We start from the raw sequence: 90,763 nt of genomic DNA, 5'->3' as shown, positions 1-90,763 counted from the left end.
AGATTAATTGCTCATTGACTTGCTAGCGAGATTATTCATCTCATTATAGTCGATTGCTCGACTGTGCTTACTCACTCGTTGTTCAGTTTTCAAAGATCAATTTCTTTCATTTTAATCCTTCGCCCCTCAAAGGCGACTTGATTAATATACCACATCGGCCTATTCGATTGCAAGAACTTTTTTTTAATTTCTTTCGTTCTTTCGTTCGACCGCCGAAGCGACAAGGAGTATTATAACAAATCTAAAAACAGATTGCAAGCTTTATTTTTCATTTCTTAATAATAAAGAAAACCCCCTGCATCAGGGGGTTAACATTACTCTCTATGTCTTTTAAATATGACCAATAACATCTTGAATGAATAGGCTTCTTTCTAATGTTAAATTTACGATCGTTCCATTAACGTTAATCCAAGGTCTTGTAGGATGCGAGCGATCGGAGAAAATAATCTCACCTACACGGTTATCGCTTAGTTTTACGATTGTTCCATTGCTGATTTGTGTGGACTTGTTCATAAATACTTGAACCAGGGTTGGATCTACTTTACCGAATGATTCTGTGAAGAGCTGCTCTAGTACAACATACGGCGATAAAGCCGTTTTATAGTAACGCTCATTGGTCATGGCGTTATAAATATCAGCAATCGCTACTATTTTGGCATACATGTGAATCTTGTCACCTTTAACTCCTAAAGGATAACCCGACCCATCCTCACGTTCATGATGCTGAATGGCCGTTAATTTGACGCCTTCGTTAATACCGGAAATATTTTTAAGAATCTGATACCCGATTAGCGTGTGTTGTTTAATCTCATCCATTTCAGATGCTGTTAGGGAACTCTTCTTCTCAAGAATGGCAGGATCAACTTTGGATATACCAATGTCATGTAAGAGACCAGCTAACGCTATTTGCATCAGATCTTTCTGAGGAAGACCATGCCATCTAGCTAATGAATAAGCGGTTAAGCTGACCTGAATACTTTTGTGATAAATGTAATCTTGCAAACTGCGATTTTTCGGAGTGAAGGTAAGTACTTTATAGGCATCAATATGTTGAATGAGTGCTTCAAGACCGTTTCGAAGATCTAAAATGGGAAGAGGTTGTCCACCATTAGCGAGATAAAAAACGCGTTTAAGCAGCTTCAACATATTCTGGTATTCCATATAAAAAGGATGAATGGTTGCAACTTCATTCGGTTTCGTTTCTTCACTCGTGGCTTCGGATTCTACACCATTCTTAGACTCAATAAAGACAGAGGAAATGAGAAACGCTTTTAGAATCTCAATTTCTCTCTCACTAATGACTTTTCCTTTATTGAAAAGTACATTTCCCAATTTCGTTATTACGTTATCGCCTAATCTTTCACCATATTTTAATTGAGAAACGGCTACTGTCGGCACAATCATTCACTCACCTTAATTTTTCTTATACTTCTTATTGTAAAGTAAAAGGGATGGGTTTGTAAGCCCCATCCCGACATTTTATTCTTCTGTATCTGTTACTTCTGTTTCTTCCCAATCGCCGTCTTCCTCATTCTCGCTTTGCTCTTCATTTTTCTGCACGCGAGCTAAGGTTCCAACTTCATCGTCTTCACGAATATTGATTAAGCGCACACCCTGCGTGTTACGACCCATCATAGAAATCCCATCCATGCTTGTACGAATAACAGTACCCGATGCAGTAATAATCATAAGATCCTCATCATTTTGCACAACTTTAAGACCGACAATTGGGCCGTTCTTATCTGTGACGTTCAAAGTCTTAATCCCTTTACCACCGCGAGACTGAATCCGATACTCAGAAACAGGCGTTCTCTTACCAAAGCCTTTGGTCGTTACAATGAGTACACTATTATCTTCATGGACAACGTCCATATCAATAACCGTATCTTCTGGATCTAAGTGTATCCCTTTAACCCCAGTAGCAGACCTACCCATGGAACGAACATCTTGTTCTGGGAAATGGATGGACATGCCGAGCTTGGTTCCCATAATAATACCTTGGTTACCGTCAGTCAGCTTAACGCCAATGAGATCATCATCATCCCGTAAATTAATGGCGATTAAGCCACCTTTACGAATGTTTGAATAATCGTCAATCGGGGTTTTCTTCACAACCCCTTGCTTCGTTGCAAAGAATAAGTACTGCTCTGTTTCGAAGCTTTCTACCGGAATCACCGCGTTAACCGTCTCACCTTGCTCGATCTGGATTAAGTTAATGATTGGTGTTCCACGAGCCGTCCGGCTCAAATCCGGAATCTCATAAGCTTTCAAACGATACACTTTACCTTTATTCGTAAAGAACATCAAATAATGATGCGTATTCGTTACGAATAAGTGTTCGACGAAGTCATTGTCCTTGGTATCCATTCCGACAATGCCACGTCCTCCACGCTTCTGGTTCCGATACGTTGTAACCGGAAGACGCTTAATGTAACCCGTATGCGTAATCGTGATAACGACATCTTCACGTGGGATGAGGTCTTCATCTTCGATGCTTTCCTCACCAACCGTAATTTCGGAACGTCGCTCATCGCCGAATTTCTCTTTAATTTCATTCAATTCTTCGCTAATGATAGCTAGAATCAGATTCTCATCAGCAAGAATCGCTTTAAGCTCAGCGATTTTCTTCATAAGTTCGGCATACTCAGCTTCGATCTTCTCACGTTCTAAGCCTGTTAAACGCTGTAGACGCATATCGAGAATTGCTTGAGCTTGATCGAGGCTCAAATTAAACGTAGTCATGAGCCCTTCTCTAGCTTCGTCCGTCGTACGGGAAGCACGAATCAAGGCAATAACTTGATCTAAGTGATCAAGTGCGATGCGCAAGCCTTCCAAAATGTGAGCGCGTGCTTCCGCTTTACGCAGATCATACTCAGTTCTACGGCGAATGACTTCTTGCTGATGCTTGAGGTAATAATGCAGCATCTCGCGAAGATTTAGAACCCTTGGTTCGCCGTTGACGAGTGCTAGCATAATAATACCGAAGTTCGATTGCATGGCTGTATGTTTAAACAAGTTATTCAGAACAACATGCGGATTGACGTCGCGACGAAGCTCGATGACAACTCGCATACCGTTGCGGTCGGATTCATCTCGAAGATCCGTGATACCATCAATCTTTTTCTCACGAACAAGTTCCGCAATTTTCTCAACTAATCTAGCTTTATTTACTTGATAAGGCAGCTCATTAACAATGATTCTAGCTTTATTATTGTTTTCTTCAATAACAGTTCTAGCACGCATCGTAACAGAACCTCTGCCTGTTTGATAGGCTTGCCTAATCCCCTCACGGCCTAAGATAAAGCCAGCTGTAGGGAAATCCGGTCCTTTGATAGCTTGCATCAGTTCAAGAGGTGTAATATCCGGATTTTCAATCATCATTTGGATACCTTCGATAACCTCACGAAGGTTATGAGGAGGAATATTCGTAGCCATCCCTACCGCAATCCCGGAGCTTCCGTTCACAAGTAAGTTGGGAAAACGAGAAGGCATAACAACCGGTTCATTTTCTTCGCCATCATAGTTTGGTTTATAGTCAATTGTCTCTTTGTTAATATCACGAAGAAGCTCCATAGCGATCTTCGACAAGCGAGCTTCGGTATAACGCATGGCCGCTGCCATATCACCGTCGATCGATCCAAAGTTACCATGACCATCAACAAGCATATAACGAAGTGAGAAATCTTGCGCCATCCGAACCATCGTCTCATAAACCGCAGTGTCTCCATGCGGATGGTACTTACCGATGACTTCACCAACGATTCTCGCTGATTTCTTATGTGGTTTATCTGGAGACATGCCTAGCTCAGACATCGCAAACAAGATACGACGATGAACAGGCTTCAGACCGTCTCTTACATCTGGCAGTGCACGACTGACAATGATACTCATCGCATAGTCTAAGAAAGATGTACGCATTTCGGTAGAAATGTCAATTTCTTTGACTTGCGAATGTAATTCTTCGCTCATGAATGTTCCTCCTGAAAGCTTACATCGTTAGCAACGTCTAGGACGTTTAGATGTCTAGATTTTTCACGTACTTCGCATGTTCCTCGATGAAATCTCTTCTAGGTTCTACGTTATCTCCCATCAATGAATCAAAGAGCGTATCTGCTTCAATTGCATCTTCGATCGTTACTTGAAGGAATGTACGGCTTTCCGGATCCATCGTCGTTTCCCACAATTGTTCTGGATTCATCTCGCCAAGTCCTTTGTAACGCTGTACATTGACTTTGGCGCCTTCACCGAACTCCTGCATGATGGCTTCTCTTTGCTTTTCGTTATACGCATAGCGAACCGTTTTATTTCTTTCGAGCTTGAAAAGTGGCGGTTGTGCAATATACACATAACCGGTTTCGATTAATTTTTTCATGTACCTGTAGAAGAAAGTAAGCAGAAGCGTACGAATGTGTGCTCCGTCTACGTCGGCATCTGTCATGATAATAATTTTGTGATAACGTGCCTTAGCGATATCGAAATCGTCACTGATCCCTGTGCCAAAGGCTGTAATCATCGCACGAATTTCCGTATTGGATAGAATCCGATCTAATCTAGCTTTCTCTACATTCAGAATTTTTCCGCGAAGTGGAAGAATCGCTTGGAAGTGACGATCACGACCTTGCTTAGCTGATCCACCTGCAGAGTCACCTTCTACGATGTAAATCTCACTGATGGAAGCATCCTTGGATGAGCAATCAGCAAGTTTACCTGGCAGCGCGCTGACTTCCAATGCGCTTTTACGACGAGTTAATTCTCTCGCTTTACGCGCAGCTTCTCTTGCTCTTGCCGCTTGAATCCCTTTTTCGAGAATCTTCTTCGCAACAGAGGGGTTCTCTTCCATAAATGTTTGCAGCTTCTCGGCAAATAGAGATTCTACAATACCACGGACCTCACTATTCCCTAGTTTAGTCTTCGTTTGACCCTCAAATTGGGGCTCCGGGATTTTCACGGAAATAATGGCAGCAAGACCTTCGCGTACATCATCCCCCGATAGGTTGGAGTCACTTTCTTTCAACGAATTACTTTTGCGGGCATAGTCATTCAAGATCCGCGTTAGCGCGCTTTTAAAACCGGACTCGTGAGTACCACCCTCATGTGTATTGATGTTATTCGCGAAGGAGTAAATATTTTCCGTATAGCTATCGTTGTACTGAAGGGCAATCTCAATGGAGATATTATCTTTGGAACCTTCCACATAGATTGGCATCTCATTGACAACTTCACGGTTACGGTTCAAATGCTGAACGAAGGAAACAATCCCGCCTTCGTACCTATGTGTATTGACCGTATCCGTACGCTCATCAATTAAATTGATCTCGATTCCTTTATTCAAGAAAGCTAGCTCGCGAATTCTGGATTGGAGAATATCATAGTCATACTCCGTCGTTTCCTTGAAGATCTCCGGATCCGGTTGGAACGTAACTTGTGTCCCTGTTTCTTCCGTTTCGCCAATGACCTTCACGTCGTACTGAGGCGCACCGCGGCGATACTCTTGTTGATGAATTTTACCCTCGCGCTTAACTTGAACCGTTAGCAGCTCAGATAACGCATTAACAACTGAGATACCTACACCATGCAGACCACCCGATACTTTATAGCCGGAATCATCTCCACCGAACTTACCACCGGCATGAAGAACCGTTAGAACAACTTCGAGCGTTGGTCTTTTTAACTTGGCGTTTTCACCAACAGGGATTCCACGGCCATTATCGATAACTGTAACACTATTATTCTTATGAACAATTACGTCAATCTTTGTGCAATAGCCGGCCAAAGCTTCATCGATACTGTTATCGACAACTTCCCATACAAGATGATGAAGTCCACGGGCACTGGTTGAACCAATGTACATACCCGGTCTTTTACGAACGGCCTCTAATCCTTCCAGAACCTGAATCTGACTGTCATCGTACGCATTTTGATTCACAGACATGTTAATCTTCACCTGCTTTTTTATAGTGAGAGAAACCTCTATCGTTGTCATTCGAAAATGAGCAACGCGCTTAGAGGACAGTATATTCGCCAATAAGAAAGCTGATTTCGGCATGCAGAAATCTTATTTCTTTCCTATGTGGGGAGAAAAGGTTAATTCGTTAATAATTGATGCGCTCTTTTCTTGAGCGTAGTAGAGGAAATTGGAGAATAATACACTTTACTCTTCGTAACAACGAGTGATTTGCAATCTTCTTCGCCGATTTGTTCTGTTTTTTTATCTTTTAAAGCTTGCTGTATGAATTGTTTCGATATTTTGGAAGATTTCTCGATCGAGATATCGAAAATAGCAATCAGTTCGGATGCTCTAATAATTTTCTCTCCACCCAAATGAATAAACATGCTCCTCAGCTCCTGCCGCTTACATTTCCTTTCAAAACATGAAACACGGAAGCATGATCCAGTTGATCCAAATGGACACTTTCTAGACCTGTTGTTGTAATAAAAGTTTGGACTTTCTGCTGAAATGTACGGATCAGTTGTGTTTGTCTATACTCATCAAGCTCGGATAGCACATCATCCAGCAATAATAGGGGATACTCGCCAACTTCCTCATGAATAAGCTCTATTTCTGCAAGCTTAAGTGATAACGCTGTTGTTCGCTGCTGACCCTGTGATCCATACGTTTGGACTTCTTTGTCGTTGATGTAAAAAAGAAGATCGTCACGATGAGGGCCCACTAACGTAACACCTCTTCGGAATTCCTGATCTCTAACCAATGATAACTTTATCATAAATTGGTCTAATAAAACAGATTCATCTTCAAACGGTGTCATGTCAAAAGAGGGGGAATAGCGAATAAGTAGCTCCTCACTATCGTTCGTAATCCCTCTATGGATCGTTTCCGCCCATTGTTGTAGCTTCTTAATAAAGCTTTGACGCTTTTTCATAATTTTAACACCATACTGTGCTAATTGTTCATTCCAAATGTCTAACATCGCGTCTGGCGCGGTTTTTCCTGGAAAAGATTGCTTTAAATAATTGTTCCGCTGCACCAAAATTTTCTGATATTGCGATAAATCATGCAGATAGGAGGGCTGTACTTGGCCAATCTCCATATCAAGGAAACGCCTTCTAATACCCGGAGTTCCTTTGACGATCTCCAAGTCTTCCGGAGCAAACATGACCACATTCAAAGCACCGATAAAGTTACTAAGCTTCTTTTGTTCGAGGCCATTGATTTTCGCTTTTTTACCTTTGGTTGAAATGGAGAGATCCAGCTTACAGCTCCCATATCGCTTCTGAATTTCCGCATGCAGCTGCGTCTGCTCACCGTTCCAGCCAATTAATTCTTTATCCTGATGGGTGCGATGTGATTTCGTCATGGCCATTACATAGATTGATTCCAATAAATTAGTTTTGCCCTGGGCATTAGGTCCAACGAATATATTCACATTGCTATCCGTTGTTAGCTCAATCTGGTCATAATTTCTGTAATGACTGAGTACGAGTCTATTCAAAAACATGGGTGGCCATCCTCCTGGGTTAATCCGATCAGGAGCTAACGACTTCGAATTGTCCGAAACCCTCCACGGTTACCACATCTTGCGGCACGAGTTTCCGGCCTCTACGATTTTCAGCTTGTCCGTTCACTTCAATTTTTGTATCCACAACAAAAAATTTGGCTTGTCCACCTGTGGATATACAGTCCGATAATTTCAGAAACTGTCCAAGTGTAATATAGTCCGTATTTATGGGGATCTGTTTCATATAGCGCACTCCTTAATTCGTTGTTCGATACGGCAAAATAAGCTGCAGAATGTTTGTGGAATCTTGTGGTTTCATGATGATTGGCTGCATAGCTCCAGTAAATCCGATGTGAATGAACTCAGAATCAAGAACTTTAAGCGCATCGAGCATATATTTGGAGTTAAATGAGATTTTGAGTAACTCACCGGCAATATGCTGCAGGTTAATTTGCTCCGTTACTTTTCCAAGTTCGGAAGAACTTGAAGAAATCTCAATCGTCTGGTCTTCAAGCATCATCATTTTCACGATGTTTGTCTTATCTTCTCTGGAAAGTAAGTAAGCACGGTCGATGGCTTCAGCTAATTCTTTGGTTGGTACAACCATTTCGGTTTGAAAGGATTGCGGAATCAGCTTCGATGTATCCGGGTAAGTTCCGTCTAAAATGCGAGAATAGAACAAAATTGAATGAATTTTGAATAAAACCTGATTGTCTGAAATAACTATATCTATAAGGGAGTTTTGATCAGGCAAAATTTTGCTTAATTCGTTCAGAGTTCGGCCTGCGATAACAATGTTAGGTAGTTGATGAGCATTATCATTATCAACCGTTACTTCTCTACTAGCGAGTCGATGACGATCACAAGCAATAAATTTCAGTTTATCACCTGAGATGTTCCAGAGCACACCCGTAAGAATAGGCGTCGATTCATTTGTTGATACGGCATATGAAGTTTGCTTTATCATCGTTTTCAGCAAATCGCTGGGCAAACGAAGCATTTTACTTTCTTCAATTTCAGGCAGCAGCGGATACTCATCTGGATCGAGCCCCATGATTTGAATCTCAGAAGAACCAGAACGAATAATCGTTTGAAAGTTATTTCTTACTTCAATTTCGATTAATTGTGCAGGTAGTTTACGAATAATTTCAACGAAGAATTTGGCTGGAAGAACGACACTACCGGCTTGAAATAGTTCAATAATTTTAATCTTATCATTTTCACTAGGGGTAAAGCTTTGAATCGAAATATCTGTATCGCTTGCTGTAAGGGTTACACCGCTTAAGGTTGCATCTATTTTGATCCCTGTAAGGATAGGTATGGTTGTACGAGAGGATATGGCCTTGGAAACGTGACCAATGGATTCAATGAGATGGTCTTTTAGGATCGTTAATTTCATGATTTCACTCCTGTGGTTCTTTTTTTCATTGCGTTAGCATAATCATTATATAATAACATTCTTTATTAGTAATAGCAGTAGGGGCTCTGGATATGTGGATATGTGGATGAACCTTATATAAATCAAGCCTATCCACATGTGAATAGATTGTGCATAGGCTCACCCAAAATTAAATGTTATCAAGAGGGGTTCTTGATGCGTTCTGTCAGATTATGAACGATCTTGTAAAGATCCTGATCTACTTTTAATTGTTGTGATATTTTATCATGGGCATGGATAACCGTTGTATGGTCACGACCACCAAAATTATCTCCGATTTTCGGCAAAGAGAAGTCCGTCAGCTCACGTGCCAGGTACATCGCGACCTGTCTAGGGAATGCGACGGCTTTTGTTCGTTTACGGGCTTTGAAATCCTCTAGCTTTAAACCATAGAATTCTCCAACCCGCTGCTGAATATCCTGTATCGTGATGACCCGTGGTCGATTCGATGGAATAATATCTTTCAATGCTTCGGCTGTTAGATGCACGCTAATATCCTGATTAATAAGGGATGAATATGCAACAACTCGAATTAAAGCACCTTCAAGCTCACGAATATTCGTATCAATTTGGTTCGCGATATAGATCATCGCTTCATTCGGAATTTCAAGATTCTCTGCTTTCGCTTTCTTGCGAAGAATGGCTATGCGTGTTTCTAAATCTGGGGGCTGAATGTCTGTAATTAATCCCCACTCAAATCTCGAGCGTAACCGATCTTCCAGGGTTGGAATTTCTTTGGGCGGCCGGTCACTAGAGATAATAATTTGTTTGCCTTCTTCATGAAGCGCATTAAATGTATGGAAAAACTCTTCCTGCGTACCTTCTTTACCAGCGAGGAATTGAATATCATCAATCAATAGTACATCGATCGTTCTATATTTATTACGAAATCCTTCGCCGCGGTTATCACGGACCGCATTAATAAATTCATTCGTGAACTTTTCTGATGAAATATATAAAACACGTGCCCCAGGGTTATGTTCTAACACATAATGGCCAATGGCATGCATTAAATGTGTCTTACCTAAACCAACTCCTCCATAAAGAAAGAGGGGATTATAAGCTTTAGCTGGTGCTTCGGCAACAGCCAAGGATGCAGCATGAGCGAATCGATTGCCGGATCCGATAACGAACGTATCAAATGTATACCTGGCATTCATCATATTGGTGAAATTTTCTTCACCTGTAACGATCGCAGGACCTTTAGGTGGAATAACAGCTGGTTGAACCGCTGTTGACTGAGATTTCTGCTCTTCCGTTTCAATGATGAATTTCACAGAAACATGTTTACCCGTAAAGTCATAAATGGTTCCTTCAATTAGCTTGGTATAACGGCTTTCGAGCCATTCCTGAGCAAAATTGTTAGGCGCACAAATAACGACAGTTGAATCATTGAATACTGTCGCTTTGGTTGATTTAAGCCAAGTGTCGAAGCTTGGTTTACTGAGTTTGGTTTGAATAATTGTTAAAATTTGCTGCCATAAGTCCGTAGAATGGCCTTCCACAGTAATTCACTCCTTTGAAATCAAACATGTGGCATAAGGCCAGTAAAGATATGTTCGGTTTATAAAGCTTTATTGTAAAATCTCGAATATAAGCAATTCACATTAAACGTTCGGCTTAATCGAAATCTGTATATAGCTTGTGCGGTTAACAACGAAAAGAACCTTTATGTCTGATGCGGTCAAGAAAGGACGATTTTTGTCGATTTTATCCACATTACTAAGGATCGGCTGAAATGACTTATTCTTGTAGAGGGAAAATTGTGCACATTGTTATCCACAGGTTGTTGATAAGTCGGAGAGTTAGTGGTGTCTATCCACAACAGAAACATTATCATCTTATCAAAAGATTACTTGTTAATCAACGGATTGTTTGATATTATCCACATTTACAACAAGTTGTGCATAGATTTTGTTCACAACACAAGATATTGTTGATATTATGTTAATTTTCGACAAGCTTCTCTGTGGAGAGGTGAAATTTTATACACAGGTTGTTCTTTTTTTATATTTATGGAGAAAATGTCTTCTTCACCTGTACACTCGGGTATGTTGACTTTCTGCTGTAGAAATGATTTAATGAGTAGTAGAAATTTTGTAGGATGGATATCCTCAGGTAGGGAGGTGCTATAGATGGGTCCGACGTTTAACCCGAATACGAGAAAGCGTAAGAAGAATCATGGTTTCCGTAAAAGAATGAGCACGAAGAACGGTCGTAAAGTTCTACAAGCTCGTCGTCTTAAAGGAAGAAAAATTCTTAGCGCGTAAAAATGAGGCTCCGGAAGGGGCTTTTTTTTTTGCATTTTGTTGGATGGTTTATATGGGGATATTTCTGTTAAAACTATATAAGCTAACTAATATTGTATAAAAACAAAATTTAATCTTGGAGTCATCTGTCTGGAGCGTACATAATCGTGGAAAAAATATATAGATTAGCTAAAAGAGAAGACTTCAATAAGGTATATCGGTATGGGAAGTCGATGGCCAATCATCAATTCGTTCTATATTATTTGCCTCAACCTAAATTGGAACAGTTTCGACTCGGTGTGTCTGTTAGCAAGAAGGTTGGCAATGCTGTCGTACGAAATCGGCTCAGACGAATGATGAAGGAAATTATCCGGCTGAAAAAAGAGAATATGACGCCACATTATGACTACATCTTATTGGCTAGAAAACCAGTTGTTGAAATGGACTATGCCGAGATGGAGAAAAGTATCTGGCATGTGATACGCAAAGCTTCTTTATTAAAAAGAAATGATGTCATTAAAAAGTAACGTAATATTTCCTTGCGAGCTGAAGATGTGTTATAGTTTATGATGGAAAAGATATTTAGGAGGATCTCATTTTGACTCGTCGAATTTATATGCTAGCTTCACTCTCAGCGTTGATCTTATTACTGTCCGGATGCAGTCCGTCAAGTGCAGCTATGGCACCTATTGATCCGAATACCGCAAGTTTTTTCGTTAAATATTTTGTGTACCCGCTTTCTATGACGCTGGACTGGTTCGCTGATCATTTATGGGGTCAATACGGATTATCCATCATGGTCGTTACCTTGATCATTCGTTTAATTATTTTGCCGCTTACACTTAAGCAGTATAAAAGTTCCAAACGGATGCAAGATCTACAGCCAGAGATGAAGAAGCTCAAAGAAAAGTATAAAGATGATGCGAAGAAACAGCAGGAAGAAACAATGAAGCTGTTTCAGCAAAATGGTGTGAATCCATTAGCAGGATGTTTCCCGATCATTGTTCAAATGCCAATTCTGATTGCTCTTTATCAAGCGATTATGCGTAATGACCACATCCGTGAACATACTTTCCTATGGATGAATCTTGGACAACCGGATCACCTGTACATTCTTCCGTTGATTGCCGCGGCAACGACATTCGTTCAACAAATGTTTATGTCTTCCCAAATGAATCAACAAATGAAAAGCTTATTATATATTTTCCCAGTTATGATTTTCGTGATGTCCATGAATTTCGCAGCAGCACTTCCGCTTTACTGGATTTTCGGTAACATCTTCACAATCATTCAGTCTTACTTTATTTATGGTTCTCCTGCATCGCAAAAAGCGGCGCAAAAAAATAAGGGTGGCCTGTCCAAATGAAAAAAATTGTGGTGACTGGAAAGACTATTGAGCTAGCGGTTAAATCCGGTTTATCTCAATGGCAAGTTTCCGAGGATCGTGTAAACATTCATATTTTGGAGCAACCCTCTCGAGGGTGGTTCGGATTTATTGGTACCAAAGAAGCTAAAGTAGAGCTTGAATTGATTCCAGATCCACTTGAGGAAGCCATTGCTTTCTTACAAGATATGTTCACAGCGATGCAGATTTCCATCACCATAGATACGCGTAAAGATCGTGAAGGCTATATCTTGAATATGAGTGGCTCTGAATTAGGTATTCTCATCGGTAAAAGAGGACAAACACTGGATGCTTTGCAGTATTTGGTGAATATCGTTGCAAACCGGTATGCGAATTCTCACTTTCGTATTATCTTAGATGCGGAAAATTTCAGGGATAGACGTAAGAAGACGTTGGAGGAGCTCGCAGTTAGACTCGCCAATCGTGTGATTAAGTCTAAAAAAGAAGTGATTCTTGAGCCCATGAATTCTCAAGAACGAAAGATTATTCATGCCGAATTACAGGGACATCCAGTTGTAAAAACATACAGTAAAGGCGAAGAACCGAACCGTCGGGTGGTTATCGCTGTCAAATAACGCTACCGCAATGACTTTGATCATGTCATTGCTTTTTCTTTAAGATGAGGTAAATTCGAGGTGTAAATACTATGTTAAATGATACGATTGCTGCTATTTCTACACCGCTTGGTGAGGGTGGGATAGCGGTTATTCGTGTGAGCGGAGACGAAGCGGTTCCACTCGTGGAACGTATTTTCCGCTCTAAAACGAAATTATCTGTTGCTGAGACGCATACGGTACATTATGGATTCATAATAGAACCTGCTTCTGCCCAAAAGGTAGAGGAGGTTCTAGTTACGTTAATGAAAGCTCCGCGTTCATTTACGATGGAAGACGTCGTGGAGGTCAGCTGTCACGGGGGCATTGTTTCTGTGAAGAAGGTACTTGATCTATTGCTGCAGCAGGGAGTTCGGTTAGCTGAACCCGGTGAGTTCACGAAGCGGGCATTCTTGAATGGTCGGATCGATCTGACCCAGGCTGAAGCGGTAATCGATTTAATCCGGGCCAAATCGGATAGAGCTTTCAAGGTAGCTTTGAAGCAAGTTGAAGGAAATTTGTCGAAACAAATCAAACATTTACGTTATATATTAGTGGAATTGATGGCTCACGTGGAAGTTAATATTGATTATCCTGAGCATGACGTAGAAGAAATGACGAACACTTTCATAAAGACCAAATGTGATAGGGTAATGCTCGAAATTGACCGTCTTTTGGTAACCGCTGAGCAAGGGAAGATATTGCGAGAAGGTATTGAAACGGCCATTGTTGGTAAGCCAAATGTCGGCAAATCTTCACTTCTCAATGAATTAGCGCAGGAGAATCGCGCAATTGTAACGGATATTCCAGGTACAACAAGGGATGTTATTGAGGAGTTCGTGAATATTGGCGGTATTCCTTTGAAGCTGCTTGATACTGCAGGCATTAGGGAAACGTCAGATCTCGTTGAACAAATCGGAGTTGAGCGTTCGAAGACTGCCTTAGCTGAAGCGGATCTCATTTTGTTAGTTCTGAATAGTAATGAAGAGCTTGAATTCGATGAAATTGCGCTTATGAAACAATTAGCGGATAAGCAGACGATTGTCATTTTGAATAAGACGGATTTAAGTAGAAAGCTGAATATCGAACAGGTTCTGAGTTATTTTCCACATGAACGTATTGTTGAGTTATCACTGATTGAGAATAAAGGTATTGAAGATTTAGAAAAAGCAATCGCGGCAATTTTCTTTGAGGGTAAACTAGAATCAAGTGATTTGACGTATGTTAGTAATGTTCGTCATATTTCGCTATTGAAGCAAGCTAAACGTTCGTTACAAGATGCACTTGATGCTAATGAACAATATGTACCTATTGATATGATACAAATTGATATTCGAGCAGCCTGGGAGCAGCTTGGAGAGATTATTGGCGATTCCGTAGGAGAATCTTTGATCGATCAAATATTTACACAATTTTGCTTAGGAAAATGAAAACGACAGCATTTGCGTTTTCATAAAAGAGGGAGGGACGTTTATTATGGGATATCATGCAGGTGATTATGATGTTATTGTCATCGGCGCCGGACATGCAGGTTGTGAATCTGCACTGGCCTCAGCACGCATGGGTTGTAATACGCTTTTATTAACGATTAATTTAGACATGGTCGCATTCATGCCTTGCAATCCATCTATTGGTGGTCCTGCGAAGGGCCACGTTGTTCGAGAGATTGACGCGCTTGGTGGGGAAATGGGTCGTAACATCGACAAAACGTATATTCAGATGAGAATGCTGAATACAGGCAAGGGCCCCGCGGTACATGCGCTGCGCGCTCAAGCGGACAAATTTGCTTATCAACATAAAATGAAAGAAACAATTGAAGCGACTCCAAACTTGACGTTACGTCAAGGTATGGCTGAAGAGCTCATTGTTGAAGGCGGTGTATGTAAAGGCGTCATCACTAAAACAGGCGCTGAATATTATTCCAAAGCCATCGTGTTAACGACAGGTACTTATTTAAGAGGGAAAGTTATTATGGGCGAGCTGATGTATGAGAGCGGACCCAATAATCAACAACCTTCTGTTAAATTATCGGAATCCTTACGTAAACTTGGATTTGATCTTGTTCGGTTCAAAACAGGGACACCGCCTCGCGTTCACAAGGATACAATTGATTTTAGCAAAACTGAAATTCAACCTGGTGATGATGAGCCTAAATTTTTCTCATTTGAGACAAAAGCAGCTGAGATTGGTGGTAATGAGCAGCTGCCATGTTGGTTAACGTACACGTCTGAGGAAACGCATAACATTATTAATTCTAATTTACACCGTGCACCGATGTTCTCGGGGGCTATTGAAGGAACAGGACCAAGATATTGCCCATCTATTGAGGATAAAATCGTTCGATTTGCTGATAAACCTAAGCATCAAATCTTTCTAGAACCAGAGGGACGTAATACTTCGGAATATTATGTTCAAGGGTTATCAACGAGCATGCCGGAAGATGTTCAATTGGGTATTTTGCGCTCGATCCCTGGATTAGAGAAAGTGGAAATGATGCGTACCGGTTATGCTATTGAATATGATGCGGTAGTTCCTACTCAGCTGAAACCATCTTTGGAGACGAAATTGGTAAGTGGATTATTCACTGCTGGACAAATTAATGGAACATCAGGCTACGAGGAAGCTGCTGGCCAAGGGGTTATGGCTGGTATTAATGCGGCTCGTAAAGTTCTAGAAAAAGAAGCTATCGTTCTGGATAGATCGGAAGGATATATCGGTGTTCTGATTGATGATCTTGTAACCAAGGGGACGAATGAACCTTATCGTCTGCTAACATCACGCGCTGAATATCGTTTACTTCTTCGCCATGATAATGCTGACCTAAGACTAACGCCAATTGGTCATGATATCGGGCTTATTTCAGACGAACGATACGCTGCATTTCTAAATAAGAAGGCTTTGATAGATCAAGAAATTGAACGTTTGACTAACGTGAAGGTTAAACCTGAGCCTCATGTGCAGGAATTGTTAGAGAGTTTGGAAAGTGTGCAGTTGAACAATTCTGTACCAGCCATTTCGCTGCTTCGCCGTCCTGAGATTGAATATAAACATATTGAACAAATGACTCCTTCTCCACTTGAGCTTGATGATGAAATGAAAGAACAAGTAGGAATTCAAGTGAAATATGCTGGTTATATCGAAAAACAAAGCAATCAAGTTGAACGCTTGCGTAAGATGGAGAAAAAGAAAATTCCGGATGACATCGAGTATAGCGAAATACACGGGATTGCGACGGAAGCTAAGCAGAAGTTAGCTAAAATTCGTCCGATATCTATTGGGCAAGCATCTCGTATCGGCGGCGTTACACCTTCGGATATTTCTATCCTGCTCGTTTATTTGGAACACTACAACAGAGTCATTGCGGCTAGAGGTTAATTCATGGATCCTATTCAACAACAATTTGTTCAATTATTAGATAAACAACACATTGCTCTTTCTTCACTACAGCTAGATCAATTTGAGTTGTATTACAAGACTCTTGTAGAGTGGAACGAGAAAATGAATTTAACGGGTATTACAGAGAGAGATCAGGTTTATTTAAAACATTTTTATGACTCTCTTTCTGTTTCTTTTAATTATAATGTGGGACAAGTATCATCCGTTGCAGATATTGGCTCTGGAGCTGGATTTCCGAGTATTCCTTTGAAAATCGCTTTTCCACATCTTAAAATTACGATCGTGGATTCTTTGAATAAACGTATCTTATTTTTGAGAGAGTTAGTTTTGCAACTCGGGCTTACGGATACCGAATGTGTTCATGGTAGAGCAGAGGACATTGCTAGATTACCTAAATATCGAGATCAATTTGATTTGGTTACTGCTAGAGCTGTTGCACGATTGCAGGTTCTAAATGAATTTTGCCTTCCTTTTGTTAAGAAAGGCGGCACGTTCATTGCGATGAAAGGTTCAGAGATTGATGAGGAACTCAGCGAGGCATCATTCAGTTTAGCAGAGTTGAGAGGGAAGGTAGTCAAGGTGAATCGAATGCAGTTACCGATCGAGGAATCGATCCGGCATTTTGTGGAGATTCAGAAATTAGCTTCTACTCCAGCTAAGTATCCTAGAAAGGCGGGTATCCCGCTGAAAGAGCCTTTAATCAAATTGTGAATTTGTTCCACGTGAAACATTTACATGGATCCGACTGTCAAATAGAAGGAAATACAGACTCTATGTTGAATTAATAATAGAGTGAATTTAACCTAGTTTATTAGTAATTTCAAGAGATTACACTTGTCACACTTCGACGTAATATTAACAAAATGTTTTCGTTCGTTGAAAAGAAAGATTAGGTTTACACTTTTGCTTCGCATCAACCTTGACAAACGCAACCGTCCATAATGGACGAAGGTGCCGTTTATCCTTGTGTAGGACGAAGAGGTCGTCTATCTTTGGATCATTTTGGTCGCTTAAACTACGGGAAGAGTTGGTGGTAAGTTTTCCTATGAAAGAACAAATTTCAAAGCTATTTGGCCTAACAGATCGATCAACGACTGACGAGGTCAAGAACATATCGGTGAATAGCATTATTCCAAGTCCGTATCAGCCAAGGTTATTGTTTGATGATGATCGAATTGATGAACTCATGCAAACGATTCGCACACATGGGATCATTCAACCCATCGTTGTCAGAGTTAAAAACAACACGTTCGAGCTAATTGCCGGTGAACGACGTCTAAGAGCTGTTAAAAAGCTTGGTCTGGATACAATCCCTGCGATTGTACGTGATTTCAATGATTCTCAAGCAGCGTCTATTGCTCTTATTGAAAATTTACAGCGTGAAGGACTTACTGCAATAGAAGAGGCAGCAGCTTATCAACAGTTAATAGAGATGCATGATTTAACACAGGAAAGCTTAGCGCAGCGTCTTGGTAAAAGCCAATCAACGATTGCAAATAAGATTCGATTATTGCATCTAAGCGAGCCAGTTAAAATGGCATTAATGGAACGTAAAATTACTGAACGTCATGCCAGAGCGTTATTGGCGCTTGATCAAGAAGAATTGCAAGTAAAAGTTCTCGAAGAAGTTATCGCCAAAGAGCTCAACGTAAAGCAAACAGAAATTAAAATTAATTTTTTGAAGGAAGCTACTAAGCTAAAGAAATCTCGTCGCGTCTCATTTACGAAGGATGTTCGTTTAGCTTTAAATACGATTCGTCAATCCGTAGAGATGGTTTCGAGTTCTGGTTTGAATATTAATACGTCTGAGCAAGATCATGATGATCATTACGAAATTATAATTAAGATTCCTAAACGATAATAAAGCATTTATTGCTACCTTAAACGGCGCAAGCCGTTTTTTTGCTTCTTATGGACATAAACTATCAAATATTGATAAGGTAACTCGCTCATAGATATGTTAAGATAGTAGTACTGCTTTAGTATGGCATTTGGAACATAAGCGATTGAGGTGAAATGGTTTTGTCTAAAATAATTGCAATAACAAATCAGAAGGGTGGCGTCGGTAAGACGACAACTTCTGTGAATTTAGGTGCTTCCCTAGCCTCTTTAGGGAAAAGGGTGCTTCTCGTTGACATCGACCCGCAAGGCAATACAACAAGTGGTATTGGTGTAAACAAAGCGGATGTTGTTAATTGTATTTATGATGTACTAATTAATGACGTTCACCCCAAAGATGCAACAGTTGAAACAAATGTTCCAAATCTCAAAATAGTACCTGCTACGATACAGTTAGCTGGGGCTGAAATAGAACTTGTTCCAACGATTTCAAGAGAAGTACGGTTAAAGAAATCCCTCCAGTTAGTGAAACATTTATATGATTACATCCTTATTGATTGTCCTCCGTCACTAGGCCTTCTAACCATTAACTCATTAACTGCTGCCGATTCTGTCATTATCCCAATTCAATGTGAATACTATGCGCTTGAAGGATTAAGCCAACTGCTCAATACCGTTCGCTTAGTTCAAAAGCATCTTAATACAGGGCTTCAAATTGAAGGTGTTTTATTGACTATGTTTGATGCTAGAACTAACCTTGGTATACAGGTTATTGAAGAAGTCAAAAAATACTTCCAAACAAAAGTATATCAAACGATTATTCCAAGAAATGTTCGCTTAAGTGAAGCGCCCAGTCATGGACAATCCATTATTACGTATGATCCTAGATCAAAAGGCGCGGAAGTGTATTTAGAGCTTGCGAAGGAAGTGATCTCTGTATGACCAAAGGCCTTTCTAAAGGTTTAGGTAAGGGATTGGATGCTTTAATTACTTCTTTACATATTGATGAAAGTGATAAAGTTATCCAAATTCCATTATCCCAATTGAGAGCAAACCCTTATCAACCTAGAAAAAATTTCAATGAAGATAGTATTAGAGAGTTAGCAGATTCAATTAAGGAACATGGTGTTATTCAACCGATTATTGTTCGTAAAGTTCTCAAAGGATATGAGATCATTGCGGGTGAGCGGAGATTCCGTGCTTCTCAAGTAACAGGGATAGCGACGATTCCTGCTGTTGAAAGAAACTTCTCGGATCAACAAGTCATGGAAATCGCTTTGATTGAGAATGTACAACGTGAAGATCTCAACGCGATGGAAATTGCTTTTGCTTACCAAGGTATTATTGATCAGTTTTCTCTAACACAAGAAGAGCTATCTGCGAAGGTTGGAAAGAGTAGATCGCATATTGCTAACTTTCTGAGATTGCTGCAACTGCCTGAATCCATTAAACAATATGTTTCACGTGGAACATTATCAATGGGACATGCTAGAGCCATTGTGGGTGTGAAGGACGATAAGGTGAAGAAAGATCTCGCTGAAACGACCATCAGTAAACAATGGAGTGTACGTGAGCTTGAAGAAGCTGTGAAAACGTTAGAAGAGACACCTGGGCAAGAAAAAGAAAGAAGTAAGCAAAAAGAAAAGAATAGAGATCCATACATTAATCAAGCCGAAGATCAGTTGAGAGATATTTACCGCACGACGGTGAAAATCAAAAATCAGCAGGATAAAGGTAAGATTGAACTTCTCTATTATTCCAAAGACGATTTAAACCGTCTGCTAGAATTACTTCAAGGTAAAATCTCTTAAAATTAGATAGCATACCGATGGTTTTCTTTCGAACTGAAAGATCAAACTAAGGTATGCTATATTTATGAGTTGATGAGTAAGTTTACAACTAACGTGCTTCGCACAAGCTTATCAAGCGTGCTCGTCTTTAAGGACGGCGAGAGCCGTTTATCCATGAGAGAGGGTGACAAAATGAAGGGTGTTATGTATTTTGATCAAGCCGCATCTTCGTGGCCAAAACCGCCAGCTGTTATGGATGCTATGATGCAATGTATGCATGAGTTCGCAGCCAATCCCGGCAGGGGCAGCCATCAGATGGCAGTGAAAGCCAGTAGGATATTATTTGAGACTCGTAAAAATATGGCGCGTTTATTTGGGATAAGAAATCCTAATGATATATCGTTTGCATTAAATACAACCCATGCGCTGAATCAAGCAATCAAAGGATTCGTAAAAGCTGGAGATCACGTGATATGCACTAATATCGAGCATAACTCCGTGCGTAGACCGCTTGAATATTTGAAGTCCACTGCTCAGATTGAACTTACGTATATCCCTAGTGATGAACAAGGTAATATTCGATTAGATGAGTTGAAGAAGGCATTCCAACCCAATACAACGCTTGTAGTTGTTAATCATAGCTCTAACCTTTTGGGAACTATTATGCCAGTTGGTGAAATAGGAGACATCTGTCGTGCACAAGGCGTTAGGCTGCTCGTAGACGCAGCTCAGAGTGCCGGTATACTGCCAATTGACGTGATGAGTATGAATATTGATATGTTGGCATTTCCGGGCCACAAAGGGCTCCTAGGGCCTCAGGGGACTGGTGGTTTATACATTCATCCGGACATTGATTTAGAGCCGCTATTACATGGAGGTACAGGGAGTCAATCGGAGGCCGTACACCAACCCACCGTGCGACCAGATCGCTATGAAGCTGGGACACAAAATACAGTTGGAATAGCGGGACTGAATGAAGGCGTGAAATTTGTCTTAGCTGAAACCGTAGAAAAGATTCATGATAAAGAGTGGCGTCAAACTCAGCTCTTGATGGAAGGATTACTGGGAATTAAAGGAGTCACGGTTCTTGGGCCGACGCTTGGACAAAATAAAACAGGAATTGTTTCCTTTAATATTAACGATGCGGATTCATCGGAAGTAGCCTTTATCCTGGATCAATCTTTTCAAATTGCCGTCCGTTCAGGTTATCATTGCACGCCGCTTGCGCATGAAGCTGCTGGAACTTTAGCTAAAGGTGCAGTAAGAGCGAGTATTGGCTATTTCACAACGGATCATGAAGTGGAAACGTTGATTGATGCTGTAAAAGAGATTCAAACGCAGTATGCGAAGTAGAAAGAGGGATAGATCATGGGGGAACTGTTTGGCCTTGATGGTGGGGTCATCGTATTAGCTTGTTTCACATTAATCGTTGTGCTATTTATTTTCATATTAGTTGTATCCATTAAATTAGCTTCGTTGCGTAAACAATATACACAAATGATGAACGGCTCAAAAGCAGAGAATGTAGAACAACTCATTATTGATATGCAAAAAGGATTGAACGAGCAAAAGGCCGAATCAATAGCGACTTCAGCCAAGGTTGAAACGATTCGTCAAGCATTGATGAAGACAAAATCAAAAATCGCGATTCATCGCTATAATGCATTCAATGAAGGTGGAAGTGATTTAAGTTTTACAATTGCTATAGTAGATGATTATCAAGATGGAGTCATTCTAACGGGAATACATAGCCGCGAGCAAATGTATTTATATGCTAAGCCAATTCAGAATGCACAATCAACCTATACGCTAAGCCCTGAAGAAAAAGAAGCGATTAATCAAACTTTAAAGCAGCCGTAGCATTAGGTGTATAAGATTGCGTGCGACGCAAAGCTGAATGTAGAGCATCGCCAATAATATTCGCCATATTCATAACTAAGCTAAGCCGCGTATTCTGTAGGACGAAATACTCCATAAATCCACCAACATTTACAATTCCGGTTACATGGATGTTACCAACTGGTGGCAAATCTTTATTAACACCGGCCCCCGGTTTAAGAGGTCCATCTGCAACCTGAATGCAGCCTACGCTGGATACTTGACCAAGGCAAGCATCGATGGCAACGATGAAGGGGTTTTGAAACTGGTTGTTGATTTTATCCACGGTTTCAGCTAAATTCATGGCATGGACAGGCTCATCTAAAGTACCGAAAAGATGGAGGTTGCGGAGGTTGGTCGTTCGATTCAAATGAGAACCAACTAATGGTCCTAAGGAATCACCAGTTGAACGGTCGGTTCCTACACATATGACAACGATTGGTTGATAGGTTGGTAGTTTGCTAAAAATGGTGTGTAAATGCTTTGAGAGAAGATAAGGAGTATCGGCATCTGTGTGTTGAATCTTCAGTGGTTCTAGAACCGTATTTTTCACTCCATCGAAACCAAATTGGAATTTCATCGTATCCCTCCAAATGTTACTACTTTTTTTACTAGTATATGGAGAGATAGGGACATTTATACGTAGAAGAGGGGGGTTTTCCCTGAAACTTTCAATCATGTTGCTAGCGTTCGATTCTACTCAACAAGCACTGAGGGCAGAAATGCTGCTAGAGTATGCAGATATCGAGATCGATATAAGACCAACTCCGAAAGAAATCACTGCGGGCTGCGCACTGTCTATCGAATTTCCGGGAGAGAATTTAGAACAAGTAAGAGACATTATTCATTCTGAAAGTGTTGAAATAAGAGGCATCTATTTTAAAAATGACGATAAATATGTTACGATGGAATGAAATTAAGGGGGGCTGCACATGGCCTTTGTAACTAGGTTTTTTACAGATTTAGGTCAATGGATACACGAACATATAACGAAACCGGAAATGATAGCTTCGATATTTTGGATTGTTGTTAAAATTATATTAATCTATGTAGTAGCTAAAATTTGCATAAAAATCGCTGATAAAACAATTGCGCATATGATTTCAGCAAGAGATAAGTCTCCGTTGAAATTTGATAGAAGAAGAACGAACACAATAGGAAGTCTCATACATAATCTAATAGCTTACACGATCAATCTCATATGCATAATGCTGATACTAGGGCAAGTGGGGTTAAATATAGGTCCTTTACTAGCTGGAGCAGGTGTACTCGGACTAGCGATTGGTTTCGGGGCACAGAGTTTGGTCAAAGATGTAATAACAGGTTTCTTCATCATCTTTGAGGATCAATTCGGAGTGGGGGATGTCATTCAGATTGATTCATTCAAAGGTACAGTGGAAGAAATCGGGATTAGAGTAACCCGGATTAAAAGTTGGACCGGTGAAGTGCATATTATTCCGAATGGGAATATCAAACAGGTCACCAATTTTTCCACTTACAATTCACTGGCCGTAGTTGATGTGACGATTCCTCTTCATTTGGATATTGATAAAGCCACGGAAATCCTCAAGGAAACGGTAAAGCATGTTCAACTGCTTACCGATGATATTGTGAAAGAACCTGAGGTGCTTGGTGTTCAGATGGTGGGTACGACGGATTTGAAAATTCGTATTATTGCGGAGTGCAAGCCGACAAGACAATTTAATGTCACTAGACTTCTAAATATCGAGATTAAGAAGCAACTTAATATCACACAAATAGAAGTGCTATAACCCACAAAGATTATGTCCATAAATTCGGAAAAGGCGGTGGCAGACGAATGGAGAAGAAGCAGTATCAACTTGGCGATATTGTTCAAATGAAAAAGCCCCATCCGTGTGGCACCAATGAAATGGAAATCATTCGGATGGGTATGGATATTCGGATCAAATGTGTAGGATGTAAACACAGTGTATTAGTGCCGAGAACGAAGTTCGAAAGTAAGCTGAAAAAGGTACTCCGATCCAATACAGAGATACAAGAAGAGTCCTCCTAAAGGGTTCAGGAAAAACACTTGCGAGAGCCTGACTTTTTTGATACAATAAGTCCTGTTCTCGCTTTTCATGGAAAGGTACCCAAGTGGTCCAAGGGGGCTGACTCGAAATCAGTTAGGCGTCGCGAGGCGTGCGTGGGTTCGACTCCCACTCTTTCCGTACAAGCTTTAAAGTAAGTGGCTCTAGGACTGAGCCATTTTTTTTATTTCTCTAAACGAGAAAATTTCATCGGAAAAGTACCTGACTGATCCGGACATGGAAATAATATATGTCGTTTTGTCAAAACGGAGTTTTTATATAAGTCAAAAAGGAACAAATGCCTGAGCAAATTTCAAGGCGGTTGTTCCTTTTTTGTTTAGTGCGATTTTGACTTTTAGTATAGAGTTGGAATTGGAGGACACGAAACAGCATCAATTAAGTTTGAATCGAATCCGTAAAACATCCAAAATGCGCCATTCCATCGATAACCTGAAATTTCACCATATTCAACCCGAGTTGGGTAAAACCAAAAGTTTTCTCCAGTCCATAACCACACATAAGTGTATTGATATTGGCAGTCAATTATATAGGATGTAGAAGGTTTTGCTGGGACAAACATAGGCGGAGGAGACTGTGGTTTTGAGGTTGCTCCTTGAGATAGAGGCGGCATAAATGCCATTTGATTCACTCCTTATGAAGAGATATTATTTATTCCAAACTGGTCGCCTTTCCTTTATACAATATGTAGGTGAATAACTATAGGACACGGTGCAGATGCCTATTTGCCGCGCACATCTAGAGTATGTTAAGGCGTCGCGAGCTGTGTTGGTTCGACTCCCACTCATTCCGTACTCTAATGGAACAAGGTCGTGAAACAAATTAAGAGCTTTTTACGTCTATGAAGACGTAGAGGGCTCTTTTGCTTTTGTAGGTAGGGAATAAAAGGCAAGGAAAGGAAGCAAAATAACCCCATATCTAGGCATAGGTAAAATGAGGAGGCAGAACGATATGAGAATTTGGGTGATGATGCTTCTGGTGCTGTCTGTGGTCGTTACAGGGTGCTCCAAGAAGAATGAGGGGGGCATAGCAAGTCCAACTGCCGGAGTGACTGTACAGCCTTCTCCAGGGGCTTCTGCGACGCCGAACGGGACAAGCAGTCCAACAACGGGGGGGACAGCTACTGCGACACCAAAGGCCGGCGACAATGCGACGAAGGATGAGCCGCTTCCTAAGATAACGAAGGAACAAGCCGATAAAATAAGTATGACAGGCACCTACGATGACGTAGTAAAACTGACAGGATCCAAAGGCAAGCTGGTTAAAGATGAGAATGGAAAGAAAACGTATGAGTTCGAGATATCCAATCAACCTGGTTACTATGTGCAGCTCGTTTTCTTTGCGGATGGGAAGATATCGGAGAAGCGAGTTTATCAGAAATAACGAGATATAAAAGGCCGCACACCTAATGGGTTGTGTGGCCTTTTTGCTTTATTATTGGCGATAAAAAACCTAATATAGGGATCTTAGGTCGGGGATCAAAGTCTCCTATTAAACGCGTCGTTCATCTTTGAATGGCCTCGATAAAGGTTTTCTTATAAGGTAGAAGTGGTTGTATTTGTGCCTTTATCGAAAATTTTCTCACCATTGCCTGAACCCACATTGCCAAAGAGGATGGTTTCTCGGCAATTAACATCCGAGATGCGGATCGGTGCTTTGGTACAGGTGTTTAGGCTATTACCCGTTAACTGATTGTTATCCGAGTACGAACCGCTATCTTTGCCTTCGACAGCGAGTAAAATGCCATCTGCTTTACAACTGCGAATAGAATTCTGACGAATTTGATTAGCATAAGCATTAATGAGGACAATACCGTTATTACCTATAGCCTGGAGCTGATTATTGGATATGATATTGCGATGAGGGCGTTTTTGTTGAATGTCCGCTTGTCCCACCAACTGAATACCAATATCATCGATATCATTTAGAATATTAGTAGTAATCATATTGGAAATGCAGTGACCCTTGAGGCGGATGCCAAAGGTATACCCTTTATTTCCGCTTGAATTCATAAAATTCTCAATGATATTATCGGAAAGGGTATTAAACTGACACGGTTCTTCTTTGGGACCAGAGATAAGGTCAATGCCAGACTGATAGCATTTCTGCATGCGATTTCTCGCGATGACAGAACGACTGCTGCCATTGGTCAAAGTGATACACGTTTGAAACAACATGTTGAAATGATTTTGCACAAAATGATGATTCTTACCATTACTGCACCAGATGCCATAACCTTGGGTATCGTAATCCAGCGTTCCGATGATGTTATCGAAGGTACAGTTCTCGACAACTACTCGGTTAGAATCAACGGATTTTATGCCATTATCAATCATCGAAAAGGTGCAATCTGTAATGGTAATGTCGGTAGCTTGGTCGAGTGCAATTCCGCATTCAATGCGTGGAACCGAGGCATTTCCGAAGGATCCAATTCCTTGGAAGGATAACCCCTGGATATGTACATGTTGAACCGCAGATAAATTAAGTAGACCAAATTTATGAGTGGATGACCGAAGGATGCTGCTGCTGCCGGCCCCCATTAAGGTTATGTTCGCGCTCACGCGTAAGGGTATCTTGAGGAAGTACATGCCTGGCGGGATGTAAACGATGCCTCCTGATAGAGCAGCAGTATCAATTGCGCTTTGGATGAAAGGAGCATCGTCTTCATCGTAGCGTCGGTTGCCGCGGGCTCCGAAATCTTTGACATTATAAATAAGTGTGGAAGGAGATGCTGCTTGAGCAGTTAAGCTAGTTGTGAAGATGTCTCCTGCTACAAAAGCTAAACCTGCGGCGCCAATTGAAGAGAGCAGTTTTCTACGGCTAAAAGAGGGTGTAGATTGGTGCGGAGGGTTAAGATCAGAAGATGCTACTTCACGCTGTCTATCTTGATTTTCGTTCAAAAAATTTCACCTCATTAAAGGAATGGTAGATATAGTAAATTATAAGATAAAGCGAACAGAACGGGAAGAGCAGAAGTATCATTGAACAGAGTTAATACTTTGTTAATAATTCATTTAGATAGATTCAATAAGCCTACATTAAAATAAATAGTAAGGAAACGTTTCCCCTAAATCGTATCAAAGGAGAACAAAGATGAAACTTAGCAAAAAAGGAATTACTGTACTTTCATTTACGGTTGGAGCCTGTCTATTCGTATCTACTGCTTTTGCCGATACGCTGCTTGGATCTGGATATGACCGGCTGAAAGATTCAGCAAAAAACACGGCTGCACTCATGGAAAAGGATTTGAACAACTATACGATCGAGGCATTGTATACGTTGAAGGATAATAACCAAACCTTGCTTCAAGCTTCCATGATCAAGAAAATGGATACGGTAAAACAAACGTCTGAAGACAATACGGTGACTAAAACCGCAATGGGCGAAACCACCTCAGATTATTCGTATTCCGACAATAAGCTTTCGGTTAGGAAAAGCGGCAAGGAGGATACTTATTATGTCACGGAATATCCGGCTAATGTGAACAGGAAAGGGCCAACACAGTTCGACAACCCGTTTAAAGAGAAGGGAGCAGCGGAGATCGAAAAGATTGTTGACGCTGTGGTAGGCTCTCTGAAAGATTATGTGCAAGTAGAGGAAGGGAAAGACGGCGGAAAAGTATATGCGGGCAGCTTGTCCGAGGCACAAGTGCCGGCCGTCGTAAATGCTGTCTCCTCCTTTGGTATCAAGCAGATGTTTAACGACGAGAGGGATATACCGGATATAGAGAGCGATATTTTTGTGAAAAAGGTTGTGGGTACGGCCGTTGAAAATAAAGCAGGCTATCTGGAAAATGTGACGGGTGATATTACCCTGTCGGGAAAAGATAAAAACGGTGTTCAGCATGACTTAAATCTAAATGTCATTGTAAAGCTTTCTGAGATTGCCAATACGAAAATTGCCATGCCTGACCTAACAGGCGCGAACGTTGAGAAGGTCAGTTATTCGGGCGGATTCAGCAGCAAATATGTAGGAACATATAAAAATGATATCATTATGGACAAAGACGGCAAGTTTGTGAAGATTGGCGAGAGAACGGTTGAAATCACAAGCGTAGACGGCGATAAAGTGACAGGAAAGTACTCAGAAACTGTTTATCCTGGTTTTGAGAGCGAGTATCCAAACAAGGATGCATTTGACTTTGCATACAATCCAGTGTCATCCACAACTTTTACTTACACAGATGCGAAGGGCGAACAGAAAAATGGAATGATTCATCCAAACTCTGCTGGTAAGGTTTATTTTGAAATGGGTATACAGGTTATGGATAAAAACTCATACAAATCTAGCTCGAAACCATATTACGATGGAGAATTTAGACGCATATTTGAATAGAAATGGGGTTCAGGAGGCTGCAAATGCAGCTTCTTGAACATTTTTTGGGGAGATGATGAATTGACAGTCAAGGCGATTGAAATAAACGATTTAACCAAGTCATTTAAGAATGGTCGGGGAATTAGCGAGTTGAACTTAGAAGTAGATCAAGGGGATATATTCGGTTTTCTGGGGCCAAATGGTGCAGGGAAAACGACAGCCATGAAGATGATAACAGGACTTATGAAACCGGATCGTGGCGATGTGAAGATTTTTGGAGCGAGCATTTTAGAAGACTATGTCAATGCGATGAAGCATATAGGCTGTATGATTGAAACAGCTGAATCATATCCCTATTTGACGGCAAATGAAAACTTAAAACTGTTTGCGAGGTTCTATCCAGAAGTTGATCAGCGAAGAATCGACGAATGTCTTGAAATCACGGGGATGCTGAAATATAAAAATGAAAAATCACAGAAATTTTCACTCGGGATGAAACAAAGGCTGGGGATAGCGGCTGCGATTCTGTCCAAACCAAAGCTTTTAATTTTGGACGAGCCTTTGAACGGACTTGATGTCGAGGGGATGCTGGAAATGAGGAAATTGATCAAACAGCTTTCCCAGGAAGGTACGACTTTCTTTATTTCCAGCCACTTGATTCATGATGTGGAATTAACGTGCACAAGAATCGGGATTATTTACGGAGGCAAGCTTGTCAACGTCGAATATACCCAGAATATTCTTTCTTACTATTCTTCGCTTGAAAATTATTTTGTAAGTGAGGTGGACAGGAATGGCAGGGTTTAAAGCTGCATTTATAAATGAATCCGTGAAGCTGCTGAAAAAGAAAAAAATGCTTGCAGCCGTGATTTTGTCCATTCTTGCCGTTGTGATCGGGCAAATTGCCGTAACGACGATTAAGCATGGCCTTGGATTAAGGGTAGTTGGTAGTGTTGAATTCCCCATAGTGGTGCTAACGTTTATTACTTATACGCTTTTACCACTGTTTGCCATTTTTGTAGCGATCGATATGTTTAACGGTGAATCCTCGTCGAATACGATGAAAATAACTCTCTTAAGGCCGGTCTCCAGATTTGGTGTTTTTAGTGCGAAAGTATTAAATTTGGCCTTGTTTATTGTTGGGAACCTTTTGTTTGTTATGCTTCTTTCTTTGCTTGTTGGATTCATATTTAATCCAGCGTCTGCCAGCTTCATAGGGATCGTAAAGGTGATATTGTCATATGGCTTAACTTTTCTTCCTGTATTTGTGTTTGCACTTATTGTCGTCCTGTTGTCCAATGTGATCCAGGGAGGACTAGCCGTATTTTTCCTCTCTATACTGGTGTTTATCGGATTTAATTTTATGGGTATTGTGTTCTCATCCTATTCAAGTTTTTTTATTACGTCGATGTTTGATTGGTACACTCTCTGGATTTCTGAATCGATCAATGTGTTTAAGATATTCCGACAGATCTTAATCATGTCAGGCTGTGGTATCATGTTATTTACTACGGGGTATTACTTGTTTGACAGGAAGGATATATAGAAAGGAATATACATGCACTTAACCAAACGTTTTTTCACGATGAATGCGCTGGCTGTACTGGTCTCCATTGGTTTGACGTTCCTGGCTGTCATTATTTTTGTTGCTACTTATACGAAAGTTTTTGGCCGCGAAGCCGGTATAAAGGAGTTTCAAAAAGTCTTCGAAGTCAGGGCAGCGATCAGCGAAATCAAAAGAGAAGCACTGACCTTTAAGTTCGAGCAGCTCTTGGATCATAACTATCAACAAAAGCTCTCTGATCGAGTTAACGCTTTGGATGCCAGTGCGATCATTTTAATAAATAGAGAAGTTTTGTACGCTACACAAAATTTTAATAAGTTCGATATCGATAAAAGCCTAATGCTATCTGACGATTCATCTAGTCTGGATGAGATTGAGCTTGATGGCAAAACTTATATGTTTACTCGAGCGGATTACAAACTACCATCCGGCGAAAGGGGCATTTTGCTGCTGCTTGCGCCAATCGAGGTGAAAACAAGCTTTTATGTGCTGCTTGGCATTTTTACAGTCAGCTTTTTTACCGTGGTATTTTTGCTAATGAATTTTTGGATTTCGTATAAGTTTTCACGCGGAATTATTTTACCGATTTCCAGGTTAAAGGATGCCGCTATTAAAATCAGGGAAGGGGATTTAAGCTGTGAGATTTCCGAAGAGGGCGAAGGCGAAATTCGGGAATTAGGCAGAACCTTGGAGTTAATGCGGATCAAGCTGAAGGAGTCAATATATTTGCAGCAAAAGTATGATGATAACAGGAAGTTTTTAGTTTCAAGCATTTCTCATGACTTAAAGACGCCTGTTACTTCCATTAAAGGTTATATTGAAGGGATTATAGATGGGGTAGCCAAGACACCTGAGAAACTTGAGGAGTACCTGGAAACTGCACGATCCAAAGCTATTTTGGTGAACGCTATGATCGATGATCTTCTTTTATATTCCAAGCTTGATTTGAACCAGCTTCCTTATCATTTTGAGAAAAGCGATTTAGCGAGCTATTTCGAGGATTGCGTCGCGGATCATAAATATGAGTGTGAAAAGGCTGACCTTTCATTAGAGTTAATAAATGAATTAAAGGAGCCAGTTAAAGTATTAATTGATCGTGAAAGATTAAAGAGGGTCATCCAGAACATTCTTGATAATGCTGTGATGTATGCAGGTAAGGCAGATGGAAAGATTGCCATAATTCTCAGGGAAACACGAACGTCTGCTATTATAGAAATTAAGGACAATGGTAATGGAATACCCGAGAACAAACTCCCCTACATATTTGAACGATTCTATCAGGTAGACCCTTCAAGAAAAAGCGGCAGCGGACTAGGACTTGCTATCGCCAAGCAAATTATAGAAGGGCACGAAGGGAAAATATGGGCAAAAAGCGTTGTGGGAGAGGGGACTCGTATAATGATATCTCTGAAAAAGTTCTAGCATGTTTGGAGGCTATGATGAAAAAAATTCTGATTGTTGAGGACGACCAAAGTATCGCCAATTTGCAAAAGGATTACCTTGAGTTGAGCGGTTATTCGGTTAAGACGGTGAACAACGGATCAGCGGGTTTGAGAGCTCTAAAAGAGGAAGAATTTGAGCTCATTATATTAGATATTATGCTGCCGGATATGGACGGGTTTGAAGTTTTGAGAACAGTTCGCGAGCAGGATGATATTCCAGTTCTTCTGGTATCAGCAAGAGCAGAGGAAATCTATAAAATTAATGGTTTAGGCCTCGGCGCGGACGATTATATTACAAAGCCGTTCAGCTCGGGTGAGCTGGTAGCCCGGGTTGGTGCCCATCTGAAAAAATTTGAGCGGATGAAAGAGCGGTTTGGAAAGGGGAATGAGGGAAGCACGATCCAGATTAGGGGCCTTGAGATTCAAAAGGATGCCAGGAGAGTTTTTGTGAACGGGAATGAAGTCATTTTGGCGCAAAAGGAATTTGACCTGCTTTTATTTCTTTTGCAGCATGCCAATCGGGTGTTTGGCAAAGAAGAACTTTTTGAGAGAATCTGGGGGATGGATGCGATGAGCGACACCTCTACCGTAACGGTTCATATTGCCAGAATCAGAGAGAAAATTGAGGAAATCCCATCTAAACCCCAGTATATAGGAACAGTTTGGGGATCAGGGTATAGGTTTATGGTTTGATCATTCAATTGAAAAGAGCTGGCCCTTAAGTAGGTAAACTACAATAGAGCCAGCTTTTCATTCCAACCGCTATTTGTTCCTATGCCGCCCCGTGTAGCTGACAGAGAAACGGTCAATAATATACCCAACCAGGGCCCATGAGGCAATCGTTAACGCATAAATGACGAGCATTCGAAACATGGAAATTTCATAGATGTTCGTAAATGTTGATGCAAACCATGCTGGTACACTGAGCGCGTAGAACAGCATATAAAAGGCATCGTGATCATGAAATAAATAATGAACCAAGCACAAGGCAGCACCTAGGAAGGTAAACAGCCAAGTAAACGTGGTAGTCCTCATAGCTCATTCTCCTAGTCATGTTGAACTTCGATCTTACTGCCGTAAATGTTTCCGATGCCATTTCCGATTGTGGTTGCTCGTTTCTGGGAAGGTATCACCCTTTTTCAGTGTAACGATTTTGGGGTTGTTAATCCCCATGTGAAAAGCATTTTCGCCAACTTCGATATACTGACCGTCGTTAGGAACATGATCGCCAGCATTGAATTGTGTCCATTCACCCATGATGATCACCTCTTCTTAAGAATAACAATCATGTTTAGATTACCCCTTTGGAGGGGAAGCATGTATGAATCCCATTACCAGCTTCCTCCTTCGCAGTTTATTAGAGAAAAACTTGTAATCTGTCGCTCGATTTGCTATAGTATTCAGGTGCGAGTTTTGAATAAGAATCCTCGCTCCTTGCTCCTTCGCTTGTCTGACAAGCTTAAAGAGGAGCCGCTTAGTCCAAAAGGAGGTGAAATACATGCGCAAATATGAACTGATGTACATCATTCGTACAGACGTTGAACAAGAAGTTGTTCAATCTACGGTAGAAAAGTTCCAAGGCATCATCACGAACGGTGGGGGAGAAATCTCCAAACATGACCTGATGGGCAAACGCCGTCTTGCGTATGAGATCAAGAAGTTCCGTGACGGGCACTATGTGCTGGTACACTTCAACGCAGAACCTGCTGTTGTAACTGAACTTGATCGCGTACTTAAGATTTCGGACGAAGTTATTCGTCACTTAATCGTAAACGACGTAGCTTAATTCATGCCAGTATTTTCGTCAGGAGGGTTGTTCCATGTTGAACCGTGTTATTCTTATCGGTCGATTGACCAAAGATCCAGAACTTCGTTATACACCAGCTGGCGTAGCTGTTACCCAATTTACACTTGCAGTAGACCGCCCTTTCACGAACTCACAGTCGAAAGAACGGGAAGCGGACTTTATCAATATCGTCACGTGGAGGCAGCTTGCTGAAACTTGTGCGAACTATTTGCGTAAAGGTCGTTTAACAGCAGTGGAAGGACGTATTCAGGTACGGAATTACGACAACAATGAGGGCAAGCGTGTTTATGTGACCGAAGTTATTGCCGATAATGTACGTTTCCTTGAATCCAGCAACAGCGGCGGTAATCGCGAAGAAGGCGGATCATCTAACGCAAACGCAAGCTACGGCGGCGGAAGCGGCAGTGGCAATCGTGGCGGTGGATCGCGCGAGCAGCAGGATCCTTTCATTGATGACGGAAAACCGATCGATATTTCCGATGATGACTTGCCATTCTAAAGTAGAAAGGACTGAACAAACTAATGGCTTTCCAAAAAAGAGATAATAACAGTGAAGATCGCGGCGACCGCAAATTTGCTCCTCGTGGTAAAGGCGGTAAAGGTAAACGTCGTAAGGTTTGTTACTTCACAGTAAACAAAATCAAGCACATTGACTATAAAGATATTGAAACTCTTAAAAAGTTCATCAGTGAGCGCGGGAAGATTCTTCCTAGACGTGTAACTGGTACTTCCGCTAAGTACCAACGTGCATTGACGATCGCTATCAAGCGCTCCCGTACAATCGCATTGTTGCCTTACACAACGGAATAGGGTTAAACCAAGAAGGCAGCTGTATCTAACGGCTGTCTTTTTTGTATGCCAAGAAGCAAACGGCGGGGGGAGGAACCAATCGTGAAAATCCACAAAGAGCAGGCGGATCACTACATATGGGGCGATGCTTGCGACGGCTGGTACCTAGAGCGGGATGCGGATAGGACCATTATTCAAGAGCGTATGCCGGCGGGCGCGAGTGAAATTAAGCATGTGCATCAAAAAGCGAAGCAGTTTTTCTTCATTTTAAGTGGAGAAGCTAAGATGTGGATTGATGGTACGGACATCATCCTGAAGCCGCAGGAAGGCTGCACAATCTTGCCCGGTATTCCGCATCAAATTCGTAACGAATCATTGGAAGATGTCGAATTTCTAGTCATATCAACACCTTGGGCGCAGGGGGATCGAACAGCTCTGTAGAGGCTTTCTTTTCTTGTGCCTATTTGTGGTATAATTGACACAATAGTCATTGCTGAATGAGGAGAGATGACGGTTGCTGAATAGGGAAAAGGATGTTGACCTAGCCAGACGGGCCAAAGTCATTGAATGGCTCAAGACAGAAGTCGTAGATCATGTGGCTCATCTGCTCAAAGGTATATGGGAAGGCAGCCATGTGAAAATTGTAGATGGATTAGCCAGCTTAATTTCGAGCGGTTACATCTTAGGCAGAAGACTAGGCATTTCCTTTCACAGTTTAGACGAAGCTATTGTAGAGAAAATGAAGAAGCACCGCCAAGAGGGCCATCAACTTGAGGACTGGTACGGCGACATTTCATCGCTAGAAGAACATTTACGTAAGAGGTGAGCCCGGTTGGGGAAACGAAGTTGGCAAAGCATCATATGGAGCGCAGTGACGATCGTCTCATTGCTATCTCTAATGACGCCTTTTATTATTTTCACATTTAGTTTTCTCATGATTCCAGTTCTAATGTTATATGTAAAATCAAGCACAAGGCGTTTCGTCATTAGCTATGTGCTCAGCTTGCTCGTTGTTTATATTCTTACCCAATGGCAGGGAATATTCCTTATGTCGGTATCCCTGTTCTTCTTACCGCCTGTTCTGGTCATGGGTAACTTGTATAAACGTAAAGCAGCGGCAAGATCCGTGTTGACGGCAGGAATTATCACGATTCTGGCAGAGTCTCTGGTGAGTCTGGTTATCGGGTATGCGTTCGGATTTGATCCAGTTTCCAGGTTCAAGCAATTCATGATGGAAAGTATAGCGGCCATGCCTCCAGGGATCCGCGATATTTTGCCAAAAGATCAGGATTGGTATGTCAATTTCATTGTGCAAGTAATTCCTTTATATTTAATTTTTGTTGCCCTATTCTACACGTTTGTCTCCCACGGCATTAGCCGCTGGCTGCTCAACAAAACAGGAGAAGGGATTCCAGGACTGCGCCCGATGAGGGAGTGGATGCTGCAGAAATCGCTTGTCTGGATCTATTTAGTTGTATTTGTTTTAGATTTATTTATTAATCCGGCTTCCATTTCGCTGATTTCTACGCTACTAATGAATGCGATGCCGCTGCTTATGCTAGCCTTTGCTATTCAGGCGATTTGTTTTCTATTCTTTGTTGCCCATGTGAACAAGTGGAAGCCAATATTACCTATCGTGGCGATTGTATTACTTTGCTTCATGCCTCCTTTATTTATCGTATACAGCTTATTAGGGGTATTTGATGTTGCGTTTCCAATCCGAGAACGGTTCAAGAAAAATATATAGGATTAGGAGCTAGTTCGAATGCCGAAGTTCCTTTTAAAGCGGTGGCACGGTCAACATATCGTGTGGATTTTCGTCCTACTTATCATTCTGACAGCCATTATTTATATGTTCAAATGGTGGCTGGGCCTCACAGCCTTTCTGATCTGCGGTGTATTGGCCTACTTTACGCTGCAAGCGGAGACTGCTTTTCGTAGAGAGTTAAATACGTACGTTGGTACGATTACACATCGGGTGAAAAAAGCGGGCAATGAAGTGATGAGCGGCCTTCCCATCGGAATTATTTTATATAATGAAGAGAAGCGCATCGAGTGGCACAACCCTTTTGTGGCAAAAATGCTTGAGAAGGATTCGGTCATTGGCGAGTCGCTATTTGAATTCTTCCCTGATTTGAAAAACAAAAAGGACAAAAGCGACAAAAGTGACAAGCTGGAGCTGTCGATTGGGAAGTTTATCTATCAAGTATGGATTAAGCCTGAGGAGCGGCTGCTTTATTTCCGTGAAATAACGGAGCAAGCGATTTTGGCGAAGAAGTACGAAGATGAGAAAACAGCGATCGGCATCGTAATGATGGATAATCTGGAGGAATCGACACAAGGTCTCGATGATCAGACCCGCAGTATTATGCTGGCTAAGGTGACTGGTGAGATTACCGAATGGGCTCAGAAGTACCAGCTCTATTTGCGCCGGACGTCGTCGGATCGATTCCTTATTCTGATGGATCAGAAGGCTTTGCGCCAACTGGAACAAACGCGTTTTGAAATCCTGGACGAAGTGCGGGATTTGACGATTGAAAATAAGCTTCCATTGACGCTTAGTATTGGGATCGCTTCAGGAGCTGAGCAGCTCATGGAACTTGGCCAAATGGCACAGATGGGACTAGACATGTCACTAGGCCGCGGCGGCGATCAGGTCACGGTTAAAGTCGGGCAGCGACTTTCCTTCTATGGCGGAAGAACGAATGCGGTTGAGAAGCGTACGCGGGTTCGGGCTAGAGTCATTTCTCACGCCTTGCGTGATCTAATGAAGGATAGCGATAAAGTGATCATCATGGGTCACCGGTTTCCTGATATGGACTCCGTTGGCGCAGCAATTGGTGTCTTGAAGGCTGTACAGGTTGTCGGCAAGGAAGGCTATATTGTACTGGAGGGCATTAATCCCTCGATTCAGAAGGTCATGGAGACGATTGCTGCCGATGAGCGGCTGCATCGTTGGTTCATTACGCCGGAACAGGCGATGCAGATTACGACACAGCGCTCGCTGGCGGTTGTTTTGGACACACATAAGGCGTCCATGGTAGCCGAGCCTAAACTGCTGCAGCAGACGCACAGGGTCGTGGTTGTCGATCACCATCGCCGTAGTGAGGAGTTCATCCATGATGCGACACTCGTCTATATGGAGCCGTATGCGTCCTCAACGTGTGAGCTTGTGACGGAGTTGCTTCAATATATCAATGAAAAGCTAACCATGGAAGTATTGGAGGCAACGATGCTGCTGGCTGGGATCGTTGTTGATACGAAGAGTTTCAGTCTCCGAACAGGGGCAAGAACCTTCGAAGCGGCATCCTATTTGCGCCGAAATGGTGCTGATTCCGCCTTAATTCAGCGATTGCTGAAGGAAGATCTCGATTCATATATCGAGAGAGCGGAAGTCATTAAACATACAGAAACGATTTACGAGCATGTTGCATTGGCAGTTGCTGAGCCAAATCGCAAATATTCTCAGTTGATGATTGCGCAAGTAGCTGATACATTGTTGAATATGACGAATATTATGGCATCCTTTGTCATCGCCGAACGACCGGACGGATTGATCGGGATTAGCGCAAGATCACTAGGACAGATGAACGTTCAGATCGTGATGGAGCGTCTGGGCGGAGGCGGGCATTTAACGAATGCAGCTACGCAGATAGATGGCACCTTAGAGGAAGCAACGAACCGATTGAAGAAAGTATTAGAGGAAATGCAGGAAGAGGAGGGACTTTTCGAATGAAAGTCATTTTACTTAAAGACGTAAAAGGCCAAGGTAAGAAGGGCGAAGTGAAAGAAGTATCTGAGGGCTACGCACAGAATTTCCTAATCGCGCAGGGACTTGCGGCTCCAGCTACACAAGGAACTGTTAAGGTGCTTGATAATCAGAAAAAAGCTGAGCAGCGCCGCAAGGATCAAGAGAAAGCCGATGCTCAGGCACTCGGTGAGAAGCTTGGTGAAATGACAGTTCAAATCAAGGCGAAAGCCGGTGAAGGCGGACGTCTATTCGGAGCTATTCCTAGTAAGCAAATCGCAGAGATTCTCGAGAAGCAGTATAAAATCGTAATCGATAAGCGCAAAATCGTGCTAGAAGATCCAATTCGTACCCTTGGTGTGACGAAGGTTGCTGTGAAACTGCATAGTGAAGTAACGGCGAGCTTGAACGTACACGTGACGGAAGAGAAGTAAGAGTTAGAGGAATCAGAACGTAGGTAACGTGTTCTGGAGCAAGAGAAAACAGCGTTATTGAGAAAGAACATGGATGAAGGTAAGAGTCCCTTGGAGGGGCTCTTATCTATTGTGAGGTAATACCGCGGTTGTAGATTCTACGAGATAATTTTCGTAGTTTGCTTCGGGTACTTTATTTGATGTCTGTAAAGCTATTTAAGAGTTTAGAGAGTTTAATAGAGCAAAGAATAAAAGTTAAACACGGATGATAGAATGCGATTGAAGAGTTTCTCATCCATTTGTGATGCAAGAATAGTAAACTAACTAACGAAAAGAAAGGCGGGTACAGCAGCATGAGCGGAGATAATATGTTTATGGATCGTGTACCCCCACAAAATATAGAAGCCGAGCAAGCCGTACTCGGTGCTATTTTGATTCACGGCGAAGCCTTGATTACCGCCATGGAGCGGATATCAAGCGACGACTTCTATCGTGGTACACATCAACGCATCTTCGAGGCGATCGTAGAACTCGCAGAAGAGCAGGAGCCTGTCGACCTGATCACGCTTACGTCGCGGCTACAGAACAAGCAGCAGCTTGAAGAAATCGGCGGCGTGACGTATCTTTCTGAGTTGGCTAATGCGGTGCCAACAGCAGCAAACATTGACTACTACGCGGCTATCGTCGAGGAGAAGTCGATGTTGCGCCGCCTTATTCGCACGGCGACCCAGATCGTCTCCAATGGCTATGCCAATGAGGACGATGTTGGGTCGATGCTCAGCGAAGCGGAGGCGAAGATCCTTGAGATCTCGCAGCGCCGCAGTTCCAGCGGCTTCGTGGTTATTCGCGATGTGCTCATGGAAGTATTCGAGAAAGTGGAGCAGCTTTACTCAAATAAGGGAGGGTCAACGGGAATCCCTTCGGGCTTCATTGACCTCGACAAGATGACGTCCGGCTTCCAGCGCTCGGACCTTGTTATCTTGGCCGCCCGTCCTTCGGTCGGTAAGACCGCGTTCGCGCTGAACGTTGCGCAGAACGTGGGCGTACGGGCCAAAGAAACCGTCGCCATCTTCTCTCTGGAGATGGGTGCGGCGCAGCTCGTACAGCGTATGATCTGCGCGGAAGCGAACGTCGACGCGAACCGCATGCGGACGGGTTATCTCGAGGGCGACGACTGGGAGAAGCTGACGATGGCGATTGGCGCCTTGTCCGAAGCAAACATCTACATCGATGATTCACCATCGATTACGGTTGCGGACATCCGCGCGAAGTGCCGTCGTCTGCAGCAGGAGAAGGGGCTCGGCATGATCCTCATCGACTACCTGCAGCTCATTGCCGGCCGCGGCAAAGGCGATAACCGTCAGCAGGAGGTCTCTGAGATCTCCCGTACGCTGAAGCAAATTGCGCGTGAGCTCAACGTTCCGGTCATCGCGCTCTCGCAGCTGAGCCGGGGTGTTGAGCAGCGGCAAGACAAGCGTCCGATGATGTCTGACCTTAGGGAATCGGGATCCATCGAGCAAGATGCCGACATCGTAGCGTTCCTTTACCGGGACGATTACTACGATAAGGAATCCGAGAAGAAGAACATTATCGAGATTATTATTGCTAAGCAGCGGAACGGTCCGGTAGGAACCGTAGAGCTGGCTTTCTTGAAGCAATTTAATAAGTTTGTGAACATGGATCGAAGTCACCAGGAAGCAGCAGCCGCGCAGTATTGACGGCTGTTTTTTTTATTTAACCTATCAGTTTGCGCAATATCCGAACGATTATACAGGCACCTGTGTAATTGTTCGTTTTTAATTGACTTTGCTCAGGGGGACTGCTACACTAGAGACGGTGAAAAAACCTTGGTCGAATGCCTGCTTATCATAAGGCAACTTCGAAATAAGGTCGTTTTTCATGCCGTAAGGTAGGTTCACTTCCTGCAGATGACTGCCGAAGAAACCTGGATGTTCCTTTGCGGTGAGTAAGCCCTCTGAACCGGTTCACTAAGTGTGCAACGGTGTATAGAGGTATTTGCATCGCCAGAGGGAAAGTACGATGGACGCTAGACGCTTTAGCGCTTTAACGAAGTCCAACTTCTCTCTGTGGTACTAAAGCCATAACGGCTCATTATGGGTGATTCGTCACCGTACGGAGGTAAGTGCATATGTCAACGGTTGTTGTTGTCGGTACGCAATGGGGAGATGAAGGGAAAGGGAAAATCACGGATTTCTTAGCGGAATCTGCTGAGGTCGTTGCTCGTTATCAAGGTGGTAACAATGCCGGCCATACGATCATTATTAGCGGGAAGAAATATAAGCTAACGATGATTCCTTCAGGTATTTTTTACAAAGATAAAGCTTGTGTAATCGGGAATGGCATGGTTATTAACCCGGCTGCGCTCATTGAAGAAATTAACTACATTCATGATAATGGTTTTACGACGACGAACCTCAATATCAGTGACCGCGCGCATGTCATTATGCCGTATCATTTGCTGATGGATGGTCTGGAAGAAGATCGCAAAGGTGATAGCAAAATTGGCACGACCCGCAAAGGGATCGGACCTTGTTATATGGATAAAGCAGCTCGTAACGGTATTCGTATTGCTGATCTAATGGACGCGGAAGAGTTTGAATTGAAGCTTAGACGCATCGTTGCAGAGAAAAATGTTGTGATTGAGCAAGTTTACGGTTCACAGGGTCTTGATATAGAGCCGATTCTCAAAGAATATCTCGAGTACGCTGAAGTCATTCGTCCATATGTAACGGATACGTCGGTTGTATTGAACCAATACATTGATCAAGGCCGCAGAGTGCTGTTCGAAGGAGCACAAGGTGTTATGTTGGATATCGACCAAGGCACATACCCGTATGTTACTTCTTCGAACCCAACTGCAGGCGGTGTATGTATCGGTTCCGGCGTAGGCCCAACGAAGATCCACAACATCATTGGTGTGGCGAAAGCTTACACGACTCGTGTTGGTGATGGTCCGTTCCCTACGGAGCTTGACAATGAAATCGGCGCTTGGATTCGTGAAAAAGGCTTTGAATACGGTACGGTAACGGGTCGTCCACGTCGTGTTGGTTGGTTCGACAGCGTTGTTGTTCGTCACGCAAGACGTGTTAGCGGAATCACGGGTCTTTCCCTAAATTCCATCGACGTTCTGACAGGACTTGAAACGGTGAAAATTTGCACAGGCTACATGTACCGCGGTGAGTTAATTGAGCATTACCCAGCTAGCCTGAAAGCTATCTCCGAGTGTGTAGCAGTATACGAGGAGCTTCCAGGTTGGACAGAAGACGTATCCGGCGCACGTACGCTGAGCGATCTGCCTGAGAATGCCAGACATTATGTGGAGCGTGTTTCCCAGCTGACAGGTATTCCAATCGCGATCTTCTCCGTAGGTCGTAATCGTGAACAAACAAACCTGGTTCGTCCAATCTACGCATAATCATAAAGAAATGAAGCGTAATGTTCGCTTCTTCCTGAATAACTTTAAGAAATCCTCTGGGCTGTTTTGCAGCTTAGAGGATTTCTTTTTTATCAAAAAGGGATTTAATGGAGATGATTTCGTCAATACTGGAAGGGAGGAACATGATTATGCGCCAGGAGTGATAGCGAGAATGAAATTAATAGCATGGTTAAGTAAGATCGTCATTGGAACAGTCCTAATTACATCGATAACGATGTTTACGACATGGTATGTTGTAAATATGTACGTGGAGGATATATTTCGACAATATCAGATCCCAGCTTTGGGTAAAAAGGTTCAATTTAACGAATTTGCTGCAAGATTGGCGGGGGAGCTGAATATAGTTATGCGTAGAGACGGGGGGAAGCAAGCTGCCCCAGCTGAAAGCCCTGCACCTACGAAGCCTGTTCCTAGTCTCAACCCGTCTGGAAGCTTATCTAGCCCAAGTCCAAACGATCAACTTCCCACAAATGGAGTTAGTTCAATGGACGGTGGAGATGCTTCCCAAGGAGCCAAGGATGATGCCATAGCCGTTATGGGAAGAGCGCGAAGTGAAGCGAACGAGCAGAAAAAGGAACTCGTCATGTCGACGGAGGATTTTGCCAAAAAGAAAGAAGCACTGTCTAGCGACGATAAGATGAAAATATTTTCTCTAGTTGTTGCCAAGCTGCCGCAAAGTGACGTGCAGAATCTATCCGTTTTGCTCGAAGATGGGATTACCGCAGAAGAGCTAAAGCAGGTCAATGGCACGCTTAAAAAGTACTTAAGTGAGAAGGAATTGAAGCAGCTCACAGATATCCTAAGCAAGTATTAATCCATTCCATACTTGGATGTTAATGGAGCTGCCCGCCATATTTGATAATCGTATCCTCAGCTTGGCGATAGCGTGACTTCTCAACACTTACCATGAGTGCAAAGGAGGGCTCAGCTGCAAAGCTGTCTACGGATTGAATGAAGCTGTCAGCTTGTTGATCAGAACTAGGTACTACGCCATTATCGAATTTGATATCTAGTACACCCTGTAGTTTAAGTACTTCAGCCGCTTGCTCTAAATTATCCTTATTATGGAATGTAGCCGCCAAATTAACTTCCATCGTTGATGTCCCCTTTCAATTTTTCATGCTAATTCGTCAATCCTTGTAGCAGTGCGCATAATCTCTTGGATTTTCATACAAAAAATTGAATTTATAGTGCCTTCTTTTGGTGATGGACACGAATCTATCACATGGATTTCGAGTATTTTGTTGAAATAGGCAGAGAAAGTGTGTTAAATTTAACAAAAGGCTGACATCCTTTATGGATATTATGTCTAATCAAGGTTTATTTATGTATCTACGGATGCAAAACCGTTCAAAGGGAGAAGATCATGACAGGTTTCAGGGGAATGCGCTTTGTCATGGATCTCATCAAGAGATTCACGCCTAAGCGAGAAAGCTTGACCGGAAATGAATCAATATCAGACAAGCAGCTGGAAGTATCAACGACAACAACGACGCTAACGGTAATGAAACGACATAAATGGTCCCTTGCTCTGGGAGTTAGTGCAATTGCTCTAACTGGGATAATTACGTTTACTGGACATCAATATGTAGAAGCTGGCATGGTGAATGTGTATCATGTGAAGCTGGATGGCCAAGAAATAGGTATTGTAAGTGACAATAAGATTATTGATGAATATAAGCAAAAAAAACCGCAAGAAGTTCAACAAAAATTCCCAGATGTGCATGTCGTGCTGAAAACTAACGGAGTTACCTATGAGTCTGAAAAGGCTTTCAACGTAAAATCTGATGATTCAGCTGTTTTGGCAACACTTGATAAGCTGCTTGTGCCGCAACCGGTCGGCATTGAATTGAAGGTAGATGGGAAAACCATCGCAATTGTGAAGGATCAGCAGACGGCTGATCGGATTCTTGAACAAGTAAGTGCACCCTTCGCGCCTAAAGCCAAGGAAACCGCTAAGGTAGCTGCGCTATCAACAGAGTTGGGTGAGGATATCACAACAGCACCATCGGAACTCGAGAAAGTAGAGTTTATTCAGCAAGTCGATACTAAGGAAGTTCCTATCGAACCAGATGATTTGGCTAAACCGGAAGATGTCGTTAAGAAGCTCAAGACCGGTGATGTACAGCCTGCCAAGTATACGGTTGTCGAAGGAGATTGTGTCTCCTGTATCGCGAAGAAATTAGGGATTACGAAGCAATTCATTTATGATAATAACCCCGGCCTTCAAGATGATAAGCTGAAAATTGGCAACCAACTTGATGTGACGGTGCTCAAACCTACGCTCTCTGTTAAGACAACAGAACGGGTTGTACAGAATCAGGAGATTCAATACGACACTGAGTATGTGAAAGATGATTCACTTCGTGTAGGTGTAGTTCAACCGATAACGGCTGGAAAGAATGGACTGAAGAAGGTTACGATTCAAGTGACGAAGGTCGACGGTTTAATGACCGAAGAGAAGCTTGTGAATGAAGAGATCATTGATAAACCTGTTATGGCTAAGGTGAAAAAAGGAACGAAAGTGGTTCAAGGTGAAGGCTCAGGGAAGTTCGCGTGGCCTGTCATTTCCCCAAGTATTTCAAGTACGTTCGGCATGCGTTGGGGCAAGCTTCACAAAGGGATTGATATCACAGGCAACAAGAATATCATGACGGCTGATAACGGCAAAGTTACGGAAACCGGTTATAAATCCGATTACGGCAATTATATTATTATTAATCATTTGAACGGTTACGAGACGTTATATGGCCATTTGAGTAAAATTACTACCACCGAAGGTACAATCGTCGAAAAAGGCGATAAAATCGGTATTATGGGAAGTACAGGCGACTCCACGGGTGTTCACTTACATTTTGAGATTCACAAAAGTGGAAGTTTAGAAAATCCTTTAAAGTATTTAAACCGCTAATTATAGATAGAGGCAAGGTCAAACGGGACAACTCGGGGGACCTTGTCTCTTTTTTCCACAATAGAAAGAATAAGTTTCGATTTGCCTAGAGTAGAGGGCTTCTTACTTGAATGTATGATAAAATAGAGGGTAGTATGCTGGAAATAGACTAACATTACATGCTCGTCCCAGTGGGACGAAGTCATTTATCCTTGAGTAGGCGGTGGTAGGTTTGTTTGGTAAAATTCTCGTGGTGGATGACGAACAACCGATTGCAGATATTCTGAAATTTAATTTGGAAAAAGAGGGCTATCAGGTCATCTGTGCGTATGACGGCGGAAGCGCTGTAGAGCTTGCTTTCTCTGAGCAGCCGGATCTAATATTGCTGGATCTCATGCTGCCTGTGAAGGATGGGATGGATGTGTGCCGAGAGGTTCGCTCGAAGCTGAATACTCCTATCATTATGCTCACAGCGAAAGATACAGAACTGGATAAAGTGCTTGGCCTAGAAATGGGCGCAGACGATTATGTGACCAAGCCGTTCGGCACTAGGGAGCTGCTTGCCAGGGTGAAGGCGCATCTGCGCAGACAGACGAAAGCGCAGTTGGCTCCAAGCGAGTCTGACATGCAGCGGAATGGGATGCGTATTCATGCCCTGTTTATCGATAACGACATGTACATGGTGTATAAAGATGGCACACCGCTCGATTTGACGCATCGGGAATTCGAGCTTATTCAGTATTTGGCCAAAAACTCAGGCAAAGTCATGACACGCGAGCACCTGCTGCAGGCGGTGTGGGGCTTTGAATATTTCGGCGACGTACGAACAGTCGATGTAACGATTCGGCGCTTACGCGAGAAGCTGGAGACGGACCCGAGCCGTCCGGAGTATATTATGACGCGCAGGGGCCTCGGCTACTTGATGCGCAGTCCTAAGGCCGGAGGCTTCTGAGCATGAAGGGCATCCGCTTCTTCCAATCGATTCAAGCGAAGCTGATTATTATTTATGTCTTACTCATTCTGATCGCGATGCAGCTCATTGGCGTATATTTCTATAAGACGGTAGAGACGTACTTCAAGAATGACTTTTTGGCTTCACGCAACAGTCAAGTGACGCTGCTGGCCGGCTTTGTGGGGTCATACCTCACAGGGGATCAGGACAGCAAGAACGCTGCAGAAGGCAAGAAGACGTATGCGGATTTGAACGAATTCGTCAGCAATTTATTTTCTATTAATAATGCGGAAATTCAAATTATAGATGCGAACGGTAACGTTATTAGCACATCGGTTCCTAATCATTTGAAACAGAAGAACACGCAGCCGGAAGTTATCAGGGCGCTTCAGGGGATTAAGGATAACCAACGGATCTTCACGGATGAGGATGGCTATCGGAAGGTCATTATCGCCAAGCCGGTAGGCAGCGGTGCCCGTGTCCTGGGTGCGGTATACATTATTGCTTCGATGGAAGATGTCTATAAAACGATTCGATCGATTAATCGCATCCTCATCTCGGGAACTTTGATCGCTCTAGGGCTAACCGCTATTCTTGGTGTTCTTCTTACAAGTACGATTACGAATCCGATCAAAGAGATAACGAAGCAGGCGACGGCTGTCGCGGAGGGTAACTTTGACCAACAGGTTATTATTCAAGGGACCGATGAGATTGGACAGCTAGGTCAAACATTTAATTTTATGATGAATAGGCTTAAAGAAGCGCTCTCGCTGAATGAAGAAGAGAAGGAGAAGCTCGCCTCGATCTTAACGAATATGAATGACGGGATCATTGCCACTGACGATAGAGGGCATGTCATCGTGCTTAACCGCAGGGCGAAGCAGATTCTACAGACGGAAGAGGAGACGACGCTCGGTCTGGACATATCCGAGGTGCTCGGTATTCCGATGGATACGATTCGCGGTTTCCTCCAAGGACAGGTTAGTACAACGCTGCTGGATATTCATCTCCCCGATGACGATGAGCAGCTGTCTGTACGTATTACGTTCACGCCCATTCATCGCCGAGGTGAAGGGCAGAACGGGATTATTGCGGTGCTGCAGGACGTAACGGATCAGGAGAAGCTGGAGCAGGCGAGGCGCGAGTTCGTAGCGAATGTGTCGCATGAGCTGCGTACGCCGCTGACGACGATCAAGAGCTATCTGGAAGCGCTCGATGATGGCGCGCTCGAGGAGCCGCAGCTGGCTTCACGCTTCATTAGCGTTACGCGCAGCGAGACAGAGCGGATGATCCGCTTAGTGACGGATCTCCTGCATTTATCGAGGCTTGATTCCAAGCAATCGATGATGAGTAAATCCTCGACGCTTGTGAGTGAGATGCTGGAGGAGGTAGCCGACCGCTTCTCTTTCCAGCTGCAGCAGCGGAAGATTCAAATTCTAATTCATGTGGAGCAGGGCGTGACCCGCTTACTGCTCGATCGGGATAAAATTGATCAAGTACTCGACAATCTCGTGTCGAATGCGATTAAGTATACGGGTGATGAAGGGGCCATTCGGCTGGAAGCGAGAAAGATCGAGAAGGATGTATTGGAAATTTCGGTTCAGGATAACGGAATTGGCATCCCGAAGAAAGATCTGTCCCGTATTTTTGACCGATTCTACCGTGTGGACAAGGCACGTTCCCGCAATATGGGCGGTACAGGGTTAGGTCTTTCAATTGCCCGGGAAATAGTAAAAGCACATGGCGGCTCGATCAGTTTGGAGTCGGAATTAGGACAAGGAACTCGTGTTGTATTCCTACTACCGATTCAGCAAGAGGAGGAAGATGAGCTATGATCGAGAGTCTGAAATCCATCCTTCTTGTCGTTCTGATTGGGACGAGCTTGTACCAAAGCTTCTATCTAGCTTCGTACACCCCGCCGAAAATCGAACCTATTCAACAAAGTAATTATGTTCAGACGGAAACATTAGGTAAGCAATTGGAGCTTCATGACATGCTGTTTCCTGATCAAATCATCGTTCACTTAGGCAATCAGCAGCACTCTGTTCTGTATCCTAACAATTACTACTACACAAGACTGCTCGATAATATTAAGCAGCGAAGCTTTAAAGGCTTTCGCAAAACGTCGATGTATTTGGTTAATGTGAACTGGGAAGAAGTTCGAACGAAACAGCAAGGGGTTGAGATTCGATTCCGAGACGGCATCCCTTTTACGATTCTTCAGCAGCTGCTTCGTATTGAAGGCGAAATGCCGGTTGATAATGATAAAATCACGCGGATTTGGATTTACTCCAAGGGCAATAACGAGGATGTTCGTGCCTTCTTCTTTACGGATTCCCCGGGTGTTGGATACGAAGTCATCGGGGCCGATTTTACAAGTAAAGATGTGGAAAATTTCGCGGCATTTGGTGATCCGACGAATCTTTACAAATCGACAAACAGCGGGGACTACTATCTCCCAATAAAGCCGCTTCGACTGCCGAACTATATATTTAATTATAGCTTGTTGACGGCAGACCAACTGAAACAAAGCCTGTTCGTTGATCCGGGTATTACCCGATATCTCAAAGAACGCGACGGTTCTGAAATTTATACGGACAGCAAGCGCGGTTTTCAGCTAAATCGAGATTTGCGGTGGGTCACGTATTCGGATCCTGTTGCACCCGTAGAAAGTAAAACTGAGGTATTAGATGACTTGCAGGCGGGTATCAAATTTATTAATCAGCATATCGGTTGGGATGGGAAATATATCGTTTCTCGCACGCCGCAGAAGCAGTTAATCGATAGCCACTCGTTCACTTTCCGACAGTACTATGAATCCTTGCCGATTATTACGCCGCAGGCTGAGGGTTACGGCTCCATGAAAATGCAAGTTCAGAAGGGGATTATATCCGGATTCGAGAGGTCGATGATTATTCCAGACCTGAAGACGGTGCAGCGGCGTGATTTCGAAATCATGTCTGGTGACGCTTTGGAAGAAAGGCTGCAATATTATCAGAAGCGATCCAGTATTGTTTCTATTTTCCCAGCGTATCGTCCGGTAATAACAGATAAGACACTTGTATTGACGGCAACATGGGCTATTGAGCTGCGAGATGGCACGTATGATTTTATGGAGTAAGCAGGTTCCATTTCTGAGGAAAGGTTGGTGAGATCATGAATTGGAGTCGGGCTAAAACGATTTTGATTTGTTCCTTTTTGATGTTGAATTTGATTCTTGGTTTCCAACTTTGGTCCACCAATCGTTCCAATCAGACAGAAATCGCTTTGGATACATCAGGTACCGTAGAGGAGCTAAATAACGCGCTCCGAAACAAAAATATAAGGCTAATGGATGAGTTGCCGACGGATCAATCGAAGATGAAAGTTATAACGGTGAAGTATGACGATAATATGAAGCCCAGTGAACTGAAGACGCTGAAAACGCCCATTAATATGAGTAATTTGCTTGGTAAAGGGGCTAGCAAAGAAGTTCAAGCTCAGTCGGAAATACCGAATTTTGGCTTATATCAATTAGATTCAGCGATTAGTCGAAAAGGCGTTTATGTGTTCACGCAGCTATATGGCAAGATTCCTCTCTTCGATGTAAGAGTGGAACTGAGTGAGAATAATGGAGAAATTACCAGTTACCGTCAAGTATACGTTGAAGTAGAATCAGGAGTAGAGCAAACAGAGCAGAAGCTGATACCCGCTCAGTTAGCTGTTCGCAGCTTAGTGGACAATTATTTGAGTGATGGTGCCATTATTACGGAAGTCAGACTGGGGTATCACGGACAGCCGTATAATTCAGAAACGCAACCGATGTTTCCGCATTGGCGAATTAGGATCGATAACGGAGATATTTATTATGTGCAAGCTTTCAATGGAGCGGTTGAGTCTCCGCAGAAAGAGTCTGAATTGGCTCCATTTGGTACGCAAGCAGATGGTGCGAAAACAATGGAGATCCCTGAAAATAGCGGGGACAAGAGCAAGGATAAGAAGTAAGCAAGTGTGATAGTCAATAATTGACGGCTAGATGGATGACATGTAGGCATAGAGGAGTAGGAAGATGGGTATGAGGTTTACGGTACTGTCGAGCGGTTCGACAGGCAATGCGACGGTGGTTGATAATGGCGAGATCAAGCTGCTGATTGATGTGGGCTTTAGCGCTAAGAAGATGGAGCTGTTAATGAAAGAACGCGAGCTCGAGGCGAGCAGTATTGATGCCATTCTGGTCACACATGAGCATTCGGATCATATTAAAGGGTTGGGAGCACTGGCTCGCAAATATGATTTGCCTATCTATGCGAATGAGAAGACTTGGGAAGAGCTGGATCGTCAAATCGGTGTGATCGCGGAAGGCAACAAGAGAGTCATGGAAACCGGAGGTATCGAGGAATTCGGTACGCTGCGTGTTGAATCATTCGGAATATCGCATGATGCAGCGGAGCCGGTGGGGTACTGCTTTTATGAAGGAGAACAGAAGTTAAGCGTCGTAACGGACTTGGGATATATGAGCGAGAAGGTCAAAGAAAAGATTACGGATTCAGATAGCTTGGTACTCGAGACGAATCACGATGTGGACATGCTGCGCGTGGGGCACTATCCATGGAGTATTAAGCGTCGTATTCTTGGGGACAAGGGTCATTTATCCAATGAAGCCGCAGGGGAAGCGCTCTGTGACGTGTTAACGAGCAAGACGAAGTCCGTCTATATGGCGCATTTGAGCCGTGACCATAATTTAATGGATTTGGCCAGGCTAACGGTGAATAACATAGTACAAGAGCGTGCCCCTGAGGCTAAACAGCTGCGGCTGATGGATACATATTTTGACCGCTCTACGAAATGGGATGTATTGGATTCGGAGTAAGCGCGGCGTCGAGCTCTTTGGATTTGAGCTGGATTTCCTGCGCGGTGATGAGGCCCTTATCGATTAGAACTTGAATGAGAGATGAGAGGACGAGGGACTGGTGGTAGTGACTATCTTTGAGGTCAGCGAGCTTACCAATCATGTTAATTTCATCAAAATGGGAAGGAATACGGTTCATTCTGAGCATTCTCCTTTATTTGTATGATTTAAAATTTCAGTTAACTCTAGTATTTCGTTAAGAGATTTGGTTTACTATTATTGTAGGCAAGAAGTGCAGGAAACATTCCTATTTTTTGAAAAATAACAATTTATGGCGAGATCGAAAAGGAATGCAGAGATAACAATAAACAATCCAAGGCAAGATCGAAAAACAACCAAAGAAAAATAAAACAATCCAAGGCGAAAGCGGCATGGCTTAACCCCCATCAGCGAGGAGGGACCCGATATGAGTTTGTTTGATGATGATTTTTATTCCACCAAAAGGTCCAAACTGCGCCAGGATACTTGGCGTCCCAAAGGGACAGGGGCATTCACAAGCTTCGCGGGTCGAAGACGGAATGTGGCCCTCATTGCTGGAGTTGGCGGAGCGTTAGCCATGCTTTTGCTGGTCGGAGTAGTAGGCGGCTTCGGGAAAAGTGAACCATCTGGGGCTGCGCTAGCGATACCGGCTTCTGCGGCAAAAGCCGAGGCGCATCCGATGAACAGCAACGATTCAGTCGTAGCGGCAACGGAGAAAATAAAGCCTGCTGTGGTCAGCGTTATTTCCTCGAAGAAAGATGATAAAGGGCAAGAGACCGGGCTGGGGATCGGCTCGGGTGTTATTTTTGCAAGGAATGGTGATAAAGTTCGAATTGTGACGAATAGTCACGTTGTTGAGAACGGGAACCAGTTCGAAATGGTTAATTTCCAAGGGGAGCATCGCAAAGCAACTCTTATTGGCCGTGATCGAATTACGGATCTGGCTGTACTGGAAGCAGATGGAAAAGACATCAAAGTGCTTGCAGAATTCGGTGACTCTGAAACGCTGCGAGCAGGAGAGATGGCGATAGCCGTTGGCAACCCACTTGGACTCGGATTTTCACCAACCGTTACTCAAGGTATCATTTCTTCGCCAAAACGAACGATACCGGTTTCGCTGTCACGTGAAGGCACGGATTACGACTGGGAGATGGACGTTATCCAAACGGATGCGGCTATCAACCAAGGGAACAGCGGTGGACCGTTGGTGAATATCGAGGGCAGGGTAGTCGGAATCAATTCCATGAAGATATCGGATACGGGCGTGGAAGGATTAGGTTTTGCCATTCCTATTAATAGTGTGAAGCCGATTATTGAGAGCTTGATCAAGGATCATAAGGTGAAAAGACCGTTGATGGGTGTTTCGACGCAGGAACTGCAAGCTTTTAAAGGGACTGATGTATTAAAGCTGCCTGCAGATGTTAAGACTGGAGTTATCGTCTTCGATGTGTCAGGACCTGCCAAAGAAGCGGGCCTCAAAGCGCAGGATGTCATTGTTCAATTGGATGACCGCAAGATTGACAGTACAATCTCGCTGCGGAAATATTTGTACTATGAGAAGAAGATTGGCGATAAGGTCAACGTGGTGTATTACCGCAGCGGTAAGAAGTTGACGGCGGTGGTTACGTTGGTTGAAGCGATGGATAAGTGATAAAAGATGAGTAATGAATAATAAGTTGATGAGTGATAGTGATAGTGATAGTGATAAGTGATAAGTGATAAGTGAAGAGTGATAGTGATAAATGATGAATGATGAATGATAAGTGATATTTGAAGAGATATAGGATAAGCGTGGATAGAAAGAAACATTGCGGATGAGAGGTACTTGCATGCATGTAGTTTGTAAAGATCATGTGGAAATCGCGATTGATGAGTTTGTTGATGAGTATGAGGAGGCTCCAGACATTGTGGATCTGCAGAAGACCCACTTCGCTAGCTGGGAGCCACCGACGCACTGCGAGCATTGCAAGGAGTTAGCGCGATTTCTAGTTGTATGAGGGAGGCGGAGGCCTTCCTTTTTTGTTTGGGTTGGGAGGAAAGTAGAAATACCTTTAATGCATGAATTTGATTGGATGATATCCAATGATGTCTCACGACATCGGTGGTTGGGGTTAGTTCCATTGGATTTATACAGTGGAATGGGTGGAAAATAGCACAGAAGACTTGGTTTCGGAGCATTCTGTTGGATTAACTCCAATGAAAGCAGCAAACAAGGTGAATGAGCTCGATTTGATTGTATTTTATCCAATGTAGCAAATGAGGGGGAGATTGTCGGTTATGCATATACAGATATTAACCGTTGGGAAATTGAAGGAGCGCTATCTCGTGGACGGGATCGCGGAGTATGTGAAGCGCCTTGGGCCGTATGCCAAGGTGCAGATGATAGAGGTGCCGGATGAGAAGGCACCCGAGAACATGAGCCCTGCTGAGGAGCAGCAGGTGCGTGTGAAGGAGGGCGAGCGGCTGTTGGCCAAGCTCGCTGCAGACGTGTACGTCGTGGCGCTGGCCATCGACGGCGAAATGTGGACGAGCGAGCAGCTGGCAGGCTCGCTCGACAAGCTGGCCACCTACGGGCGGAGCCAGGTGGCCTTCGTGATCGGCGGCTCGCTGGGGCTATCGAGCGAGCTGCTGCGCCGTGCGGATATGCGGCTGTCTTTTGGCCGCATGACGCTGCCGCACCAGCTGATGCGGCTGGTGCTGGTGGAGCAGATTTATCGCGCGATGCGGATAAATCGGGGAGAGCCTTATCATAAATGATGCAAATTTTATTGGGGGAAGCAACGGGATTTATTATATCCCAAACGTGAACGTTTATATTGAATTATTTTTTGGTATAATATTTGGTAGATAAAGAAGATTATATTTCTGTTTAGAAAATAGTGAGAGAAAACGAGGGATGGAAATGTCGTATATCGTTGATTTTAAAAATGTATCTACGGTTGGTCTAGAGTCTTCACCTGTAGCAGAAGCGCTTGCTGGTTTACGTGCTAATGAAGCCCGTTACTTTATGAACAAATACGAGCATGAATTTACGGTTGTACCAGCTAGCGAAAGTCAGGAGAGCCTTGATTATGTGAACCGAATTTTGAAAGAACGTGATATTGCGTTTGCAGCCAAACCTTTAGAAACGTCGCGTTTTCAAGTGGAAAATATCCAATTTACCTACGTCTTTTATGAGGATGGTCTTGCGATCAATGTCATGTATACGGTTGATGACCCTAAGAAGCGGGCCGTTGGTTTTAAGCTTTCTGAGGGGATGGAGGTACCAGCGGAGTTAGAAGGGAAGTTTAAGTTTGCTAGGCAGAAGTCTAAACTAGCTGGTACAATTCGGGGCTCGTTTTTCGTAATTAAAGGACAATATTAAGTACGACTAAGCGATCAACTACTAAGGGCATCCCAAAGGGGTGCTCTTAAATTTCGTCTACTAATTTAATACAATTGTTTTCATCAGAAAAAAATATTACAATATACTTCGTCAGTGAAGTAACATAGGTTAGACGATAATCTTTCTAGCAACTAAGTATGTTTATTAAGAAGCATAATGATGTGGAGAGCGCTTACACATTAATCGGTAGATCTTCATCATTGTGGGCATTTCAGTTTGTCCAAAATAACAGCTAAGAGCAGCAGAGAGAAAGAGGGACTGAAGTGAAAAACAAAGAATTGAAGAGGGGTCTCGAAGCACGTCATATTCAGATGATTGCTTTGGGCGGTACAATCGGTGTTGGGCTATTTATGGGTTCCGCAAGTACCATAAAATGGACGGGGCCATCCGTTATGATTGCGTATGCAATTGTAGGGATTTTTATATTTTTTATCATGCGTGCAATGGGGGAAATGCAGTACGTAGAACCGAGCACAGGGTCATTTGCGACCTTTGGCTATAAGTACATTCATCCTTTGGCAGGTTATACGACGGCTTGGAGCAACTGGTTCCAGTGGGTCGTTGTCGGGATGGCGGAAATCATTGCTGTTGGGACATACATGAAGTACTGGTTTCCGGATTTACCTGCTTGGATACCAGGAATTATCGCAATGGTGATTCTCGGTGCAGCCAACCTTTTCTCTGTTAAATCATTCGGTGAATTTGAGTTTTGGTTTTCCATGATTAAAGTCGTAACCATTGTTTTGATGATTGTTGCAGGGATTGGTGTGATTTTCTTTGGGATTGGCAACGGAGGCAATGCTATCGGGTTATCTAATCTGTGGCGACATGGGGGCTTCTTTACCGGTGGTTGGTCAGGCTTTTTCTTTGCACTCTCGCTGGTGATTGGGGCTTATCAAGGCGTTGAACTTATCGGGATTACTGCGGGCGAGGCCAAAAACCCACAAAAAACGTTAATGAGTGCGACTCAAAGTATTATTTGGCGTATTTTGATCTTCTATATCGGTGCGATTTTTGTGATTGTAACAGTTTACCCTTGGAATCAATTACAGGCAATCGGCAGCCCATTCGTGGCAACGTTTGCGAAAATTGGAATTACCGCAGCCGCGGGGATCATTAACTTTGTCGTCATCACGTCTGCCATGTCAGGTTGTAATAGTGGGATTTATAGCGCAGGGCGCATGCTGTATACATTAGGAGTAAATGGACAGGCACCGAAAATATTTACGAAGCTATCTCATAACGGCGTGCCCTTGCTGGGAACGATTGGTGTGCTTGTGGGATTGGGCATTGGTGTGATTTTAAGCTATATTTCACCGGAAAATCTGTTTGTCCATGTGTATAGCGCCAGCGTACTTCCCGGTATGGTACCGTGGTTTGTTATTCTGATCAGTCAAATGAAATTCAGAAAAGTAAAGGCAGCTGAATTGGATAATCATCCGTTCAAAATGCCTCTCGCCCCAGTGACAAACTATGTAACCATTGCCTTTTTGCTTATGGTATTGGTCGGTATGTGGATTAATGATGATACACGCATCTCCCTTATTAGCGGGATTGTTTTCTTAGGTATTGTTGTGATTAGTTTTTACGTTTTCGGAGTTGGCAAGGCTGTTCCAGTGAGTGCTCAAACTGGTGACGAAATACGAACAGATTGATCAATAAGCGGATGCCCATAGACTGGACACTTAAAAAAAGTGTTTCGTCTATGGGTCTCTTTTTGTATACGGATGTAAGCAGCGAGGGGATGTCGGACTATCTCACTCCCGAAAAGGTCTCTGACGCACATTAAGTTGTGCTCTCAACCATACAGTTTTTTATCCGGATAGTCACCCTGTCTTATTTCTGAAGAAGGTACCAATTTTGCAAACCATTCCTTTGATTTCACAATCACAATGACAGCACCGAAACCCCATACCCATACTATACATTCGACTACCCACAACGGTAAAACTTTACCTTGATACAAGCCCGCAAAAAAATCGATTAGAGCATGAAGTATAACAGCATAAAGTAAATACACGGCCTTTCGTGTTCGAATCCCGTACAAAACAGTTAATGAAAGTGCAATTTGGATACATATCGCGGGGATGCGCTCGAACGCGCCCAACCAATATTCACTCTGCGGTGTATGGATCAATCGGTCTTTGAGGCCCTGGAAAAGAGTAATTTGCTCGGATGGTGTTTGGGTGCCAAAAGCTTGCTCGAAGGTTCCAGAGTTAATCATTGTTGCTAATGCGATTCCTAGTATGCCTGTACCTACGCCTATTATCAATACCTCAATACCGCCATGACCTATACCTACAGCAATGCCGTCTTTGCGCTCTTGACGCTTTTTTAATAGAAACGAGAAGCCAAGCCAACGTCCCACGTTTTCAAATATACCCGCGGCTAAACCGCCGTATATGGCTACCATCCACGGATTTTTTAGCCACTCTGCCGTTGTTTGGTTACCTGAAAACATATAGACATGCAGCACCTGCTCTAATAACTGCGAGAAAACGATGAAGATAAGGATTCCTACACCGACAGCACGGTAAGAAATCTTAAGCGTACTGCGGTAATAAATGAGCAGAGAGAAAGAAATTACAATTCCTAGAATAACCTGAATGATCATAGCCATGATTGAACCTTGACTCACCATTTGGCTTCACTCCTTATTCTTTTTGATCAAAGCAGTTGTTCGTTCATCATCTTGCGGCAGTTCCCTATTTAATGATATTACAATGATATCACATTTGGAAAATTATACAATTTCTTTTGAGGAAAACGAATACTAGAAAATAGTCCTCATGTTGAAGTACAAGCAATGGTTACATTCACTCCTGCATGCTCTAATACTTCCTGTGGCTGAAATAATTCGTCCTTATTAAACCGTTATAGGGGTATAATACGTAATGCTTGTCTATTCATACATTAATAAGTCAGGAGATACAACATGGATCTTTACACATCATTTTTATTGCTAAGTCTCACTTCATTTTTCACACTTATTAATCCACTTGCCATCATGCCAATCTTTATGTCGATGACAGCCGATCTGGAAGCTCAGAAGAAAGTCTATACCGCTCGTAAAGCCGTGATTGTTTCATTTTTTACATTACTTATTTTTTCAACTACAGGCGAATGGGTATTTCACTTTTTTAACATTTCAATTAACAGTTTAAAGATTGTCGGTGGGGTTATCTTCATTTTAATGGGACAGGATATGCTTCAGGCACGACTTGTTCGTACAAAGGTTGATAAAGCGGATGTCGATACATATGTAAATGATATTTCCATAACTCCGTTGGCTATTCCAATGATTTGTGGTCCTGGTGCAATTACGAATGGCATTGTTCTTATGGAATCTACGACAAATTTTATAGAAAAGATTATATTAATCGTTGTCATTGCGGTTGTACTGTTGCTTACATTCATTGTTCTTGTTCATTCAACGGCTATTTATCGATGGATTGGGCCAACAGGCAATAATGTGCTAATGCGTTTAATGGGGCTCATTGTTATGGTGATTGCCATTGAGTTTATGGTCAGTGGTGTTACGCCGATTATCCGGCAAATTTTGAAGATTTCGCCCTAGCGATGTCACGTGTTTTATGAAGCAGAATAACCCCCAATTAAGGGGGCTGAAGGTAGAATTATTATAATGATCCTGCTTCCCTTGCAGTATAAAAGAAGGGAAGATAGGACGATGGTTTACTCGTCTCTAATCCGCATTGTATCCACGCTCATGTCCCATGGATTGAGCGCTTGCTGGGCATGTGGGTAAGATTACCACATGTCCTTTTTTCAAGGCTCTTAAGGGAGGTTTTGTAATAGCAACGTCGAATGTTTGTGTAACTAACTCTGCAAAACCGAATGGCATATATCCAAATTAACGGAGGTGGCTTTACATGAAAGCGCTATTTATCGGAGGTACAGGGACGATCAGTTCAGCAATCACCAAGCAGTTGTTAGAAAAAGGATGCGAGCTTTATCTTCTAAATAGAGGCACAAGGAATGAGGACTTGCCAGCGGGCGTAAATATTATGAAAGCTGATATTAATGATGAAGACCAAGTATCGAAGCTTATTGAGAACCTGGAGTTTGATGTCGTTGCTGATTTCATAGCATTTGAACCGGCTCAGTTGGAAAGAGATTATCGCTTATTTAAGGGTAAAACGAAACAATTTATGTTTATAAGCTCTGCCTCTACCTACCAAACGCCGTTGTCCGACTATAGAATTACAGAGGGAACCCCTTTATCAAATCCCTATTGGGAGTATTCCAGAAATAAGATTGCGTGTGAAGAATATTTAATGAGAAAGTATCGTGAGAGTGGCTTTCCGATAACGATCGTAAGACCAAGTCACACTTATAGTGAACGTTCGATTCCACTTGGTGTACATGGAAGTAAGGGTAGCTGGCAGGTTGCTAAGCGAATGCTGGAGAACAAACCCGTGATCATTCATGGAGATGGTACTTCCCTGTGGACCATGACACACAATAGTGATTTTGCTAAAGGTTTTATTGGTTTAATGGGCAATATTCATGCGATTGGTGAGTCCGTTCATATTACTTCAGATGAGACGGTTACCTGGAATCAAATTTACGAGGTCATTGCTGATGCGCTTGGAGTAAAGCTCAAAGCTGTCCATGTTTCATCTGATTTTCTGGCTGCCTGCAGTAAGGAGGATTACAGGGGCGGGTTGCTAGGAGATAAGGCTAATTCGGTCGTATTTGATAATTCAAAGCTGAAACGACTTGTTCCTGAATTTGTTGCAAGCACGCGATTTGATCAAGGGATTAGGCAAACGATCGCCTATATTTTAGCCCATCCTGAACATCAAACAGAGGATAAGGAATTTGATAGTTGGTGCGACAAGGTAATCCATGCATTAGATGATGCTTTAAGGAAAATAACTGAATAGGTCATGCCAAAGGTAGGTATCAGCCATGTATTGGTTATTTTTAATCATTATGTTGATATGCGTTCTAATTTTTATGTTCATGTTTGCACGTAAGGCTAGAGATAAAATGGAGACAAGAAAAGTAGTTCAATTATCACTTAAACAAAAAAAGAATTCGGTGAATAAACAAACTTGTAGCTTTTGTCGAAAAAAAGCCAAGCGTCTTTATTTTTATTCATCAGAAAGCGGTCAGGTACTAGGCGTATGTGATCAATGTAAACCACAAGCGGAGCGACGAGCTTTGATGAGAATATAATCAAATCTGAAGGCATTCGTTGGTGAAAATGAAGTAGTCAAAGAACAGGTCGGGAGAGTTTTTTCCTGGCCTGTTCTTTTATGTTCCTTTCATAAAGTTAGAATTATTCAAGCAGGGAATAGAAGGAAACTAGGCGAATATAATAGTCGAATATAATTGAATATTGTCGTTTTCTGAGACAAATAAGGAGATTTAAATATTCATGATGGAGACACTCTCAAACACCTATGACTTCCCCTTAGTCCTTCTTTCTATAATTATCGCAATAATTGCTTCGTTTGCTGCATTGGATCTAGGAATCCGTATACATAAAGCAAAAGGCAATGCACGTTACATATGGTTATCTGGCGGAGCCTTTGCTATGGGGATGGGCATTTGGTCTATGCATTTTATAGCTATGCTTGCGTTCCATTTGTCTATTCCGGTTACCTACAATGTAACGTTGGTCATTGTTTCGATTATTCCTGCAATTTTATCGTCGGGGCTAGCACTATATATTATAAGCCAACCTTCTTTGAGCAAATTCCAAGTTATCACGGGTGCCCTTTTCATTGGGACTGGAATTGTTTCTATGCATTATATCGGTATGGAAGCCATGGTTATGGAAGCAGCAATTACGTATAATCGTTTTCTATGGGCTCTTTCAGCCATCATCGCTATTGTCGTATCATTAGTAGCGTTGCTTCTACTATTTTTGGCGAAAGAAAACTCGAATAAACCGGGTTTTGGGTGGAGAAAAGCAAGAAGTGCCCTCATTATGGGGGTAGCTATATCGGGTATGCATTTCACGGGGATGTCGGCAGCATCGTTCAAACACGATCATCAACATATCAGCATGTCGGGATCATCGTTCGATAATACCCTTCTAGCGTATTCGATTGGAATTGGTATGCTGATCATTTTGGGATTGGTGTTTATCAGTACTTTTGTTGAAAATCGGTTTGAGTCGCAATCTTTAGGTTCAGAAAGAAAATTCCGTTCCGTGATCGAGTCCGCTAACGATGCCATTATTTTAGCCGACAGCAAGGGTATCATTATTTCATGGAACACCGGAGCCCAGCTCATTTTTGGGTATCAAGAAAAAGATGTTTTAGGTAAAATGCTACAAATCATAATACCTGAACGATACAGAGAAGCTCATAAAAAAGGAATGGAACGTTACCTTTCCACAGGTAAACCTCACGTTATTGGGAAAACCGTCGAATTACAAGGGCTGAGAGAAGACGGAAGTGAATTTCCAATCGAACTTTCTATTGCTGATTGGGTAGAGGATGGAAACACCTACTTCAGCAGCATCATTCGAGATATTACGGAACGCAAAAAAGCCGAAGAGAAAATCAACCAAATGGTATATCTTGATTCTTTGACGGGACTACCGAATCGACGCTTACTCAATGATCGCCTCACGCAAGCGTTGGATCAGGCAAGTGAAAATAAACAGATCATAGGGATTATGTTTATCGATTTGGATCGATTCAAATATATCAACGACACATTAGGACATGCCATGGGTGATCGTTTATTGATTGAGGTTGCCAAGCGACTTCGAGACTGTATGGGTAAAATGGATACCGTTTCACGCCAAGGTGGAGATGAGTTCATTGTGCTTCTCCCCAATACAACTTCTGATGAGATTACGAAAAAAGCCCAAAATATAGTCAACTTATTCACGCGATCGGTTGTGTTAAGCGATCACGAGATGTTTGTAACCCCATCGATTGGGATCAGTTTGTATCCATCCGATGGCAGGGATATAGAGACCTTGATCAAGAACGCGGATACAGCGATGTACCGCGTAAAAGAGCAAGGTAAAAACAATTTCCAGTTTTATACACCCGATATGAATGAAGCGGTATCTCAAAAAATGAAGCTAGAGATGGGACTCCGCAAAGGTTTGGAACGCGGTGAGTTTAAAGTTTATTATCAACCGCAGATTGATGTCATTTCTGGTAAGGTAATTGGTGTAGAAGCTTTGATCCGCTGGCAGCATCCGGAGTGGGGAAATATCCCTCCCGATGAGTTTATCCCTTTAGCGGAGGAAACTGGATTAATCATTCCAATAGGCGAATGGGTGCTTTATGAGGCATGCCACCAGAATAAAATTTGGCAAAATGCAGGTTATCCTCCTTTACGCATCGCTGTAAATATTTCTTCCCGTCAATTTCAGCAAAATAATTTAGTTGAGATCGTCAGTAAAACTTTAAAAGAAACGGAACTTGACCCTCAATATCTTGAGCTTGAACTAACAGAAAGCATCATCCAAGATTCGAAGTATGCAATTACGACAATGCAAAAACTAAAAGCCATGGGTATTCATCTATCCATTGACGATTTTGGAACAGGCTATTCCTCTTTAAGCTATTTGAAGCTTTTCCCCATCGACAGCTTAAAAATCGATCGCTCTTTTACAAGTAATATTTTTGAGGATTCAAAGGATGCGGCACTTGTTCATACCATTATCGATATGGCGCACAATCTGGATTTAAAAGTGATTGCGGAGGGTGTTGAAACGCAGGAGCAGTTACATTTCCTTAGGCAGAGACAATGTAACGAGGCACAAGGATACTTTTTTAGCCGACCTGTATCCGGTGAAGAACTATCCATATTCCTAAAGAAGCATTCGTCATCATAGAACAAATAGTGTGGTGAACATTTGAGAAGGTGACACTCGAACAAAAAGACTGGACAAGTATATACTTATCCAGTCTTTTTGTTTATGCCGTACTCGTTATTTTTTAACCAGATCCTCAATGGAAGTAAGGTTCATATATTTCGGTACGACTAGACCGAGCTTGGTTCCAATCAGATTGGGTCCCAAGTCCTCGAATTTACCTTTAAACTTCTCATAATAGTCTTTATGCGTGGTTGGCAGCCAAGCTGCCACCATGGCGTCCGCGTCCCCGCTAGCGATACCCGCCCACATGGGTCCTGCCTCCACCTGAAGCATATCTACTTGGTATCCCAACTTGCTCTCCAGTACGTATTTAACCACATTTGTACTCGCAATTTCGGAGTCCCATGCTACATAGGCAAGTTTTAACTTCTTCCCTTCCACTTTTGGAATACCGTTAATCCATGCATTCACTTTATCCGGGTTAGTCTCCACCCACTGCGAAGCGGATTCCTCCGGTTTCTGGCCGTCTTTGATTTTCGCCATCACCTGCTCCATATCAGCAGATTTCCACTGAAAATTATCGAGGAATTGGTAGGCCGAAGGCTGATCGGTTTGCAAATGGAGACGTACAATTGAGTGAATCTCTTCATCTCCGCCGAATACGTTCTTCGGATCAGCCAAATATTTTAGATCGTACTTAGAGAACATCCAGTGAGGTGTCCAGCCGGTCACAATGATGGGCTTGCCTTCCTTATAAGCTCTATCAAGGGCAGCTGTCATAGCCGTACTAGATCCTTCAATTAGCTTCCAAGAGGTAAGATTATAGGCCTTAAGCGCTTTTTCAGAAGCATTCATTAAGCCGGAACCGGGGTCAATGCCAATAATGCTGTAACCCACCTGGTCTCCGACAAAAGCACTTGTCGAAACAGGGGCCTTCTTCCCAATCGCTATAAAGACAACAACGATGCAGAAAGCGGCTATGGCTGCGATTATTATTGGCTTTTTAAGTGCGAAAGACTTGTTCCCTCTTCTTTTCTTTCCAATAACGCTCTGTGTCAGTCGATCCAGCAAGATCGCCAAAACGACAACAGCAAGTCCAGCCTCAAACCCTTGTCCCGTCTTCAATTGCGTCACTGCCCGGTATACGTCTGATCCGACGCCCTGCGCTCCGATCATTGAAGCAATAACCACCATCGACAAAGACAGCATGATGGTCTGGTTAATCCCAGCTAATATAGTCGGCAATGCCAGTGGAAATTGAACTTTAAAAAGCTTCTGAGCCGGGGTTGACCCGAATGCATCCGCAGCTTCCACTAAATCGGCAGGTACCTGCAGAATACCGAGGTTCGTTAAACGAATGGTCGGCGGGATAGAGAAAATAACCGATGCAATAACGCCTGGAACCACACCAAGACCGAAAAAAGTAACCGCTGGGATGAGGTAAACAAACGCCGGCATCGTCTGCATAAAATCCAGCACCGGGGTCAGTGTACTCCTCACAGAGCGGTTTCTGGCACACCAGATTCCGAGCGGCAGCCCAAGAATGATGGAAATAAGGGCAGAGGTTAAAACCAAAGCCAATGTGTCCATCGTGGGGTCCCAGTATCCGAGATTCAGGATTAGCAGCAATCCAAGCACAGTAAATAGCGCCAGCCGCCACTTGCCGAAATAATAAGCAAGGAGCGTTAGCAGTACGATAACAACAATAGCGGGAAAGGCATGAAATAGGAAAGTAAATCCACCTACGATCCCACTAATAATGGAAGAGAAGAAGTCGAAGAGGAATGCTAAGTTAGTATTCAACCAACGGATGAAGGATTCCACCCAGCGGTCCAAAGGAATTTTAGGCATCATTAGGGGTTCACCTTCTTGTCAGTAGTATCCTGGGTGCCGGCAATGGCAGCTAGAACGGCGCCGCGAACAATAATGCCTAATAAACGTCCCTTTTCATCGACCACAGTAACTGGAATTTTGGCAGTACTAATAAGCTCGAAGCATTCATTCAAATGAATCTCAGGCGGGACGGTAGGCACATCACGAATAACGATATCCCCAATCGTTTTACCACCTTGAACAGCCATAGCGGCATCTTCTGCCGTAATGGCGCCAATGAGCCGTTTTGCTTTGTCCACAACGTACAGGTTCGATATTCCACTATCCTGCATTAACTGCAAAGCAACCCTTGGTCCGCGTTCCAGAGTGATTGTTTCTGGCCTGCGCATCACGTATGCAGCCGTTAATACTTTGGACAGATCGACATCCTCTACGAATCGCTGCACATACTTGTTCGCAGGATTCATTAATATTTCTTCCGGAGTTCCAATTTGGACAATAGAACCATCCCTCATCAGAGCGATCCTGTCACCGATTCGCAAGGCTTCATCCAAATCATGCGTAATGAAAATAATTGTTTTTTTCATTTTATCCTGAAGCTCCAGCAGTTCATCCTGCATATCCTTACGAATTAAAGGATCCAATGCGCTGAATGCCTCATCCATAAGAAGGACATCTGGATCATTCGCTAAAGCGCGCGCAAGTCCAACCCGCTGCTGCATGCCTCCGCTCAGTTGATCTGGACTGCTGTCCTCTAATCCTTTTAAACCAACAAGCTCCAGTGATTCTAGCGCCTTTTGCCGATTGGCCTGCTTGGAGCCGCCTTGAATCTCCAACCCAAACTCCACATTCTCAATGATCGTTTTGTGCGGGAACAACGCGAATTTCTGGAAAACCATGCTGATCTTTCTTCGCCTGACTTGACGAAGCTGTTCATGGTTCATCGACACAATATTCTCGCCATCAATGAGAATCGTTCCAGAGGTGGGCTCAATAAGACGATTCAATAAACGGACGAGCGTAGATTTACCGCTTCCTGACAATCCCATAATGACGAAGATTTCGCCCGCCTGAATGGTGAAATTAACCTTGTTGACACCAATGGTATGCTTCGTTTCTTCGTATATTTTCTTTTTGGACCATCCTTTATCAAGAAGGAAGAGAGCCTTCTGAGGATCTTGTCCGAATACCTTCGTCAAATTATTGACTTCAACAATGTGCATGGTTACCTCCTGTTGTTTAGTTGAAATCAGACTACCTTAAATCAGAAATTTCCTCTCCGATCAAAAAAGCCGTAGTAATAATATAAACATAAAGACAGGAATTGAAACACGAGGTCCTAAAAGGGAGAAGAAGTGCGATGGTATTTGATGTCGGGATTCTTGGAAAGGCGAAACAGGCGAGTTGTGTGCAAGTGTGGTGGGAATCTTTGATAAGCGAAGAATAACAGGGGTATTAATACTCACAGATGTGAGGTGGACTGGCGAAACGGAGCTCTAAATATTTAAGGGGCTTCCCTAAGTGTTTAAAACTTAAAAGGCGGCCCCATGAAGTGTTAAGTTGATGTTTGTTGGGAACCGGGTGGAATGTAAAACGGCGGTATTTTAATCCACCCGCGTTTCATCATTAATTGTTTTAATTTTGCCCCCAACATCACTTTTTCCGCTTGGAATTGAAGAAACATTAAGCCGAAATCGGTCCGAATCGATTCTGCATTGGCACCTGCGGCACGGAGAATCAAACTAACGATTTTAAAAGATAATTCGTTGGCAAGTACTTCATCCGTCAATTTAACGCCAAGCGGAATACTATTAGGATCTGATCGAGGCATATCTTCATGAGCAGGCGGTAAAGTTATTCCTTCCTTGAGCATGAAATCATAGAGACGTTCCCGTTGATTGTTATTGAGCTCCAAATCTTCCTTAAGTATGGCTTTCAGATCCTCATCACTCGTGGTATTTATACCCGCTTGAACAGTTACTTTGGCTACTTCAAGGCCTGCTAAGTAAATCCAACAAGCCATCACCTCTCCTACATGAAGAGGTTGGGGTTTTTCTTCATCTGTTAAAGATTTAATTGTAGTCATTGCTGCTTCCAATATGCCAACCATGATAATTCCTCCTGATATTGTCATTTATTTGGATATTGTTTACTTGGCAGTCTTTTTTATTCATACTAAAGTTGTGCCGCCAATCAGAAGGAGAGACAGATATGCAAACCATTATGATAGTAGAAGACGATCCTAAAATTGCTGAACTCTTGAAGTCTTACATAAAAAAATACGGCTATAACGTAACATCCGTAGCTGATTTTGATCACGTAATGGAGGATTTTCATAAAAACAGGCCGGATCTTGTGCTTCTCGATATCAATCTACCCAGCTATGATGGGTATTATTGGTGTCGGCAGATTCGTACGCAATCGATATGTCCTGTCCTATTTATATCAGCGCGAACAGGTGAAATGGATCAGGTCATGGCGCTGGAAAATGGCGGAGATGACTTTATTACGAAGCCGTTTCATTCGGAAATTGTGTTAGCGAAAATTCGCAGTCATCTTCGGCGTGCTTACGGGGAATATGCGGTTAAGGTTGGTGAGCGGGTATTGGAAAGAGATGGACTTAAGCTTTATCCAGAAAGGCTGGAATTCCTATTCGGTACAAAGGCTGCTTCCCTCACGAAAAAAGAAGCCGACATTATCGAATGCCTGATGGAGCGCTATCCACGCGTATCTGGCCGTGAAGATTTACTTGAGAAACTATGGGACGATCAATCGTATGTAGATGAAAATACACTCAATGTAAACATTACTCGTGTCAGGAAAAAGTTCCATGAGTTAGGCATAGAAGATGCGGTGGAAACGGTAAGGGGCGCCGGATATCGTCTGAACGTTACATGGACGAAGGCGGGAGATCAATGAAGTTATTTATCAAAGAGCATTCTCTATTGCTGGTCTTGCAGATTATTCAATTTATCACGATTCTAGGCATTTACTGGCTCGATGGATATCGCAATATGGCGCCGGCTCTTTATGCCATTTTCCTCGGATTTTTCTTTCTTGGCTGTTATCTGTTCTACCATTACTATAGCCGCCGCAGTTTCTATCAGCGCCTCAGCAACCCGCTTGAGTCATTGGATGATTCCTTCCAGAAAACGGAGCAAACCCCTGTGTCGGAAGCTTTTAATAAGCTGTTGAGAAATCAGTATAAGCATTACCAGCAACAAATCAAAACGGCAGAACATCGACAGGAAGAGCATCTGAAGTTTATGGACCAATGGGTACACCAGATGAAAACACCTCTGTCCGTCATCGAACTCACCGCACGAAATTTGGATGAACCGGATTCTTCTTATATTCGCGAAGAGACGGAACGAATGAAGACAGGGTTAAATACGATTCTGTATATGGCGCGCCTTCGAACCATTGAGCAGGATTTTCATGTCAAACCTGTCATTCTGTCCAAAATCGTGAATGAAGTGAATCAGGAAAATAAACGATTCTATATCCGTAATCAGGTGTATCCTCAACTGCAGGAGATGAAGGAAGGAATCGTCGTAGAGACGGATGAAAAATGGCTGTTTTTTATGCTCTCACAACTAGTCAATAATGCGGTGAAGTATTCAGCAGGGAAAAGCAAGAAACTAATCATTTCCCTGTACGAGAAAGATAAAGAAGCGATATTAGAGGTAACTGACTTCGGAGTAGGCATCCCGGATACCGATAAAACCCGTATTTTCAACCCTTTTTATACAGGGGAAAATGGGCGTAAATTCAGAGAATCAACGGGAATGGGGCTTTATTTAACGAAAGAAGCAGCCGAACATCTTGGGCACCGGATAGAACTTGATACGAAAGTTTCTGAAGGTACGACATTTCGAATTATTTTCGTGTCATCGCAAAACCTTACAACCGTGTAAGGAAAGTGAAAGATGAATCAATAGTTGAACTCGATCGATAGCGGTACACTAATCACAGATCGAATGATGATTATTTGAAAGGAGCTTTCATGATGCTGAAAGTGAAACAAGCAAGTAAAATTTATGAGGGGAAGATCGCCTACCGCGCTTTATCGGATATCGATTTGACCATTGAATCAGGTGAATTTGTTGGAATTATGGGTCCGTCTGGAAGCGGAAAAACAACCTTGCTCAATATGATCGCAACCATTGATGAACCGACAACTGGCGAAATCCTAATCGCTGGCCATAATCCGCATCATCTAAGCAAAAACGACTTAGCTAAATTCCGCCGGCGTGAGCTGGGATTTGTGTTTCAAGACTTTAATCTCCTACATACGTTAACCGTTGAAGAAAACATTGTCCTACCTTTGACGTTGGACGGTCAAAAAGTCAGCGAGATGAAGCAAAAGGCAAATGAAATTGCCAAGAAACTTGGGATTACCGAAATTATGAAAAAACGTACGTATGAGATATCTGGCGGGCAGGCGCAGAGGGCGGCAGTTGCCAGGGCGATGATTCATACACCTAAGCTATTGCTTGCAGATGAACCGACAGGAAATCTGGATTCAAAGGCATCTAAAGATGTTATGGAAATGCTTGAATCCATCAATCAAACCGAACAGACAACGATGATGCTCGTAACGCATGACCCTCAAGCAGCCAGTTATTGCAACAGAGTCGTCTTCATCCGAGATGGAAAGTTTTATTCCGAAATTCATCGCGGTGATAATCGTCAGGTTTTCTTCCAGAAGATTATCGATACACTCTCTTTATTGGGAGGTAACGCAAATGACCTTTCGTCAATTCGCGTTTAATAACGTCACTCGCAATAAGAGGCTATATGCGGCTTATTTTTTGAGCAGTATGTTCATGGTGATGGTATTTTTCACTTTTGCCATCTTTGCTTTCCATCCGGCGCTGAACGGAGAAGCGGTGAATTCCAAAGCAACCTTTGGTCTTAATGTGGCTTCAGGCATCATTTATGTCTTTTCTTTTTTCTTCGTTATGTATTCGATGAGCTCTTTTTTGCAGTCTCGCAAGAAAGAATTTGGGCTATTGATGATGCTAGGCATGTCCACAAGACAAATCCGTTCGATGGTATTTTGTGAAAACATGCTAATCGGATTTTTCGCAACAATAGGGGGCATAGCTCTTGGATTAGTCTTTGCAAAAGGAATTCTACTAACAGCTGAAAACGTTCTGATTATCGGAACTGAGCTGAATTTCTATATGCCATTGAAGGCAATGATCATGTCGTTTGTATCTTTCACTACTTTGTTTCTGTTCATTTCATTTGTTGTCTCTTATGTTCTGCGCAGCGGAAAGTTAATCAACCTGATTAAAGGAGATAAGAAGTCCAAAGGAGAACCAAGGGCCTCTGTTTTTTTAACCATAACAGCCATTGTATTGCTCGGGATTGGTTACTTCTTTGCTTTGATCGCGAAAGGATCCCTTGTTTTCATGGTCATGCTGCCAGTTATTATTGTGGTGATCATAGGCACCTATCTATTGTTTACCCAATTAAGTGTTTATGTGATTCGCAGTCTAAAGAACAGGGAGTCCATCTTCTGGCGGAGAACAAATATGCTTCTTCTTGCTGATCTTTCGTTTCGAATGAAGGATAATGCGCGGACATTTTTCATGGTTGCCATCATTTCGACCGTAGCATTCAGCGCCATTGGGTCACTTTATGGATTTCAATCGTTAACTACAGGTTCAACGAAATCACAAAATCCCTACACATTAACCTATACGGCAGACAAGGACAAAAGTAAGGATAAAGAAGAGAAGGATATTGCATTAATCGATGAACAGTTAGGCAGCAAGCAAATCGAGACCGTGAAGGCTCAAGCCATACTCAGTTACTTTCGAGTAAATGATCAAAAGACGACTACATTGATCACCAAGCAGTCAGATTATAATCGCTTTGCCAGCTTAATTGGAGTGGGTAAAATCAACCTACAAGACGGACAGTCGGCAGTCGTTCATTTTGAAAGAATGGGGAATAACCGAGATGATAAACAGCTGAAGCAACCTATTAAGCTTCAATCAGGTATAACCTTGCAGCCTAATGTCATCGTTAGTTCAAGAGTATTTACGGAAATGTATGATTATTATATCGTCAAAGATGATGCCTATGAGCAGCTTCCAGAATCTATTGAACAAAGAAGGTTTCATGTATGGCAGGCGAAAGGGAACCAGGAGCAGGCCGTTATTCAAGCAGGCGAAATTTTAACGAAACAGGTCGGAAGGCATGCGCTGTCTGCTGTTGATTACGAAGTATATGATTTAAATAGAACCTATGGACCGGTGCTGTTCATTGGATTGTTTATCGGAATTGTCTTTTTCGTTTCGGCTGGAAGCTTTCTATATTTCCGCCTCTATACGGATTTAGATGAAGATAAACAAAAATTTAAAGCCATAGCTAAAATGGGTTTGACTGAAACCGAATTGAAAAAAGTGCTTAACAGGCAAACAGCGATTCTTTTCTTCGCACCGATTGTAGTAGCGCTTGTCCACGGGGCTGTGGCACTTACGGCATTATCTCATATGTTTAGTTATAATTTGTTTAAAGAGTCCGCCATTGTACTATGCATCTTTGCCTCTATACAAGTTGTCTACTTTTTCATCGTTCGCTTTTTCTACACGAAACAAATTAAACTGGCCATTTAAAATTTAGCCGTCATTTGCGTGTGAGGTAAACAGCAGCATGAATGACGGCTAAACTTTTTTTCAAAAGAGGGGTCATGTATGCTAGTATAAAGCATTAGAATTTAAGTTCATGGGCAGATAAATTCAGACTTCCCTCAAGTAGGTGCGAATCGAAAGATGCAGAATTTAGTCAAAAACGAAAGATTGCAAATGATCGTAATCGCTATCGCTACGGCCACCGGCGCACAATTCAAGATAAATCCCTTTAGCAACGATTATTTTCGCATTGGACTTGGTGTGAGTATCTTTTTGTTTTTTTTACTGCTTATGCCGCATCTACCTTATGTAAAAACGGGTATCCTAACGGGGATCCTTAGCATGATCGTTCAATCTGGAGATTGGATCACTCATGTTCATTCCTATACGATCCTGGAGAGCTTACAGAATAATGCAGCAGCCGGTTGTTACTATGTTGTATTTGCATTTGGAATGAGCAAGCTTCGAAATAGATTGAACGAACTTCACCCCCTCATGTTAGGTGGATATATCACATTAATTGACTTCGTTTCTAATGAAACGGAGTTATTATTGCGTGGGGTATTCCTCGGTACGAATACCTTTTATTTTAAAGAATGGTTCCTTATAATGGTCATAGCCGTCGTGCGCAGTTATTTTGTAATCGGTCTGTACAACAGCATTGTTATTAGTCAGATGCGGTTTCTACACGCGGAGCAGGAAAAACGGATGGAGCAGATGCTGAACATCAACTCTGGTTTGTATGGAGAAGCCTTTTATTTGAAAAAAGCCATGGATACCATAGAGGGGATTACCGCGGATAGCTATGACCTCTATCGGAAATTAAATGAGGATAATCTCAAAGGCTATAGTCAGCGTACATTAGGCATTGCCCAACAAATCCATGAAGTAAAGAAGGATTCCCAACGTATTCTGGCAGGTTTACTGAAATTATTCGATAGTGAAGTTGTCGTTCACATGAGTCTTTCGGAGATCATGCACTTTGTCGTAAAGGGAAACCAAGAATATAGTGAAATGCTAAAGAAAAAGATTATCATTGAAAAAGAGCTGGAGTTTAATCAGAACACAACGCACTATGTACCTTTGCTTACGATCTTGAATAACTTAGTTGCCAATGCGGTAGAAGCTATAGTGAAAAATGGAAGTATACATATTCGGGTCTTTGAAAAAGAAGACGACGTCTATTTTATCGTCATAGATTCCGGAAAAGGAATTCCTGACCATAAGAAGGAACTTATTTTCGAACCTGGTTACACGACCAAGTACAATGAAGAAGGGATAGCAGCAACCGGAATCGGTCTTTCTCATGTACGCGATATTGTTCATTCCTTTGGGGGGAGTATCGCAGTAACATCATCGGAGAAAGCAAGCGGTACTCAGTTTGTTGTTCGTCTCCCACTAACAAGTCTAATTAAAGAGGGTAGAGTCGATGGCACTTTCAATTATGATCGTTGATGATGATGTCGTTTGCAGAAGTATGCTGCAAGATATTATTGATGAATGCGGCATTGGCGAGGTGATGGGGACGGCGGAAGGTGGAATTGAGGGGGCTCGAATGATCCTTAAATCGAAACCGGATGTCGTGTTGATTGATCTGTTGATGCCTGATCAGGATGGTATTGAGACAATCACGCAATTAAAAAACAGCGGGTATGACGGAAAATTTATTATGATTTCACAAATTGAAAATAAGGACATGGTAGGGGAAGCTTATCAAAAAGGAATCGAGTTCTTTATTCATAAGCCGATTAATCGCGTGGAAGTAGAGCACGTACTGAGCAAAGTTAATGAGCAGTGGAAATATGAGCGGTATGTTTCTGAGATCAAGCAATCTTTAGCCAAATTAGATATCGCTGGACCATCCTCTCCCCGCAAAGAGCGAAAAGTTCGTGATGTGGTGAAGACGATTCTAATGGATTTGGGAATCATCGGTGAAATTGGCAGTAAAGACATTATAGCCTTAATGGAGAATGCCATCGAACATAGAGAAGCAACGAGTTTCCCTCCTTTAAAAGAATTGTACGAGTCTGTCGCCCACACCTATAAACAAGACCAGAAAGATATTGAGAAGGAAAGTAAGGCGATTGAACAACGCATTCGACGGACGATCATGGCTGCTTTGAATAATATGGCTTCCATTGGTTTAACCGATTATAGTAATCCTAAGTTCGAGTATTATGCGCCGCTGTACTTTGATTTTCAGGATATTCGCATGAGGATGAAAGTCATGGACGAAGATCTGCAGCCCGATAAAGGAAAAGTAAACATCAAAAAGTTTTTACAGGTTTTTTATATGGAGACCCTAGAAAAATTAAATAGTTGAGTAAGGAATTCAACCTCTCAAGTCTGGAGATAGTAAGGACTGGAGGTTTGGATTCCTTTTTTTATTTCGTTGTGATATATCATCACATGAAATAGATACCCATACGAAATGTAATCGGATACAAAATTTTCTAATGAAATTACTAGTCGCGGATGTAAACTATATTTTCATGTCATGTAATTGTTTTTGTAGGATTCTGTATGTTGCTGTAGAGCGGGAAGTAGTATGTAATTACAAAGTGATCAAATTAATCGATCTCAAATTTAATAGAAGAAAAGGGGTTCTTACATGAAAAAAGGTTTATCAGTAGTACTTGGAACGGTTATAGCTTTAACACTTAGTGCTTGTGGAAATGGTGCAACTACGGATAATAAGTCTACGCAGACTACACAACCTGCACAAACAGCAGCAGCAGTTAAGAAATACACGTTCGGTACGGATGCGACGTATCCCCCTTTCGAGTTTCAAAAAGATGGCAAGTACATTGGAATAGATATTGATTTAATCAACGCAATTGCCAAAGAAGAGGGATTTGAAGTTGAATTAAAACCTATGAATTTTAAAGGAATTATACCTGCTATTACATCCAAACAATTGGATGGCGCTATTGCCGGCATCAGTATTACGGACGAACGTAAACAGGTTGTTGCCCTTTCGGATCCGTATTACACAGCCGGACTTTCGCTAATCGTCCGAGAAGATAATACAACAATCAAAACGCCTGAAGACTTGAAGGGGAAAGTCATTGCCATTAAAAAAGGTACTTCCGGAGCAAAACAAGCAGATGAATATGGTAAAAAATATGGCGCTACAGTGAAGTATTTCGATGATAGTCCGGCCATGTATCAAGAAGTCGCCAATAAAAACGCCGATGTAACGATTGAAGACTTTCCGGTGATCTCGTATAAGATTGCAGTTGATCCGAATTCCAAGCTGAAAATTGTTGGGGATCGTTTGAACGGCGATAACTATGGTATTGCGGTGAGTAAGGAAAACGAAGAATTGATGAAAAAAATTAATGATGGAATCAAAAAGGTAAAAGCTAACGGAAAATACGATGAAATTATCAGCACTTATATGGGAAAATCCACTAAATAGATAACACAAGCGCTAACCTTTTGTCACCCAATGTTCGATGGGCCTCAGAAGGTTAGCGTCATTATGAATTCCATTAAAAAGGAAGGGTTGGGATCCGGTGACTTCCTCGTTGCAGGTTATTTTAGATGCACTACCCATGCTGCTGAAAGGCGCTTTAATTACCTTTAAAATTGTTATCATCTCTTTACCGATCGCTTTTCTTATTGGTTTAATTACGGGTTTGATGAATGTTTCTTCTAGTAAAATTCTTCGGGGTATTGCTTCTTCTTATGTTGATATCATTCGGGGAACACCACTGTTAGTTCAGGTCTTCTTTGAGTATTTTGGTATACCCGCTTTCTTTGATATTCGGATACCGGCAGAGACTGCAGGTATTATTGCCATTAGCTTAAATGCTGGTGCTTATATAGCTGAGATTTTCCGTGGGGGCATTAACTCAATTAACAAGGGACAGATGGAAGCGGCACGCTCGTTGGGGCTTAGTAAATGGCTAACGATGCGATTGGTCATTTTACCACAAGCCATTCGCCGGATGATACCTGCTTTCGTCAATCAATTCATTGTAAGTATTAAGGATACTTCCCTTTTGTCCGTCATCGGAATTAGTGAGTTGACACAGAGCGGGGAGATTATTATCTCTGCCAACTATCGTGCTTTTGAGATCTGGGGAGTTGTAGGTGTCATTTACTTTATTATCATCTATGCTTTATCCCGCTTAGCTCGCGTATTTGAGAGGAGGTATGCTTCCAAATGATCGTCGTACAAAACTTGAAAAAGAAATTCGGTACGAACGAAGTGCTGAAAGATATTTCAACTACGATCCAAGAGAAAGAAGTGGTTTGCGTGATTGGACCCTCTGGATCAGGAAAGAGTACATTCCTGCGTTGTCTGAATCTTCTTGAGGATGTGACGTCTGGAAAAGTTGTGATCGGTGATGTCGAAGTGACTTCACCTAACACGAATATCGATCATTTACGCCAAAATGTAGGTATGGTTTTTCAGCTCTTTAACTTATTTCCGCATCTGACCGTATTGGAAAATATCATGCTGGCCCCTAAGCACATCAAAAAGGCAGATAAGCAGCAAAATGAACAAAAAGCCATGCAACTGCTGAACAAAGTCGGCTTAGCCGGGAAGCGGGATGCGTACCCTGATCAGTTGTCTGGCGGACAACAGCAGCGTGTAGCTATTGCCCGTGCGCTGGCTATGAATCCGCGTGTGATGTTATTCGATGAACCGACTTCGGCCTTAGACCCCGAGATGGTCGGTGAGGTGCTGCAAGTGATGAAGGATTTAGCCCATGAAGGAATCACCATGATCGTCGTAACGCATGAAATGGGCTTCGCGCGCGAGGTGGCAGATCGTGTCATCTTCATGGATGGAGGGTATATCGTAGAAGAAGGATCACCTTCCGAACTATTCGATTCCCCCAAACACGAACGTACCCAAGCATTTCTTAGCAAAATCCTATAATTGGATCTATAATAAGGTTATATAAACTCACCTCTAGCAGGTCGCTCTTTTTTGAACGAACTTGATAGAGGTTTTCTATATTTGAAACTGGATACCATGCGAAAGGAACATTTCTATGAAAAAGATACTTTTGTTAGCTACGGGTGGGACCATTGCATCTGTAGTTGGTGAAGATGGATTGACCCCGGGGATGACGGCCGACGAACTGATAAGCTATCTGCCGGCACATAATCACCTGTATCAGGTAGACAGTAGCGTTCTGATGGAAATTGACAGCACGAACATGCAGCCTGAATTTTGGGTCCGCATCGCGGAAGCCGTATATAAGAATTATGAGGATTATGACGGATTTGTGATCACGCATGGAACGGATACGATGAGTTATACATCAGCCGCGCTTTCCTATATGCTGCAAAATATGAGTAAGCCGGTTGTTATTACAGGTTCTCAGGTTCCTATCCACAACAACCACACTGATGCCATCCAAAACATGCGTAACGCTGCCCAGTTTGCCTGTGAAGACATTGGCGGTGTATTTATAGTTTTTGATGGCAAGGTGATTAACGGGACAAGAGCCGTGAAAGTGAGAACCCGCAGTTACGATGCCTTTGAAAGCATTAATCATCCGTATGTGGCGTACTTTGAAGGCGATGAAATCAAGTACACTTCGTCTGGTATACCTGTACACAATAAAGAGATAGAGCTGGACATAGCGCTATGTCCCGATGTTTTTTTGTTAAAGCTGCATCCAGGTACGAAGCCTGAGCTTTTCGACTATTTGAAACAACACTATAGAGGTGTAATTATTGAAGGCTTTGGTTTAGGAGGGGTGCCTACCCAAGGTCGCAACCTTCTTCCAAAAATCATTGAGCTTATAGAAGCTGGAGTCGCTGTTGTCATTACAACACAATGTCTGGAAGAAGGCGGCGATTTGACGCTTTATGAAGTTGGGCGAAGAGTAGGCAGAGAACAGATTATTTCGTCGAAGGATATGAATAAAGAAGCGATCGTTCCGAAATTGATGTGGGCATTAGGCAAAACCAATGACCTCAAAGAGGTAAAGGAATTGATGGAAACGTCGATCGCTGATGATACCACTTTATAAAAAAAGTGTTAGTTCGATAGCGGATCTTATTTCACTTATTTACATCATATAAGTAAAACACATAATCACTAGATACACCTGCATGTCCGAGCTGACGGAGCATAGAAGTGATGTTGCCGCGGTGGTAAGTGCCGTGATTAACAACGTGCTGGATAAGCTCTTCAATGCTGGCATGCAGGACGCCATATTTCGGATTCGGAAAGTCTTTCATAGCTTGCCAATCGACATCGCTATTCAAAAAGGTTCTGTAAGCCTCGGCTAGCTCCAAGAAGGCGGCCTCTAGTTGTTTCAAGCTCTTCCCTTTGGTCTTTTCTTCAACAGTCACGATCAGCTCTCTGATTTGCTCATAGCTGTTTCCCTTCATGCCGGATAACCAGACAGTATCCACTCTGTAGATGTGCACAAGGCCGGCATGTATGGTTGGAAATACATCGCTCAACTCCTGCAGCAAAATTTCCTCCGGCAGTTCCTCTAAACGAGTGAAAACCCGCTTATTAGCCCATACATGATACTCGTAATTTTTGAGAATTTGAGTAGACATCGGATCAATCCTCCTTCTTATTTGCTTGATAGAGTTCTATTAATGTGCCATCTGCATCCCGAAAATGGGCAAGTCGTCCATTCCATGTCGGATGATTAAATGGTTCTTTGACGAATTTGATGCCTTTATCTGATAAACGATGGTAGGTATCATCTATATTTTCAACTTCAATATTGAGTACAAAATTCGTTGCATAGCTGCCGTTTTGCCCCAAATCTTCGCCCAATGCTTCACCCATGGCTTTGCGGGACAGCAGCTCGATACGAGCAGCGCCCGTGTTAAACAACGCGTACTCCATCGACTCTTCATACCAGTCTGCTTTCAATTCTAATAGATCCCTATAAAAAGCTGCGCTTTTGTGAAAATCATCTACCAAAATACGAACTTGTAATAAATTCATGATCGTTCCTCCTTAGGTTTCACCTAAGACCCATTGTAGCCCATCTTCACTGACAGAAACGGTCAGTCAAGCTGCGCAGCCGCATAATAATTGTGTAAATTTTTCGTTACCTCAATCATTTGGTTTTGGAGCAGCTGCGGCTCTTTAATGCGAAGGGTCCCCCCATAAGTCAGAAGAAAGTAGGGAAGATTAAACAAGATGTATCGCTCTTCCAGTTTAAAATGTGCTTCAAGCTGCGAACGATCTACCAAGGCATGGGCCAGAAACCAATGACCACAAAGATCATCTAGTGCTTGCTCTCTTCCTGTAATTTTGACAGAAATGAGCTCATCTGGCTTATCCGAATCAGGCAGCACACCTGAAAGGATAAATTGGCGCGCCGAGAAATCAGCAGGCCGTTCAAACGTCTTCTCCGTCGTTTCCAAATTTCGAATACGATCGATGCGAAAGCTTCGAATTTCTTTGCGAAGATGACAATGACCTACCACATACCATTTGCTTTTCCAGCAAACAAGTCCGTAAGGATCCAAATCACGAGCTTCTATGACAGATCCGTAGCCTTTTTGATAGTGCATAAATAGCGTAACGCTCTGAGCCACCGCCATTTCTACTTCTTGAAGCAGGGATACTTGCGAAGCATCAGCTTGGGGAAGAATGACGTCAAGACCTTGCTCATGTAGATGGATTTGATGGCGTTGTGTTTCATTGGTATACATTTTCAGCTTAGCGACGGCCTGACTTAATTTCACTCCAAACGGATACCCCGCCTCCTGGGCAAAAGCGGCCGCGTGAATTAACGCTTTTTGTTCATCTAGATCAAATACAAGCGGAGCTTCATTGAAATGACCAAGCAAGCTATAACCGCCATTATGCCCGGAATCAGAAATAATCGGGACTCCGCTGGCACATAAAGCATCGATGTATCGATAGACGGTTCTGATGTTTATCTCCAGCTTCTCAGCAAGCTGCTTACCTGTTATTCGCTTCTGAGATTTGAGCAACCACAGGATAGAAAGCATATGATCAGCTTTTGACATAACCCATATTCCTTTCCTAGGAAATGCTTTCCATATGGCTCCATCATACCATTGATAGACCGATGAAAAAAACACCCAATCTCCAAGAGATGGGGCGCTAGGTCTAGCTAATATTTCATTAAAATAACGTTATGCCGTACTCTTCAATCTTGCGATATAGCGTCGTTCTTCCGATTTTCAATTGACCGGCGGCCTTGCTAAGGTTCCATTCCGAGGCCTTCAGCGCCTTTTTGATCGCCGTGATTTCTGCATCCTTCAACGTAAGTGAGTGATCTTTGCCTGATCCTGCTTGCACAGCCTCATCGGATTCTTCGAACGATAGATGCTCAGGGTTAATCGCCTGTCCTCCAGCTAGGAAGACCGCCTGCATAAGAATGCCGCTAAGCTCTCTTATATTGCCCGGCCAGCTATAGGTTAACAGCTTCTGCTGCGCGGCTTCCGTTAGGAATGGACAGGGCGAAGCATGCTTTTGGAGTAAATACCCAGCTAATGTCAAAATATCGCTTCTTTCACGTAAAGACGGCAGTGTAATATGTATCCCTTTCAACCTGTAATAGAGATCGGCCCGAAATCGGCCTGCCTTTATCTCCGTGGCCAAGTCCTTATTCGTTGCTGCAATGACTCTAATGTTAATTGCTTTGCTCTTCGCGCTGCCTACCGGAGTAACCATGCCTTCCTGGAGTACTCTTAATAAAGCAGCCTGAGCACGTAGAGGCATGTCGCCTATCTCATCGAGAAAAATAGTACCCTTATGCGCGGCCTCGAATTTCCCGGCATTGCCGTCTTTGTTCGCTCCCGTGAAGGCACCGCGAGCGTATCCGAACAATTCACTCTCGATCAGGCTGTCCGGGATGGCACTGCAATTCAGTGCAATGAACGGCTCTGCCGACCGGGGGCTAGCGGTATGAATGGATTGCGCGAACAATTCCTTTCCGACGCCGCTTTCACCCAGTAATAAGACTGGAAAATCAGTCGCAGCTGCCTTCTTGGCCAGTTCTTTCTTCTGTATGATGGTCGGACACGTGCCGATAATATCTCTAAACGTATACAAATGCTGCTCGTTTGCTGCCTGCTTCTGAATGGAGACGGACTGCCACAGCTTCTGATGCTCATTATGAATGGTTTCGACCGCAAAGCCTTCCAGCTTCGTAAACACTTTGCCGATTGCATCACTTCCAACCATGCGGATGGCGGCATGATTAGCTCGAAGGATGCGGTTATCCCGGCTTAGAGAGAGCAGCGGCAAAGGATGATTAAGTGAGGAATGCTCGAGTTCTCTGAGGGTAATGAGATGCTCCTTCTTCGACTCTTCCAGCAGAATTTTGTTCTGCAGGGAAAGGGCTGCCATACAGGCAAGTGTAAACGTATAGGCGTGGTAATTCTCTTGTTTGCCGCTAATATTGATGATACCGATCAGCTCGCCGATGGAATTGAAGACGGGGGCCGAGGCGCAGGTCAAAAAGTGATTGGAGTTGAAATAATGCTCTTCGGCATGCACACGGACGGGTTTTTTCTCTGCGAGGGCGACACCAATGGCATTTGTTCCTTTTCTTCTCTCGGCCCAATTTGCTCCTACTTGCAGCTGAACCGCTAACGCTCGGCGGGAGAAATCGATGTCTCCGACCGTGTGAATAATGGTTCCCTCCGAATCGATTAGCAGCGCCATCTGGCCGGATTGTTTGATGCCTGTGTGCATTTGCTCGAATATTTGCTCCGTGTAATGAATGGTTTGCTCGTTTTGCCTTAATAGAGATTGCATGTGGCTTCCGGTTAGAATGTTATCGTCAATGGGGTCGGTGGGCATTAAACCAAGTTCGTGACAGCGCTTCCAAGATGACGCCGCCGCTTCTGATAAAAAGTTATTTTCCACGGATAGCAAAAATAAAACACCTCCATTGCAATCGGTTTCCTAATCCGATCATATCATAGTTGCTTTTATTAATGGAGTACTGAAAGAAAGAATGTCCCAAAGTGGAACACTTCCGTTGTTTCAGAGCGGAACAAAACGAGTAAGCGCTCACCGCAGAGCCTTATTGGACGGCATTCAATAGGTTGGCACGATCCTTGCTTATTTATTTAACGTATTCCATTTTAAGGAGGCTGAGCTAAATGATTTATGCACAACCTGGACAAAACGGATCAAAGGTTACATTTAAAAAACGGTACGAAAATTTCATTGGAGGACAGTGGACTGCGCCTATTAAGGGCCAATACTTTGACAATCCATCACCAGTAAATAACCGCGTTTTCTGCGAGGTTCCACGCTCATCCTCAGAGGATATCGAGCTGGCTTTAGATGCCGCGCATGCTGCAAAGGACGCATGGGGGCGCACCTCCGTTGCGGAACGTGCCGTCATTTTAAATAAAATTGCCGATCGCATGGAAGCGAATTTGGAAATGCTTGCGGTTGCCGAGACCTGGGATAACGGGAAGCCGGTTCGGGAAACGCTTGCGGCTGATCTGCCGCTGGCGATCGATCATTTTCGCTATTTTGCAGGATGTATTCGCGCTCAGGAGGGTTCGCTCAGCCAATTGGATGATAATATGGTGGCTTACCATTTTAATGAACCCCTTGGCGTCGTGGGTCAGATTATACCGTGGAACTTTCCACTGCTTATGGCGACGTGGAAGCTTGCTCCGGCACTTGCGGCCGGAAATGCGGTCGTCCTGAAGCCAGCTGAGCAAACGCCGGCATCCATACTGGTACTGATCGAGCTCATCCAAGATTTGCTGCCGCCGGGCGTACTCAACATCGTCAACGGCTTCGGACTTGAAGCCGGTAAACCGCTTGCCTCGAGCAGCCGGATCGCGAAAATCGCCTTTACCGGCGAGACGACAACAGGCCGCTTAATTATGCAGTATGCTTCGCAAAACCTGATACCGGTCACCTTGGAGCTGGGTGGCAAGTCGCCGAACATTTTCTTTGAGGATGTGGTCGCACGTGATGATGCTTTCTTCAATAAAGCAATCGAAGGCTTTGCGATGTTCGCCCTGAATCAGGGGGAAGTTTGTACCAGCCCATCACGCGCATTAATTCAGGAATCGATTTATGATCAATTTATGGAAAAAGCCTTGAAACGGGTAGCTGCCATCAAGCAAGGCAATCCTCTAGATACGGATACGATGATTGGTGCACAAGCCTCAACCGAGCAGGTTGAGAAAATCATGAGCTATATCCATATCGGTGCAGAGGAAGGTGCTGAATGCCTCATCGGCGGCGGTCGGGCAAAGGTGGATGGAGATATTTCCGAAGGCTACTACATTCAGCCGACAGTTCTGAAGGGGCATAACAAAATGAGAATCTTCCAAGAGGAGATTTTCGGACCGGTTCTTTCCGTTACGACGTTCAAGGATCAAGAAGAGGCGCTGGCGATCGCGAATGACACGCTCTATGGCCTTGGCTCCGGCGTTTGGACGCGCGACATGAACACAGCCTACCGGATGGGGCGCAGCATTCAAGCTGGCCGCGTATGGACGAATTGCTACCATGCGTATCCTGCCCATGCGGCCTTCGGCGGCTATAAGAGCTCGGGCATTGGCCGCGAGAATCACAAAATGATGCTCTCCCATTACCAGCAAACCAAAAATCTACTCGTTAGCTACAGCCCTGACGCACTGGGCTTCTTCTAAGAGAGCCGCACGATGACGATAGAAGTGAGCAAGGTTGTTGCTACCGATGCCGCTCTAGAGCTAATCGAACTCGTAAAGGCCAAGCATGGCCCTGTTATGTTCCATCAATCCGGCGGTTGCTGCGATGGCAGCTCTCCGATGTGCTATGCGCAAGGGGAGTTCCTTATCGGCGACAGCGACGTATGGCTAGGGGATATAGGCGGCGCACCCTTCTATATGAGCAAGCCGCAATACGACTATTGGAAGAATACGATGCTCATCATCGATGTGGTGCCTGGCAGAGGCGGGATGTTCTCGCTTGAGGGGCCGGAAGGGCGACGTTTTCTGACTCGCTCGAGGATGTTCTCGGATGAAGAGCGGCGTGTGCTGGGTCTCTAAGTTTTTTATCGGGTAGGATCAAAACCCCTGCTTCCTTGACGAAGGAAGCAGGGGTTTTTGTGCTGCAGGCAGAGAAGATAGGTTCCTTCATATTCGGCCTACGATCATGAAGCAATATCGCAAAAAGGCTGCATGTGCATGATTCAACGGTAAGCCGCACCGGAAATAATAGCATGTTGTACAGCGTGCAACAATTTCCTTGATTTCTTCCTGGCAAGCTAAGGATGTTGTATGTTGGAGACCGTCGATTGATTCATTATGTCTCTCACAACTGGTATTCAAACTCCAAAATCCGATTTTTGATAGCATCGGATACTTTACGCCTTTGGTGCCAGCTGCAATGCTTGCAACAACTTCCTTGAATTTCTCGGAGTACGGACGTGCCGCTTCCACTGATTGTCATTCGGCTTTCGTTAGGGCAAATGGGCTATAGCGGTTACCAATGTTGTATGTTATACAACAAATTGCAAGCTCAAAGGCTATTTTGCAACTTGAAGTTGCAGTTTGTACAACATTTTTAGCCCATTTGTTGCGAAATGGCCTGTATGGGACCAAATTGTTGTACATGATGCAACAACTAATGGAAATGGTGAGATTTAGGTAGTAATTGTTGCACTTTCTACAACATCATCCAGCCGCGAGCATGGATTCATTCATAGCAATCTCAATTGACCATAGTTGACGATTGAACCTGATCTACATACACCTCAATGCAGAGCAAGATTAGATGAATGAATCGATCGGTCTCTTTTGAACCACAATTTAGCCTCTTTATATGCTTTAGAGCTACTTATAGCTTATTTGCAACATTTGCGTGGAAATGGTCTTAGTTGCTTGCGTAAAATTGTACAAAATACAACATTCCACGGACAAGCATGCAAATGTCTTAACATAATCATAGTGTAAATTGTGTTGCATCAAACTCTACAAAAAGCCAAATAAAGTTTAAACTTTAAAGCTTAAATCTTAACGTTTGAATCGTGAAGTTTAAAGCTTAAATTGTAAAGTTTACATCTTAAACTTTAAACTTTAAAGTTCATTCCAACTAGCTGCTAAAAATACCAATTACTCCAAATACCCTCCCAATTGGCCCTAGTTACGCGAATCTTTATATAAACTCAAATAAGGCCACCGGAGAGGGGAATAGACTTGACAAAGAACGAAGTCTTAACCACTACCATCACGCTGTCTATCGATAATGGCAGCAGTCACGTTAAAGTGATTTACGACCATTTGGACTGTAACTTTATTTTCCCTAATGTGCTGGCACAACCGTTTGGTGAACGATTTCTTTTGATGGAACAAGGTGATCCCTTGGATTTTCTTGACGTACAGATTACATCGCCTTCGATAGAGAGCGATCAGTACCGACATGTTTACGTGGGTAACTTAGCGATCGGTGACGAAGGGATTATTCACGAAATTGTCGGGGATAAAGCGGTGCAAAAGAAGGCCCAAAGACCCGAAACGATGGTGACTCTCCTTACGGCTGCGGCGTATGCTATTGCCAAGAAACATGAGGATGCCGTCAAGCGGGGGAAAAAGCGGATTAAAGCCGCTGTCAACTTGGGTACTGGTCTGCCGATTCGTGAAATAACGAAATTCCGCGAGGAATTTGCTCATAAGATTACAGGAGGCGTACATTCCGTTACATTCGGGACAACCCCCGTATTTAAAGGGATAACGGTAGAAATGGAATTTTCGCTTCCTACTGATATCAGCATAGACGATGTATCCGGTGTTTACGACCTAGAGGCCACTTCCAAATCGCATCTATCCCACAAAGGCTTCGGCATTGCGGATGTAGGTGGCGTTGACATGGATATCGCGTTCTTCAAACCCGGCCTCGATCTGGATCAGCGGCACTCTACCGGCGCTAAGATCTACCTCAATGATGCATTAGAGAGCATTCGCAACGAGGTTAATTCGCAAGGCGAGGAATTGATCGCAAGCACGGCGGAATTGACCCTCATGCTGGTCAACAAAGAGTATGAGATTTATGCGGAGGGTAAGGTTGTTTTTGACATGACAAGCCTGATTAACCGACATATGCGTATATTAGCGGAGAAAGTGCTGAAATACGCGCGCAACTCTTGGAAGCATGTTCGCTACGCCAATGAGTTTTGGTTTATCGGCGGTGGAGCGGTCGTTTTGCAGCCATGGATTGAGAAATTAAACGCTGAGCTGGGCTTGCCCATTAAGTTTGATAGCGTGGAGCACAGCCAATTCCGAAATGTGCGAGGCACCTTTCTTATGCTTGACCACGCGCTGAAACATGCGGACGAATCCGCCGCGGCAGCCAGTGCGAATTCTGAAGGATTATCCGAGCGCGGGAGCGGTTCGGATTGAAAAAGCGTAGATCCACCGTTTACGTTCGCTCCGGTAAGGATGTTACACTCTATATTCCGTCTGATACTCCGCCGGAGGTTATCGATTATTTAAACCAACTGAAAATGGAAGGCATATTCAGTCAAGGGATCATGGATATTTTGACAAGATATGTCCGAGAAGAGCAATCGGGCAGAAGACCGATTACGGAATTATTTCCCGGGAAAGAAATGGTCTCGGACTTGGATGAGACCATTTCTCTCGCAGACAGCTATAGTGGCATGGAGTCGGCAGAGCCTATTGAACCTGCTCATGAAGCGAATGATAATTTCAACCAGCCAATGAAAGAGATCCCGGGTGCCAATGATCAGAAAAAATTCAGCTTGGCACAAATATTCAAGCAGTCTCGGCACAACTCGGGTAAGCTGGTACAACCCTCGGATCATGGCAACAATAATGAGTAGGTGAACTCCATAATAATGAAAAGGAGGACATCGGATGGACAACGGACAAGCTAAGGACGCAGCGCGTCATTTTAATCTTTCAGATGAAGTTTTTCACCATCCTGGCATGGATATTTATGCACAAATGACCTTTATCGTCTTGAAATGTTTTTCTTCGGAATCGAACATTCCAGGATTATCTGATATTGCTAAGCTCGGTCGCATGAGTCTCAAGCAGGCGACAAAGGCATTGCAACAACTTGTGGAGCTGAGAATTGTCTCGCACAAAATATTCCGCCGTATGGTGGGAGATTTCCAAGACGATCGGCTTTCCTGGGCTGCTAAGGGCTTGCTTACGTTTTGCAAAGAGAACCCGAACATCAACCTAGACGATCTAGTGGAACTATCCAGTGAATCGGGCGAGGATGAACATAGCATACGCAAGGCTCTTAAGGAATTGTACGAATATGGGTACTTGGAAGAGTACCCTGTATGGAGCAAAATCGCTAACTAAGGTATGGCGGACATAAGAATCAACTAAAAGGCATCCTGTCTAAGGGTGCCTTTTAGTTCCTATTTAGGAATTGCTATGACTATTCCAATTATAATAAAGCCCTAAGCTCACGCTGATACTTGTTTAATTCAATCCAACGAAGCATCTCCGTACCGTTCCAAGGCAATTTCGATGAAGAATGTTCAATCTGTGATTTCATTGACGACCTCAATCTCCTTAGGGATTGATTTTGTCCATTCATCTATTAAATCCATTGCTTTTAATCGGGGATCCCAGGTTTTTTTCAAAATATCGAGCATTTCACGGCTTCTTGATTCATGAGGGAACTGAGTAGCATGCCAAGCTTCTCGAGGCAATCCATATAAGGACGAAATCAATTTTCGCTCAGTCTGGTCTAATGGCCGCCGTTCTTCATACCCTTTTAACAACGCTAGTATGAAATCGGGATTGAATTGTGTAGTGTTCATGAGGGCTTTCGCTAGATCTACATAGATGGAACCCACTTTAACACGGTCCCAATCGATGATGAACAGCTGGCCATTTTCAGAAATAATGACATTAGGGGAAGTAATATCGTTGTGTATCAATGCGGGACGGTTCGCTTCCTTCTTCAAAAGATCAACGACCTCGGGGCTGTTTAAGTTAGCCCATGCCCGATCGGTAAGGCGCTTACAGTACTTTCCGTATATTTTGTACCATTTGCGGTTCCGTTCATGGTTTTGAATAGCTTTATTCATCCGTCTACGAAAGAGGCGATCTTGGATTTTCCATATTCTGATTTGATTATGCGTGGAGGGCCCTTTAGTGTCAAGGATACCACTGGATGTAGTATGTAGGGTGGCAAGGGCCCGGCCAAGCTCTTCAAAGTCTTCGTTCTTTTCCAAATTCCTCCCTTTTATCCATTCAGTCATATAGAAGGGGCGTTCGCGGTGTAAAGTCCATAACTTCCCAGAGCGGGTAGTGAGCCATTTGGGCATATAAGTGAATCCACTATTCATCAAGAGCTCTAGATACGCTGCCGTTGTTTTCATTTGGTGAACGGTACTAGTGCGGAGGAGTGCATTTCGAAAAAAGGGCTTCAAGGCATAGGTGCCCATTTTCGTTTGTACTTGAATAATCGCGTTTTCTCGGTAAAAGGATGCAACCGTGCCTGACCTCAACGCTCGAATGCCGAAGCGGCGAGTGATTTTGCGAATTCGGTGTTTCGTATAGGGATTTGCCATAGGCAACCTCGCTTTATATAAGATGGGGGAAAGGAGTAGATATTAGCTAGACTATTCATCCAGGGGGACGGCTGTATGGTCTAATACCACGAGTGCAGCAAAAAACATTCCGCTGGGACAGCGAGGGAAACGAAAAAAGACCGGAAGGCTGTGGGCCTTACCGGTCATTTCTGTAAACAGGCGTTTCGTCTTCAATTTTTAATATCCGTCTGTTCGCTTTCCTGAGTTCTCGGCAATTTCAGCACCATCTCTTTCAGCAGCGGAGCCGAGATGTGCCGATTCGACGTTAGCTTGAGCAAGACCTTCAGAAACGCGTCGACCGTAATCCGAATCGGCTTTTGTGAAATGTTCAATCATTTTATTCTGGATAATTGGTTTGCATATCTTCAGCGCATCTACCAAATTCGCAATCAATTCATCGCGTTCCCAATCTTCAAATTTACGATAGGTGTCTCCGGCTTGTCCAAAATCATTGGTTCGGCTAATTTTTTCACGGACTAATTTGTCATTATACATAGGTTGATGTTCCTTGCCGGAAGGAACCGCTTCTTTTAACCCGCCAAGCGAGGAGGGCTCGTAATTCACATGCGGATTCTGCCCGGGGGCCCGATCCACCACGATGGCCATTTGCCCATCTCGTTGGTTCGTAGCTACACGTGTTTTGGGGGCATTAATCGGCAGCTGAAGGTAGTTCGTTCCCACGCGGTATCGCTGGGTATCGGAGTAGGAGAAGGTTCGGCCCTGCAGCAGCTTGTCATCGGAAAAATCAAGACCATCGACTAGAACCCCCGTACCGAAAGCTGCCTGCTCGACTTCGGCAAAGTAATTTTCGGGGTTTTTATTCAGCACCATTTTGCCCACGGGTAAAAAAGGAAATTGTTCATGATCCCAAAGTTTAGTCGGATCAAGCGGGTCGAAATCGAGCTCAGGGTGCTCGTCATCACTCAAGATTTGAACGCAGAGCTCCCACTCCGGGTACTCACCGCGCTCGATAGCTTCATACAAATCCTGGGTGGCATGACTTACGTTTTTACCCTGTATGCCTTCTGCTTCCTTCTGAGTCAGGTTCTTCATTCCTTGCTTCAGCGGTTCCCAATGATACTTGACTAATACGGCTTGTCCTTCTTGGTTGACCCACTTGTAGGTATTCACACCAGACCCTTGCATTTGCCTATAATTGGCGGGAATCCCCCACGGAGAGAACAGGAATGTGATCATGTGGGTGGCCTCAGGAGAGTTCGATACAAAATCGAACATTTTCTCAGGGTTTTGCAGGTTGGTAACGGGGTCCGGTTTGAAGGCATGAACCATGTCCGGGAACTTCAACGGATCGCGAATAAAGAATATCTTCAAATTGTTGCCGACTAAGTCCCAGTTACCGTCCTCGGTATAAAACTTTGTGGCGAATCCACGTGGATCACGAAAGGTTTCCGGAGAGTAATTGCTGTGAACGACCGTAGAAAATCGGACAAATACTGGGGTCTGTTTACCAGCCTCTTGAAAAAGCTTGGCCCGTGTATAGGTGGAAATTGGATCATTCCCCACTTTGCCATAGGCCTCAAAATATCCATGAGCACCGGCACCTCGTGCATGAACAACACGTTCTGGAATGCGCTCCCGATCAAAATGGGATATTTTCTCGATATAGTGGTAGTTTTCGAGCGTTGAAGGTCCTCGATTTCCAATTGTTCGTATGTTTTGATTATCTGAAATCGGATGACCTTGTCGATTCGTTAGGGTCATCTCTTGATTTTCTTTGTCCATTATCCCTATCATCCTTCCTTAAAATGTCAGTAGTACCTTTTGCCATGTATAGGAAATTTATTCATCATCGAATACTAAACGTGATTTCCGTTTTATCTGCAGGCTCTGTATAATAAATCTATATTTTTTACTAAAGCTCGGGGGTGCTCCATGTCAAAGAAAAAGTGGACGGTGGGGCTGGTAGGCATAATTATTGTTTTCTGTTATTTTTTATTCCAGTTTTTATCTTCCACACTTAAGATCGATCATCTGGTCGGGCAAATGGAACAGAGCAAGGTAGTGGATAAACGTATCAAGCACGTTGTGCTGATAGCTCAAGAGATCGACAATCCATTCTGGAGAACGGTGGAACTGGGAGCCAAAGAAGCCGCGGCGCAGCTGGGTATGAAGATTGATTACATGGGGCCGATTCGCATAAATCCTGCTGAACAAATGAATCTACTGGAGAAATCGATTGCTGCCAAGCCGGATGCTATTTTGGTCCAAGGAATAAAGGAGCAGCGCTACGATCTTCTGATCAGCAAGGCTTTAGATCAAGGTATTCCAGTGATCACAGTAGACGCAGATGAACCGGAGAGCCGGCGCCTTGCCTACGTGGGAACAGATAATTGGGAAGCGGGCAAACGCATGGGGGAGCTTGTGGTGAAAGATGCTGCTGGGAAAGGCCGTATCGGCATCATGATCGGAAGTGAACTGGCGGATAATCAACAGCTTCGACTAGAGGGTTTCCGTTCAATTATTCGAAATACGCCAGGTTTTGAAATCGTCGCTGTTCGCTCATCAAATATTTCAAGGATTCAAGCTGCTAAGCAGACAGAGGCTATGATAAACCAATACACAGGTATTCAAACGATGGTTGGATTTAGCTCCTTAGATGCTGTTGGCATTGTAGAAGGACTGAAGGTAACCAATCGAGCAGATGTAAGCGTGTACGGATTTGATGACCTGGAGGAAACCAAGATGGGCATCGCCCAAGGAGCAATTCGAGCATCGATCGTTCAACAGCCCAAATTGATTGGATCCAAATCCGTTGATTTGCTAGCGGAAATTTTCAAAGGGGGCTCCATTCCGGTCCAGCACTTCACCGCTACGGATATTCTGGATCGAAACCATTTGAAGACAAGTGTGGGCAGCCCATGAATATACGTAGAATGCTATTTATTGTTATCCCGATGCTTTTTATATTGAATAACGCGGTTGCTTATTTCATCTTTGAAAGCGGAAGAACGGTGCAGATGAGCTATAATGTGATGCTGGATCGGGTATTATTGTACAAGCAAATTGCCGGACAGACGCAGGGGAATCTTCGTGCTTTGAATGTTTACTTAATGGATCGAACAGAGAACAGCCGCAAGGTCTATATAAGTCAGAGGGATGAGCTTAATCAACTGCGGGAAAGCATGTTTGCACAAGGGGCGATTATTCCAACTACTGATCTAGCAGTTCGCAGTTATCGCAATATGATCGATACTTTTATAGGGCAAGAAGCGGGTGTCATAGAGGCTTTAAACAGCCAAGGCTCTTTGGCTTATGCGGCTTTCTACGAAGAGGCTGAGCAGACAGCCGCGTACATCCAAACAGAAGGACATCAACTTATTGATTTGGAACTCAGTTATTATCAGCCTTTTTACAAACAAATTCTTATCCAAACCGAAGTTATGAATCATTGGGGAGTTGCTATTTTTATTTTAAATACGCTGATAAGCGTCTTGTTTGCTTATTGGATTTCCCTAGGTATTACCCGACCGATCAAGCAGTTGGCCTTAACGGCGCAACTAATCTCAGACGGGAATTTGCAAGCTCCCCCTCCGCAGATTAGCGAGCATAATGAGTTTGGAATGTTATCTAGGGCTTTTGGGCGCATGCAAGACAATTTGAAAGTACTGATTATGAAAGAGAAAGAAAGCTTGGAAAAGGACAAGCTGGTCAAAGAATTAGAGCTGGAGGTTTTGCAAAATCAGATCAACCCGCACTTTCTCTTTAATTCCTTGAATGTCATATCCAAGCTTGCGCTGCTCGAGGGTGCTGAGAAAACAAGCGATCTCACGGTATCCATGTCAAATCTTCTTCGATATAATCTTCGAAAATTGGATCGTCCGGTGACGCTCAGGGATGAGGTCGAGCATGCCAAAGAGTATTTTACCATCCAACAGGCACGCTTTCGCGACCGGATTCAGTTCGTAACGGAAATTGACGAGAGCGGACTGGACGTGTACGTTCCCATGCTAACCCTTCAACCGATACTTGAGAACGTCTTTGTCCACGGTATTGAGGGAATGGAAGAAGGGGCTGAGATTAAGCTGGGCATTGCGTGCGAGACTGGTGAGGTAAGGGTCTCCATATCAGATAATGGGATCGGTATGAGCGAGGAGGTCCGTGAGTCTCTGCTTCACTTCGAATCCGAACCGCTGCTTGATCAAGAAAAGGGACAATCGACGGGGTTAGGCACGCGTAATGTGTTTAGACGA

Annotated in this window: 87 protein-coding genes, 1 tRNA gene and 2 pseudogenes (1 of these 90 running past the window's edge); 64 read left to right on the top strand and 26 right to left on the bottom strand. The window is 43.2% G+C overall.

What is annotated here, in order from left to right; all coding sequences use genetic code 11:
• Positions 1–330 precede the first annotated feature (330 nt).
• From ASG85_RS04915 to dnaA, 8 genes are all read right to left on the bottom strand, one after another.
• On the bottom strand, positions 331–1,398 hold the full coding sequence (locus ASG85_RS04915) for an HD-GYP domain-containing protein (protein ID WP_060645536.1): 1,068 nt from the start codon (positions 1,396–1,398) through the stop codon (positions 331–333).
• A gap of 81 nt (positions 1,399–1,479) precedes the next feature.
• The gene (gyrA, locus tag ASG85_RS04910) at positions 1,480–3,969 is read right to left on the bottom strand and encodes a DNA gyrase subunit A (protein ID WP_060645525.1); all 2,490 of its coding nucleotides are present in this window, start codon (positions 3,967–3,969) and stop codon (positions 1,480–1,482) included.
• A gap of 46 nt (positions 3,970–4,015) precedes the next feature.
• Positions 4,016–5,932, bottom strand: coding sequence for a DNA topoisomerase (ATP-hydrolyzing) subunit B (gene gyrB, locus ASG85_RS04905; RefSeq protein WP_057304383.1), 1,917 nt, complete (start codon positions 5,930–5,932; stop codon positions 4,016–4,018).
• 152 nt (positions 5,933–6,084) lie between these two features.
• The gene (gene remB, locus ASG85_RS04900; protein ID WP_047683999.1) at positions 6,085–6,333 is read right to left on the bottom strand and encodes an extracellular matrix regulator RemB; all 249 of its coding nucleotides are present in this window, start codon (positions 6,331–6,333) and stop codon (positions 6,085–6,087) included.
• A 5-nt stretch (positions 6,334–6,338) separates the two neighbouring features.
• Positions 6,339–7,457, bottom strand: coding sequence for a DNA replication/repair protein RecF (gene recF, locus ASG85_RS04895; RefSeq protein WP_047684002.1), 1,119 nt, complete (start codon positions 7,455–7,457; stop codon positions 6,339–6,341).
• A 28-nt stretch (positions 7,458–7,485) separates the two neighbouring features.
• A complete protein-coding gene (gene yaaA, locus ASG85_RS04890) occupies positions 7,486–7,701 on the bottom strand; it encodes a S4 domain-containing protein YaaA (protein WP_047684005.1) in 216 nt (71 codons plus the stop codon).
• Between the two features lie 12 nt (positions 7,702–7,713).
• A complete protein-coding gene (gene dnaN, locus ASG85_RS04885) occupies positions 7,714–8,856 on the bottom strand; it encodes a DNA polymerase III subunit beta (protein ID WP_060645524.1) in 1,143 nt (380 codons plus the stop codon).
• Between the two features lie 179 nt (positions 8,857–9,035).
• Positions 9,036–10,400 carry a chromosomal replication initiator protein DnaA gene (dnaA, locus tag ASG85_RS04880; protein ID WP_057304385.1) on the bottom strand — a complete coding sequence of 455 codons (1,365 nt, stop codon included), beginning with the start codon at positions 10,398–10,400 and terminating at the stop codon, positions 9,036–9,038.
• 630 nt (positions 10,401–11,030) lie between these two features.
• Here dnaA and rpmH point away from each other — a divergent pair.
• From rpmH to ASG85_RS04820, 12 genes are all read left to right on the top strand, one after another.
• Entirely contained in the window at positions 11,031–11,165 is a 135-nt protein-coding gene (rpmH, locus tag ASG85_RS04875) for a 50S ribosomal protein L34 (protein ID WP_029196162.1), read from the top strand.
• Between the two features lie 146 nt (positions 11,166–11,311).
• Positions 11,312–11,671, top strand: a complete 360-nt coding sequence (gene rnpA, locus ASG85_RS04870) for a ribonuclease P protein component (RefSeq protein ID WP_057304386.1) — start codon at positions 11,312–11,314, stop codon at positions 11,669–11,671.
• 71 nt (positions 11,672–11,742) lie between these two features.
• Positions 11,743–12,510 (top strand): membrane protein insertase YidC, encoded by a 768-nt coding sequence (gene yidC / locus ASG85_RS04865; RefSeq protein ID WP_414858674.1) that lies wholly within the window; start codon positions 11,743–11,745, stop codon positions 12,508–12,510.
• Positions 12,507–13,124, top strand: coding sequence for an RNA-binding cell elongation regulator Jag/EloR (gene jag / locus ASG85_RS04860; protein WP_057304387.1), 618 nt, complete (start codon positions 12,507–12,509; stop codon positions 13,122–13,124). The genes yidC and jag overlap by 4 nt, the downstream gene beginning before the upstream one ends.
• Before the next feature lie 71 nt (positions 13,125–13,195).
• Entirely contained in the window at positions 13,196–14,572 is a 1,377-nt protein-coding gene (gene mnmE / locus ASG85_RS04855) for a tRNA uridine-5-carboxymethylaminomethyl(34) synthesis GTPase MnmE (RefSeq protein WP_060645523.1), read from the top strand.
• Between the two features lie 46 nt (positions 14,573–14,618).
• Positions 14,619–16,517, top strand: a complete 1,899-nt coding sequence (gene mnmG / locus ASG85_RS04850) for a tRNA uridine-5-carboxymethylaminomethyl(34) synthesis enzyme MnmG (protein ID WP_057304389.1) — start codon at positions 14,619–14,621, stop codon at positions 16,515–16,517.
• 3 nt (positions 16,518–16,520) lie between these two features.
• Complete coding sequence (gene rsmG / locus ASG85_RS04845) at positions 16,521–17,249, top strand: 16S rRNA (guanine(527)-N(7))-methyltransferase RsmG (protein ID WP_060645522.1); 729 nt, start codon at positions 16,521–16,523, stop codon at positions 17,247–17,249.
• A 334-nt stretch (positions 17,250–17,583) separates the two neighbouring features.
• A complete protein-coding gene (noc, locus tag ASG85_RS04840; RefSeq protein WP_057304391.1) occupies positions 17,584–18,399 on the top strand; it encodes a nucleoid occlusion protein in 816 nt (271 codons plus the stop codon).
• A gap of 161 nt (positions 18,400–18,560) precedes the next feature.
• Positions 18,561–19,319 (top strand): ParA family protein, encoded by a 759-nt coding sequence (locus ASG85_RS04835; protein WP_047684031.1) that lies wholly within the window; start codon positions 18,561–18,563, stop codon positions 19,317–19,319.
• Positions 19,316–20,188 carry a ParB/RepB/Spo0J family partition protein gene (locus tag ASG85_RS04830; protein ID WP_060645521.1) on the top strand — a complete coding sequence of 291 codons (873 nt, stop codon included), beginning with the start codon at positions 19,316–19,318 and terminating at the stop codon, positions 20,186–20,188. Before ASG85_RS04835 ends, ASG85_RS04830 begins: the two co-directional genes overlap by 4 nt.
• A gap of 171 nt (positions 20,189–20,359) precedes the next feature.
• On the top strand, positions 20,360–21,520 hold the full coding sequence (locus ASG85_RS04825) for an aminotransferase class V-fold PLP-dependent enzyme (protein ID WP_060645520.1): 1,161 nt from the start codon (positions 20,360–20,362) through the stop codon (positions 21,518–21,520).
• Between the two features lie 15 nt (positions 21,521–21,535).
• Positions 21,536–22,027: a DUF4446 family protein gene (locus ASG85_RS04820; protein WP_060645519.1), complete on the top strand. Its 492-nt coding sequence runs from the start codon at positions 21,536–21,538 to the stop codon at positions 22,025–22,027.
• Here the strand turns inward: ASG85_RS04820 and yyaC are convergent.
• Positions 22,002–22,625, bottom strand: coding sequence for a spore protease YyaC (gene yyaC, locus ASG85_RS04815; protein ID WP_060645518.1), 624 nt, complete (start codon positions 22,623–22,625; stop codon positions 22,002–22,004). The two genes, ASG85_RS04820 and yyaC, sit on opposite strands and share 26 nt — an antisense overlap.
• Positions 22,626–22,722: 97 nt before the next feature.
• Between yyaC and ASG85_RS04810 the strand changes: the two genes are divergently transcribed.
• From ASG85_RS04810 to ASG85_RS04795, 4 genes are all read left to right on the top strand, one after another.
• The gene (locus tag ASG85_RS04810; protein ID WP_057304396.1) at positions 22,723–22,959 is read left to right on the top strand and encodes a DUF3343 domain-containing protein; all 237 of its coding nucleotides are present in this window, start codon (positions 22,723–22,725) and stop codon (positions 22,957–22,959) included.
• Between the two features lie 18 nt (positions 22,960–22,977).
• On the top strand, positions 22,978–23,817 hold the full coding sequence (locus tag ASG85_RS04805; RefSeq protein ID WP_060645517.1) for a mechanosensitive ion channel family protein: 840 nt from the start codon (positions 22,978–22,980) through the stop codon (positions 23,815–23,817).
• A gap of 47 nt (positions 23,818–23,864) precedes the next feature.
• The gene (locus tag ASG85_RS04800) at positions 23,865–24,080 is read left to right on the top strand and encodes a DUF951 domain-containing protein (protein WP_029196148.1); all 216 of its coding nucleotides are present in this window, start codon (positions 23,865–23,867) and stop codon (positions 24,078–24,080) included.
• Between the two features lie 69 nt (positions 24,081–24,149).
• A tRNA-Ser gene (locus ASG85_RS04795) sits at positions 24,150–24,237 on the top strand.
• 214 nt (positions 24,238–24,451) lie between these two features.
• Here the strand turns inward: ASG85_RS04795 and ASG85_RS36775 are convergent.
• Complete coding sequence (locus ASG85_RS36775) at positions 24,452–24,736, bottom strand: transporter (protein ID WP_082562261.1); 285 nt, start codon at positions 24,734–24,736, stop codon at positions 24,452–24,454.
• Positions 24,737–25,065: 329 nt separating this feature from the next.
• Here ASG85_RS36775 and ASG85_RS04790 point away from each other — a divergent pair, with 329 nt between their 5' ends.
• Complete coding sequence (locus ASG85_RS04790) at positions 25,066–25,497, top strand: hypothetical protein (RefSeq protein WP_060645516.1); 432 nt, start codon at positions 25,066–25,068, stop codon at positions 25,495–25,497.
• Positions 25,498–25,649: 152 nt separating this feature from the next.
• On the opposite strand, the gene ASG85_RS04785 is transcribed toward ASG85_RS04790, so the two are convergent.
• Positions 25,650–27,014, bottom strand: coding sequence for a right-handed parallel beta-helix repeat-containing protein (locus ASG85_RS04785; protein WP_060645515.1), 1,365 nt, complete (start codon positions 27,012–27,014; stop codon positions 25,650–25,652).
• Between the two features lie 193 nt (positions 27,015–27,207).
• On the opposite strand from ASG85_RS04785, the gene ASG85_RS04780 reads away from it, so the two are divergent.
• The 5 genes from ASG85_RS04780 to ASG85_RS04760 are packed head-to-tail and all read left to right on the top strand — an operon-like array spanning position 27,208 to position 32,127.
• The gene (locus ASG85_RS04780; protein ID WP_060645514.1) at positions 27,208–28,449 is read left to right on the top strand and encodes a hypothetical protein; all 1,242 of its coding nucleotides are present in this window, start codon (positions 27,208–27,210) and stop codon (positions 28,447–28,449) included.
• A 60-nt stretch (positions 28,450–28,509) separates the two neighbouring features.
• A complete protein-coding gene (locus ASG85_RS04775) occupies positions 28,510–29,235 on the top strand; it encodes an ABC transporter ATP-binding protein (protein WP_060645535.1) in 726 nt (241 codons plus the stop codon).
• A complete protein-coding gene (locus tag ASG85_RS04770; RefSeq protein WP_060645513.1) occupies positions 29,222–29,974 on the top strand; it encodes an ABC transporter permease subunit in 753 nt (250 codons plus the stop codon). Before ASG85_RS04775 ends, ASG85_RS04770 begins: the two co-directional genes overlap by 14 nt.
• 12 nt (positions 29,975–29,986) lie before the next feature.
• Positions 29,987–31,414 carry a sensor histidine kinase gene (locus ASG85_RS04765; protein WP_060645512.1) on the top strand — a complete coding sequence of 476 codons (1,428 nt, stop codon included), beginning with the start codon at positions 29,987–29,989 and terminating at the stop codon, positions 31,412–31,414.
• Positions 31,415–31,431: 17 nt separating this feature from the next.
• Positions 31,432–32,127, top strand: a complete 696-nt coding sequence (locus ASG85_RS04760) for a response regulator transcription factor (protein ID WP_060645511.1) — start codon at positions 31,432–31,434, stop codon at positions 32,125–32,127.
• Positions 32,128–32,196: 69 nt separating this feature from the next.
• On the opposite strand, the gene ASG85_RS04755 is transcribed toward ASG85_RS04760, so the two are convergent.
• Together ASG85_RS04755 and ASG85_RS04750 are read right to left on the bottom strand one after the other, a co-directional pair.
• A complete protein-coding gene (locus ASG85_RS04755; protein ID WP_060645510.1) occupies positions 32,197–32,469 on the bottom strand; it encodes a hypothetical protein in 273 nt (90 codons plus the stop codon).
• A gap of 33 nt (positions 32,470–32,502) precedes the next feature.
• The gene (locus ASG85_RS04750) at positions 32,503–32,691 is read right to left on the bottom strand and encodes a YjzC family protein (protein ID WP_057304405.1); all 189 of its coding nucleotides are present in this window, start codon (positions 32,689–32,691) and stop codon (positions 32,503–32,505) included.
• Positions 32,692–32,932: 241 nt separating this feature from the next.
• Between ASG85_RS04750 and rpsF the strand changes: the two genes are divergently transcribed.
• From rpsF to ASG85_RS04690, 11 genes are all read left to right on the top strand, one after another.
• Positions 32,933–33,220, top strand: coding sequence for a 30S ribosomal protein S6 (gene rpsF / locus ASG85_RS04740; RefSeq protein WP_028557223.1), 288 nt, complete (start codon positions 32,933–32,935; stop codon positions 33,218–33,220).
• A gap of 34 nt (positions 33,221–33,254) precedes the next feature.
• Positions 33,255–33,740 carry a single-stranded DNA-binding protein gene (ssb, locus tag ASG85_RS04735; RefSeq protein WP_029196140.1) on the top strand — a complete coding sequence of 162 codons (486 nt, stop codon included), beginning with the start codon at positions 33,255–33,257 and terminating at the stop codon, positions 33,738–33,740.
• A gap of 23 nt (positions 33,741–33,763) precedes the next feature.
• Positions 33,764–34,051, top strand: coding sequence for a 30S ribosomal protein S18 (gene rpsR, locus ASG85_RS04730; RefSeq protein ID WP_029196139.1), 288 nt, complete (start codon positions 33,764–33,766; stop codon positions 34,049–34,051).
• A gap of 81 nt (positions 34,052–34,132) precedes the next feature.
• Positions 34,133–34,471 carry a cupin domain-containing protein gene (locus ASG85_RS04725; protein ID WP_060645509.1) on the top strand — a complete coding sequence of 113 codons (339 nt, stop codon included), beginning with the start codon at positions 34,133–34,135 and terminating at the stop codon, positions 34,469–34,471.
• A gap of 73 nt (positions 34,472–34,544) precedes the next feature.
• On the top strand, positions 34,545–34,856 hold the full coding sequence (locus tag ASG85_RS04720) for a MazG-like family protein (RefSeq protein WP_029196137.1): 312 nt from the start codon (positions 34,545–34,547) through the stop codon (positions 34,854–34,856).
• 6 nt (positions 34,857–34,862) lie between these two features.
• Positions 34,863–35,777 carry a DUF2232 domain-containing protein gene (locus tag ASG85_RS04715; RefSeq protein ID WP_063860153.1) on the top strand — a complete coding sequence of 305 codons (915 nt, stop codon included), beginning with the start codon at positions 34,863–34,865 and terminating at the stop codon, positions 35,775–35,777.
• 18 nt (positions 35,778–35,795) lie between these two features.
• Positions 35,796–37,766 (top strand): DHH family phosphoesterase, encoded by a 1,971-nt coding sequence (locus ASG85_RS04710; protein ID WP_057304408.1) that lies wholly within the window; start codon positions 35,796–35,798, stop codon positions 37,764–37,766.
• A complete protein-coding gene (gene rplI, locus ASG85_RS04705) occupies positions 37,763–38,212 on the top strand; it encodes a 50S ribosomal protein L9 (protein ID WP_056838752.1) in 450 nt (149 codons plus the stop codon). The genes ASG85_RS04710 and rplI overlap by 4 nt, the downstream gene beginning before the upstream one ends.
• 332 nt (positions 38,213–38,544) lie before the next feature.
• A complete protein-coding gene (gene dnaB, locus ASG85_RS04700; RefSeq protein WP_029196133.1) occupies positions 38,545–39,909 on the top strand; it encodes a replicative DNA helicase in 1,365 nt (454 codons plus the stop codon).
• Between the two features lie 431 nt (positions 39,910–40,340).
• Positions 40,341–41,627: an adenylosuccinate synthase gene (locus ASG85_RS04695; RefSeq protein WP_057304409.1), complete on the top strand. Its 1,287-nt coding sequence runs from the start codon at positions 40,341–40,343 to the stop codon at positions 41,625–41,627.
• A gap of 172 nt (positions 41,628–41,799) precedes the next feature.
• Positions 41,800–42,462, top strand: coding sequence for a hypothetical protein (locus ASG85_RS04690; protein ID WP_060645508.1), 663 nt, complete (start codon positions 41,800–41,802; stop codon positions 42,460–42,462).
• A gap of 19 nt (positions 42,463–42,481) precedes the next feature.
• Here the strand turns inward: ASG85_RS04690 and ASG85_RS04685 are convergent, their stop codons facing one another.
• Complete coding sequence (locus tag ASG85_RS04685; protein ID WP_057304411.1) at positions 42,482–42,742, bottom strand: hypothetical protein; 261 nt, start codon at positions 42,740–42,742, stop codon at positions 42,482–42,484.
• Between the two features lie 272 nt (positions 42,743–43,014).
• Between ASG85_RS04685 and ASG85_RS04680 the strand changes: the two genes are divergently transcribed.
• The 6 genes from ASG85_RS04680 to ASG85_RS04655 all read left to right on the top strand — a co-directional run bounded on the left by ASG85_RS04680 (position 43,015) and on the right by ASG85_RS04655 (position 50,339).
• Entirely contained in the window at positions 43,015–44,559 is a 1,545-nt protein-coding gene (locus ASG85_RS04680) for a M23 family metallopeptidase (RefSeq protein ID WP_060645507.1), read from the top strand.
• A gap of 211 nt (positions 44,560–44,770) precedes the next feature.
• On the top strand, positions 44,771–45,490 hold the full coding sequence (yycF, locus tag ASG85_RS04675; protein WP_156396417.1) for a response regulator YycF: 720 nt from the start codon (positions 44,771–44,773) through the stop codon (positions 45,488–45,490).
• 2 nt (positions 45,491–45,492) lie between these two features.
• Positions 45,493–47,325, top strand: a complete 1,833-nt coding sequence (gene walK, locus ASG85_RS04670; RefSeq protein ID WP_057304414.1) for a cell wall metabolism sensor histidine kinase WalK — start codon at positions 45,493–45,495, stop codon at positions 47,323–47,325.
• A complete protein-coding gene (locus ASG85_RS04665; protein WP_057304415.1) occupies positions 47,322–48,611 on the top strand; it encodes a YycH family regulatory protein in 1,290 nt (429 codons plus the stop codon). Before walK ends, ASG85_RS04665 begins: the two co-directional genes overlap by 4 nt.
• 35 nt (positions 48,612–48,646) lie before the next feature.
• A complete protein-coding gene (gene yycI, locus ASG85_RS04660; protein ID WP_063860152.1) occupies positions 48,647–49,474 on the top strand; it encodes a two-component system regulatory protein YycI in 828 nt (275 codons plus the stop codon).
• 64 nt (positions 49,475–49,538) lie between these two features.
• The gene (locus tag ASG85_RS04655) at positions 49,539–50,339 is read left to right on the top strand and encodes an MBL fold metallo-hydrolase (RefSeq protein WP_057304416.1); all 801 of its coding nucleotides are present in this window, start codon (positions 49,539–49,541) and stop codon (positions 50,337–50,339) included.
• Here ASG85_RS04655 and ASG85_RS04650 read toward each other — a convergent pair.
• Positions 50,308–50,517: a hypothetical protein gene (locus ASG85_RS04650; protein WP_029196124.1), complete on the bottom strand. Its 210-nt coding sequence runs from the start codon at positions 50,515–50,517 to the stop codon at positions 50,308–50,310. The genes ASG85_RS04655 and ASG85_RS04650 overlap by 32 nt on opposite strands.
• A 267-nt stretch (positions 50,518–50,784) precedes the next feature.
• Here ASG85_RS04650 and ASG85_RS04645 point away from each other — a divergent pair, with 267 nt between their 5' ends.
• The 5 genes from ASG85_RS04645 (at position 50,785) to ASG85_RS04630 (ending at position 55,397) form a co-directional block, all read left to right on the top strand.
• The gene (locus tag ASG85_RS04645) at positions 50,785–52,008 is read left to right on the top strand and encodes a S1C family serine protease (protein ID WP_060645505.1); all 1,224 of its coding nucleotides are present in this window, start codon (positions 50,785–50,787) and stop codon (positions 52,006–52,008) included.
• 178 nt (positions 52,009–52,186) lie between these two features.
• Complete coding sequence (locus ASG85_RS36595) at positions 52,187–52,354, top strand: CxxH/CxxC protein (protein WP_063860151.1); 168 nt, start codon at positions 52,187–52,189, stop codon at positions 52,352–52,354.
• Between the two features lie 280 nt (positions 52,355–52,634).
• Complete coding sequence (gene rlmH, locus ASG85_RS04640; protein WP_057303636.1) at positions 52,635–53,114, top strand: 23S rRNA (pseudouridine(1915)-N(3))-methyltransferase RlmH; 480 nt, start codon at positions 52,635–52,637, stop codon at positions 53,112–53,114.
• A 145-nt stretch (positions 53,115–53,259) separates the two neighbouring features.
• Complete coding sequence (locus tag ASG85_RS04635; protein WP_060645504.1) at positions 53,260–53,721, top strand: hypothetical protein; 462 nt, start codon at positions 53,260–53,262, stop codon at positions 53,719–53,721.
• 284 nt (positions 53,722–54,005) lie between these two features.
• Entirely contained in the window at positions 54,006–55,397 is a 1,392-nt protein-coding gene (locus tag ASG85_RS04630; protein ID WP_060645503.1) for an amino acid permease, read from the top strand.
• Between the two features lie 143 nt (positions 55,398–55,540).
• On the opposite strand, the gene ASG85_RS04625 is transcribed toward ASG85_RS04630, so the two are convergent.
• On the bottom strand, positions 55,541–56,383 hold the full coding sequence (locus tag ASG85_RS04625) for a YhfC family intramembrane metalloprotease (protein ID WP_060645502.1): 843 nt from the start codon (positions 56,381–56,383) through the stop codon (positions 55,541–55,543).
• 294 nt (positions 56,384–56,677) lie between these two features.
• On the opposite strand from ASG85_RS04625, the gene ASG85_RS04620 reads away from it, so the two are divergent.
• From ASG85_RS04620 to ASG85_RS04605, 3 genes are all read left to right on the top strand, one after another.
• A complete protein-coding gene (locus ASG85_RS04620) occupies positions 56,678–57,319 on the top strand; it encodes a MarC family protein (RefSeq protein ID WP_060645501.1) in 642 nt (213 codons plus the stop codon).
• A gap of 313 nt (positions 57,320–57,632) precedes the next feature.
• Positions 57,633–58,649 (top strand): SDR family oxidoreductase, encoded by a 1,017-nt coding sequence (locus ASG85_RS04615; RefSeq protein ID WP_060645500.1) that lies wholly within the window; start codon positions 57,633–57,635, stop codon positions 58,647–58,649.
• 497 nt (positions 58,650–59,146) lie between these two features.
• Entirely contained in the window at positions 59,147–61,576 is a 2,430-nt protein-coding gene (locus ASG85_RS04605) for an EAL domain-containing protein (RefSeq protein ID WP_235550063.1), read from the top strand.
• Between the two features lie 96 nt (positions 61,577–61,672).
• Here ASG85_RS04605 and ASG85_RS39700 read toward each other — a convergent pair whose 3' ends face one another.
• From ASG85_RS39700 to ASG85_RS04590, 3 genes are all read right to left on the bottom strand, one after another.
• Positions 61,673–63,412, bottom strand: coding sequence for a glycine betaine ABC transporter substrate-binding protein (locus tag ASG85_RS39700; protein WP_060645498.1), 1,740 nt, complete (start codon positions 63,410–63,412; stop codon positions 61,673–61,675).
• Positions 63,412–64,614, bottom strand: coding sequence for a quaternary amine ABC transporter ATP-binding protein (locus ASG85_RS04595; protein ID WP_057303628.1), 1,203 nt, complete (start codon positions 64,612–64,614; stop codon positions 63,412–63,414). Before ASG85_RS04595 ends, ASG85_RS39700 begins: the two co-directional genes overlap by 1 nt.
• Positions 64,615–64,946: 332 nt before the next feature.
• A complete protein-coding gene (locus ASG85_RS04590) occupies positions 64,947–65,501 on the bottom strand; it encodes a DUF3231 family protein (protein WP_060645497.1) in 555 nt (184 codons plus the stop codon).
• Between the two features lie 101 nt (positions 65,502–65,602).
• On the opposite strand from ASG85_RS04590, the gene ASG85_RS04585 reads away from it, so the two are divergent.
• From ASG85_RS04585 to ASG85_RS04540, 10 genes are all read left to right on the top strand, one after another.
• Positions 65,603–66,310 (top strand): response regulator transcription factor, encoded by a 708-nt coding sequence (locus ASG85_RS04585; protein WP_060645496.1) that lies wholly within the window; start codon positions 65,603–65,605, stop codon positions 66,308–66,310.
• On the top strand, positions 66,307–67,308 hold the full coding sequence (locus tag ASG85_RS04580; RefSeq protein ID WP_060645495.1) for a sensor histidine kinase: 1,002 nt from the start codon (positions 66,307–66,309) through the stop codon (positions 67,306–67,308). The genes ASG85_RS04585 and ASG85_RS04580 overlap by 4 nt, the downstream gene beginning before the upstream one ends.
• Positions 67,309–67,400: 92 nt before the next feature.
• The gene (locus ASG85_RS04575; protein WP_057303624.1) at positions 67,401–68,165 is read left to right on the top strand and encodes an ABC transporter ATP-binding protein; all 765 of its coding nucleotides are present in this window, start codon (positions 67,401–67,403) and stop codon (positions 68,163–68,165) included.
• Complete coding sequence (locus ASG85_RS04570) at positions 68,140–70,023, top strand: ABC transporter permease (RefSeq protein ID WP_060645494.1); 1,884 nt, start codon at positions 68,140–68,142, stop codon at positions 70,021–70,023. The genes ASG85_RS04575 and ASG85_RS04570 overlap by 26 nt, the downstream gene beginning before the upstream one ends.
• Positions 70,024–70,179: 156 nt before the next feature.
• Positions 70,180–71,493 carry an ATP-binding protein gene (locus tag ASG85_RS04565; RefSeq protein ID WP_060645493.1) on the top strand — a complete coding sequence of 438 codons (1,314 nt, stop codon included), beginning with the start codon at positions 70,180–70,182 and terminating at the stop codon, positions 71,491–71,493.
• Positions 71,468–72,361, top strand: coding sequence for a response regulator (locus ASG85_RS04560; RefSeq protein WP_060645492.1), 894 nt, complete (start codon positions 71,468–71,470; stop codon positions 72,359–72,361). The genes ASG85_RS04565 and ASG85_RS04560 overlap by 26 nt, the downstream gene beginning before the upstream one ends.
• A 288-nt stretch (positions 72,362–72,649) precedes the next feature.
• Positions 72,650–73,459: a transporter substrate-binding domain-containing protein gene (locus ASG85_RS04555; RefSeq protein ID WP_057303620.1), complete on the top strand. Its 810-nt coding sequence runs from the start codon at positions 72,650–72,652 to the stop codon at positions 73,457–73,459.
• 97 nt (positions 73,460–73,556) lie between these two features.
• Entirely contained in the window at positions 73,557–74,213 is a 657-nt protein-coding gene (locus ASG85_RS04550) for an amino acid ABC transporter permease (protein WP_057303619.1), read from the top strand.
• Positions 74,210–74,932: an amino acid ABC transporter ATP-binding protein gene (locus ASG85_RS04545; protein ID WP_057303618.1), complete on the top strand. Its 723-nt coding sequence runs from the start codon at positions 74,210–74,212 to the stop codon at positions 74,930–74,932. The genes ASG85_RS04550 and ASG85_RS04545 overlap by 4 nt, the downstream gene beginning before the upstream one ends.
• Before the next feature lie 115 nt (positions 74,933–75,047).
• Positions 75,048–76,037, top strand: a complete 990-nt coding sequence (locus ASG85_RS04540; RefSeq protein ID WP_060645491.1) for an asparaginase — start codon at positions 75,048–75,050, stop codon at positions 76,035–76,037.
• Positions 76,038–76,068: 31 nt separating this feature from the next.
• Here the strand turns inward: ASG85_RS04540 and ASG85_RS04535 are convergent, their stop codons facing one another.
• From ASG85_RS04535 to ASG85_RS04520, 4 genes are all read right to left on the bottom strand, one after another.
• Positions 76,069–76,578 carry a DinB family protein gene (locus ASG85_RS04535; RefSeq protein ID WP_060645490.1) on the bottom strand — a complete coding sequence of 170 codons (510 nt, stop codon included), beginning with the start codon at positions 76,576–76,578 and terminating at the stop codon, positions 76,069–76,071.
• Between the two features lie 4 nt (positions 76,579–76,582).
• On the bottom strand, positions 76,583–76,978 hold the full coding sequence (locus ASG85_RS04530) for a VOC family protein (protein ID WP_060645489.1): 396 nt from the start codon (positions 76,976–76,978) through the stop codon (positions 76,583–76,585).
• A gap of 62 nt (positions 76,979–77,040) precedes the next feature.
• Complete coding sequence (locus ASG85_RS04525) at positions 77,041–78,015, bottom strand: helix-turn-helix transcriptional regulator (protein WP_060645533.1); 975 nt, start codon at positions 78,013–78,015, stop codon at positions 77,041–77,043.
• A gap of 118 nt (positions 78,016–78,133) precedes the next feature.
• Positions 78,134–79,885 carry a sigma-54-dependent Fis family transcriptional regulator gene (locus ASG85_RS04520; RefSeq protein WP_235550064.1) on the bottom strand — a complete coding sequence of 584 codons (1,752 nt, stop codon included), beginning with the start codon at positions 79,883–79,885 and terminating at the stop codon, positions 78,134–78,136.
• 239 nt (positions 79,886–80,124) lie between these two features.
• Between ASG85_RS04520 and adh the strand changes: the two genes are divergently transcribed.
• Positions 80,125–81,645 carry an aldehyde dehydrogenase gene (gene adh / locus ASG85_RS04515; protein WP_060645488.1) on the top strand — a complete coding sequence of 507 codons (1,521 nt, stop codon included), beginning with the start codon at positions 80,125–80,127 and terminating at the stop codon, positions 81,643–81,645.
• A gap of 12 nt (positions 81,646–81,657) precedes the next feature.
• A complete protein-coding gene (locus tag ASG85_RS04510) occupies positions 81,658–82,023 on the top strand; it encodes a DUF779 domain-containing protein (protein WP_057303612.1) in 366 nt (121 codons plus the stop codon).
• Positions 82,024–82,326: 303 nt separating this feature from the next.
• Here the strand turns inward: ASG85_RS04510 and ASG85_RS38955 are convergent.
• A pseudogene (locus ASG85_RS38955) lies at positions 82,327–82,422 on the bottom strand (F0F1 ATP synthase subunit gamma); the annotation flags it as partial.
• Between the two features lie 750 nt (positions 82,423–83,172).
• On the opposite strand from ASG85_RS38955, the gene ASG85_RS04500 reads away from it, so the two are divergent.
• The 3 genes from ASG85_RS04500 to ASG85_RS04490 are packed head-to-tail and all read left to right on the top strand — an operon-like array spanning position 83,173 to position 85,308.
• Complete coding sequence (locus tag ASG85_RS04500) at positions 83,173–84,372, top strand: ParM/StbA family protein (RefSeq protein WP_060645486.1); 1,200 nt, start codon at positions 83,173–83,175, stop codon at positions 84,370–84,372.
• On the top strand, positions 84,369–84,815 hold the full coding sequence (locus tag ASG85_RS04495) for a hypothetical protein (RefSeq protein ID WP_060645485.1): 447 nt from the start codon (positions 84,369–84,371) through the stop codon (positions 84,813–84,815). Before ASG85_RS04500 ends, ASG85_RS04495 begins: the two co-directional genes overlap by 4 nt.
• Positions 84,816–84,849: 34 nt before the next feature.
• Positions 84,850–85,308, top strand: a complete 459-nt coding sequence (locus ASG85_RS04490; protein ID WP_057303609.1) for a hypothetical protein — start codon at positions 84,850–84,852, stop codon at positions 85,306–85,308.
• A gap of 182 nt (positions 85,309–85,490) precedes the next feature.
• Here the strand turns inward: ASG85_RS04490 and ASG85_RS04485 are convergent, their stop codons facing one another.
• On the bottom strand, positions 85,491–86,531 hold the full coding sequence (locus ASG85_RS04485; protein ID WP_060645484.1) for a phosphotransferase: 1,041 nt from the start codon (positions 86,529–86,531) through the stop codon (positions 85,491–85,493).
• 198 nt (positions 86,532–86,729) lie between these two features.
• Positions 86,730–88,289, bottom strand: a pseudogene (locus ASG85_RS04480) (catalase); the annotation flags it as partial.
• A 156-nt stretch (positions 88,290–88,445) separates the two neighbouring features.
• Between ASG85_RS04480 and ASG85_RS04475 the strand changes: the two are divergent.
• Both ASG85_RS04475 and ASG85_RS04470 read left to right on the top strand, forming a co-directional pair.
• Positions 88,446–89,435, top strand: a complete 990-nt coding sequence (locus tag ASG85_RS04475; protein ID WP_060645482.1) for a substrate-binding domain-containing protein — start codon at positions 88,446–88,448, stop codon at positions 89,433–89,435.
• On the top strand, positions 89,432–90,763 hold the 5' portion of the coding sequence (locus ASG85_RS04470; RefSeq protein ID WP_060645481.1) for a sensor histidine kinase. The gene runs 132 nt beyond the window's last position; the window shows 1,332 of its 1,464 coding nt (coding positions 1–1,332); the start codon lies at positions 89,432–89,434; its stop codon lies beyond the right edge, outside the window. The genes ASG85_RS04475 and ASG85_RS04470 overlap by 4 nt, the downstream gene beginning before the upstream one ends.

This window comes from Paenibacillus sp. Soil724D2, assembly GCF_001427935.1.
Classification (GTDB): Bacteria; Bacillota; Bacilli; order Paenibacillales; family NBRC-103111; genus Paenibacillus_E.
Note: the sequence above shows the minus strand (reverse complement) of the source record. Positions and strands in the feature narration are given on the sequence as shown.

Bases quoted from the DNA above. Each gene is read 5' to 3' on its own strand.
- gyrA (WP_060645525.1), bottom strand. From the start codon at position 3,969: ATGAGCGAAGAATTACATTCGCAAGTCAAAGAAATTGACATTTCTACC.
- gyrB (WP_057304383.1), bottom strand. From the start codon at position 5,932: ATGTCTGTGAATCAAAATGCGTACGATGACAGTCAGATTCAGGTTCTG.
- remB (WP_047683999.1), bottom strand. From the start codon at position 6,333: ATGTTTATTCATTTGGGTGGAGAGAAAATTATTAGAGCATCCGAACTG.
- recF (WP_047684002.1), bottom strand. From the start codon at position 7,457: ATGTTTTTGAATAGACTCGTACTCAGTCATTACAGAAATTATGACCAG.
- yaaA (WP_047684005.1), bottom strand. From the start codon at position 7,701: ATGAAACAGATCCCCATAAATACGGACTATATTACACTTGGACAGTTT.
- dnaN (WP_060645524.1), bottom strand. From the start codon at position 8,856: ATGAAATTAACGATCCTAAAAGACCATCTCATTGAATCCATTGGTCAC.
- rpmH (WP_029196162.1), top strand. From the start codon at position 11,031: ATGGGTCCGACGTTTAACCCGAATACGAGAAAGCGTAAGAAGAATCAT.
- jag (WP_057304387.1), top strand. From the start codon at position 12,507: ATGAAAAAAATTGTGGTGACTGGAAAGACTATTGAGCTAGCGGTTAAA.
- mnmE (WP_060645523.1), top strand. From the start codon at position 13,196: ATGTTAAATGATACGATTGCTGCTATTTCTACACCGCTTGGTGAGGGT.
- mnmG (WP_057304389.1), top strand. From the start codon at position 14,619: ATGGGATATCATGCAGGTGATTATGATGTTATTGTCATCGGCGCCGGA.
- rsmG (WP_060645522.1), top strand. From the start codon at position 16,521: ATGGATCCTATTCAACAACAATTTGTTCAATTATTAGATAAACAACAC.
- noc (WP_057304391.1), top strand. From the start codon at position 17,584: ATGAAAGAACAAATTTCAAAGCTATTTGGCCTAACAGATCGATCAACG.
- ASG85_RS04830 (WP_060645521.1), top strand. From the start codon at position 19,316: ATGACCAAAGGCCTTTCTAAAGGTTTAGGTAAGGGATTGGATGCTTTA.
- ASG85_RS04825 (WP_060645520.1), top strand. From the start codon at position 20,360: ATGAAGGGTGTTATGTATTTTGATCAAGCCGCATCTTCGTGGCCAAAA.
- ASG85_RS04820 (WP_060645519.1), top strand. From the start codon at position 21,536: ATGGGGGAACTGTTTGGCCTTGATGGTGGGGTCATCGTATTAGCTTGT.
- yyaC (WP_060645518.1), bottom strand. From the start codon at position 22,625: ATGAAATTCCAATTTGGTTTCGATGGAGTGAAAAATACGGTTCTAGAA.
- ASG85_RS04810 (WP_057304396.1), top strand. From the start codon at position 22,723: ATGTTGCTAGCGTTCGATTCTACTCAACAAGCACTGAGGGCAGAAATG.
- ASG85_RS04805 (WP_060645517.1), top strand. From the start codon at position 22,978: ATGGCCTTTGTAACTAGGTTTTTTACAGATTTAGGTCAATGGATACAC.
- ASG85_RS04800 (WP_029196148.1), top strand. From the start codon at position 23,865: ATGGAGAAGAAGCAGTATCAACTTGGCGATATTGTTCAAATGAAAAAG.
- ASG85_RS36775 (WP_082562261.1), bottom strand. From the start codon at position 24,736: ATGGCATTTATGCCGCCTCTATCTCAAGGAGCAACCTCAAAACCACAG.
- ASG85_RS04790 (WP_060645516.1), top strand. From the start codon at position 25,066: ATGAGAATTTGGGTGATGATGCTTCTGGTGCTGTCTGTGGTCGTTACA.
- ASG85_RS04780 (WP_060645514.1), top strand. From the start codon at position 27,208: ATGAAACTTAGCAAAAAAGGAATTACTGTACTTTCATTTACGGTTGGA.
- ASG85_RS04770 (WP_060645513.1), top strand. From the start codon at position 29,222: ATGGCAGGGTTTAAAGCTGCATTTATAAATGAATCCGTGAAGCTGCTG.
- ASG85_RS04765 (WP_060645512.1), top strand. From the start codon at position 29,987: ATGCACTTAACCAAACGTTTTTTCACGATGAATGCGCTGGCTGTACTG.
- ASG85_RS04760 (WP_060645511.1), top strand. From the start codon at position 31,432: ATGAAAAAAATTCTGATTGTTGAGGACGACCAAAGTATCGCCAATTTG.
- ASG85_RS04755 (WP_060645510.1), bottom strand. From the start codon at position 32,469: ATGAGGACTACCACGTTTACTTGGCTGTTTACCTTCCTAGGTGCTGCC.
- ASG85_RS04750 (WP_057304405.1), bottom strand. From the start codon at position 32,691: ATGGGTGAATGGACACAATTCAATGCTGGCGATCATGTTCCTAACGAC.
- rpsF (WP_028557223.1), top strand. From the start codon at position 32,933: ATGCGCAAATATGAACTGATGTACATCATTCGTACAGACGTTGAACAA.
- ssb (WP_029196140.1), top strand. From the start codon at position 33,255: ATGTTGAACCGTGTTATTCTTATCGGTCGATTGACCAAAGATCCAGAA.
- rpsR (WP_029196139.1), top strand. From the start codon at position 33,764: ATGGCTTTCCAAAAAAGAGATAATAACAGTGAAGATCGCGGCGACCGC.
- ASG85_RS04710 (WP_057304408.1), top strand. From the start codon at position 35,796: ATGCCGAAGTTCCTTTTAAAGCGGTGGCACGGTCAACATATCGTGTGG.
- rplI (WP_056838752.1), top strand. From the start codon at position 37,763: ATGAAAGTCATTTTACTTAAAGACGTAAAAGGCCAAGGTAAGAAGGGC.
- dnaB (WP_029196133.1), top strand. From the start codon at position 38,545: ATGAGCGGAGATAATATGTTTATGGATCGTGTACCCCCACAAAATATA.
- ASG85_RS04695 (WP_057304409.1), top strand. From the start codon at position 40,341: ATGTCAACGGTTGTTGTTGTCGGTACGCAATGGGGAGATGAAGGGAAA.
- ASG85_RS04690 (WP_060645508.1), top strand. From the start codon at position 41,800: ATGAAATTAATAGCATGGTTAAGTAAGATCGTCATTGGAACAGTCCTA.
- ASG85_RS04685 (WP_057304411.1), bottom strand. From the start codon at position 42,742: ATGGAAGTTAATTTGGCGGCTACATTCCATAATAAGGATAATTTAGAG.
- ASG85_RS04680 (WP_060645507.1), top strand. From the start codon at position 43,015: ATGACAGGTTTCAGGGGAATGCGCTTTGTCATGGATCTCATCAAGAGA.
- walK (WP_057304414.1), top strand. From the start codon at position 45,493: ATGAAGGGCATCCGCTTCTTCCAATCGATTCAAGCGAAGCTGATTATT.
- ASG85_RS04665 (WP_057304415.1), top strand. From the start codon at position 47,322: ATGATCGAGAGTCTGAAATCCATCCTTCTTGTCGTTCTGATTGGGACG.
- yycI (WP_063860152.1), top strand. From the start codon at position 48,647: ATGAATTGGAGTCGGGCTAAAACGATTTTGATTTGTTCCTTTTTGATG.
- ASG85_RS04655 (WP_057304416.1), top strand. From the start codon at position 49,539: ATGGGTATGAGGTTTACGGTACTGTCGAGCGGTTCGACAGGCAATGCG.
- ASG85_RS04650 (WP_029196124.1), bottom strand. From the start codon at position 50,517: ATGAACCGTATTCCTTCCCATTTTGATGAAATTAACATGATTGGTAAG.
- ASG85_RS04645 (WP_060645505.1), top strand. From the start codon at position 50,785: ATGAGTTTGTTTGATGATGATTTTTATTCCACCAAAAGGTCCAAACTG.
- ASG85_RS36595 (WP_063860151.1), top strand. From the start codon at position 52,187: ATGCATGTAGTTTGTAAAGATCATGTGGAAATCGCGATTGATGAGTTT.
- rlmH (WP_057303636.1), top strand. From the start codon at position 52,635: ATGCATATACAGATATTAACCGTTGGGAAATTGAAGGAGCGCTATCTC.
- ASG85_RS04635 (WP_060645504.1), top strand. From the start codon at position 53,260: ATGTCGTATATCGTTGATTTTAAAAATGTATCTACGGTTGGTCTAGAG.
- ASG85_RS04625 (WP_060645502.1), bottom strand. From the start codon at position 56,383: ATGGTGAGTCAAGGTTCAATCATGGCTATGATCATTCAGGTTATTCTA.
- ASG85_RS04620 (WP_060645501.1), top strand. From the start codon at position 56,678: ATGGATCTTTACACATCATTTTTATTGCTAAGTCTCACTTCATTTTTC.
- ASG85_RS04615 (WP_060645500.1), top strand. From the start codon at position 57,633: ATGAAAGCGCTATTTATCGGAGGTACAGGGACGATCAGTTCAGCAATC.
- ASG85_RS04605 (WP_235550063.1), top strand. From the start codon at position 59,147: ATGATGGAGACACTCTCAAACACCTATGACTTCCCCTTAGTCCTTCTT.
- ASG85_RS39700 (WP_060645498.1), bottom strand. From the start codon at position 63,412: ATGATGCCTAAAATTCCTTTGGACCGCTGGGTGGAATCCTTCATCCGT.
- ASG85_RS04595 (WP_057303628.1), bottom strand. From the start codon at position 64,614: ATGCACATTGTTGAAGTCAATAATTTGACGAAGGTATTCGGACAAGAT.
- ASG85_RS04590 (WP_060645497.1), bottom strand. From the start codon at position 65,501: ATGGTTGGCATATTGGAAGCAGCAATGACTACAATTAAATCTTTAACA.
- ASG85_RS04585 (WP_060645496.1), top strand. From the start codon at position 65,603: ATGCAAACCATTATGATAGTAGAAGACGATCCTAAAATTGCTGAACTC.
- ASG85_RS04580 (WP_060645495.1), top strand. From the start codon at position 66,307: ATGAAGTTATTTATCAAAGAGCATTCTCTATTGCTGGTCTTGCAGATT.
- ASG85_RS04575 (WP_057303624.1), top strand. From the start codon at position 67,401: ATGCTGAAAGTGAAACAAGCAAGTAAAATTTATGAGGGGAAGATCGCC.
- ASG85_RS04570 (WP_060645494.1), top strand. From the start codon at position 68,140: ATGACCTTTCGTCAATTCGCGTTTAATAACGTCACTCGCAATAAGAGG.
- ASG85_RS04565 (WP_060645493.1), top strand. From the start codon at position 70,180: ATGCAGAATTTAGTCAAAAACGAAAGATTGCAAATGATCGTAATCGCT.
- ASG85_RS04560 (WP_060645492.1), top strand. From the start codon at position 71,468: ATGGCACTTTCAATTATGATCGTTGATGATGATGTCGTTTGCAGAAGT.
- ASG85_RS04555 (WP_057303620.1), top strand. From the start codon at position 72,650: ATGAAAAAAGGTTTATCAGTAGTACTTGGAACGGTTATAGCTTTAACA.
- ASG85_RS04545 (WP_057303618.1), top strand. From the start codon at position 74,210: ATGATCGTCGTACAAAACTTGAAAAAGAAATTCGGTACGAACGAAGTG.
- ASG85_RS04540 (WP_060645491.1), top strand. From the start codon at position 75,048: ATGAAAAAGATACTTTTGTTAGCTACGGGTGGGACCATTGCATCTGTA.
- ASG85_RS04535 (WP_060645490.1), bottom strand. From the start codon at position 76,578: ATGTCTACTCAAATTCTCAAAAATTACGAGTATCATGTATGGGCTAAT.
- ASG85_RS04530 (WP_060645489.1), bottom strand. From the start codon at position 76,978: ATGAATTTATTACAAGTTCGTATTTTGGTAGATGATTTTCACAAAAGC.
- ASG85_RS04525 (WP_060645533.1), bottom strand. From the start codon at position 78,015: ATGTCAAAAGCTGATCATATGCTTTCTATCCTGTGGTTGCTCAAATCT.
- adh (WP_060645488.1), top strand. From the start codon at position 80,125: ATGATTTATGCACAACCTGGACAAAACGGATCAAAGGTTACATTTAAA.
- ASG85_RS04510 (WP_057303612.1), top strand. From the start codon at position 81,658: ATGACGATAGAAGTGAGCAAGGTTGTTGCTACCGATGCCGCTCTAGAG.
- ASG85_RS04490 (WP_057303609.1), top strand. From the start codon at position 84,850: ATGGACAACGGACAAGCTAAGGACGCAGCGCGTCATTTTAATCTTTCA.
- ASG85_RS04485 (WP_060645484.1), bottom strand. From the start codon at position 86,531: ATGGCAAATCCCTATACGAAACACCGAATTCGCAAAATCACTCGCCGC.
- ASG85_RS04475 (WP_060645482.1), top strand. From the start codon at position 88,446: ATGTCAAAGAAAAAGTGGACGGTGGGGCTGGTAGGCATAATTATTGTT.